Annotated in this window: 85 protein-coding genes and 1 pseudogene (2 of these 86 cut by a window edge); 37 read left to right on the plus strand and 49 right to left on the minus strand. The window is 32.9% G+C overall.

Annotated elements, in window-relative coordinates; all coding sequences use genetic code 11:
- From EYD46_RS06645 to EYD46_RS06655, 3 genes are all read left to right on the plus strand, one after another.
- On the plus strand, nucleotides 1–1,402 hold the 3' portion of the coding sequence (locus EYD46_RS06645; protein ID WP_130936303.1) for a M48 family metalloprotease. It extends 149 nt beyond the left edge of the window; only the last 1,402 of its 1,551 coding nucleotides appear in the window; its start codon lies beyond the left edge, outside the window; its stop codon occupies nucleotides 1,400–1,402.
- A gap of 2 nt (nucleotides 1,403–1,404) precedes the next feature.
- Nucleotides 1,405–2,898 carry a vWA domain-containing protein gene (locus EYD46_RS06650; protein WP_130936304.1) on the plus strand — a complete coding sequence of 498 codons (1,494 nt, stop codon included), beginning with the start codon at nucleotides 1,405–1,407 and terminating at the stop codon, nucleotides 2,896–2,898.
- Between the two features lie 72 nt (nucleotides 2,899–2,970).
- Nucleotides 2,971–4,296 (plus strand): hypothetical protein, encoded by a 1,326-nt coding sequence (locus EYD46_RS06655; RefSeq protein ID WP_130936305.1) that lies wholly within the window; start codon nucleotides 2,971–2,973, stop codon nucleotides 4,294–4,296.
- A gap of 90 nt (nucleotides 4,297–4,386) precedes the next feature.
- Here the strand turns inward: EYD46_RS06655 and EYD46_RS06660 are convergent, their stop codons facing one another.
- Together EYD46_RS06660 and gltB are read right to left on the minus strand one after the other, a co-directional pair.
- A complete protein-coding gene (locus EYD46_RS06660) occupies nucleotides 4,387–5,853 on the minus strand; it encodes a glutamate synthase subunit beta (RefSeq protein WP_130936306.1) in 1,467 nt (488 codons plus the stop codon).
- A gap of 4 nt (nucleotides 5,854–5,857) precedes the next feature.
- On the minus strand, nucleotides 5,858–10,369 hold the full coding sequence (gene gltB / locus EYD46_RS06665) for a glutamate synthase large subunit (RefSeq protein ID WP_229731328.1): 4,512 nt from the start codon (nucleotides 10,367–10,369) through the stop codon (nucleotides 5,858–5,860).
- A gap of 463 nt (nucleotides 10,370–10,832) precedes the next feature.
- On the opposite strand from gltB, the gene EYD46_RS06670 reads away from it, so the two are divergent.
- From EYD46_RS06670 to EYD46_RS06685, 4 genes are all read left to right on the plus strand, one after another.
- Nucleotides 10,833–11,894 carry an outer membrane beta-barrel protein gene (locus tag EYD46_RS06670; RefSeq protein WP_130936307.1) on the plus strand — a complete coding sequence of 354 codons (1,062 nt, stop codon included), beginning with the start codon at nucleotides 10,833–10,835 and terminating at the stop codon, nucleotides 11,892–11,894.
- A gap of 105 nt (nucleotides 11,895–11,999) precedes the next feature.
- On the plus strand, nucleotides 12,000–13,286 hold the full coding sequence (locus EYD46_RS06675) for an ammonium transporter (protein WP_130936308.1): 1,287 nt from the start codon (nucleotides 12,000–12,002) through the stop codon (nucleotides 13,284–13,286).
- Between the two features lie 224 nt (nucleotides 13,287–13,510).
- On the plus strand, nucleotides 13,511–13,849 hold the full coding sequence (locus EYD46_RS06680; protein WP_130936309.1) for a P-II family nitrogen regulator: 339 nt from the start codon (nucleotides 13,511–13,513) through the stop codon (nucleotides 13,847–13,849).
- Nucleotides 13,850–13,880: 31 nt separating this feature from the next.
- On the plus strand, nucleotides 13,881–15,119 hold the full coding sequence (locus EYD46_RS06685) for an ammonium transporter (protein ID WP_130936310.1): 1,239 nt from the start codon (nucleotides 13,881–13,883) through the stop codon (nucleotides 15,117–15,119).
- Nucleotides 15,120–15,181: 62 nt separating this feature from the next.
- On the opposite strand, the gene EYD46_RS06690 is transcribed toward EYD46_RS06685, so the two are convergent.
- Nucleotides 15,182–16,678, minus strand: coding sequence for a M12 family metallopeptidase (locus EYD46_RS06690; protein WP_130936311.1), 1,497 nt, complete (start codon nucleotides 16,676–16,678; stop codon nucleotides 15,182–15,184).
- A gap of 168 nt (nucleotides 16,679–16,846) precedes the next feature.
- Complete coding sequence (locus EYD46_RS06695) at nucleotides 16,847–19,438, minus strand: phosphoenolpyruvate carboxylase (protein ID WP_130936312.1); 2,592 nt, start codon at nucleotides 19,436–19,438, stop codon at nucleotides 16,847–16,849.
- A gap of 437 nt (nucleotides 19,439–19,875) precedes the next feature.
- Here EYD46_RS06695 and nadA point away from each other — a divergent pair, with 437 nt between their 5' ends.
- Together nadA and nadB are read left to right on the plus strand one after the other, a co-directional pair.
- Nucleotides 19,876–20,802 carry a quinolinate synthase NadA gene (gene nadA / locus EYD46_RS06700; RefSeq protein WP_130936313.1) on the plus strand — a complete coding sequence of 309 codons (927 nt, stop codon included), beginning with the start codon at nucleotides 19,876–19,878 and terminating at the stop codon, nucleotides 20,800–20,802.
- A 3-nt stretch (nucleotides 20,803–20,805) separates the two neighbouring features.
- The gene (gene nadB / locus EYD46_RS06705) at nucleotides 20,806–22,374 is read left to right on the plus strand and encodes an L-aspartate oxidase (protein ID WP_165454354.1); all 1,569 of its coding nucleotides are present in this window, start codon (nucleotides 20,806–20,808) and stop codon (nucleotides 22,372–22,374) included.
- 69 nt (nucleotides 22,375–22,443) lie between these two features.
- Here nadB and EYD46_RS06710 read toward each other — a convergent pair whose 3' ends face one another.
- From EYD46_RS06710 to EYD46_RS06720, 3 genes are all read right to left on the minus strand, one after another.
- Nucleotides 22,444–22,776, minus strand: coding sequence for a single-stranded DNA-binding protein (locus EYD46_RS06710; RefSeq protein ID WP_130936314.1), 333 nt, complete (start codon nucleotides 22,774–22,776; stop codon nucleotides 22,444–22,446).
- Between the two features lie 542 nt (nucleotides 22,777–23,318).
- Nucleotides 23,319–23,654, minus strand: coding sequence for a hypothetical protein (locus EYD46_RS06715; RefSeq protein ID WP_130936315.1), 336 nt, complete (start codon nucleotides 23,652–23,654; stop codon nucleotides 23,319–23,321).
- A 20-nt stretch (nucleotides 23,655–23,674) separates the two neighbouring features.
- Nucleotides 23,675–24,166, minus strand: a complete 492-nt coding sequence (locus EYD46_RS06720; RefSeq protein ID WP_130936316.1) for a Panacea domain-containing protein — start codon at nucleotides 24,164–24,166, stop codon at nucleotides 23,675–23,677.
- 380 nt (nucleotides 24,167–24,546) lie between these two features.
- On the opposite strand from EYD46_RS06720, the gene EYD46_RS06725 reads away from it, so the two are divergent.
- The 4 genes and pseudogenes from EYD46_RS06725 to EYD46_RS06740 all read left to right on the plus strand — a co-directional run bounded on the left by EYD46_RS06725 (nucleotide 24,547) and on the right by EYD46_RS06740 (nucleotide 26,722).
- The gene (locus EYD46_RS06725; RefSeq protein ID WP_130936317.1) at nucleotides 24,547–25,056 is read left to right on the plus strand and encodes a DinB family protein; all 510 of its coding nucleotides are present in this window, start codon (nucleotides 24,547–24,549) and stop codon (nucleotides 25,054–25,056) included.
- Between the two features lie 12 nt (nucleotides 25,057–25,068).
- Nucleotides 25,069–25,605: pseudogene (locus EYD46_RS06730) on the plus strand (GNAT family N-acetyltransferase).
- A gap of 14 nt (nucleotides 25,606–25,619) precedes the next feature.
- On the plus strand, nucleotides 25,620–25,970 hold the full coding sequence (locus EYD46_RS06735) for a hypothetical protein (protein ID WP_130936318.1): 351 nt from the start codon (nucleotides 25,620–25,622) through the stop codon (nucleotides 25,968–25,970).
- Nucleotides 25,971–26,026: 56 nt separating this feature from the next.
- Nucleotides 26,027–26,722, plus strand: a complete 696-nt coding sequence (locus EYD46_RS06740; protein WP_130936319.1) for a hypothetical protein — start codon at nucleotides 26,027–26,029, stop codon at nucleotides 26,720–26,722.
- Here EYD46_RS06740 and EYD46_RS06745 read toward each other — a convergent pair whose 3' ends face one another.
- A complete protein-coding gene (locus EYD46_RS06745; protein WP_130936320.1) occupies nucleotides 26,723–27,190 on the minus strand; it encodes a CBS domain-containing protein in 468 nt (155 codons plus the stop codon).
- Between the two features lie 257 nt (nucleotides 27,191–27,447).
- Between EYD46_RS06745 and EYD46_RS06750 the strand changes: the two genes are divergently transcribed.
- Nucleotides 27,448–28,164 (plus strand): hypothetical protein, encoded by a 717-nt coding sequence (locus EYD46_RS06750; RefSeq protein WP_229731327.1) that lies wholly within the window; start codon nucleotides 27,448–27,450, stop codon nucleotides 28,162–28,164.
- An 80-nt stretch (nucleotides 28,165–28,244) separates the two neighbouring features.
- Here the strand turns inward: EYD46_RS06750 and EYD46_RS06755 are convergent, their stop codons facing one another.
- A complete protein-coding gene (locus EYD46_RS06755; protein ID WP_130936321.1) occupies nucleotides 28,245–28,760 on the minus strand; it encodes a hypothetical protein in 516 nt (171 codons plus the stop codon).
- A gap of 89 nt (nucleotides 28,761–28,849) precedes the next feature.
- Between EYD46_RS06755 and EYD46_RS06760 the strand changes: the two genes are divergently transcribed.
- The 4 genes from EYD46_RS06760 to EYD46_RS06775 all read left to right on the plus strand — a co-directional run bounded on the left by EYD46_RS06760 (nucleotide 28,850) and on the right by EYD46_RS06775 (nucleotide 32,141).
- Nucleotides 28,850–29,446, plus strand: a complete 597-nt coding sequence (locus EYD46_RS06760; RefSeq protein ID WP_130936322.1) for a HupE/UreJ family protein — start codon at nucleotides 28,850–28,852, stop codon at nucleotides 29,444–29,446.
- 222 nt (nucleotides 29,447–29,668) lie between these two features.
- Complete coding sequence (locus tag EYD46_RS06765) at nucleotides 29,669–30,100, plus strand: deoxycytidylate deaminase (protein ID WP_130936323.1); 432 nt, start codon at nucleotides 29,669–29,671, stop codon at nucleotides 30,098–30,100.
- A complete protein-coding gene (locus tag EYD46_RS06770) occupies nucleotides 30,100–31,689 on the plus strand; it encodes a S41 family peptidase (RefSeq protein WP_130936324.1) in 1,590 nt (529 codons plus the stop codon). The genes EYD46_RS06765 and EYD46_RS06770 overlap by 1 nt, the downstream gene beginning before the upstream one ends.
- A 5-nt stretch (nucleotides 31,690–31,694) precedes the next feature.
- Nucleotides 31,695–32,141: a hypothetical protein gene (locus EYD46_RS06775; RefSeq protein ID WP_130936325.1), complete on the plus strand. Its 447-nt coding sequence runs from the start codon at nucleotides 31,695–31,697 to the stop codon at nucleotides 32,139–32,141.
- A 5-nt stretch (nucleotides 32,142–32,146) separates the two neighbouring features.
- Here EYD46_RS06775 and EYD46_RS06780 read toward each other — a convergent pair whose 3' ends face one another.
- From EYD46_RS06780 to EYD46_RS06790, 3 genes are read right to left on the minus strand one after another with little or no spacing between them, the layout of a single operon-like run.
- Nucleotides 32,147–32,752 (minus strand): FAD-dependent oxidoreductase, encoded by a 606-nt coding sequence (locus tag EYD46_RS06780; protein ID WP_130936326.1) that lies wholly within the window; start codon nucleotides 32,750–32,752, stop codon nucleotides 32,147–32,149.
- A gap of 3 nt (nucleotides 32,753–32,755) precedes the next feature.
- The gene (locus EYD46_RS06785; protein ID WP_130936327.1) at nucleotides 32,756–32,959 is read right to left on the minus strand and encodes a hypothetical protein; all 204 of its coding nucleotides are present in this window, start codon (nucleotides 32,957–32,959) and stop codon (nucleotides 32,756–32,758) included.
- A 14-nt stretch (nucleotides 32,960–32,973) separates the two neighbouring features.
- Entirely contained in the window at nucleotides 32,974–33,555 is a 582-nt protein-coding gene (locus tag EYD46_RS06790; RefSeq protein ID WP_130936328.1) for a MarC family protein, read from the minus strand.
- A 107-nt stretch (nucleotides 33,556–33,662) separates the two neighbouring features.
- Between EYD46_RS06790 and EYD46_RS06795 the strand changes: the two genes are divergently transcribed.
- The 3 genes from EYD46_RS06795 (at nucleotide 33,663) to EYD46_RS06805 (ending at nucleotide 37,776) form a co-directional block, all read left to right on the plus strand.
- Nucleotides 33,663–34,235, plus strand: coding sequence for a DUF3109 family protein (locus EYD46_RS06795; protein ID WP_130936329.1), 573 nt, complete (start codon nucleotides 33,663–33,665; stop codon nucleotides 34,233–34,235).
- A 469-nt stretch (nucleotides 34,236–34,704) separates the two neighbouring features.
- Nucleotides 34,705–35,979, plus strand: a complete 1,275-nt coding sequence (locus EYD46_RS06800) for a ribonucleotide-diphosphate reductase subunit beta (protein ID WP_130936330.1) — start codon at nucleotides 34,705–34,707, stop codon at nucleotides 35,977–35,979.
- A gap of 3 nt (nucleotides 35,980–35,982) precedes the next feature.
- The gene (locus EYD46_RS06805; RefSeq protein WP_130936331.1) at nucleotides 35,983–37,776 is read left to right on the plus strand and encodes a ribonucleoside-diphosphate reductase subunit alpha; all 1,794 of its coding nucleotides are present in this window, start codon (nucleotides 35,983–35,985) and stop codon (nucleotides 37,774–37,776) included.
- Nucleotides 37,777–37,912: 136 nt separating this feature from the next.
- Here the strand turns inward: EYD46_RS06805 and ppnP are convergent, their stop codons facing one another.
- Together ppnP and EYD46_RS06815 are read right to left on the minus strand one after the other, a co-directional pair.
- A complete protein-coding gene (ppnP, locus tag EYD46_RS06810) occupies nucleotides 37,913–38,194 on the minus strand; it encodes a pyrimidine/purine nucleoside phosphorylase (RefSeq protein ID WP_130936332.1) in 282 nt (93 codons plus the stop codon).
- Nucleotides 38,195–38,310: 116 nt separating this feature from the next.
- Complete coding sequence (locus tag EYD46_RS06815) at nucleotides 38,311–39,174, minus strand: OmpA/MotB family protein (protein ID WP_130936333.1); 864 nt, start codon at nucleotides 39,172–39,174, stop codon at nucleotides 38,311–38,313.
- 207 nt (nucleotides 39,175–39,381) lie between these two features.
- Here EYD46_RS06815 and EYD46_RS06820 point away from each other — a divergent pair, with 207 nt between their 5' ends.
- A complete protein-coding gene (locus EYD46_RS06820) occupies nucleotides 39,382–41,859 on the plus strand; it encodes a TonB-dependent receptor domain-containing protein (RefSeq protein WP_130936334.1) in 2,478 nt (825 codons plus the stop codon).
- A gap of 30 nt (nucleotides 41,860–41,889) precedes the next feature.
- Here EYD46_RS06820 and EYD46_RS06825 read toward each other — a convergent pair whose 3' ends face one another.
- Complete coding sequence (locus EYD46_RS06825) at nucleotides 41,890–44,172, minus strand: inorganic phosphate transporter (protein ID WP_130936335.1); 2,283 nt, start codon at nucleotides 44,170–44,172, stop codon at nucleotides 41,890–41,892.
- Nucleotides 44,173–44,461: 289 nt separating this feature from the next.
- On the opposite strand from EYD46_RS06825, the gene EYD46_RS06830 reads away from it, so the two are divergent.
- Complete coding sequence (locus EYD46_RS06830) at nucleotides 44,462–44,779, plus strand: toxin-antitoxin system YwqK family antitoxin (RefSeq protein ID WP_130936336.1); 318 nt, start codon at nucleotides 44,462–44,464, stop codon at nucleotides 44,777–44,779.
- Nucleotides 44,780–44,852: 73 nt separating this feature from the next.
- On the opposite strand, the gene EYD46_RS06835 is transcribed toward EYD46_RS06830, so the two are convergent.
- The 3 genes from EYD46_RS06835 to EYD46_RS06845 all read right to left on the minus strand — a co-directional run bounded on the left by EYD46_RS06835 (nucleotide 44,853) and on the right by EYD46_RS06845 (nucleotide 49,620).
- The gene (locus EYD46_RS06835; protein ID WP_130936337.1) at nucleotides 44,853–46,091 is read right to left on the minus strand and encodes a multidrug transporter; all 1,239 of its coding nucleotides are present in this window, start codon (nucleotides 46,089–46,091) and stop codon (nucleotides 44,853–44,855) included.
- A 55-nt stretch (nucleotides 46,092–46,146) separates the two neighbouring features.
- Nucleotides 46,147–48,963: a TonB-dependent receptor gene (locus EYD46_RS06840; protein ID WP_130936338.1), complete on the minus strand. Its 2,817-nt coding sequence runs from the start codon at nucleotides 48,961–48,963 to the stop codon at nucleotides 46,147–46,149.
- Nucleotides 48,964–49,239: 276 nt separating this feature from the next.
- Entirely contained in the window at nucleotides 49,240–49,620 is a 381-nt protein-coding gene (locus tag EYD46_RS06845; protein ID WP_130936339.1) for a carboxypeptidase-like regulatory domain-containing protein, read from the minus strand.
- Between the two features lie 206 nt (nucleotides 49,621–49,826).
- Between EYD46_RS06845 and EYD46_RS06850 the strand changes: the two genes are divergently transcribed.
- Together EYD46_RS06850 and EYD46_RS06855 are read left to right on the plus strand one after the other, a co-directional pair.
- Nucleotides 49,827–50,531 (plus strand): queuosine precursor transporter, encoded by a 705-nt coding sequence (locus tag EYD46_RS06850; protein ID WP_130936340.1) that lies wholly within the window; start codon nucleotides 49,827–49,829, stop codon nucleotides 50,529–50,531.
- A gap of 107 nt (nucleotides 50,532–50,638) precedes the next feature.
- Nucleotides 50,639–53,320, plus strand: a complete 2,682-nt coding sequence (locus EYD46_RS06855) for an AsmA family protein (RefSeq protein ID WP_130936341.1) — start codon at nucleotides 50,639–50,641, stop codon at nucleotides 53,318–53,320.
- A gap of 24 nt (nucleotides 53,321–53,344) precedes the next feature.
- Here the strand turns inward: EYD46_RS06855 and hflX are convergent, their stop codons facing one another.
- The gene (gene hflX / locus EYD46_RS06860; RefSeq protein WP_130936342.1) at nucleotides 53,345–54,544 is read right to left on the minus strand and encodes a GTPase HflX; all 1,200 of its coding nucleotides are present in this window, start codon (nucleotides 54,542–54,544) and stop codon (nucleotides 53,345–53,347) included.
- A gap of 192 nt (nucleotides 54,545–54,736) precedes the next feature.
- On the opposite strand from hflX, the gene EYD46_RS06865 reads away from it, so the two are divergent.
- Entirely contained in the window at nucleotides 54,737–55,705 is a 969-nt protein-coding gene (locus tag EYD46_RS06865; RefSeq protein WP_130936343.1) for an endonuclease/exonuclease/phosphatase family protein, read from the plus strand.
- 13 nt (nucleotides 55,706–55,718) lie between these two features.
- Complete coding sequence (gene rlmF / locus EYD46_RS06870; RefSeq protein WP_130936344.1) at nucleotides 55,719–56,681, plus strand: 23S rRNA (adenine(1618)-N(6))-methyltransferase RlmF; 963 nt, start codon at nucleotides 55,719–55,721, stop codon at nucleotides 56,679–56,681.
- 22 nt (nucleotides 56,682–56,703) lie between these two features.
- Here the strand turns inward: rlmF and EYD46_RS06875 are convergent, their stop codons facing one another.
- From EYD46_RS06875 to EYD46_RS06895, 5 genes are all read right to left on the minus strand, one after another.
- Complete coding sequence (locus EYD46_RS06875; RefSeq protein WP_130936345.1) at nucleotides 56,704–57,081, minus strand: hypothetical protein; 378 nt, start codon at nucleotides 57,079–57,081, stop codon at nucleotides 56,704–56,706.
- A 160-nt stretch (nucleotides 57,082–57,241) separates the two neighbouring features.
- Nucleotides 57,242–59,050 carry a glycoside hydrolase family 2 TIM barrel-domain containing protein gene (locus tag EYD46_RS06880; RefSeq protein ID WP_229731326.1) on the minus strand — a complete coding sequence of 603 codons (1,809 nt, stop codon included), beginning with the start codon at nucleotides 59,048–59,050 and terminating at the stop codon, nucleotides 57,242–57,244.
- Between the two features lie 229 nt (nucleotides 59,051–59,279).
- The gene (locus tag EYD46_RS06885) at nucleotides 59,280–60,707 is read right to left on the minus strand and encodes a DUF5689 domain-containing protein (protein WP_130936346.1); all 1,428 of its coding nucleotides are present in this window, start codon (nucleotides 60,705–60,707) and stop codon (nucleotides 59,280–59,282) included.
- 116 nt (nucleotides 60,708–60,823) lie between these two features.
- Nucleotides 60,824–63,625: a carboxypeptidase-like regulatory domain-containing protein gene (locus EYD46_RS06890; RefSeq protein WP_130936347.1), complete on the minus strand. Its 2,802-nt coding sequence runs from the start codon at nucleotides 63,623–63,625 to the stop codon at nucleotides 60,824–60,826.
- A gap of 116 nt (nucleotides 63,626–63,741) precedes the next feature.
- Entirely contained in the window at nucleotides 63,742–64,335 is a 594-nt protein-coding gene (locus EYD46_RS06895; protein WP_130936348.1) for a GrpB family protein, read from the minus strand.
- 142 nt (nucleotides 64,336–64,477) lie between these two features.
- On the opposite strand from EYD46_RS06895, the gene EYD46_RS06900 reads away from it, so the two are divergent.
- Nucleotides 64,478–65,554, plus strand: coding sequence for an endonuclease/exonuclease/phosphatase family protein (locus EYD46_RS06900; protein WP_130936349.1), 1,077 nt, complete (start codon nucleotides 64,478–64,480; stop codon nucleotides 65,552–65,554).
- A 19-nt stretch (nucleotides 65,555–65,573) separates the two neighbouring features.
- Here EYD46_RS06900 and EYD46_RS06905 read toward each other — a convergent pair whose 3' ends face one another.
- The 8 genes from EYD46_RS06905 to EYD46_RS06940 form a co-directional block, all read right to left on the minus strand.
- The gene (locus EYD46_RS06905; protein WP_130936350.1) at nucleotides 65,574–66,014 is read right to left on the minus strand and encodes a hypothetical protein; all 441 of its coding nucleotides are present in this window, start codon (nucleotides 66,012–66,014) and stop codon (nucleotides 65,574–65,576) included.
- A 103-nt stretch (nucleotides 66,015–66,117) separates the two neighbouring features.
- On the minus strand, nucleotides 66,118–67,722 hold the full coding sequence (locus EYD46_RS06910) for an Ig-like domain-containing protein (RefSeq protein WP_165454355.1): 1,605 nt from the start codon (nucleotides 67,720–67,722) through the stop codon (nucleotides 66,118–66,120).
- 79 nt (nucleotides 67,723–67,801) lie between these two features.
- A complete protein-coding gene (locus tag EYD46_RS06915) occupies nucleotides 67,802–69,478 on the minus strand; it encodes a choice-of-anchor J domain-containing protein (protein WP_130936352.1) in 1,677 nt (558 codons plus the stop codon).
- A gap of 28 nt (nucleotides 69,479–69,506) precedes the next feature.
- Nucleotides 69,507–72,107, minus strand: a complete 2,601-nt coding sequence (locus tag EYD46_RS06920) for a TonB-dependent receptor (protein WP_130936353.1) — start codon at nucleotides 72,105–72,107, stop codon at nucleotides 69,507–69,509.
- A 163-nt stretch (nucleotides 72,108–72,270) separates the two neighbouring features.
- Nucleotides 72,271–73,890: a glucose-6-phosphate isomerase gene (gene pgi, locus EYD46_RS06925; protein ID WP_130936354.1), complete on the minus strand. Its 1,620-nt coding sequence runs from the start codon at nucleotides 73,888–73,890 to the stop codon at nucleotides 72,271–72,273.
- Between the two features lies 1 nt (nucleotide 73,891).
- Entirely contained in the window at nucleotides 73,892–75,211 is a 1,320-nt protein-coding gene (locus EYD46_RS06930; protein WP_130936355.1) for a M23 family metallopeptidase, read from the minus strand.
- Entirely contained in the window at nucleotides 75,169–76,089 is a 921-nt protein-coding gene (locus tag EYD46_RS06935; protein WP_130936356.1) for a tryptophan 2,3-dioxygenase family protein, read from the minus strand. The genes EYD46_RS06930 and EYD46_RS06935 overlap by 43 nt, the downstream gene beginning before the upstream one ends.
- A complete protein-coding gene (locus EYD46_RS06940) occupies nucleotides 76,089–76,871 on the minus strand; it encodes a DUF3108 domain-containing protein (RefSeq protein WP_130936357.1) in 783 nt (260 codons plus the stop codon). The genes EYD46_RS06935 and EYD46_RS06940 overlap by 1 nt, the downstream gene beginning before the upstream one ends.
- 324 nt (nucleotides 76,872–77,195) lie before the next feature.
- On the opposite strand from EYD46_RS06940, the gene EYD46_RS06945 reads away from it, so the two are divergent.
- A complete protein-coding gene (locus EYD46_RS06945) occupies nucleotides 77,196–77,717 on the plus strand; it encodes a hypothetical protein (protein WP_130936358.1) in 522 nt (173 codons plus the stop codon).
- Between the two features lie 70 nt (nucleotides 77,718–77,787).
- Here the strand turns inward: EYD46_RS06945 and EYD46_RS06950 are convergent, their stop codons facing one another.
- The 6 genes from EYD46_RS06950 to uvrC all read right to left on the minus strand — a co-directional run bounded on the left by EYD46_RS06950 (nucleotide 77,788) and on the right by uvrC (nucleotide 85,838).
- Nucleotides 77,788–78,363, minus strand: a complete 576-nt coding sequence (locus EYD46_RS06950) for a hypothetical protein (RefSeq protein WP_130936359.1) — start codon at nucleotides 78,361–78,363, stop codon at nucleotides 77,788–77,790.
- A gap of 16 nt (nucleotides 78,364–78,379) precedes the next feature.
- Nucleotides 78,380–79,540 carry a 4-hydroxyphenylpyruvate dioxygenase gene (gene hppD, locus EYD46_RS06955; protein WP_130936360.1) on the minus strand — a complete coding sequence of 387 codons (1,161 nt, stop codon included), beginning with the start codon at nucleotides 79,538–79,540 and terminating at the stop codon, nucleotides 78,380–78,382.
- A 150-nt stretch (nucleotides 79,541–79,690) separates the two neighbouring features.
- Complete coding sequence (locus EYD46_RS06960) at nucleotides 79,691–80,845, minus strand: homogentisate 1,2-dioxygenase (RefSeq protein WP_130936361.1); 1,155 nt, start codon at nucleotides 80,843–80,845, stop codon at nucleotides 79,691–79,693.
- A 384-nt stretch (nucleotides 80,846–81,229) separates the two neighbouring features.
- A complete protein-coding gene (locus EYD46_RS06965) occupies nucleotides 81,230–83,473 on the minus strand; it encodes a patatin-like phospholipase family protein (protein WP_130936362.1) in 2,244 nt (747 codons plus the stop codon).
- 3 nt (nucleotides 83,474–83,476) lie between these two features.
- Nucleotides 83,477–84,013 (minus strand): hypothetical protein, encoded by a 537-nt coding sequence (locus EYD46_RS06970; RefSeq protein ID WP_130936363.1) that lies wholly within the window; start codon nucleotides 84,011–84,013, stop codon nucleotides 83,477–83,479.
- A gap of 31 nt (nucleotides 84,014–84,044) precedes the next feature.
- On the minus strand, nucleotides 84,045–85,838 hold the full coding sequence (gene uvrC, locus EYD46_RS06975; RefSeq protein ID WP_130936364.1) for an excinuclease ABC subunit UvrC: 1,794 nt from the start codon (nucleotides 85,836–85,838) through the stop codon (nucleotides 84,045–84,047).
- 87 nt (nucleotides 85,839–85,925) lie between these two features.
- On the opposite strand from uvrC, the gene rimK reads away from it, so the two are divergent.
- The 5 genes from rimK (at nucleotide 85,926) to EYD46_RS07000 (ending at nucleotide 90,357) form a co-directional block, all read left to right on the plus strand.
- Nucleotides 85,926–86,801: a 30S ribosomal protein S6--L-glutamate ligase gene (rimK, locus tag EYD46_RS06980; RefSeq protein WP_130936365.1), complete on the plus strand. Its 876-nt coding sequence runs from the start codon at nucleotides 85,926–85,928 to the stop codon at nucleotides 86,799–86,801.
- 50 nt (nucleotides 86,802–86,851) lie between these two features.
- Nucleotides 86,852–87,826 carry a succinylglutamate desuccinylase/aspartoacylase family protein gene (locus EYD46_RS06985; protein WP_130936366.1) on the plus strand — a complete coding sequence of 325 codons (975 nt, stop codon included), beginning with the start codon at nucleotides 86,852–86,854 and terminating at the stop codon, nucleotides 87,824–87,826.
- Nucleotide 87,827: 1 nt separating this feature from the next.
- Entirely contained in the window at nucleotides 87,828–88,394 is a 567-nt protein-coding gene (locus tag EYD46_RS06990; RefSeq protein ID WP_130936777.1) for a 5-formyltetrahydrofolate cyclo-ligase, read from the plus strand.
- Nucleotides 88,395–88,491: 97 nt separating this feature from the next.
- Entirely contained in the window at nucleotides 88,492–89,940 is a 1,449-nt protein-coding gene (locus tag EYD46_RS06995) for a PAS domain-containing sensor histidine kinase (protein ID WP_130936367.1), read from the plus strand.
- 3 nt (nucleotides 89,941–89,943) lie between these two features.
- Entirely contained in the window at nucleotides 89,944–90,357 is a 414-nt protein-coding gene (locus tag EYD46_RS07000) for a response regulator (protein WP_130936368.1), read from the plus strand.
- A gap of 55 nt (nucleotides 90,358–90,412) precedes the next feature.
- On the opposite strand, the gene EYD46_RS07005 is transcribed toward EYD46_RS07000, so the two are convergent.
- The 11 genes from EYD46_RS07005 to panC all read right to left on the minus strand — a co-directional run bounded on the left by EYD46_RS07005 (nucleotide 90,413) and on the right by panC (nucleotide 111,971).
- Nucleotides 90,413–91,036 (minus strand): lipoprotein signal peptidase, encoded by a 624-nt coding sequence (locus EYD46_RS07005; protein WP_130936369.1) that lies wholly within the window; start codon nucleotides 91,034–91,036, stop codon nucleotides 90,413–90,415.
- Between the two features lie 119 nt (nucleotides 91,037–91,155).
- On the minus strand, nucleotides 91,156–91,536 hold the full coding sequence (locus tag EYD46_RS07010) for a TraR/DksA family transcriptional regulator (protein WP_130936370.1): 381 nt from the start codon (nucleotides 91,534–91,536) through the stop codon (nucleotides 91,156–91,158).
- Nucleotides 91,537–91,540: 4 nt separating this feature from the next.
- The gene (gene ileS / locus EYD46_RS07015; RefSeq protein ID WP_130936371.1) at nucleotides 91,541–94,945 is read right to left on the minus strand and encodes an isoleucine--tRNA ligase; all 3,405 of its coding nucleotides are present in this window, start codon (nucleotides 94,943–94,945) and stop codon (nucleotides 91,541–91,543) included.
- Between the two features lie 123 nt (nucleotides 94,946–95,068).
- Nucleotides 95,069–100,423: a PA14 domain-containing protein gene (locus EYD46_RS07020; protein WP_130936372.1), complete on the minus strand. Its 5,355-nt coding sequence runs from the start codon at nucleotides 100,421–100,423 to the stop codon at nucleotides 95,069–95,071.
- 207 nt (nucleotides 100,424–100,630) lie between these two features.
- Complete coding sequence (locus tag EYD46_RS07025; protein WP_130936373.1) at nucleotides 100,631–104,866, minus strand: LamG-like jellyroll fold domain-containing protein; 4,236 nt, start codon at nucleotides 104,864–104,866, stop codon at nucleotides 100,631–100,633.
- A gap of 230 nt (nucleotides 104,867–105,096) precedes the next feature.
- Nucleotides 105,097–106,992 (minus strand): LamG-like jellyroll fold domain-containing protein, encoded by a 1,896-nt coding sequence (locus EYD46_RS07030; RefSeq protein WP_130936374.1) that lies wholly within the window; start codon nucleotides 106,990–106,992, stop codon nucleotides 105,097–105,099.
- Nucleotides 106,993–107,199: 207 nt separating this feature from the next.
- The gene (gene radA / locus EYD46_RS07035; protein WP_130936375.1) at nucleotides 107,200–108,558 is read right to left on the minus strand and encodes a DNA repair protein RadA; all 1,359 of its coding nucleotides are present in this window, start codon (nucleotides 108,556–108,558) and stop codon (nucleotides 107,200–107,202) included.
- Nucleotides 108,559–108,560: 2 nt separating this feature from the next.
- The gene (locus EYD46_RS07040; RefSeq protein ID WP_130936376.1) at nucleotides 108,561–109,712 is read right to left on the minus strand and encodes an alpha/beta hydrolase; all 1,152 of its coding nucleotides are present in this window, start codon (nucleotides 109,710–109,712) and stop codon (nucleotides 108,561–108,563) included.
- Nucleotides 109,713–109,782: 70 nt separating this feature from the next.
- Complete coding sequence (locus EYD46_RS07045) at nucleotides 109,783–110,751, minus strand: lysylphosphatidylglycerol synthase transmembrane domain-containing protein (protein ID WP_130936377.1); 969 nt, start codon at nucleotides 110,749–110,751, stop codon at nucleotides 109,783–109,785.
- A 4-nt stretch (nucleotides 110,752–110,755) separates the two neighbouring features.
- Nucleotides 110,756–111,106 carry an aspartate 1-decarboxylase gene (gene panD, locus EYD46_RS07050; RefSeq protein ID WP_130936378.1) on the minus strand — a complete coding sequence of 117 codons (351 nt, stop codon included), beginning with the start codon at nucleotides 111,104–111,106 and terminating at the stop codon, nucleotides 110,756–110,758.
- Nucleotides 111,107–111,119: 13 nt separating this feature from the next.
- A complete protein-coding gene (gene panC / locus EYD46_RS07055) occupies nucleotides 111,120–111,971 on the minus strand; it encodes a pantoate--beta-alanine ligase (RefSeq protein ID WP_130936379.1) in 852 nt (283 codons plus the stop codon).
- Nucleotides 111,972–112,079: 108 nt separating this feature from the next.
- Between panC and EYD46_RS07060 the strand changes: the two genes are divergently transcribed.
- From EYD46_RS07060 to glmS, 3 genes are all read left to right on the plus strand, one after another.
- Nucleotides 112,080–112,889, plus strand: a complete 810-nt coding sequence (locus tag EYD46_RS07060; RefSeq protein WP_130936380.1) for a glycogen/starch synthase — start codon at nucleotides 112,080–112,082, stop codon at nucleotides 112,887–112,889.
- 26 nt (nucleotides 112,890–112,915) lie between these two features.
- Complete coding sequence (locus EYD46_RS07065; protein WP_130936381.1) at nucleotides 112,916–114,664, plus strand: DUF4270 domain-containing protein; 1,749 nt, start codon at nucleotides 112,916–112,918, stop codon at nucleotides 114,662–114,664.
- Nucleotides 114,665–114,791: 127 nt separating this feature from the next.
- Nucleotides 114,792–115,343 carry the beginning of a glutamine--fructose-6-phosphate transaminase (isomerizing) gene (gene glmS / locus EYD46_RS07070; RefSeq protein ID WP_130936382.1) on the plus strand. Its footprint extends 1,296 nt past the window's final position, so 552 of the gene's 1,848 nt are visible here — the first part of the coding sequence; its start codon is at nucleotides 114,792–114,794; its stop codon lies beyond the right edge, outside the window.

Raw genomic sequence — 115,343 nt, forward strand, 5'->3', positions numbered from 1 at the left:
AAATTTTGTATTCAATGTTACTGACAAAACAAAATTTTTACTTGGCAAAAAGAAATCTATTCCAAAGGAAAAAATCTCAATAGGTAGTACCGTAAATGTGGGTATAGTAATTGAAAACAGAAAACGCGTATTAACAAAAATTATATTAGATAAAGATGACTATGGAGAGGTTAAAAAATTTGAAGGTGTGTTTGAATCTTTTGAAGGAGATACTGCAGTTATAGATGGCAGAAAAGTAGCATTAACAAATAATACCACAATAGAATGTAAAGGAGATCCAAATTGTGCCTGTAGTAAAGGGAGAAGTTTTTTAGGTTTTGATGAATTACAGTTAGGCAGTTTTCTAACTGTCTATGGCGAACAAAATAATGATGGTGTTTGCATGGCTTCTAAAATAGAAGTATGCAAAAACACTTATGGCAAGGTAGACCAAGAGTTTATGATGAGCTTAAGAAATGATTTTGATGCCTCAAACCTTAATCAATATAAAAGTATACCAAGTAATGTATTTAAAGCTGCTCATGGGCTACACAATGGCACTATAAAAATGGGGAATTTAGAATTTAAATTACTGGATGATATTCGTATTCAAGGGTACATTAATATGATAGGAAATCGTGTGCTTCCCGCATACGCTAAAGAAGACAGTTTTTCAGAGAAGCATGATGTAGTTTTTAGATTTTATGTTATAGAAAACGAAATACCAAATGCCTCTGCTTTACCAAATGGTATGATATTTATTCACACTGGCTTGTTAAAACTAATGGAAAATGAGGCACAAATAGCAGCTGTATTAGGTCATGAAATAGCACATGTAACTTACGAACATGGTATAAAAAGATACAAAACTACAAGGTTTACCAATAGCAACTTAGGTAAAAAAACCTCTAAATGGTTAAAGAAAGCATTCAAAAAGAAAATTAATATCAACGAAAATTCTGTTTTAGGAAGCACATTAGATACTGCCTTAGAGTACACTACTCCAGATACAGTAATGAGTTTATTTAATAAAAAGAATGAAACACAATCGGACAGAGTTGGACTTTACTATATGGTAGAAGCAGGTTACGACCCCAGAGAAGCTGCAAATTTTTGGGGTATTATGAAAGATTACACAGGCAATCAAAAGTTTATAAATAAAATTTTTACCTCTACTCTAGGTATGGTAAACAATATTCAATCAGATTTAGATGAAACAGATTATAGTGCTTTGGGTAAAGAAGGTATGGATCTTTTGGTAAAAAATTTAATGGAGACTATTTACACATCACACCCATTGGCAATAAAGAGATTAGGTGCTATTAATATCCTACTAAGCTCTACATATTCTGATACAGATTTTTCGAAGTTAGAAACGGGAGAGAAACCTTTTATGAATTATTTAGGCATTTTTAAACAATAGTTATGAAACAGTTTATCGGTTTAAGTGTATTGTGCTGTATTATACTCTCTGTAGTATGGCAAACACCAAAAACAGCGCAATACCAAACTCCATTCAAATTAGAAAAGCTTTTAAAGGATTCTATAGTAAACAAAACATCTACCATATTTCTTATTGATAAATCCGGAAGTATGGCTAGGGCTGGAGAGAGCGGAAAACCTAAATGGGAAGAAGCAAAAGAAGCTGCCCTAAAAGCAACATCATCAATTTTAAAAAGTGATAGCAAAAATCAACAAGTCGCTTTTTTAACATTCTCTGGAGGTTGTGTTGAAGATCCTACCAAACAGCAAAACTTAAAATTTAGTAGCGATTATAAAGATATCGCACAACAACTTAAAGCTATTGGAAGACCAGGAGGAGGCACTCCCTTACACGAAGCTGTAATTTCAGCTAAAAAACGGCTTCAATATTATAGCTCTAACTATGGAGATGGCGATGTTTCTAAACTTATTGTTTTAAGTGATGGGGTGGCAACTTGTGGGCAGATAAGGCCTAAAGACGTATATGGTACAGGTACAACAATGGTAACAATCGGGACTAATACCCAAACTACTACACCTGCTAGAGGTAGCTCAACGCAACAACCCAACGCCCCAAAAAATAACACTTATGGAAACACCTCCAATAGTAGCACCTCATCTAAAATGAGTTCTCTTGTTGGAAACACTAATATTCCCGTAAAGTATTTTACCATTGGTTTTGATATTAAACCAGGGTCGCCCGCAGAACGCGACCTACAATATTTAGCTGGCCAATCTGGTGGTAAATATCTTAATACCCAAAACGAATTTGAACTCACTAGAGCGTTTACAAAGTTTTTTAAAGTTTACTATCCAAAACCCCAAAGTAGCATCCAAAATTTAGACTTTGAAAAAGCACACATGTTCCTTACTGGTGTGGAAGCTATTCAAGGAGAAAAATATAGGAAAGCAAAACAGCTATTTGAAGATTTCTATAAGGAGCATCAAAAAGATTTTAATGCTGCATTTAACTTGGCATTAATGTACGAGGCTAATGATTTTCATTTACAAGCTATTGAAAAATTTGAAACTTATCTAGCGCTTCATCCCAAAGCTGAAGATAAAGATTGGGTTATTGAGCAAATACAGCTATTGCAAAATGATATGCTAAATTTTTATGATTACACTAAAAAACTTTTAAAAACAGATCTAGAATATCTAGAACACCATTTTAAGAAAGTACAAAATGGAGAAAGTCTAGCCTTAGCATACGAATTCACTGGGTTTATAAAAGAAAAGGAATTTTACTATAAAGACTTGCCTTCCAAATTAGGACTTGAAAGTAGGTCTAAACAAGAGTTATGTAACACCATACAGTCAGGTTTAAACAAATGTGCTAAATACATTAAAAAGGATCCTGAAAATTGGGACAAAAATGCAACATCCCCTCTTTCATTAGTATTTTTTAATCTAGAGATGCTTATCAATGCATTATAAATTAAACTCCAAAATAAAACTATAACACACATAAATCATAATCAAAATTTCAAATTAAAACATCTACTAAAAATGAAAAACTACAACATACACTTACTACTTATAATTCTATCAATTGTATCTTTTAGTTATGGTCAAACTAACGAAAACAAACAGGGTAATCTCAAAATAATAACAGATTTATCCCTTAAGGATAATCCAAAAAACTGGAATTTTTCTAAAACTATAAGTACATCCCAAAAGGCGTCTTCCTACAAGAAAATAGCAAAAGATCATTTAAAGAAAAATGATAACCAACTTGCAATGTTGAGTTTAATGACTGGGCTATCCAAAACCAAAAAGCGAGGTCAGATTAAAAAATTTAAAAAGCTACTAACTAAAGATTTTGTTTCCTCTACATTTGATGAATGGTCTAAAGAACACCATAAACTTGAGACAGCAATCACAGAAAAAGAGCTTATCGATAAAATTAAAGAACAATTAAAATTAATTCATCATCTAAAGTATTTAAGAAGTGTAAATGAATTAATTACTGTTTCTGAAAACTTAGAAGACTACAAACCCTTATCTGTTGACATTAAAATTGATGAAGATCTACAGAAGTCTTATAAAGAAAATAAAGCTGCTATTGCCCCCTATTATTATGATCTAGCCCAAAATCTTGAAGGTAAAGCCCAAACAAAATTGGATTGGAAAAAGGTAAGTGCATATTACAGAATAACAACATATTACCAAAAAGATTATGAAGATGCAAATACAAGGGAAAAAAATGCCTTAGAGCATTCTATATACACTCTAAACGTGAGACCTGAAATTATTCAATCGCAAAAATATAGACGTTTAGATAAATCACTTCAACTATTAATTACCGATAGAGTTTCACAAACTTTAAATTATGGTACTTTACCTCATTTAAAACTTTTTGCACCTGAAACTTTAACTGATTATTCCATCCATTTAAGAATATCTGATATTGATGTACAACATGGAAGTGTAAAATCTACAAAGGTAAATTACGATAGAGAGATAGTAACTGGAAAAGACGATAATGGTAACGAAATTAAAAAAAGAGTAAATGCTACTGGTGTAATTTATTCAAAAGAAAGCAAAGCAAGATTGATGATATCTTTGGAAATAAGAAACAACAATTCTAGTGAGATTATGTTTTCTAAAGTATTTAGTGGCCTCAAGCAATGGCACGACAGATGGTATAAGTTAAATGGCGATGAAGATGCTTTAACTAAAAAACAAAAGAGATTATTACCATATTCTACCACTCCGCAAGAAACACCATCTGATTTAAAGATGATACAAGATGCTGTGGAATCTGAACTAAAAAATATGGATAACTTTTTACACTCAAATTTTTTATATGAAAAGGGAAAGGTGTTGTATTAACTTTTACTATGTTGAAGTCGTAAGCCTAGGATAAAATAAAAAATGCGAACTCTTGTTCGCATTTTTTATGTATTAAGTTTAAAGGGATTTTTAATGTAATCCTACTAAATCTCCACTTACATCTTTTGATGGTAAGTCTGATTTACCCATTAAGTATAAGTCTACTTGCCTTGCTGCTTCTCTTCCTTCTGAAATTGCCCAAACGATTAGAGATTGGCCACGGCGCATATCACCAGCAGTAAATATATTTGAAATATTAGTTTGATATTTACCATACTCTGCTTTATAGTTAGAACGGGCATCGGTTTCTATACCTAATTTATCAGCCAATGTACTTTCTGGACCTGTAAAACCTAGTGCTAGTAATGCTAAATCACAAGGCCATGTTTTTTCTGTACCTTCAACTTCAATCAATTGAGGGCGCTGTCCTGGCACCATTTTCCACTCTACATTTACAGTTTTTAAACCTGTAAGCTTATTGTTTTTATCTGTAATAAATTCTTTTGTATTAATTAACCAGTTTCGTTCTACACCTTCTTGATGAGAAGATGACGTTTTTAACTGTAAAGGCCAAAAAGGCCATGGCGTTGTTGGAGAACGATGTCCAGGAGGCTTTGGCATAATTTCAAAATTAACTACTGATTTTGCTCCGTGTCTATTAGATGTCCCTATACAGTCAGAACCAGTATCTCCCCCTCCAATCACAATTACATTCTTATCAGTAGCCATCACTTGATTATCCACTTTTTTCCCAAACAATACTTTGGTTTGCTGTGTTAAAAAGTCCATAGCTTGTACTACACCATCTGCATCAATACCAGGAGTTGGTAAACTTCTTCTTTCAGTAGCACCACCACATAGCACAACTGCATCAAAAGCTTTTAATGCTTCAACATCATAATTTACACCAACATTAACATTAGTTTTAAACGTGATGCCTTCGGCTTCTAAAATAGCTAAGCGACGATCTATAATCTCCTTCTCCATTTTAAAGTTAGGAATACCATAACGTAATAATCCTCCAATTTCGTCATCACGTTCAAAAACAGTAACGGTATGTCCTGCTCTATTTAATTGTTGTGCTGCTGCTAAACCTGCAGGACCAGAACCCACAACGGCTATAGTTTTCCCTGTTCTTGTTTTGGGAGGCTGTGGTTTTATCCAACCTTCTTGAAAAGCGCGCTCTACAATTTGTTTTTCAATATTTTCAATAGAAACTGGATCTTCAATAATACCTAACACACATGATTTTTCACATGGCGCAGGACAAAGACGACCCGTAAATTCAGGAAAATTATTTGTTGAGTGTAATATCCAAGAGGCTTTTTGCCACTCCCCTTGATGTACCATATGGTTAAAATCTGGAATAAGATTTCCTAATGGACAACCACTATGACAAAACGGAATGCCACAGTCCATACAACGTGAACCTTGTTTAGTGATTTCCTCCTCAGACAGAGGCACTGTAAATTCTTTATAATGTTTTACACGGTCTTTTACAGGCGTGTATGTTTCATCTTGTCTTTCAAATTCTTTAAAACCTGTTACTTTCCCCATGATTCTAAGCTGTTAATTCTTCTACCATTTGTTCTTCAGTCTCTAAACGCTTTAATGCACGTTTATATTCAATTGGCATTACTTTTACAAAGTTGCCCAAAGCAGTATCCCAATCTGATAATAAAGTTTTTGCAATTTTACTATTTGTATACAGTTGATGCTTTTCAATAGATGCTTTTAATTCATTAGCATCTTCACTAGTAATATCTTCAAACTCTATGGTTTCTGTATTACACAATCCATTTACAAATTTGTTATCAGGATCGTAAACATAAGCAATACCTCCACTCATACCTGCTGCAAAATTTCTTCCTGTTTTTCCAAGAACTATTACTCTACCTCCTGTCATATACTCACAACAGTGATCTCCAACACCTTCAACTACTGTTGTTGCTCCTGAATTTCGTACAGCAAAACGTTCTCCTGCAATACCATTAATGTATGCTTGACCATTTACTGCTCCAAATAAACATACATTACCAACTATAATATTTTCATTAGCCTCGAAATCTGCGTTTTCAGGTTTCTTAACAATAAGTTTAGCACCTGATAGCCCTTTACCTAGATAATCGTTAGTATTTCCTTCTAGTGTAAATGTTAAGCCATACGCTCCAAAAGCCCCAAAACTTTGTCCTGCAGATCCTGTAAAGTTGATATTTAGAGTGTCTTCTGGTAAACCTAAATGCCCGTAAATTTTAGAAATTTCGTTACTAACTATAGCTCCAACTGTTCTATTAATATTACTAATAGGGTATTGTAGCGTCATTTTCTCTTTACGATACAATGCTCTATGCGAGTCTTTTAAAATAGTAAAATCCAGTACGTTTTCAAGATTATGGTCTTGTGTTTCTGTATTTCTAACAGTCAACTCATTATAAGCAGCAGGTCTATGTAAAATACTTGATAAATCTAAACCTTTGGCCTTGTAATGTTTGATGGCTTTATTAGCATTAATTTTGTGAGTTTGTCCCACCATTTCAGCTAGGGTTCTAAACCCTAATTGCGCCATAATAGTTCTTAATTCTTCTGCCACATAATAGAAGAAATTAATAACATGCTCTGGTGTCCCTTTAAAGTTTTTACGCAACTCTTTGTCTTGTGTTGCAATACCTACTGGACAAGTGTTTAAGTGACACTTACGCATCATAATACATCCTGATGCCACTAGCGGAGCCGTTGCAAAACCAAATTCTTCTGCTCCCAGAAGTGCTGCTATAGCTACGTCTCTACCTGTTTTAAGCTGTCCGTCACATTCTACAACAATTCTGCTTCGTAAGTTGTTTAGCACTAATGTTTGTTGTGCTTCTGATAAACCAAGTTCCCACGGTAATCCAGCATGTTTTAACGATGTTAAAGGCGAAGCTCCTGTACCACCATCATATCCTGAAATTAATACCACATCTGCCTTAGCTTTTGCTACACCAGCTGCAATAGTACCAACACCTACTTCAGACACTAATTTTACATTAATTCTGGCATCGCGATTTGCATTTTTAAGATCAAAAATTAATTGTGCTAAATCCTCAATTGAATAAATATCATGATGTGGTGGTGGAGAAATTAACCCTACAAAAGGTGTAGAGTTACGTGCATTAGCAATCCAAGGCAATACTTTCTCTCCTGGTAATTGTCCTCCTTCTCCTGGCTTAGCACCTTGTGCCATTTTTATCTGAATCTCTCTGGCATTAGTTAAATAGTGAGATGTTACACCAAAACGACCTGAGGCAACTTGTTTAATAGCAGAATTTCTACTATCTCCATTCACATCAGGGTGGAAGCGATTTCTATCTTCTCCTCCTTCTCCAGAGTTAGATTTTCCTCCTATTCGGTTCATGGCAATAGCTAAATTCTCATGTGCTTCACGAGAAATTGATCCATAGGACATTGCTCCAGTTTTAAAACGCTTAACAATTTCTGTCCAAGGTTCTACTTCTTCAATAGGAATAGGATCTAAGTTATCAAATTCAAATAACCCACGAATGGTCATTAAATTCTCAGATTGTTCATTTATTGTTTTTGAATACGTATCATAACTCGCTTGATCACTTAATCTAACCGCCTGCTGTAATTTAGCAACTGTGGTTGGATTAAACATGTGGCGTTCTCCATTACGTCTCCAACGATAATCTCCTCCTATATTTAAACCTAGTTTTTTATCTATAGGTTTTTCTGGATATGCTTGTTTATAGCGTTGGCTAATCTCTTTTTCTATTTCGTACAACCCTATACCTTCAACTCGAGATGCTGTGTAAGGGAAATATTTTTCAACAAATTCTGAATTGAAACCAACAATTTCAAAAATTTGAGATCCTCTGTATGAATGCAATGTGGAAATACCAATTTTATTCATAATTTTTAGAATTCCTTTTCCAATAGCTTTATTGAAATTATCTACAGCTTTTTGCTCATCCATATCAGATATAAAGCCTTCTTTTACCTGCATTCTAATAATTTCGTTTACCATATAAGGGTTTATAGCACTTGCACCATAACCAAATAAGGTTGCAAAATGATGCGGTTCACGAGGTTCTGCAGATTCAATAATAATATCAAAATACGAACGCTTTCGCAAGCGGTTCATCTGATGGTTTACATAAGAACATGCTAATAAAGAAGGAATAGGTGCAAACTCTTCATTAACTCCTCTATCCGAAAGAATTATAATATTGGTTTTACGTTCTAAAGCCTTTTCTATTTGAATGATAATATCATCTAAAGCGTCTTCTAAACCATTCATTCCTTGTGCTTTTGGATAAAGCATTTGAATGGTTTCTGTCTTGAAGCTTTCAATTTGAATAGTCCTTATTTTCTCTAAATCAGCATTAGAAATTACAGGGTTTTGAATCCTTAGCTTTCTACATTGTCTTTCTGTAATACTAAAAATATTTCGGTCTTTACCAAGATTCAAACTGATATCAGTAACAATTTCCTCGCGAATTCCATCTAGCGGCGGATTAGTTACCTGAGCAAATAATTGTTTAAAGTAGTTTGAGATTAATTGAGGTCGATCAGACAATACAGCTAAGGGTGTATCAATTCCCATAGAACCAAGTGCCTCTTTACCTTTTTGAGCCATCGGCGTAATTACCTCTTGAATATCCTCAAAGGTATAGTTAAATAAACGCTGCCTTGTTTTAATATCGATAGTTTCAATAGGACATGTATCATTTGTATAAGGTACATCTCGCAAATGCAAACGTGTTTTGTCTAACCATTCCTTATAAGGACGTTGGTTTACAACTTTTGTTTTTATTTCTTCATCATCAATAATACGCCCCTCATTCATATCAACCAAGAACATCTTTCCTGGCTCTAATCTACCATGCATTTCTATATCTTCTGGCTCAACATCTACGACACCAACTTCTGATGCCATAATTAGTTTCCCACTTTTGGTAACGGTATATCTAGATGGTCTTAATCCATTTCTATCTAATAAGGCACCTATATAGTCTCCATCTGTAAATGGAACAGATGCGGGACCATCCCAAGGTTCCATAATACAACAATTGTATTCATAAAATGCCTTTTTATCGTCGCTCATGGTAGCATGTTTTTCCCAAGCTTCAGGAATCATCATCATCATAATCTCTGGAAGAGAACGATCTGTATGAGTTAACAACTCAACCACCATATCCATAGAAGCAGAATCTGATTTACCTGGTAAAATTATAGGGAACAACTTTTCTATTTGAGGTCCGAAAACATCACTTTTCATGATTTCTTCACGAACACGCATTCTACTTACATTACCTCTAAGTGTATTAATTTCTCCATTCTGACACATGAAACGGAACGGCTGTGCCAACTCCCATGTAGGCATTGTATTAGTAGAAAAACGCTGATGCACTAAAGCTAGCCTTGTTACAAGATCTTCTTGTTGTAAGTCTGTATAATAAGGCCCAATATCTTCAGGCATTATAATACCTTTATATATTAAGGTAGTAGTTGATAAACTAGGCACATAAAAATAAGTGCTTTCAGAAATCTTAGACTCTCTAATTTCATGCTCAGTAATTTTACGAGCAGCATATAATTTTGCCTTAAAAGTAGCCTCGTCTATCGCTTCAGCTTTACCTATAAATAATTGTTCTATATTAGGCTCTGATGCCAAGGCAATTTGACCCAATTGCGTAGAATCTACAGGTACTTTTCTCCATCCTAAAACAGTGAGCCCTTGAGCTTTTACTTCTTTTTCAAAAATAGCTTTACAGTAGTTGTATTGGTTTTCTATTTTTGGCAAGAAAACCATACCAACAGCATAATCTCTCTGTGCAGGGATTTCAAAATCACAAACACGCTTAAAATAATCGTGAGGGATATCAATTAACAATCCTGCACCATCTCCAGTTCTTCCATCAGCACTAACACCACCACGGTGTTCCAACTTCACAAGAATTTCTAGAGCATCATGTATGATTTGATTTGTTCGCTCTCCTTTAAGATTACAAATAAAACCCGCACCACAATTTTCATGTTCAAATTCTGGGGAATATAGACCTTGTTTCTTCAGCATAATCAACGAAATATTTAATTTTAAAAAGCGTCGAACTACAAAGGTAGGCATTGAATTTATATTTCTATTAAGGGCTATTTCATTATTTCGATTTTTTAATCGAACTCAACTTTAAAATAAGTTTCTATCAATAATAATGAGATATTTTAATAAATATTCAATAGATAAAATTCAACCATAAATAAGAATTTGTGAATTATCATGAGTATTAGCTGGTTTTGTTAAAAAATATTACACCAAAATGAAACAAAACTTGATGATTTTTCAATAAATGTGGTTATTGATATTTCATAAAATTTCGTTAAAAAAATAATACCCTTTAAAAAAAAGGGGGTAAAATTTGATAAATCATAAAAATACGCCTAATACCCCCTTTTTTTTATGGGGGTAAATCTTTTTTAAATAGTTTAGCCCAGTCTTAAGGAAATAAATTTTAAAAATTAATAACCAAAATTTAAACATTATGAAAAGATTATTTACCCTTACAATGCTTCTTTTTGCAACAGTAGTATTCGCTCAGGAAGAAGAAGAAAAAAAGCCATCTTTCACAGTTAGTGGTAGTATAGATGCTTATTACAGAGCTAATTTGAATGCTCCTAACGATGAGAATTCTCAAGCTCCTGGATCTTCATTTGCTAACCTACCTGGTTTCGCTTTAGGTATGGCGAACGTAATATTTGGCTACGAGGGAGAAAAAGCAGGTTTCGTGGCTGATTTAGTATTTGGCCCAAGAGGTACTGATGCTATTTTTGCATCTCCTATGTATGGAACAACTCTTGTTGATGACAATGGAGACTCCTACATAAGTGGTACTGGAAATATTGTTAATCAATTATATGCCTATTGGAATGTTAGCGAAAGCGTAACATTAACTATTGGTAACTTTAACACCTTTTTAGGATACGAAGTTATTTCTCCTACTGCTAACTTTAACTACAGCACATCTTACTTATTCTCTTATGGTCCATTTAGTCATACAGGTTTGAAAGCTGATATTGCTTTAGGAGAAGATGCTAGCTTAATGTTAGGAGTTATGAATGATACAGATTTAACTGAATTCAACCCAACAGGTGATTATGCTTTTGGTGCTCAATTAGGATATGCTGGTCAGTATTTAAATGTATTAGTTGACCCTTCTTTCTTTGAAATAGATTTCACAGGTGGATTTGATTTATCCGATGATTTTTATTTAGGTATTAACGCAGCTCACTTAAGTTTAGAAGATGATGCTGGTGGGTTTACTGGTGTAGCTTTATATCCTCAATTAGCAACTTCTGATTCATTTACAGTTGGTTTAAGAGGAGAGTACTTCATGGAAGATAAAGCGTTTGGTGCAATTGGTACTGGGGTTGCTGATTCTAGTGTATTTGCTGTTACTTTAACAGGAAGCTTAGAAGTTGAAAACTTAACTATCAAGCCTGAATTGAGATTAGACAGCGCATCTGATAACGCTTTCTTAGATAACGATTTAATGATGCAGAAAAGCTTAGGTTCTTTTGTATTAGCTGCAATCTACTCTTTCTAATTATATATGAGAAAAACTCAAAAAAAATAAAGAATGGAGTGAGTTCTTTATGAAAAAGAAACTCACTCCTTTCTATTTTATTACTAACCATTAAAAATAAATATTATGTCATTATTAAACATGCCCCTTTTAATGCAAGATACAGCCGCCGTTGAAGGCGATATGGGAATGTTATGGATGCTTATTTCAGGTATTCTAGTATTCCTAATGCAAGCAGGATTCACATTGGTAGAGTCTGGTATGACACGTTCTAAAAACGTGGTAAACATTGCTATGAAAAACGTATTAGATATCGCCGTAGGATCTCTAGTATTCTGGTTTATTGGATATTCTTTAATGTATGGAACTGATGTTGCTGGTGGATGGCTTCACTGGGGAGGTATAATGTTTAATCAAGGTCCAGCAGATTTGTTTTTCCAAACAGTATTCTGTGCAACTACAGCTACTATTGTGTCAGGAGCTATTGCTGGTAGAACAAAATATTCAACATACTTAATATTTTCATTAGTATTAACTGCTTTTATCTACCCAATAGCTGGTGGATGGGAATGGAACGGTGGATGGTTAAATAATACAGATGGTATTATGCCTGCTGAGTTTATCGATTTCGCTGGGTCATCAATCGTACACGCTGTAGGTGGTTGGGCTGCATTAATTGCTGCTGCTTTAGTAGGACCAAGATTAGGAAAATATATTGATGGTAAAGCGGTGTCTATACCTGGACATAACAAATTATTAGCAACTTTGGGTGTATTCATCCTTTGGTTTGGATGGTTTGGATTTAATGGTGGTTCTCAATTAGCTTGGGGTGGCGATGATGCTACTGGAGCTTCTATGGTAGTTTTAGTAACTAATTTAGCTGCATCTGCAGGTGCTTTAGGTGCATTATTCTTATCATGGATTAAATACAAAAAGCCAAACTTAGATATGACGTTAAATGGTGCTTTGGCTGGTTTAGTTAGTATCACTGCTGGTTGTGGTAACATGAGTGAAGGCGGTGCTATAATAGCTGGTTTTATCGGTGGCATTATCGTTGTATTTGCTATGGAGTTTGTTGAGCAAAAACTTAAAATTGATGATGCTGTTGGTGCATTTTCTGTACATGGTGTTGCTGGATTCTGGGGAACAATTGTAATTGGTCTTTGGGGAATTGATGGAGATGCTGGTATCGGTTTATTTAACGGTGGTGGAGCTGATCAGTTCTTAGCGCAATTAATAGGTGCATTAGCTTATGCTATTTGGGCTGTTGTTACGTCTTGGATATTCTTAACTATATTAAAGAAAACTGTTGGACTTAGAGTATCTGAAAAAGTTGAGATTGAAGGTCTTGATTTATCAGAACACGGTGCATTAGCTTATCCAGGTAAGAGACAAAGAGAAATAGAAGAGTAAAACACACATGTTCTTTACTCAAAAAATATAAATAATAGATTTCAATATATAGAAGTTTAAATTATTTAGTTTGACAAAAAAGGGTGCTTTTGATAAAAAAAAAGCATCCTTTTTGCTTGTTTATTAATAAACTAATAATAGTTTTCTATTAATAGAGCATAATACTTAGTCAGTCTATTATTTTTCTATTTTTGAAAGCTAACTAATTAAAATAAAGCTACATTATGAAAAAAATTGAAGCAATTATTAGAAAGTCTAAATACAGTGCTGTTAGGGATGCATTGCATGCTGTAGGTGTTAATTTTTTCACTTATTGGGACGTAACAGGACTAGGTAACGAGAAAGAAGGCCATGTATATAGAGGTGTATCTTATAGCACTAGCGACATCCAGCGTAGATACCTTTCTATTGTAGTAAATGATGATTTTGAAGAAGTTACAATCAAAACACTTTTAGAATCTGCAGCAACTGGAGAAGTAGGTGATGGAAAGATTTTCGTTTCAGATGTAAATGAATGCTATAGAATACGAACAGGAGAAAAAGGAGGAGATACTTTAAAATAAAAATCAAAAATTTATATAGATAACTAATATTATGGAAGGATTATTTACAGCAAATAATGTATGGATGATGATTTGTACAGCACTCGTTTTCTTTATGCATACAGGATTTGCGTTTTTAGAGATTGGATTAACAAGACAAAAAAATACAATCAATATATTATTCAAAAACATATTTATCATCACGGTAGGTTTGTTATTGTATTATTTAATTGGTTTCAACTTAATGTACCCTGGGTTTGAAGAAGGATCTGCTGGATTTTTTGACTTTGCAGGATTTGGAATTGCACCTCCAGAAAATGGAATGACACCAGAATATGCTGATGGTGGTTATACTTGGTGGACAGATTTCTTATTCCAAGGTATGTTTGCCGCCACTGCTGCTACCATTGTATCTGGAGCAGTTGCTGAGCGCATGAAAATAGGACCTTTTATGATGTTTACATTAATATATGTAGGTATTGTATATCCACTTGCTGGCTCATGGAAATGGGGTGGTGGGTTTTTAGATATGAGAGAAACTCCTTTTTATGACTTTGCTGGTTCTACATTAGTACATTCAGTAGGTGGTTGGGCTGCTTTAGTTGCAGTTTGGTTGCTAGGATCTAGAATTGGAAAATTTAAAGATGGAAAACCACAAGCTATTCCTGGCCATAGTATCCCTATGGCAACAGCAGGTGTATTAATTCTTTGGTTAGGTTGGTTTGGGTTTAACGGAGGCTCTGTACTTTCTGCCGATCCTGAATTAACATCTTTAACTTTAGTAACAACATGTTTAGCTGCTGCTGCAGGTGGTGTTGTTGCAGCTTTTGTATCGTTTTTAAAGTATAAGAATTTAGATTTAACTATGTTCTTAAATGGTATATTAGGAGGTTTAGTTGGTATTACCGCTGGAGCGGATCAAATGAGCCCTGAAAATGCGATTGCTATTGGAGCAATTGCTGGTGCTTTAATTGTATTTGCAGTTGCATTTATAGATGCTATTAAATTAGATGATCCTGTAGGAGCTATAGCAGTACATTTAATTTGTGGAATTTGGGGAACTCTTGCAGTTGGTATTTTTGGAAAACTAGCTGGTATTGATCAATTTATTAGCCAATTGGTTGGTATTTTATCTTACGCTGCTATCTGTGTACCTTCATCCTTTATTATTTTCTTTATAATGAAGAAAACAGTGGGTATTAGAGTTTCTGAAAGAGAAGAGTTAGAAGGATTAGATGCCCATGAACATGGCATGGACGCTTATCCAGACTTTAGATTGAATGAACACTAATACATAGCACTGATTATTAATTAAATAAAAAGGTCTCCTAAAATTTCAGGAGACCTTTTTATTTAGAATTTTTCTGAAAACCATATAGTTCCATTATTAGAACCGTCTAATTTATCTATTCTAAACGAACCTATCTGAGGATCAGGTTGTTTGATGAATTCATTTATTGTAAGACTATATCTGAGAAGCATAGTTCCACTATTCCGTGCATTTCGAACAGATACATAAATTTCATTTCCAGCATTTCCAATATCATTAAACCTTTCCCATACACCTGATACATAAGGAGCAATGTCAATAGTATTTATTATAACTCCAGAAGAATTAAAGACTTTAATTTTGTCTTCTGATAGAACCCAAGCATTGCCTTGATTATCAACTGTCAATCTTTTAAAAGAATTATCTTTTATTACACTAGTCCATGAGTTGCCATTCTTCCTATACAGATAAATATCATTTCTTCTTCCTACTTGCGACAAACAAAAAATAGTTCCATTCCCTTCTGAAATATCTATTGTTTTATTATTATAACCAGTTGAAGATGAAAGTATATCCCCGTTATTTGCAATATCAATACCATATTCTCCAGAATTGAAGTTACTATTTATTTTTATTCCATTTTTATACAATTCATGCTTAAAACGATTTTTCTTTACATATATATAATCACCATTTGAATTTGCTCCTACATCAATAATATCTCCCGATGTATTTATATTTTGAACAGAATTAGGAGTATAGTACATGTCTAACAAAGCATTAGCATCTGTAACTGATAAGTTAGACCCTCCAGAAAATGGAAGACCATCACTTATTCTTGTCATTGTTGGTAATGACGAATTTATTGCAGAGCCATTGAAAGAAGAATATAACATTATAGAATTGAAATCAAGACTGGTACCGTAGGCTTGGGATATGCTTATTTCGTAATTATGCGAAAATTCAGATTGAATATTCCCCCAATTTACAGCAATGAAATTATCCCTGTCAGGTCTTGTGTGTTCATGAAAGAAGCCTAAAGCATGAAGTATTTCATGAATGATTGTTCTTTGTGTTGTGCATACTAACTCAATTTCTTGCCTTCCTCCAATCATCCCTAATTTAGATCTCCCACAAAAATTACCTGTACTATTTACGAAATCTATATAGTTACCTGAAGCTTGTTCAACAAAATTAATATTGGTGGCAGATTCTAAAGTATTAATAGCGGTAAGAATATCACTTCTAGCTGCAGTAAATGATATGTTAAAATTAACAGTGCTATTTGTCCATCGATTTAGAAATACACCAGGGGCGGCCTTACTTTTTGAAAATTCTTGCCCCTCAATAGGTCCATGTTTTAAAAATTCAATTTGATTTTCAGTTAAAATAATATCATCTTCAAAAACATTTTTACCATTAATATTTCTGTATGTAACTTGTTTCCCGTCATAAGTATCAATAGTTATTAATTCTCCAAGGCTTGATGGCTCAATTGAGCTGTTTTCTTGATTGTCTGTTCCTTTACTACAATTAGTTAAAGTCAAAAACAGACTAAGGACAAAAAACATTTTCTTCATAATAATTAAAATTTAAGATTAATATTACTCGAATATAGGTATAAGTTTTTATTATAAATATGATTTTTCTCATATTTAAGCATGATTAATCACTCTCTTTTCATTTAATAAAAAAAGTCTCGAATACGAGACTTTTTTTATTAAATGAAGTAAGTTTAAATTCTAAAATTATGCCGAATTTCTACTTGCATTAATATTACCAAATAGAGATCGTGTAACTATCTTTTCAAAGATTAATCGCTCTGCATCATCTTTTGGCACTCCTGCTTTATCAAAATCTTGAACCTTTTTAAGCGCATATTGCTGAATAGTTAATAATGGTAACACAATAGATTCTCTAACTTGAATAGAGGCTTTACCCGCAGGTTCATTTTCCATTAACTCCTCATACCCTGTAAGCTTAAGCAATAGTCTTTTTGTTATTTGGTATTCATCAAAAATAATCTGCCAGAATCCGCCAAACTCTTCATCTTTGGCCATGTATTTAGTAAGGTCAAAGAAAGATTTTGTTAAAGACATCATACTATTTTCTAAAAGCGTTTTAAAGAATTTAGAGTTTTTATAAAGACTTACAACTTTATCCCATTCCCCACTATCTTCATATTTCTTCAAAGCAGTTCCTACACCATAAAATCCTGGAACGTTTTGTTTTAACTGACTCCAAGACCCCACAAAAGGAATGGCTCTTAAATCTGAGAAAACCAATTTATCAGACTTACCACGTTTTGATGGTCTACTACCAATATTTGTCTTAGCGTAGTATTTCAAGGTACTCATACGCTCTAAATATGGAATAAAGCATTCATGACTCTTAAAGTCTTTGTACATCTGGTAACTCGTTTCGGCTAAATCGTTCATTACCGCTCTATCTTCATCAGATAAACGATTTTTATTACCATCAATTCTGTTTTTAATACCAGAACTAATTAATTGTTCTAGGTTATATTGGGAAGAATCGTTGGTTCCAAAGTTAGAACTTACCGTTTGTCCTTGAATGGTAATTTGCACCTCTTTATCTTCGATAGTTGGCCCTAATGAAGAATAGAAATTATGCGTTTTTCCTCCTCCACGTGCTGGTGGTCCACCACGTCCGTCAAAGAAAATAGCAGTAACATCGTATTTTCTAGACATCTCCGTTAAAGCTTCTTTAGCTTTGTAAATACCCCAGTTTGCCATAAGATATCCACCATCTTTAGTCCCATCAGAGAAACCAAGCATGATATGTTGTTTGTTTCCTCTAGCTTTTAAATGCGCTCTGTATTCTGGATTTTGGTATAATTGTTCCATAACACCCGGAGCGTTTTCTAAATCTGGGATAGTTTCAAACAATGGTGCTACATCAACAGTTAAATCATCTTTAAAAGCTACTATTTTTAACATGGCGAATAACTGCATTACGTTAAGTGCTGTTTGGTTATTACTAATAATATACCTGTTAGCACCACGTTCACCATTTGCTTTTTGGATGTCTTTTATAATGGCAATGGTTTTAAGCGTATTTCTAACCATTTCATCTTCAAAAGCATCTAAATCATCAACATCATCAGTGGCTTTAGAAAGTATTTCAATTTGTTCAGCCTCAGATAAATCATGATAATTTTTAGGGAAAGATGAGTCTCCTCTAGCAATTAAACTATCTATTACTGTAGTAAACACACTGTGATGTATTCTACTATCTTGTCTAATATCAAGCGAAGCAAATCTGTAATCAAAAAGATGCACTCTATTTATTAGATTGTTAATTTCATTGACATACAGAGATTGATGCTCTTCAACAATAACATCTCTAATACTCAGCAGTTCATTTCTTAATTCACTTGCTGAAATAGCTTTTTTAGTTTTGAGATTGATACTGTATTCATACATGACAGTTTCAAGACGAATAATACGCTCCTCAACATCTCTAAATGTTAATTTCTTTCTTAAATCTCTTAAATCTTGATAGTACTTTTTAAGGATAGCTTTTTTAAGCTTTTTAGCAACTTTTAGTGTAGTTTCTGGTTTTACAAACGGGTTACCATCACGGTCTCCTCCTGGCCAGAATCCAATATTTATAATGTCGTTATGTTTCTTACCATCATCATAAATATTTGTTTGTATGTAATTATAAATATCGCCAAATGTTTTATAAAACACATTTTCAAGATACCAAATTAAACTCTTAGCTTCTTGATACGGTGTTGGCTTTTTATGTTTAAAGAAAGGAGTTTTTCCTAATTGACCAAATAAGTTATTTATACCATTAAGATCGTTCTCTTTAATAGCTTGCGTTAAGTTTGTAATAATACCTAAAACAGAACCAGGGTAAAACTGTGTTGGATGCGCCGTTAAAACTATTCGCACTTTAAACTCTTCAAGAAAATCTTTAAGTTCTTCTAGTTTTCCTTCAGACCTTGCATTCCCCTTTAAATTTCTTAATGTACCTACACCGTCCATATTGTTTACCACAGGAAAAGCTGCATCTTCTATGGCATCAAACAACACTACTTGTCGCTCTATGTACTGTATAAATCTAAAAAGAAGATCTATTTGACTCTTTTCATTTCTTCTCGCCTGATATTTTTCAAAAAATGTATCAACAATAGTTGTTGGATCATCTCCATTTGCAAAACCTTTTTCACATGTTTCATGAAATAATGGCAACAAAACCCCAGTTTTGGTTACCGCATCAAAAGGCAATGTCATAAAAATACTATTGTATATATTGTATTTAGACAATACGGTTTGATTAAATCTATTTAATTTAGGTTCTACAGACATATATTCAGCTTTAATTAAACTAGCTGCAAAAATACTAAAGGTTTGTTGAAACTACCAGTCCATTTTAAGTTTTGTTAAATTTTATAATTATAAGAATTCTAGTTGTGAATTATTGAATAAAAAACCAACAAAGGCAATATCTTATTAATTTATATTGATACTTGAATTGTTAAATCAAAAAACTTTTACAATAATGAATTAGTATCAAACTTCATTTTAAGCCTTCTTTTCTAAAGATTTTAATTTTTGATTTTATTAAAAATTGTTACTTTTATTATTAATCAACTAACAATTTAATCAAAAGATTAAAGGTCTTTTATAAGACCTTATTTTTATTTAAAATAAAGTATTATCAAGCTTTTTTATTAAGATATTTGCACTTATAGAAGTATAAACTACCCTCAGCCAACACTGTTTTTTGATTAACATTTAAATTAATGGATTTAGTAAAGGAAATAAATCGTCTAAAAAAAGAAAAAAATGCTGTGATTTTAGCGCATTATTATCAGGTAGGCGAAATACAGGATATTGCAGATTACGTAGGTGATAGTTTAGGATTATCTCAACAAGCAGCTAAGACAGATGCTGATATGATTGTATTTGCTGGGGTGCATTTTATGGCAGAAACGGCAAAAATACTGAGTCCAGACAAAAAGGTAGTACTTCCTGATTTAAATGCTGGTTGTTCCTTGGCAGATTCTTGTCCTCCAGAAGCTTTTGAAAAATTCACAAAGGCACATCCAAACCACGTGGTAATAACTTATGTAAACTGCTCAGCAGAAATTAAAGCCTTGAGTGATATTGTTTGTACCTCATCTAACGCGCTTAAAATTGTAAATTCAATACCTAAAGAGACACCTATTATTTTTGCTCCTGATAAAAATTTAGGCAAATATATTATCAATGAAACAGGTAGAGATATGTTACTTTGGGATGGTAGTTGTATTGTACACGAAGCGTTTTCTATGGATAAACTAATAGAACTTCACAAAAAATATCCAGATTATAAAATCATAGCTCACCCTGAGTCTGAAACCCACATATTAAATACTGCTACTTATATTGGATCTACATCTGGGATGATTAATTATGTTAAGGAGCATCAAGATCAAAAATTTATAGTGGCTACCGAAGCTGGTATTTTACATAAAATGCAGCAAGAAATGCCAAATACAGAATTAGTACCAGCACCAGCAAAAGAAGACAATACGTGTGCTTGTAGCGAATGCCATTTCATGAAAATGAACACCATGCAAAAATTATATGATTGTATGCTACATGAATCTCCCCAAATAGAGGTAGATCCTGCTATAATTAAACGTGCATTGTTACCTATAGAGCGCATGCTAGAGCTTTCAAAATAAATTATGATTACTACTAACTATTTAGTAATTGGTTCTGGTATCGCAGGTTTAACCTTTGCCGTTAAAATTGCTGAAGAATTCCCGGATAGAAAAGTAGTTATTGTTACTAAAGATAGTGAGGACGAATCTAACACCAAATACGCCCAAGGCGGTGTTGCAATTGTTTTAGACAAAGATCAAGACTCTTTTAAAAAGCATATTAAAGACACTCTAAGAGCTGGCGACGGCCTTTGTAAAGAGGATGTGGTTAAAATGGTGGTAAAGGAAGGTCCAAAACGATTAAAGGAGCTTCTACTTTGGGGTGCTAATTTTGACACCAATGCAGATGGTAAGTTCCGTTTAGGTAAAGAAGGAGGACATTCTGAATATCGAATTATACACCATAAAGATATTACAGGTTTTGAGATTGAACGTGCATTATTGACACGTGTACATCAATTAGAAAATATAGAATTACTGCCCTATCATTTTGCGATAGACCTTATTACAAAACACCACATAGATGATAAAAAAGCTGAGGATAATACGTGCTATGGTGCTTATGTATTGAATGAAAAAACAGGACATGTTTTTACGGTTAAGGCAGATAGTACATTGTTAGCAACCGGTGGTATAGGTTGTGTTTATGGCCACACTACAAACCCTGTTATTGCAACTGGCGACGGTATTGCTATGGCTTACAGAGCCAAGGCTCGTATTAAGGATATGGAGTTTGTGCAATTTCACCCAACAGCTTTATATGACGCAGAAGGTGGATCTTCGTTTTTAATCTCTGAAGCTGTAAGAGGTTTTGGAGCCTACTTAAGAAACAAAGAAGGCTATCGATTTATGCCCGATTATGATGAGCGTGCTGAGTTAGCTTCTAGAGACATTGTATCACAAAGTATTGATAGTGAGTTAAAAAAATCTGGTGCACCACATGTATATTTAGACTGTACCCACTTAGATATGGATGCTTTTGTAGAACATTTCCCTAATATCTACAATGAATGCTTAAAACGCCATATTAATATAAAAACCGATTGGATTCCAGTAGTACCTGCTTCTCATTATTTGTGTGGAGGTATTAAGGTGAACAAAAAAGGAAAAACTACTATTAAAAATTTATTTTCCTGTGGTGAATGTTCTAGAACAGGACTACACGGTGCAAATAGGTTAGCTTCAAATTCATTATTAGAGGCTTTGGTATATGCACACAATATTTTTAAATATCATACAAAGCATACTATTGAAACAGTAAATCTAGACATTCCTCGTTGGAATGACGAGGGCACTGTAATTCCTGAAGAACATATTTTAATTCAACATAATTTAAAAGAATTACAAGCACTTATGCGTGATTACGTTGGTATCGTTAGAAACAATGCGCGCTTAAAACGTGCCATAAAACGTTTGGATGTAATTTATACAGAGGTTGAAGATTTGTATCGCGAATCTAAAGTAACAACATCCTTATGTGAACTAAGGAATATGATAAATGTGGCACACTTAATTATCAATCAATCTTTAGATCGTAAAGAAAATAAAGGTGGTTATTTTAATAGTGATAATATAAAAGTTATTGTTGGTTAATACCTACCTAAAATAAAAAAGGCACTTCCCTCAAAGTGCCTTTCTTTCATTTCTGGAACAAAAAAAGGTTTATTTACTAAGCATCAGCAATTCGTTACATACTACTTCTGTAATATAACGTTGATTACCATCTTTATCTTCATAACTTCTATTTGTTAACTTACCTTCTATAGCGACTTCTTTTCCTTTAGAAATATAGTTTTCAACTACATTTACCAAACCACCTCTTACAACAATATTATGCCAGTAAGCTCGTTCTACTTTGTTACCGCTTTTGTCTTTATAGCTATCATCTGTAGCTAGCGAAAATTTGGCAATTTTGTTGCCATTGCTAAAGTTTACAATTTCAGGATCTTGACCTAATCTACCAATCAACTGTACTTTGTTTCTAAGTGCGTTCATAATTTTAATTTTTAATGTTTAACAGTTAATACTATCGAGCCTGCCTATCGATAAGCAGGTTCTTATGTTTCGACACTGCAAAGATGTAACAGCAGCAAAAGTTTATTCGGTAATTACTCATTTAATTTCGTTTGTAAATGTTTGTAGTCGTTTGTAAACGGTTATTTTTTACTATATTTGGCATCTATATACAATAAGGGACAAGTGAAAAATATTATTTAAACAAGCGAGAATTTCGCTTTTTTTTGTGAAGTCAGACCTTTAATCCATATTCAGGAATCCACTAATTCAGAAACCCTTACATGAGCATCTTGCCGAAATAGTTCTAATCAAAGGTAATTCTATCAAATAACGTGTCGCACTAGATTAATACCTACCTCTTTTGGGCTTGGTCTTAAAATACGTCCAATAACGGTGCTATTCCTTTTGTTTTGGCTTAGAAATGGAAGCCTTTAATACATCATCTAGAGAAGTGTTTATTTTTAACTTCTCTTCGTATTTTTTTGAGCGTTCTTTGGGATTGTTTTTTTCTTTGTTCCTTATTAGTCAAATAATTTATTTCCATATTTACCTAATCCAGCACCAAATGCTCCTGTAAATAGAAGTTTATCCAAAGATTGAATTTGTTCTGCTGATAACCATTGATAAGTAGGAGAAGCTATAAAATGATAAAACCTAACTAGCAATATTAATATAGCTATAGTCCATAATAAATATAACGAACAAACGAAAACATTATGCTTATGCCTGTTTTTAGAACCTTTGTTTTTTTCCTCGTATATTTCATTTTCATTTTTAGTTATAGCGAGGTTGTCGATAGGAATATTTTCCTTTATCGACTCCAAGTCATTTTCTGTTCCGTTGGTTAATTCCTCCAAAGCTTAACAATTAGATACCGTTAACGGTTGTTGACAACAGCTTTCTCTTCGTAATGAGACCTAATTAAACTGTTTGGAATAATAGCACCATTTGTTAGACTGCCTCCTTTTTCATGCCAAATAGTATACCATGGAGTATTACGCATGTGTGTTAGAGATGATAATTGTATACCAGAGTAAGATTTGTAAGTACTCCAAATTTTTTCAAGAAACTTTACATCAGAATCATTTGATAGAAGTTCGCTAAATTCCATTTTGTCTTTTAAAGTAAAAAACCTCAATGTATCTATATCTCCCTTCCCAAAATCTTTGAAAGCCTTATATACTGACTCTATTACTGGACCATATTTCCATGCTTCTGTTTGTTCAGTTATTAGAGGTCTTTTTCTTAACGCTAAATGCCAACCATGCGATATATAAACTAATTTCAAAACTTTCATTGGAGTTATTTGTTCTCCTAAATCTATTGCTTTGTAAATAAAGTAATTAGCTATAGTTATTGGGTTATACATAGAGGTTAAATTTTTTGCAAAGGTACAAATTATGTCATAATATATAATAATAATATCATTATACAAGTCTTATTAACTTAAACTTTGCAAAAAATTTATAATACTATATTTATTCTGTAAGCCTCTTATAACTCAAAACACTCTCACTATCAACTAAAAACTTCTCAAAACGTTCTGACTATTTAACCGTACGCTAAATTCATACAAATAACACTCTAAATACTTATCACTTACTTGGTTATAGATACCTAAAGACCAAACTTTAACAAACAATAAATCATACGTAAACGTTTGCTGTCGGATAATTTCCTTACCTTTATTCGGATTAAATTAATCACAATATTAAAACAGATCAATCCTGTTTCAAAACATCAGCAATAATGAGCTTTAGAGCTATTATAAAACAATTAGAAAACAATAAAGAGGTTTTTCTAAATCTTCTAAAAGACATCCCTAAAGAAGACTATCTATGGCGGCCACAACCTGAAAAATGGAACCTTTTAGAAATTGTAGCCCATCTTCTGGATGAAGAAATTCTCGATTTTAAAGCGCGAGTACAACACGCATTATATTATCCAGAAAAGGAGTTAATTCCAATTGACCCTGAAGGATGGGTTACATCTCATAATTATAAAAACAAAGATTATAATACAACACTAAACTCTTTTTTAGAAGAGCGTACCAATTCAATTATATGGTTAAAACAATTAAAAGATGTGAATTGGAATAACAGCCTAAATCATACTGAACTTGGGTATTTGTCCGCCGAACTATTTTTAAGGAATTGGTTAGCTCATGATTATTTACATATCAGGCAAATACTTAGATATAAATTTGACCTCTTAAAATCATCCTCTAACATAACTTTAAGTTATGCAGGAGATTGGTAACACCGTTTATTTATGACTTTTCATCTTGAAACAGAACGCTTAATTTTAAGAGAATTGCGGGCAACAGATTTAAATAACATGTTTAAGTTAGACTCTAATCCTGAAGTACATAGATACTTGGGTAATAAGCCTGTTAAAACAAAAGCCGAATCGCAGAAAATTCTAGAAAGTGTTTTACGCCAATATAAAGATCGTGGTATTGGGCGTTGGGCAGCAATTGAAAAATCTTCTGGCGAGTTTATTGGTTGGTCAGGAATTCGTTTAAATACAGAATTTAACATGAATGGATTTACCAAATATCATGATGTAGGGTATCGATTGCTACCAAAATATTGAGGCAAAGGGTATGCTACAGAGTCTGGAAAAGCAGCAGTTGATTATGCTTTTAATACAATGGAGCTTTCTAGAATTTATGCAACTACAGAAATTGGTAATCAAGCGTCGCATAACGCACTTTTAAAAATTGGGCTTACGCATTTAAATGATTTTTATTTTGAACCTAAACAATTACAATTACGGTGGTATAAAATGGAAAAAACTACAAACTAAAACGGACAGAAAAAATGGAAAAACAATGCTTAGAGTGCGGAGAAAAAATTGTAGGCAGAATAGATAAAAAGTTCTGTAGCGATGGTTGCAGAAATTCCTATAACAATCGTATAAACAAAGACAGCAAAAATTTAATTAGAAACACCAATAATCGTTTACGAAAAAATCATAGAATTTTAGAAAAGCTTAATCCGGATGGTAAGGTTACTCGCTCTAAAGCCACACTTGTAGAAATGGGATTCGATTTTAACTATTTTACAAGCATTTACACCACAAAAGCTGGAAAAGTATATTATTTTGTTTACGACCAAGGGTACTTGCCTATAGAGGGCGATTATTATGCCTTAGTAAAACGACAACGTTAATAACGTAACAATAAACCCCATTTATATACTAATTAGATAAACTATAAATTAAATATATGCCAGAAGTAGCAATAATCCCCATACTAATAGTCAGCCTAATTATCACTATTGGTATATTATCGTATTACTATGGCAAAAAACAAAAAATCTTAAGAAGCTTAAACAAGCTAAAGGCAAAGAACATCCTTCAATTTAGAACCAACGAACCTACTAAAGTTACCGGTAAAGTTTTGCATGTACACGAGCCATTTGTAGCACCATTTAGTAAGCGCAAATGTGTAGCTTTCGAGTTTAAAATTCAGCAAAAAAAACAACGAGGCAAAAATTCCTATTGGAAAACATTAATTGATGAAAAAAACATTCAAGATTTTTTTATCGAGCAAAAGGGAGAGGTGGCTATGATAACACCAAAAACCAATCCTTTAAACTTCAATATTTATTTAGTGGAAGACAAACGCATCTCATCAGGGTTTTTAAGTGATCCTTCTCCTGAATTTGAAAATTTATTACAAGCCTATAACATAGAAAGCACAAACCTTTTAGGGTTTAATAAAACCTTGCGCTATACAGAGCGAATTTTAGAGGTAGGAGAAACTGTAACTGTTGGTGGTATTGCAAAATGGAAAGCTATAGACACAACAATTGACGGCTACAACTATTCTAAAATAGCAACCCTAGAAAGTATTGATACACAAAAAATTATTATTACAGATTTACCAGAAGCAATATCACGAAAGAAAGCGCGCTTGTAACTATTTCCAGGTTTGCCCCTTAAGCTTCATAGCTGCTTTTAAAACATCTTTTTGACTTATCTGCCCTACTAATTTTCCATTTTCAACAATAGGAAAACGTCGTCGTTTAGCTTCTAAAAACTTTTTGGCAGCATCAAAAATATTCATGTTGCCATCTATAGTCTCTACATTTCCTGCCATGTGCTTTTCTATGGTTTGGTCTTGCATAGGCATATTATAATAACGACTCTCACTAATTTGCTTAATACAATCACCTTCAGAAATTATACCTATAAGCTCTTGTTTTTCGTTCACTACAGGACCTCCAGATATTCTATTTTTTATAAGTGTTTCCATGACACTTTCAATAGATTGATCAGGAGTAAAGGTTATCAAATTCCTTGTCATGTAGTCGCTCACTTTTAAAGGTGTGCTGTCAGCTGCTGTTGTTTGTTGTCTTCTCGACCCTTGAAAACTTTTAATGCCCATAATATTCTATATTTAGATAAACTTAAATATAGACAAAAAAAATTAGTTTTCCTAAACTACCATCTAGCTTCGTATAGTTAGAATAGTATATATTGCTGTTTGCAATACAACCTAAAACAAATAACAAAAGCCAAAATTCCAATCCTATTAAAAAATCAACAATTAGCCTCCATGCCTTTAATTACAACAATTAATAAACTTTTAAGAGATTAAGTCCCAAATTTTTATAGTTTTGGGCATCAAATAAAAACTAAAGAATGATGAAACGAATTATGTTGTTAGCGTTGTTTGCAATTACACTTCAAATTGGAGCACAAAGTAACGCTGAATTAATAAAGCATTTTGAAACTTATGGTAAACAAATGCGAGCGCAAGGAGATGTACAAGGCATTATTAACGCGATGACGCACTTAAATATTTTAGCACCTTCGGAAGCAAGAAAAGACACCTTAGCCTACATTTATATGTCTGAAGGGAAATATATGCAAGCTTTAAATACAATTGGTATTGATACCAAGGTAGACGATTCTGATATTGCTGTTGAGGTAAAAGCAATGTCTTTAAAAGCTGTAAAACAACCTGAACGTGCTTTAGTACATTTTGATGAACTCTTTAAAAGGAATGCAAGTCCTGCCCTAGCTTATGAATTGGCAGAACTTAATTTACAGCTTCAAAAATTAGATGAAGCTCTAAAGCATATTAACTATGGTTTAACCAACTCTAAACCTGATATGATGCATGCCTACTATGATAAGCAAACTCCTTATCAAGTAGCACTTAAAAGTGGCTTTATGTATTTAAAAGCCTTACAGTTATTTCAACAGGATAGACAAAATAATATAGATGCTGCAGTTGATATTTTAGATGACACTTTAAAGGCTTCTCCTAACTTTAACTTGGTAAATATTACCAAGAATGAATTGTTAAGACAAAAGCAAATGATGCAGGCTCAAGCAAATCAACCCAAACAATAAGTTAGCAACTCATAAAAAAACGAAAAAGGGATATCTTAAAAACGATATCCCTTTTTTATTTTACTCATAAGATAAATCTCTTAATAAGGACGCTCAATACGTTGTCCGTCTTTCTCTATTTTCTTGTTTAATTGAAAATTCAAATTAGAGTAAGACACTAATAATTCTTTTATAGCCTTTGCTAATTTTGGTTTAGTTGTAGTATGTAACGCTTGGGTGTCATCAAATTTATACAACATATTCTCTACTATTGTTATTCTTGATAATACTGATTGCGTTTTAAGCGTATCAGGTATAGTTTTACGCAATTCTCTCACAAGTTCAAAAACAGCTTGTTCATCTTCAAAAAAAGAAAAATCCGCTTTTTTAATGTCTTCTATTGTAATTTTTAGCTGGTCATAAGGCAGCCAAGGTTCTGTTAAAATTTCAACTTTAGGGTCTAAAGCAAATTCTAAGTATTTCAACGTTTCAATATCGCCCTTGGTAATGATACTACTATTAGTTTTGGCTGATACTTCTTCAGTTTGCTGTGGTTTATTATTACAAGCTGTTACTATAAAACAAAAACTGAGAATACTTAATACCCTTAAAATCATACGATACTTAATTTTAAATACTAGCGATGCAAATATATATTTATGTTTTGATTAATTGTATATTTGATGAACCCTAAAATCTAGTTAAAATGTTCGACAATTTTCTTTTCAATGTAGAATACGGCATCAAGCATGTACTTGATATTAACGGCTACGACCACGTTTTATTTTTAATGATACTTGCTATTCCTTATCTTTTTAAAGATTGGAAGCGTGTATTATTATTAGTATCTATGTTTACACTTGGGCATACACTGTCTCTAGTTTTAGCCGCCTATAATGTTGTTACAGTTGATGGTGCTCTTGTTGAGTTTTTAATTCCTGTTACCATATTAATTGCTGCACTTTACAATGTTTTTACTGCTGGAAAAGGCGCTCAAAAAGAACGTGTTGGCATTTTATTTATTACTACTCTATTTTTTGGATTAATTCACGGATTGGGTTTTGCAAGGGAATTCCACATTCTTCTGGGAGAAACAGACAATAAGTTGGCATTACTCTTAGAGTTTGCTTTAGGTATTGAGATAGCACAGGTTATTATTGTATTTGTAGTGTTATTTGTTGGGTATTTGGTGCAAACTATTTTTAGATTTTCCAAACGAGATTGGATTATGGTTATTTCATCTATTGTGATTGGTTTAGTGATTCCAATGTTGATGGATAGTGCCTTTTTAAGCAAAACCTAAGCTAAATAACCAGTTTTGTAAAAACTTTAACGCCTGTATATTAGTAATTAAAATATGAACATGCTATTTTCGTTATAAGCTTTTGCGTTAAGGATTGTAGTGATAGCTTTTGGTCCCGCCATTGCGGGAAACCAAAACTACAAACGTAAAGCCCGACCCGAGCGTGAAATAATTTTTAACAATTCAATAGGTTTAATCGAGGGGAATGCCCAAATAAAATTAATGCAAAGCGAAAAACAATTAAAATACGACAAAGCTTATTTAAGAATGGCCCAAGAATGGGGGAAACTATCGTATTGTAAACGCAAGCAGGTTGGTGCTATTATAGTTAAGGATAGAATGATAATTTCTGACGGTTACAATGGAACTCCAACAGGTTTTGAGAACTTTTGTGAAGATGATGAAGGTTATACTAAATGGTATGTATTACATGCCGAAGCAAATGCAATTTTAAAAGTAGCAGCCTCTACCCAATCATGTAAAGGCGCAACATTATACGTAACTCTTTCGCCATGCAGAGAGTGCAGTAAATTAATACATCAATCTGGAATTGTTAGAGTTGTATATTCTAGAGCTTACAAGGATGACTCCGGATTAAAATTTTTAGAACGTGCTGGTGTTAAAGTACAATTAATAGAAGACTTAAACGAATAATGCAGTTTGATAAAAAATATCTGCCGTTAATTTTAGGAGTTGCCATAGCTGCTGGTATTTTTATTGGTGGAAAGTTAAATTTTAGTGACGCTCCTGATCGTTTATTTACTGCAAATAGCAAAAAAGATAAACTTAATAGACTTATAGATTATATTGAATACGATTATGTTGATGATATAAATACAGATAGTATTGTTGATGTAACTGTAAATGGTATTTTAGAGAATTTAGACCCACATTCTGTGTATATCCCTAGAGATGATATGACGCGTGTTGCTGAAGAAATGCGTGGAAATTTTGTAGGTATAGGAGTTAGTTTTTATACATATAAAGATACTATTGCAGTGATACGCGCTATTGAAAACGGCCCCAGTGCTAAAGCTGGTATAAAAGGTGGCGATCGTATTATTATGGCCGATAACGATACCTTAATAGGCAATGCTTTAAAAGATGGAGAACTAGTAAAAAAGCTAAAAGGTCCGCTAAACTCTAATGTAGTACTAAAAGTATTTAGAAAAGGAGAACCTGAATTGTTAACCTTTAAAGTAAAGCGAGGAAAAATACCTATTAAAAGTGTTGATGCATCATACATGTTAACCGAAAATCTAGGATACATCAAAATAAATAAGTTTGCCGAATCTACCTATAAGGAATTTAAGAAAGGCTTAGATAAACTTATTAAACTAGGTGCTACAAAAATTGCCTTAGATTTAAGAGATAACCCTGGTGGCCGATTGGATATTACCGAGCAAATTTTAGATGAATTTTTAGAGGATGACAAGCTTATTTTATTCACTAAAAATAAACGTGGAGATATTGAAAAAAGCTATGCTACAAGTAGAGGTAATTTTGAAGATGGTAGTGTTTATGTTTTGATTGATGAAAACTCAGCTTCAGCAAGCGAAATTGTAGCTGGCGCTTTACAGGATAATGATAAAGGCACAATTATAGGTCGTCGTTCTTACGGTAAAGGCTTGGTACAACGCGAAATGGATTTAGGCGACGGTAGTGCTGTGCGTTTAACAGTCTCTAGATATTATACGCCAACTGGTCGCTCTATTCAACGACCTTATGATAAAGGTAATCGCGAATATTATGAGGACTATTATAAGCGTATTGAAAATGGCGAACTCTCTGATGAAACTAAGATAGAGATTGCTGATTCTTTAAAATTTACCACACCTAAAGGGAAAATTGTATATGGTGGCGGTGGTATTATTCCTGATGTATTTGTACCTGTAGACAAATCTATGAATAATGAAACTTTAACATATTTAAAACGCCGTGGCGTTTTTGGTTACTTTGCATTTGAAACTTTAGAAAAAGATCGTAATGCGTTTGATGGCTACAACCGCAAAGATTTTATAGACAGCTTTAAGGTATCTGATGATTTGCTGCTGGAGTTTCAAGATTACCTTAATGTAAGAACAGGCTCTAATATTACATTTGTAGCTTATCACGAAGAAGTAAAACAATATCTTAAAGCGACGTTTGCAGATCAATTATTTGGAGGAGGTGCTTTTGAAGAAGTTATCAATCAACGTGATATTATGATTGATGAGGTAATACAATTGAGTAAAGAGGATTAAACATCATGAATGTTTCTAAAAAATCAGTTTTAGCTATATTAGTTGTTTTTTTATTTCAATCATGTTCAAGAATTAAAGAAAATCCAGTCTCTCTTACTTTTGAATTGGTTAATTCCTCTTTAAAAACAGATAACCTTTTAATTTGTAACGATAAAATGTATCTCTACTTTTTAGTTAGAGATAAAAAGATTGAAGAAAAAGTTTTTGGAGACTCAAACGTTAAGAGAATACTTTTAAAGTATAAGAATAAAAATTATATTGCTTTACCTCAATGGGTATTTTCAAGCAGATTACCTAATTCATATCTAAGCTTCATAGTTGATAATAATAAAAAAGTGAACTATTTTGAAAACTTAAAAGGAAGATGGCTGATTCTCGTACAAAATGATGGCATGTCTACTTTGGGAGAAAAGTTGAATAACTGCAAGCCTTGTTCTTGGACGAAGAGCTAAATTCTTCAAATTATCTTATCATGCACCTTAGTATGCTTTCCACCATTCCAGAGCGTTAAAATATCAGTAGCTACCTGTGCTCCACTCCCGGAAGCTATAGCAAACTGACTACGCCATCCTGCCAAAGTACCAGCAACATATAAATTTTCTTCAATTAAATGATCTGTGTTTTTTAACCAAATACGATCCTTTTCAATAGCAGCTCTAGGATGAGGTTCTACAAATTGTTTCAAACCCTTAATTCGCATTAAATTAGTATAACCAACAGCTACTACTACTATTTTGGATGTATAAATGTTTTTATTAGTTCTAACTTCAAAATCACTTTCTGTCTTTAAAACCTCAAGCACTTTTTCTTTTTCAATTTGTTCTACGTGCGGATATAAATCAGATAGTTGTTGTTTACCACTTTCTAAAATAGAAGCTCCAGTGGTTCCTGGTGTTAATCCTAAAACATTATTAAACAATGCCGTTTGTAAATGTGATGATTTTTGGTGTGCTATAATACCAATGGATTTACCTTGCGCAAAAGCTTTCTGTTTTGCAGAACCCAAAACTAAAGCACAAGACATTCCTGCTGCACCTCCTCCAACAATTAAAGCATCGTACATAAACTATTTTTTATTTTTCACTTTTTCTTCAATACGTTTCGATGTTAATAAAATCAACATCAATATAATTGCGCAACACGATGCTAAAATAGTAATAAGCCCCACAATACTTTCGCCCTCAAAAAGAGCTTCGAAATTTAGTTTTGTAGCATTATAAACACCTAAAGCAAATGCTAAAACTATTATGGTATATGCAATGTATTTCATCTATAATAATTTAATTAAGCAAACAAAGCTTTTATATTATGAGCAAATAATTTAACTGCAATGGCTAATAGTATAACACCAAACACTTTTCTAATAACATTGATGCCATTTACACCTAAAAAACGTTCAATTTTAGATGATGTTTTTAATACTATAAAAATAAAAAGCACATTTAAAATTATAGCTACAATTATATTTTCCACCTCAAACTCTGCACGTAATGAAAGTAGTGTAGTTAAACTACCAGGCCCTGCCATTAAGGGAAATGCTAATGGAAAAATTGAAGCTGTCATTGGGTTAGTTTCTTCTTGCTTGTATAGTGTAATACCTAAAATCATTTCTAGAGCTATAAAAAACAAAATAAAGGCACCTGCAACAGCAAAGGAATTAACATCAATACCAATTAAATTTAAAATACTCTTCCCTAAAAACAAGAAAAGCACCATAATACAACCTGCAATTAAGGAAGCTTTTCCACTTTGTATATGTCCTACTTTTTTACGCAAATCAATCACAATAGGAATGTTGCCAATAATATCTATTACTGCAAACAACACCATAAAAGCGGTAAAAATTTCTTTAAAATTAAGCTGCATAGCTTCAAGCAGTTAAAGTTTTTACAAAGGTCTGTATTTATTATCAAATTGCCATACCAATTACCTTGTAAAGTTTAGTTATTTTTGCATCTCAATTTTAGATTAGCATGTTTCAGTTAGGCAAAACCATCGTTTCAGAAGACATCATAAAAAAAGATTTTTTATGCAACTTAAGCGCATGTAAAGGTGCATGTTGTATTGATGGAGACGCTGGTGCTCCCCTAGAAAAAGATGAGGTTAAAATTCTGGAAGATATCTATCCTAAAGTAAAACCATTTTTAAGACCTGAAGGCATAGAAGCTATTGAACAACATGGTACAAGCATAGTTACTGAAGATGGCGAGTTAGAAACTCCTCTAATACATGGTGCCGATTGTGCTTATGTTATTTTTGACGAAAACAAAGTAGCGCTTTGCGGTATTGAAGAAGCTTATAATCAAGGAGAGGTTTCTTGGAAGAAACCAATATCCTGCCACTTATATCCAATTCGCGTTAGAGATTACACTGAATTTTCAGGAGTGAATTATCATAAATGGCAAATTTGTGATGACGCTTGCGTACTTGGAAAAGAATTGCAAGTTCCCATCTATAAATTCGTAAAAGAAGCTCTTATAAGAAAATTTGGCGAGGATTGGTATGCTGAATTAGAAAAAGTTGCTGAAGACTTTTTAACACCATAAAAAACAACCTACAAATTACTATAAAACCCCTTTATTTACAGAGACTTTTACCTTTATAAACTTTTATTTTTTTTGTAAACTTTTTGATATTTCAAAAATCATAAATTATTGAAAAACAGTATTTTAACTATTTTTTTTTGTAAACTTATTGATTAACAAGCAGTTATTTGTTTGTTAAAAACTTGTTGAAAACGTTTTTACATTCGCCTAAAAACATATCAATCATTTTACAATCTTTGTTCCACTCAATTCTGAGTAAAAACACAACTTTAGCTTGTTAATAAACTTGTTAAAAATGTATTTTAAGTTTAATCAAAATGCATTTAACAATTTATAATCTTTGTTGAAGGCATTTTTATCAAAAAGGTGTTTTTCAATAGATTTTTAAAAAAAATAAGCCTTGTTTTTGGCTTGTTTCACAGGGTTCCCCTGCAGGATTTGTACGTCAATATTTAACCTATATCAACGCATGGAAATAACACATATCATTAAAAGAGATTACGAAACTACACCGTTCGTATTAGACAAAATTACCAATGCCATTGAGAAAGCGATGCTTTCAGTAAATCATGGTACACGGCAAGATGCCAAAGACATTTCAGATAGAGTTTTTGAGTCTCTATTGGCTAGGAAAGCAGTAGATTCGAGATATGTGCCTAATGTTGAGCAAGTACAAGACATCGTGGAAGATAAACTTATGGATAGTGCTTTTCATGATGCTGCAAAAGCGTTTATTCTATATAGAGACGAACAAGCCAGAAAGCGACAGTCTAATATTTTCGAAAAACGCATTAACCTTAAACCTTATGAGTATCCAGATTTATATGAATATGTGAATGCCATTAGACATTCGTATTGGATTCACACCGAGTTTAACTTTACAAGTGATATTCAAGATTTTAAAGCGCAACTAAATCCAACCGAAAAATCGGCTATAAAAAATACCATGTTAGCTATTTCTCAAATAGAAGTAGCGGTTAAATCTTTTTGGGGAGACATATACCATAAAATGCCAAAACCGGAAATAGGCTCAGTAGGTGCAACATTTGCAGAAAGTGAAGTACGCCATCATGATGCTTACTCACACCTAATAGAAATATTGGGTTTAAATGCAGAGTTTAAGGCGCTTAAAAAGAAGCCTGTAATCATGAGACGTGTACACTACTTAGAAACTGCCCTCAAGAATTCTAAGAGTGATAACATTCAAGAATATGCGGAGTCTATCCTATTGTTTTCATTATTTATAGAGCATGTATCATTATTCTCTCAGTTCCTAATTATTATGGCATTTAACAAACATAAGAATATGCTTAAAGGTATTTCTAATGTTGTTGAGGCAACTTCTAAAGAAGAACAAATACATGGGGATTTTGGTATAGATGTTATTAAAATAATTAAGAAGGAAAACCCAAGTTGGTTTGGAGATAATTACAACGAAAAAATTCAAACTATATGCAAGGAAGCGTTTGAAGCAGAAAGCGATATTATAGACTGGATTTTTGAAGAAGGAGAATTAGACTTCCTTCCAAAAAATGTTGTAAACGAATTTATTAAAAAACGTTTTAACGACTCCTTAGAAAGCATAGGCATTGATAAAGTATTTAAAATAAACGAAGAATTAGTAGCACAAACCGAGTGGTTTGATGACGAAATTATCGGAACCAAGCACGGCGATTTCTTTGTAAAACGATCCATTAACTACAGCAAAAGAACTAAAAGTATAACTAGCGACGACCTTTTTTAAACCATGAAAATTAAAAACCACCAACAACAAGAGAACAAAACAGAACAATCTCAATACGATCAACTTCTTAATGCCAGAAAAGAGCAAATTAAGAATGTAAATCAAACCCAAGCGGAACCAAAATTTGAATGGTTAACAGAAAATAGCCGTAAATTTTTAGCATCTGGGTACTTAACTGATAATGCTACGCCAGAAGAACGTATTCGTGAAATAGCAGAGAGAGCAGAACAAATTTTAAAAATTGATGGTTTTGCAGATAAATTTTATGGGTATATGGCAGAAGGTTTCTTTTCACTGGCATCTCCCGTATGGTCTAATTTTGGAAAAAAGAGAGGTTTACCAATAAGCTGTTTTGGATCTAATATTGCTGATGATATGGGTAACATATTATATACGCAATCTGAAGTAGGTATGATGTCTAAATTAGGTGGTGGTACTTCTGGATACTTTGGAAATTTAAGACATAGAGGTGCTCCAGTAAAAAATAATGGATCGTCTTCTGGAGCAGTACATATTATGCAGCTGTTTGAAAAAATGGTTGATGTTGTAAGTCAAGGTTCTGTAAGAAGAGGGCGTTTTTCTCCATATTTACCTGTAGAGCATCCAGACATAAATGAGTTTCTAGAAATTGGTACAGAAGGTAATTCTATACAAGAATTAACACACGGTGTTTCTGTAACTGATAAATGGATGGAAGAGATGATTGAAGGCGATGTTGACAAACGTTCTATTTGGGCTAAGGTAATACAACGTAGAGGAGAAATTGGATACCCATATATTTTCTTTAAAGATCATGCTAATAACCAAGCAGCAGATGTATATAAAGAGAACAATCATAAAATTGTAGCTAGTAATTTATGTACTGAAATTATGCTACCATCAAACGATCAGTGGTCTTTTGTCTGTGTGCTATCATCAGTAAATTTATTACACTATGACAAGTGGAAAGATACCGATGCTGTTGAAACCATGGTATATTTCTTAGATGCAGTTATTACCGAATTCACAGATAAACTAGAAGAATACAGAGATTCTGATGATCTAGATGACAGACAGACATTTATGTTCATGGAACGTGCCTATAATTTCGCAAAAGAAAATAGAGCGCTAGGTTTAGGCGCATTAGGTTGGCATTCTTTATTACAGTCTAAAATGTTACCATTTGATAGCCAGGAAGCTTTCAATTTAAATAGTGAGATATTTAAAACAATAGAAGAGAAATCCTATAAAGCTTCAAAAGAATTGGCTGTTTTATTTGGTGAGCCTGAAGTATTAAAAGGGTATGGAAGACGTAATGCCACATTAAACGCTATTGCACCAACAACATCCTCTGCATTTATCTTAGGGCAAGTATCGCAAGGAATCGAGCCTATTTGGTCTAATATTTATGTGAAAGATATCGCAAAAATAAAAACAACAATTAAGAATCCTTACTTGTTAAATCTATTAGAAGAAAAAGGATTAAACACCCCTGAAATATGGCGAAGTATTCGTGATCATGACGGATCTGTACAACACTTAGAAGAAGAGTTAACAGAGCTTGAGCGCGATGTGTTTAAGACTTATTCTGAAATTGATCAGTTAACCATCGTATACCAAGCCGCTAATAGACAAAACCATATTGATCAAGGACAGTCTGTAAATATTATTGTGCATCCAGATATGCCAGTAAAAGACATCAACAAGATTTATGTTACTGCATGGAAACTAGGATTAAAGTCTCTATACTATCAACATAGTATGAATGCCGCTCAAAAATTCAAACAGAAAAAAGAGTGTGCTAGTTGTGAAGGATAAATAGCGCTATAAATTTAAGTATTCCTTAATTTGGGTACTTAAAATTAAAAAGCATTCTACCTAAGATTTAGATAGAATGCTTTTTTTATGTGATGATTATTCAATTCTAGATATATTTCATATTCTAGCAAGAACGTTACTCATATTTACACAAATAAGACGTTTGGCTTGAAACTTTTACAGTAAACTTTTCATTTGCTTCGATGTCATAGCTTTCTCCAGATTTAAAAGTCTGCCATTCATTTGAGTTTGGAAGTTTTACAAGCATTTCGCCTTCAATAACCGTCATAGTTTCATGAGTACTGGTACCAAATTCATACTCGCCTTCTTCCATTACACCTATAGTAGAGTTTCCTGTATTAAATTTATAGCCTAATGATTTTACATTACCATCAAAATATTCGTTTACTGGAATCATAATAATTAGTTTTAAATTAAGTTGGCAAATATAGTTTTTTGTAAAATGCTATACACCATAAAAAAAGCACTTCAACAACGTGAAATGCTTTTTTAATTTTAGAAAAAATGGATTAATTAATCTAAGATGTTATTTTCTGCAAAAGTGTTATTGTTTTCAGACATTAAGGCAAAAAACTTATTTATGTTAGGTAGAATAATAATTCTTGTACGTCTGTTTTTAGCTCTGTTCTCTCTGGAATCATTTTCTGCAATAGGCTGGTAACTACTTCTGCCTGCTGCAATTAATTTTTCTGGAGACACATTATATTTCTCTTGGAGCTTACGCACTACAGAAGTAGCTCTCATCACACTTAAATCCCAATTATCAGAAAGGAACTCCGTATTAATAGTTCTAGCATCAGTATGCCCTTCTACCATAACATCTAAACTAGGTTCAGAATTGATAACATCAGCTAGTTTTTTAAGTACAGTATCTGCTTTAGAACTTAATCTGTAGCTCCCTGTATTAAATAACATGTTATCCGCAATAGAAATCATTACTACTGTTTCGTTAATGTTTACGGCGAAATCCTCATCTTCATCAATATTACTTTCGCTAATAGTTTTTTCTAAATTGTAAGCTACAGCCAAATTCATAGAATCTTTAAGCGTATTGGCTTGGGCTAATTTTTCTGCATTAACATTTTTAAGTGTTTCACGCATTTTCAATTTCGTATCGTTAGAAATTACAGCTACATCTCCAACAGCATCAAGTTTTACATCATTTTCTTGTTTAAGAGATGCTATTTTAGAATTGTACGCCTCAACCCTAGCTTCAATTTTATCGAATTTTGCTTCTAAATCTTCTTTAGCAACTCTTGTTTTTTGTAATTCACTTTTAATTTCTCCGTTTTCTTGTTGTAAGGCTATGTATTTCTTCTTTGAAACACAAGACAATGTAACTACTGCAATTAAAAGAGTGATAGAAATTTTTTTCATAATAATAACTTTAGGTTTGTTATAGATACGATGAAAGTATTGTTTTGGACGTTGAAACACACTTTTTATTTTTACAATATATATCTACTTATCCTTGAGCTACATAATTAAAAAGTAACATTTCCAATACATGAATTTTAATACTTTAAACCCTACATAACCCATCGGTTTATTTACATTTGCATCAGTTTTAAATAGAAAAACTTCATGTTGTTAAAACAGAAATACATTATAATACTAATTAGTTACTTACTCCTTACTAAAACTAGCTTTTCACAAATAAAAGGTGTTATAGTTGATGAAGAAAACACTCCTCTGGAATATGCCACAGCAGCCTTATTTGAGGCAAAAAGTGGAACATTAATAGCCGGAGTAATTTCTAATGAAAAGGGCATTTTTAATATTGAAAATATAAAAAGAGGCAACTATTATATAGAAGCATCTTTTTTAGGTTATGAAAAGCAACGTATTGAAGATATAATAGTAAGTAAAAATGAGCAACTAATTGATTTAGGAATAATTAAATTATCGCTTGGAACAGAATTGAATGAAGTAGTGATACAAGCCGAAAAAAGTACTGTTATAAATAAAATTGACCGACAGGTTTTTGAAACTTCAAAATTTAAAAGCGCGCAAGGTGGTTCTGGTATAGATGTGATTAGAAATTTACCTTCTGTAAGCGTAGATAGTCAAGGCGAAATAAGTGTTCGCGGAAGTTCTGGCTTTGTAGTATTATTAAATGGAAAACCTATTCAAGGCAATGCAAGCAATTTAATAGCGCAACTACCAGCAAATGCTATAAAAAAAATTGAAGTGATAACAGCACCTTCAGCAAAGTATGATCCAGAAGGGAAAGCAGGAATTATTAATATTTTAACTAATAAAGGTGCAGCAAATGGGGCTTTTGGCCAAATTAATATCAAAGGTGGTTTACCTTCAATTGAAACTTATGATAATGCTATATCTCACAAGCGTCATGGTATTGATGGCACCTATAATTTTAGAACCGAAAAATGGAATATTTCTTTAGGTGCAAATTACCAACGTAATGATTTAGGAGGAAGACGAGAAGGCGATGTATTTACAATTATAAATGATACTAAAACACAATTTCCATCAACAGGAGAACGTAGTTTTGATGAAACTAATTATAGCGGTCGTTTTACTGTAGATTTTACACCTAATAAAACAGATAGCTATTCTCTTGGCTTTTTTGCTGGAAAACGCAGTAAAGCACGTTTAGCAGATATTGTGTATTTTGATAATCATGCGGTAACTCCGGCCGATAGTGATAATAGAGTTTACACATTTCAATATTTTAATCATAACTTAAGAGAACGCAAGGGCGATTTTATTTTAGGAAGTTTAGATTGGACACATCAGTTTAAAAACACTTCAGAGCTATCAGCTTCCTTCCTATATGAATATACACTTTTGGGTGGACCAACAATAAATCAAAACTTAGGAGAGCCTGATCGTTCTATTTTATTTCAAGATGAATTTAATACTAATGACAATCCACTTAACGGTATTCGCTTTCAGCTAGATTACAAATTCAAACCTTTTGATTTTGGTGTTTTAGAAACTGGGTATCAGTATAGAGATTTAACCCACACAGGAGATTTTGTTTATGAAAGGCGTACTGATTTTAATGATGAATTTCAGTTAGTACCAGAATTTTCTAGTGAAGTAGATTTAGAGCGTACCATTCACTCAGGATACATACAACTTACTGGTAAAAAAGGAAAATGGGAATATGCAGCTGGATCCCGTTTGGAAGTTATGGATAGAACATTCAGATTAAAAGATAAAACAAATACTGTTGATGAAACGTTGATTTACGATTTTGTGAAGTTATATCCATCAGCTTCACTTCAATACAAAGTCAACAAAAAAACTAAAATCAAAGCTGCTTATAGCAAACGCGTAGAACGCAATTCTACCTTTAAAATGAATCCGTTTGCAGAACGTGAGCATTCTGAAACCCTAGAACAAGGCGATAAAAACTTAAGACCAGAATTTATTGATTTAGTGGAGCTAGGTATAACTAAAGATTTAAAAGGTGGTAATTCTATTTTTGCAACTGGTTATTTTAGACATATTAATAATGTAGTAAATCGTGTAAATACTGTATTTAATGATACTATTTTAAATAGAATATATTCTAATGTTGGCAATGCTAAAGCTATTGGTTTAGAGATAGGTGCAGAAATAAAACCTACTAAAAAGTGGAGTAATTTTATTGGTGCAAATATATATAATTACAGTATTAATGGAAGTTTTGATAATAGAGTTATAGATACTGATGCCACAATTTATTCCATTAACTTAAACTCAACATGGCGATTTTGGGATAATGCTACATTACAATTTACTTTTAACTATTTGTCCGACAGAAATACGGCACAAGGGGAAGATTCTCGGTTTTATTCCCCAAATCTTACGTTCCAAAAATCATTTATGGATGATAGATTGACAGCTACACTGCAGTGGCAAAATATAGATTTAGGATTTCTAGACACTAATGAGCAACGTATTACTACATTTAGAGAAAACGAGTTCTTTACTACTACAAATTATATATATGAAGTAGATATGATACTGCTTAATCTGTCATACACCTTTAAACAAGGTAAAAATAAATCCAAGTTTATTGATAGCGAATTTGGAAAGAAAGAATTCTAAAAAATAATGTTTCGATTATTTTTAAAACGTTTAATCTTCTTGATCGTTAATGGTGGCAGGTTGTACACTTGCATCATGAGCATTATGATATTCATCCAGTAAAGACCAAGTTGCTTTTAGCAAATCTTTGGTTTCAAGTAATAAACTAAAATATAAGGTAGTATTTTTTGGACTTGATTCTTCAGATCTTGTGCGTTCTACTTGCTTCTGAATTTTATCTGTAACTAAATCAAAAAACTTATTTCTTTCACTTAAAATTACGCCTATTTCCTCAAAAGTCTCTGTCTCAAATGCTTTTTTAGTATGTTCAAAAAGACGCTCCAAATGCGCATCAATATCCTTCAGCTCTTTTATCTGGCTAAACTTAAGTTTCTTGTGGTTATTGTTAACATGCTTAAAGCTTGCGTTAGAAATATATGTTAAAGACTGCGCCATGTCTTGGAGATATCCTAAGACACTAATGTAAAAGTTACTGGCATTAACACTGGGGTCTTCAAGGTTTTTTATGAAGTAATAGATGTTATCCTTTAAATCATCTATTTCATAAGATAATTTCTCTATTTGTTTTTTATTCTTTTTTAAATCTTTGAGGTTATGCGTAGCCAAACCATTTACTGCACTAGTGTAAATTTTGTTACCACGTCTTACCACATTTGCAATATTACTAGCACTCTCTACAATAACGCCTTGTGTAGAACTGCTTTCTGCTTTTCGCAATGTATCTTCAACTTTTAATTCCCTAGACTGTTTACGGTGCGTCAAGTAGTTTTTTACAAGTAGTATGGCAGCGAGAATTAATAAAGCAGTTAATGCATAACCTCTTCCATAGTAAAGAATAAAAGCCATAACCGCTGCAGCTACAAAAGCACTTAATGCGGTAAAAAACCATCCTCCTATCACGTTAAGCACACCTGCAACTCGGTATACTGCACTTTCAGCACCCCAGGCACGATCTGCCAGAGAAGTACCCATGGCCACCATAAAGGTAACATAGGTAGTAGATAATGGTAACTTCATAGACGTAGCAATAGATATTAATACACTAGCTACCATTAAGTTTACAGATGCCCTTACCAAATCAAAAGCTGGTCTGTCTTTAGCCTTTACAGCTGCGTAGTAATTGCTTTGCGTAAATTGTTTATCAATGTATTTTTTTGCCGATTCGGATAATAAACTGTTAAATTGGTTAGAAGCATTAATACTAAGCCTTACAATATTTCTAGATAAAAAATTAGGTTCAAAACGCTCATTAACCTCATCTTGCCTAGATAAATCAACTGATGTTTTCACAACTGCCTTTGCTTTACTAGAAAACCATAAGGTTAATACCATGATTAAACCTGCTAAAAGCAATAGGATTGGTTGTGCAGGAACTGCTTCGGTTAAACTTGTCATTCTATACTTTGACGGGTCTAAAACCCCACTAGCAACTATATCGTTGTGAGCATCTAATGCAGCAATGGGTACCCCAATAAAATTAACCAAATCGTTACCCGCAAAAGCCACAGCTAGTGCAAAAGTTCCTATAACGATAATTATCTTATAAATATTTAGTTTAAAAAATTGTATTAAAGCCATCGACACCAAAGTAAAAACCAAAAAACTAATAGCTATTAGCGCTAAATTATTTTCAGCAATTAAGGCTTTTATATCACTACTCATAAAAGATGCATTTTTAATACCCTTTATTAAAATGAAATATAGAATTGATGTGATAGCAAAACCACTAAAAATAGCACCGTAAAACTTAGGTTTACTTGAAAAATCGAACGATAATAACAACCTTGAAACAAACTGGATAATGGCTCCTATGGTAAATGCTACTAGCACAGAAAGTAGAATGCCTAGTATAATCTCAACAGCTTTTTCGTTATTAATATAATCACCAAGGTCTAAGATAGTTTGTTGACTGTCTTTAGACATTATTTTTATAATTGCTATACAAACAGACGCTCCTAAAAGTTCGAATACAATAGACACCGTTGTTGATGTTGGAAGTCCTAAGGTGTTGAAAAAATCCAGAAGTAATATATCTGTAATCATTACAGCCATAAAAATGACCATAATTTCATCAAACATGAATTCGCCTGGATTAAAAATACCTTTCCTAGCTACTTCCATCATACCACTAGAAGTTAGTGCCCCTACAGCAACACCTAAACTGGCAACTATCATGATGGTTTTAAATGAAACGGCTTTCGACCCTATAGCTGAATTAAGAAAATTTACAGCGTCATTACTAACACCTACTATTAAATCTGCAATTGCCAAAAATGCCAAGGCAACTAGCATGTAGATATATATGTTCTCCATGTATTAAGCTAGAAAAATTTAATAAGCAAATGTCTTATTTTAAAATGAACTCTATGTTAACGGAATGTTATGTTCTAAACTTAAAACATTGAATATAAGGATACATTATCCTAATGTATAATTGATCTTGACAATGGCTAATGTTAAGAAATCGTTTTTTGAAAAAAAATAATTACCTTAAAATCAATTATTTAAGTGTTTAATGTTAATTTAATGTTACGTTAATGTTTTGAAAAAGTAAAATAAATACTATATTTGTAAAGTAATTATTAATTAAAACCCCGCAGACATGAAAAAATATATAACAATTTTAGCTGCTTTATTTATAAGTGCTTCAGTATTTGCTCAAAAAGAGAGAACATTAACCTTAAATAAAGAAACAAATTTAATTGACGTTGTTTATTATCACGATAACGGAGAGGTAAGCCAAACAGGATCTTACACCGCTGATGGTAAACTTCAAGGACAATGGATTAGTTATAATGAGGCAGGAGAAAAGACAGTTACCGCATATTACAAAGAAGGTAAAAAAGTTGGCAAGTGGACTTATATAATAGATGGCAAATTAAAAGAGGTTGATTATTCTAAGAATGTGGCCTCTCTATAAACTCCAAACTAGATAAAGACAAAAAGCATCACGATAACGTGATGCTTTTTTTATGTCTTAAATATGTAAAATTCTATCTAGTCCAACCTGATCCCCAAGTTGCAAAATCAGTACCCGTACCGTTACCTTCACCAGAAATCAAATCTCCTTCTGTTAAAGTATCAACACCAGTATCATTTTTAAACTTTGTGGTTACATCTACAAATGTTACATTGTTAACCTGTAACTCATCATCAACAATCGCTTGACCCGTTGGATCTGAAGTATCATTGCCGTCAATATCAAACGCTTCTCCAAAACCAGTGATACTTATATTTGTAAAAATAGCCGCTGTACCTCTTCTTAAACGAACAGCTTCGTATGCTGTTGGATCAATTATTTTACCATCTTGAAATGTATTATCTGATCCTACACCAACAATAGTTACATTAGTTACAGTTGGGCTAGAAAAGAAAATTGGGTTTGAATTGTTCCCAAAATCATCATTATATCCATCACACTCAAATGCTTTATCAGAATTGAAAGTTTCTGTTGGATTTTGGATATGCTGAATGTAAGCATCAGTAATTGTACCTGAATACCCTTCAGTCCAATCAATAGAGTCATCCTGTAAGTTCATTACAGCAACATGACTTACGTTTACAGTCCCACCAAAGAACTCAACACCATCATCTTTACCTTCGTAAATTTGAATGTAATCTACTTGAGTACCATTACCTACACCATAAAAAGATAAACCGTTGTTTTCTGATTGACCATCTGCAGAACCACCAGAAAATTCTATTCTTACATATCTTAAAGATCCAGAATTATCATCAGCAGCATTTCCACCGTAAGGTAAACCAGCTATTTCAGATGTAGAAGTTGCAGTACCCGTTACAGAGTTAATAGGTGCTTTTCCCAAAAGAATTAAACCTCCCCAATCTCCTGCTTCAGGGGTTGATGCATCTGATGTAAATACAATTGGATTATCAGCAGTTCCTTCAGCTATAATTTGAGCTCCTTGAGATATAGCTACATAAACATCAGAACCTGCTGCAAGCGCTTCAATTGTCATACCTGCTGGAATAGTTAGCGTTGCACCATCAGCTATTACTAAAGAACCATTGATTTTATAATTTTTATTTGCATCCAATGTTAAATCTTCAGTATAAGTTCCTGATAAAAACACATCAGTATCTACTGGAGTGTTACCACCATTTCCGCCATTATTATTGGTTATGTTTAATACAATATCAGCTGTATCATCGTTAGCGCAAGACGTAAAAAGTAACGTTAATGCAACTAAACTTAGTAAAAGGTTATTTCTCATTTTCATTTTGATTTAAATATTAAAGTTTTTTGTTCGTTATTGATTTATTTAATTATTAAAAATTGTATTTAAATTGAAGGCCAATAGTAATACCTCTTTGGAAACTAGAAAGTAAAACATCTCCATCACCTGTATTTTCACGTATCATTTCTACTTTTGGATCTAATAAGTTTTTGGCACTAAAGTTTATTTCTGTCTTTTCTCCTAACTTATTTTTAAGGACAAAATCTAAAGTTGGTACTGCTTTTTCAATTACATTTCCAACATCACCAGAACCTAAAGAAAAAATTCTGTCAGATGAATAGTTGAATACTAAATTTGCAGCTGGCTTAAAGTTTTCACTAATCGTGGGCTTAAAGCTTAAATCTGCATTTATAATAATTGGAGATGCTCCTTCCAATTCATCTGTATCTCTGTTAAATGATGTTCCATAAGACCCTTCAATAGAGTTATAAAGATCTTGCTCTGTATGCATGTAAGTAAAATTGAAACCAGAAGAAAGAATTGCATCTTCATCTTCATTTAATAGTAAATTCTTTCTTAATTCTATCTCAGCTCCAAGAATTTTTGCTTGCTCTCCTGTTCTAAAATAACGTTGAGTTCCTGTGGCATCTGCAGCAAGTACTAAGTTAATAGGGTCGTTAATTTGCTTTGCAAATGCGCCTACAGAAAACACTTCACTTTTACTAATAAACCATTCGTATTTTAAATCAAGATTATATATATCTGAATATGATTTATCTGTAAGATTAACACCTGTACGGGTACCTAACAAATCTTGGTTACCTCCAATTCTGTAACTAATACCCTCATAAACAAATGGTGCTATTTCTTTAAATTCAGGAACTGATACCGTTTTACTCACTGCAAAACGTAAATTCTGTTCATCAGTAATAGCGTATTTAATGTTTAAACTTGGTAATATGAAATTTTCAGAAGATTCTGAGAAACCAGGATCATCAGGACGCAAGTTTATAGCATCATACTCAATACGTTGGCTAAAATTTTCAACACGTATACCCGGAATTACTAACCATTTTTCACCAAGATTTACCTCCGCTGATAGATATCCGGCATAAATATCTAAAACACCTTTGTAAGTATTCTCTAGATTTCCTGGAAAATTAGTTTGAGTAACACCATTAATTGGATCAATTGGATTGAATACGTGTGTTTGATAAACTCCGTCTAAAAAATTCTGTAGGTTAAATATACTACTAAGGTTAGTAATGCTATTAATACCAAAAGTAGAGGTACTGATATTTTTATATCCATATCGAATATTATCAAAATGTCTTTCTCTTGTTTTCCCATCATAACCAACGATTAGTTTTACAGTTTCCGAAGGTTTATAAGAAAGAGATAATCTACTATTTAACTCTTCGTCCTCAATATTTTGAAAATAACGTTGGTTATTAAAATTGTTATTTTGATCAAAACTAGGTACTGTATTAGAGTCTGTATCCAATAAATTATCATATCCTAATAATGAAAAACGCTTTCTATCTGGTTCATGAGCAAATACACGGTTGTGCCCTATACCCCACTCTAAGGCTATCTTGTCATCAAATTTATGCTTACCAATTAATTGATTTACCAATACAATGTCTTGGTTAAACTGTAAATTACTTTGAAAATATCCACTTGGTTCATCTGAAAAGTCATATAGAATTCCATTCCCTCCGGTTCCAAAAAAACCTACTTGATCTGACGAACTATTAATTACTAAAGACGATAGTTTTAGTTTATGGTCACTATTTATTCTATACAACGCTGTTGCCATTGCAGTAGATGTTGTGGAATAATCGTATTGCTCTGTTTCAGGAAACAGCTTGTTATAACCAGCAGTATAATCTGCAATCAAACCTTCCTTGTAAGAGAAGCTATTATCGAATGAAGCTGTTACAAACAGACTTAAACGAGAATCATCTTTAAATGTGAACGATTTTCCTCCAGCAAGACTAATTCCCATATTAATAGCTGGCGTTTCAGCTTCAATTGGATCTACGCCGTGGGATAAAATAACAGCAAACGGATTGTGATTATATCTTGCATAGTCACCAACATATCCTGGACCTTCATTTCTTAAAAAGGTTTTCCCAACTGCTCTAGAATTTACAGAAGCTCCAAGAGCAACATCAAAAAATCCTTGACCAGTGTATTCTTTAGAAGTAATATCTATATTACCAGCTGAGAAATCGCCATAAAATCTTGCTGAATACGCTTTACTTACACCAACGTTTTCAATAACATCAGACGAAAATAAATTCAAATCGATATTTTTCTTATTGACGTCATTGGAAGGAAGTGACAAACCATTCATGGTACTGTTTAAATAACGATCTCCTAATCCACGTACATAAACGCTATTAGATCCTTCTTGCTTAGAAACACCTGTTATTTTAGATACAGCTCCTGCAGCATCACTCACACCTTTTCTGGAGAGTTCTTGAGCCCCAATACTTTGCTTAATCTCAACAGCATTCTTTTGTTCTAATAATAATGCCGTTTCACTTTCACGTTTTGTAGTAACAGGATCAAGTACAACCTCGTCTAGTTGGGCAGCACTTGCGTTCATAGTAACATTAACCACTGCCACTTTACCGTCAACAATAGTAACCTCAATTTCTTGTGTTTCGTAACCCACAAAACTAAATACTAATGTATAAGTTCCAGCATCTAAATCTGCTAATTCATATAAACCATCAAAATCTGAAGTAGTTCCTTTAGTAGTACCTTTTATTAAAACGTTTGCAAACGCTAAAGGCTCATTATTATATTCTTTATCTGTTAATTTTCCTTTAACAGATCCTGTTTGTGCATGAGAGAACACAGTTGTAAAGAGTAGTAATAATAGTATAAAATGTTTCATTATTTTGTTTAAATTTCTTGCCGCAAAGAAACTACCGTTTTGTAAATATTATGTTATCTGACGATTAAAGAACTGTAATAAAAGTGTTAGCTTAACATTACCGAAAATCATCTTTTTAACAAGAAAGTTTACCATTAGTTAACATTGCATACAAAACACCTTGTTAACTTGAAAATTAGCTTCTATTATTATTTAATAGTCTAAAAAACAAAAGTCCTTTTTGTAAATACAAAAAGGACTTTTACTTATGCTAACTAAAAAATCTTCTAGATGTTTCTAGTTGTTTTTTGTGGTAGTATTTTTTTGTTCTGAAGAAGCATATACCATTGTTAAATCATCAAGAGATAAAACACTAGCACCTAATGACAATGTTATAGTATTTGTGTTTTTAGAATTTACTTCAGCTTTAATTTCTTTTGTTTCATATCCAGTGAAACTACAAACTAAAGTATAACTCCCTTCTTTTATGTTATCAAACCTAAAAACACCTTTTTCATCCGTCATCACTCTAGCTCCTGTTTCTTTTATAGTAACTTCAGCAAAAAGTAATGGATTATTACCTTCCTCTGCATCTGTAATTTTTCCATTAATAGTCACGTTTTGTGCAGATGCAAACATCGTTACAAATAAAACCATAGTGAATAGAAAATGTTTCATAATTACTTTATCAAATTATTTGGTACAAATAAACTAGTTTATTGTAATTAAGATGTTACCAAAGCATTAATCCTAAATGATTAAAATGTTACCCTAATGTTAAGAGATTAAACAATCATCTTTAGAGTAAAACTAATTGCGAATAATAAAAATAAGCTCCTATTAAGAACACATATAATAAAATGCTAAATTAGCTAAGAAGAAAGATGACACAAAAAGACAAACTTAGCGCTCAACGTATTTACTTAATTTTAGGAGGCTTGTTTATCACATCCTTGGTGGTATCTAACCTTATTTTTCAAAAGTTTTTTTATTGGCACCCATTTGATATTGAAATTTTTGGAAGTAAGCTGTTTGAAATTTCAGTTGGTATCCTACCTTATCCCATTACATTTTTAATTACAGATTTAATAAGTGAAATCTATGGTAAAAAACGAGCTAATGATGTAGTAGTGGTTGGTATTTTTGCTTCATTATTTTCCCTTCTAATTATTTATGTAGCTATGCAGGTTCCTGCTACCTCTTGGTCTTATGTGGGTAATTTCTTGTTTGGTAGAGTTTTTGGAAATTCAGCTATAGCAGTATTTGCCAGTATGCTTACCTATTTATTTGCACAGTTTGTGGACATACAAATCTATCACTTCTGGAAACGCTTAACCAAAGGCAAGCACCTTTGGCTCCGCAATAATTTTTCTACATGGTTTTCGCAATTTGTGGATACTTTTACCATCGTATTTTTATTATGTTCTTTCGGCATTATCGATTGGGCTAATTTTAAAGGCTTACTAGTTAGTGGATTCTTATTTAAAGTTTTTGTTGCTATTCTAGATACGCCTTTACTTTACCTTGGCGTGTATTTCTTTAGAAAACGTTTTAACTTAAAAGTAAATGAAGAAATCGATTTACTCTAAGCCAATTGCATTAATATTATTCTATATCAGGTTAAATTTTTATTAAACTTTTTAGTTACTTAGTCATAAAATGCGTGTCTTACGTATATTATAACAAAGTTTTATTCATGAAGAAAGCACTAAAGATTATCGGTATTACACTTTTAATTATTATTACGCTTTTAATAGCGATACCCTTTGCGTTTCAAGGGCAAATTAAAGATATGGTTAAGCGTTTCATCAATCAAAATTTAAATGCTAAAGTAGAATTTAGCGATGTAAGCTTAAGTTTCATTACAAGTTTTCCTCAAGCTCATGTAAACGTAAACGATTTAGTTATTACCAATTTTGAACCCTTTAAAGATGAAACGTTTGCTACAGCTAAAGACATCTCTTTTACTATGTCTATTAAAGAATTATTTAAAAAAGCCGATGAGGATGCTATCGTTATAAACTCCATTACTGTAGATGAAGCGCTTTTAACCCTAAAAACAGATAAATTAGGCAATAACAATTACGATATCACTAAGGAAGAAGAAGGCAAACAAACCACGCCTGAAAGTGATGCCAGTTTTGCATTTAGCATTGAAGACTACAACATTAACAACAGTGCTTTTTCTTATATAGACGAAGGTTCAGATATGTTAATTCATATTACTGAGCTTAACCACGAAGGTCACGGTACATTTTCTGCTGAAACCTCAGAATTGAACACGAAAAGTGAAGCCAATGTTAGCATTACTTTGGATAGCACCAATTATTTGAATAATAATCCTGTAAAATTAGATGCCTTAATCGATTTAAATTTAGAAAACGAAAAGTACAGCTTTAAAGACAACAAAGGCTACATTAACGATCTCCCATTAGAATTTCATGGGTTTGTACAACAAGTTGATAACGGACAACAGATTGATATTACGTTTGAAAACCCAGAATCTGACTTTAAAAACTTTTTAGCTATAATCCCAAAAACATACTCTAAAAGCATTGAAAACGTACAAACCACTGGGGATTTTAAGGTAAAGGGTGCCATAAAAGGTTTAAGCTCTGAAGAAACCATCCCAAACATAGATATCAGTATTTCGTCCAACAACGCTTCATTTAAATATCCCGATCTACCAAAACGGGTTAGCAACATTACCATAGACACCAAAATTAAAAATGAAACAGGAAATGTAGATGACACCTATATCGATATTAAAACTTTAGATTTTAAAATTGATGAAGATATGTTTAAATCATCCATCACTTTGAAAAATCTCACTAAAAATATGCTGGTAAATGCTAACATTGATGGCGTTTTAAATTTAGCTAATATTACAAAAGTGTATCCTGTAGATCTAGAAAACACACTCACGGGGATTTTAAAAGGAAAAGTAAATACTGCTTTTGATATGAACGCCATTGAAACCAATGCTTACAATCGCATTAAAAACAATGGTTCTGCCAGTATAACAGATTTTGTGTTTTCTTCAGAAGACATTGTTAATCCTATACATATTTCACAAGCAAACATGACCTTTAATCCCGGCACGGTTACTCTTAATAATTTTAAAGCCAAAACTGGAGATAGTGATTTAATGGCTACTGGTAGTATTAAAAACCTACTAGGGTTTTTATTAAGCGACAACACCTTAAAAGGAAACTTTAATGTAAACTCTAATACATTTAAGGTAAGTGATTTTATGTCTGAAGATGAAACTGTATCTGAAAATAATAAGACTACAACCGATGAAGAATCTCTTAAAATTCCAGCCTTTTTAGATTGTACTATAAACGCTGATGCCAAAACAGTGTTATACGATAATTTAAATCTTAAAAACGTTACAGGTACATTGTTTATAAAAGATCAAAAAGCAGCGTTACAAAACATGTCATCCTCAATTTTTGACGGAAAATTATCTATAAATGGTGCGGTATCAACAAAAGAAAAAACGCCTGTATTCGATTTAAAATTAGGTGCTAATAATTTTGATATCGCCCAGTCTTTTAAAGGCATGGAGCTATTACAGAACCTTGCACCTATTGCTAAATTATTACAGGGAAAATTAAACACTTCACTAAATCTTTCAGGAACTTTAGACAAAGATTTTTCTCCTGTCTTAAGTTCAGTATCAGGAGACGCTTTAGCAGAGTTACTTACCACAAATATTAACACAAAAGATGGACTCTTAAGCAAATTGGAAAGTTCCCTAAACTTCATTGACTTTGATAAATTAGACTTAAAGGATATAAAAACGAAGCTAGAATTTGCCGATGGAAAAGTAGCTGTAAAGCCTTTTGATTTTAAGTATAAGGATATAGAGATTGAAGTTTCTGGAGCACATGGCTTTGATAAAACCATCAACTACAACACCGTATTTAATGTACCTGCCAAATATCTTGGCAGTGAAATAAATCAACTCATTGGTAAAATAAACGATACCGAAGTTAACAATATTACCATTCCAGTAACTGCTAATATTACTGGGGCTTTTACCAACCCTACGGTTAAAACTGATTTAACCAATGGTGTAAAAAACCTTACCAATCAACTCATTGAAATACAAAAACAAAAATTATTAAATCAAGGTAAAGACAAAGTAAAAGACCTTATTGGCGGAGTAATTGGAGGTAATAAAACCAAAACAGATTCTATTAAAAAAGAGCAAGATAATGTGGTTAAAGATGTATTAAACGATATAATAAAGAAGAAAACACCTAAAGATTCTACTACAACAGATAAAACAAAATCTACCAAAGACGCAATTAAAAACGTACTAGGTGGTTTGCTTGGTAATAAGAAAAAAGAAAAAGATACCGTTAACTAATTTTAGAGAAAGCACCTAAATGTTTTATTTCATATCGTCGTAATTGTAATCGGGATATAAGAAATGATTGTATGGAAAACGAGTAACATGAATCTCGCGAACCTCGTCATAAACACGTTTTTTAAAATCCTCCAGATTACTCTTATTAATGGCCGAAATAAATAATGCATTATTACCTATTTTACTCATCCAAGTACTTTTCCACTCCTCTAAGGTATAATGCTTTTTGGTTTTTTCAATATCTAAATCGTCTTCAGCAATAGGCTCCGGTTCGTAGGCATCAATCTTATTAAAAACCATTATAGTTGGTTTATCACTACTCTTTATCTCGCCTAGAATTTTATTTACAGATGCTATATGTTCTTCAAAGTTAGGATGAGAAATATCTACCACATGTAACAATAAATCTGCTTCTCTAACCTCATCTAACGTACTCTTAAAACTATCTACCAACTGTGTTGGTAATTTTCTAATAAACCCAACTGTATCACTTAACAAAAATGGTAAATTTTGAATTACTACCTTTCTAACAGTAGTGTCAAGTGTAGCAAATAACTTGTTTTCAGCAAATACTTCACTCTTGCTAACAACATTCATAAGCGTGGATTTACCTACATTGGTATAACCTACAAGTGCTACACGTACCATTTTTCCACGATTACCACGTTGCACTTCCATTTGTTTGTCAATGGTTTTTATGCGCTTTTTTAATAAGGCTATTTTATCACGTACAATACGTCTATCGGTTTCTATTTCGGTTTCTCCTGGTCCACGCATTCCAATCCCCCCTTTTTGGCGTTCAAGGTGAGTCCACATACCTCTTAATCGCGGTAACAAATACTCACACTGCGCCAATTCTACTTGGGTTCTAGCATAACTCGTTTGTGCTCGTTGGGCAAAAATATCTAGAATTAGGTTGGTTCTGTCTAAAACTTTTACGTTTAGTATTTTACTAATGTTTCGCTCTTGTGCTGCAGAAAGTTCGTCATCAAAAATAGCAGTGTCAATATCATTTTCTTTAATAAATGCATTTACATCTTCCATTTTCCCAGAACCTATAAAGGTTTTAGGATTAGGCATATCCATTTTTTGAGTAAACCGTTTTACGGCATAACCCCCAGCAGTAAAGGTTAAAAACTCCAACTCATCCAAATACTCTTTGAGTTTGGCTTCGTCTTGATCTTTAGTTATAATACCAATTAAAACAGCTTTTTCTAATCCCATATATCCACTACTATTATAAAAAAATTGTGTTGACAAAGTTACGTAATTGCATGGATTTTATGTCTGAAAAAAATTCCTCGATATTTTAGTATCGAGGTTTCCTTTGAAACTGTCATTCTCGTGAATACGAGAATCTTAAATAAAGAATTTGTAAATTCTTTATTTTATTAATTTTAAGCCTATTTTTGACTCATGACAGACGATTTTGATGATATCCCAGTACGCCACGATATGCAAACCGTGGTATTTTATAATATTGAAAATTTATTTGATTTAAGAAATAGTAAATTCACTAATGATAATGACTTTTTACCAGATTCTGTAAAGCGATGGACACCTAAACGATACGAAAACAAATTACGCAAATTAGGATTTGCTATTTCAAATATTGGAAGAGAGGAAACTGGTAAACATCCTGCAATTATTGGATTAGCCGAAGTTGAAAATGCCAGAGTTCTTGAAGACTTACTAGATTCTAAACATTTAGATGATTTAGATTATGACTATGTGCATTTTGATTCTTTAGACGAGCGTGGTATTGATGTAGCGATGATTTATGACACGACTACTTTTGAACCCATGCATACAGAAACATTTTCTATAAGCTTAACTGATGATGATGGCTCTCCTGATTATACGAGAGATATATTGTTGGTAAGCGGTAATCTAGATAATGAGCCTATTCATTTAATAGTAAATCATTGGTCTTCTAGAAGAGAAGGTCAAAAAGAAACAGAATTTAAACGTTTGGCTGCGTCTGAAAAAGTGAGTGAAGTTATTGCATCTATAACATCTAATAACGAAGATGCTAAAATTATGGTTATGGGCGATTTTAATGACGACCCATACAACGAAAGTGTAAAACGCCTAACAGAAGATCATAGTTTATTTAATCCTATGGAAACGCTCCGTTCGTTTACCAGAGGTACGGTAAAACATAGAAGACAATGGTTTTTATTTGACCAAATTTTGATTTCTACTAACTTTTTTAAAAGTTCTAAAGATAAATTTGAATTCTTTAAAGCTAATATTTTTGATGTTGATTTCTTAAAACAGTTTAAAGGTCATTTTAAAGGTGCTCCTTTTAGAACTTATGTTGGCAAGAAATATAAAGGTGGCTACAGTGATCATTTTCCTGTGTATACTATTTTGAAAAAATAAAGTCTATGCGATAATGACAGCCAAGCGCAAACAACATCAAAAAAAGAAAACAACATTACACCCAAGAAGTAAACATCACGGACGCTATAATTTTGATGAATTATTAAAAGTGGTTCCTAAACTTTCTGACGTTATCACTCCCAACAAATTTGGAGATTTATCAATCAATTTTTTTGATCCTTATGCTGTAAAATTACTCAATACTGCATTACTTAAATTTCATTACGGTATCAATTTTTGGGATATTCCATCTAGTTACCTTTGCCCACCAATACCAAGTAGAGCGGACTATATTCATAATCTAGCAGATCTATTAACTGTAAAAAACAAGAATAACATTCCAAAAGGAAAACATATTAAATGTATAGATATTGGAGTAGGTGCAAATTGTATATATCCAATTATTGGCATTAAAGAATACGGTTGGTTTTTCGTAGGGACAGATATAGATGATATTTCTATTACATCAGCAAAAAAAATAGTGAACAACAATAAAGATTTAAAGAATAATATAACTCTAAGGCTTCAACCTCTACCTAAACAGATATTTGAGGGCGTTATTCATCCTGATGAGAAGTTTCATATTACTATGTGCAACCCACCTTTTCATGCCTCTTTAGAAGAAGCATCTGCAAGTACCTCTCGAAAAATAAAAAACTTAACAAAAAGTAAAACTACAAAGCCAATATTAAATTTTGGAGGAAAACATAACGAGCTTTGGTGTGATGGAGGCGAAGCAAAATTTATACAAGATATGATTTATGAAAGCCGTAGATTTAAAACTAATTGTCTTTGGTTTACCACATTAGTTTCTAAAGCATCTAATCTTAAAGGCATTTATAGCACGCTTAAAAAAGTTAATGCCAAAGAAATTAAAACACTCCCAATGGGACAAGGCCATAAAATAAGCCGAATTGTAGCTTGGACATTTTTAGATAAAACGGAACAAAACAACTGGAAATTCAATAAAAGTTAAATCAATTTTTAGAAAACCCAAACTAAATAGCATGAGAAAGGACATACGCTAAACCAAGTACTATAAAGGGCAAGATAAAAAGAAGGCCAATACTATAGGCTTGCTTTTTTTGTTGTAACCGTTTTGCATTTAGCATATTGCGTTTCTTTCCACTATACTGCATCCAGTTTTTAAAAAATAAAGCTACTGAAATCAAGATAAATAAAGTCCATGCTTTAGAGGCAGACATGGTATCTACATGCATTTGTTTAAAAAACCCTGCAAAAAACACCCCTAAAAGCAATAAAAAACTGCATTGCAATATAGAAACATAAAGCGTAGCAAACCTAATAGCTTTTTTACCATTTTTCTTCTTGTAGTACTGAAACAGTATAAAGAAAAACCTATCGAATATAGACATACATCAAAAAATTGAAAGTAAAGATATTACTATTCCATAAAATCAATACTCACATCATCCAATTCATAAATCCCCGTTTTAGCGATACGAGTCACTATTCACTATTACTAAGATTTAAAGCAAAGCTTATCGGTAGGGATACTATTTTCGAATGTGGTTATCATTCAAAAACCACCTCATCAATATAAATATCATGGCCTGAACCATAACTTTGAGAAAATAATGTAAACCCTGATCGAATACAACTCAAGTCCTGTTTCTTAAGTTTAATGGTATACTTTTTCCATTTAGTGCCCAGTTTTATTTTAATAGCTTCTTTTGCTGTATCAGGATAAGTTTTATCTTTTCCAATTAACCCAAAACCAATGGTAGCAGTTAATTTGTCTTTACTGGCCTTAGCCCAAAAACTAAATGTTCTTGCTCCCGAAATATCATAGCCTCCAAGAATATCTCCCCAATCGTTAGCGGGATTTACCATGCCTAATCCATACCAATTATAATGATGATTATAACTTATTTTTAAAGATGAACTACCATAGTATACGTTTGTAGTATCCTTTGTATTCACAGCCATTTTTTTAAAATTCCCCATATAAGCTGATGGCGCATAAGGCATATCCTCTCCGTCTTGATACACATAAAAAGGCAATTTTACTTTAGGTACCAGATACTTCCTGTTTTTTGCCTCCTCATCTGTAACTCGAATTGCTGTAGAAGCTATCCCTACATTGTTATAACTATCTTTAACATTAACATACACTTTAATACCTCCATCTTCTTTTGGTAATTGAATTTCAAAACCATTTTCTAAACTTCCTCTATGTACTAGTGGGTTAATTTGATTGCGACGTATTCTACTACCTTTTCTATGGTTGTAATGAAAACTCACAGCCAAGGTATCATTTTCAATATCTGAAACTTTTAAAATAACAGGTACCCAAGATTCACTTTTAAATGCTCCATCAGGCAACTCCAAATCCTCTACAACAGGAACATTATTAATTGGTTTTTCTCCTGTAAAAGCATCTCTAATAGCCCAATATTGTGGGCGATACGCTCCTGTATGATGTGTATGCAACCAAGGAGAACCAAAATGATTCCCATCCCCATAGTGAAACACAAATACTCCTAAATTAGTAGATTCATTAGCTATCCACTTATGATAGCCTTTTGCAATAGCATCATATTTTTGTTGGTCGGTTGGCTCTTGTTTTACACCATGTTTTTCGGCTTTAATATCCCATTCTCCCGTTACCCCAAATTCAGTAATGATATAAGGTTTATCAATGTTTCGTTTTTTCAATTCCGAAGCTAAAAACCCAGCACCTGCACCGTAACTATTCAATCCATATATATCAATAGAGGGCACGTGTTTTTGCCACCACTCCATACCAAAAGTCCAAGCTTCCACAGAAGTTATTGGATGATTTTGATCTATTTGTTTAATTTCACTACAAATACGTTCTAATACCTTAGAATACGCTACTTTCTCTTTATCCGTAGCCATGTTTAAATACACCTCATTACCAATACCCCAAGTTAAAACTGCGGGATGATCCTTATATTGCCGTACAACGTTTATAGCATTATTGTACATTACTTCTATGCCTTCTTTATCATCTAGGTAATTAAAACTATCGTCATCCTCCATCCCTGGACGACCATGTCGCATCCAAATACCAACCATAACTTTGATATTATGTTTTTGCGCAGCTTCTAATAATTGAGGCATATTATCTCCTGTAGCCCAGGTTCTAATGGCATTAACACCAAGAAAATTTAAATCTTTAAAATAGGTGTCGTAATTTTCAATGTCTTTATCGTAACCGAATGTTACACCTTTAATATCAAAAGGAGATCCATCTACCAGGAGTTGCCAATTACTTCCCGTTTTTTGGATGGTAGTTTGGGCGCATAACAATTGAAAAAACAGCCCCAACATTAGAAATACAAACACACTTCTTTTCATATCGTTTTTTCTTTAAGATACAATATTTTGAGTTAATTTCAACAATTGAAAATTATCAAGAGTACTGTTTAGGTTATGCACTGAGGTTATGCCTTGGTATGATTGAAGCTCCTCGACGTAAAAGTGAGTGACTGGCGAACGCCTCCTTCTAGAAAGGTCAGACCCGAGCATGCTTGCACAATAAAATAACCAAATGAAACATAGAGGGCAACACCCAAAATATTAAAGTTTAAGGTGTAAAATCTACACTAACATCATCCAATTCATAAACTCCATCAAAACTATCTTGCCCGCCACCTGTGTATTTAAAGGCGATATGAATTGTTCCTGAAAGGCAAGACAAATCTACAGTTCTTGACGGCAACCATTCCACAAAAGAGTCACTATCTTTTACCACATAGGCATCACTTAAAATTTGCCAGGTAGCATTAGCAACACCCGCTTCGGTACCATCCCAATCTTCAGCGAAAAACACCTCCATAAAACTACTATCAGCTCGACTGTTTGAGGTTTTAAAACGCAAAGTTTCGCCATCTTGAGCATCTAAATTAATAGCAGGTGTAATTAACCAACCAATATTACTCACATCTCCAGAACCACCAGATTGAAACCTACAAGAACGTCCTAAAGAGCTATTTGTAGAAGTAGAAGACCATCCTTCCCAAGCCTCAGTACCCGTTTCAGTATAATTCGTCCAACCATTGCCTTCAATTGGACGGTTATTACCTTGCGATTCAAAATCTTCAAAAAATAAGTTCTCCATTCCAAAACTATCAGCGATACCACATGAAAACTCCAAGGGATCACAACGCGCATTATTATCAAAATTTACATCCGATGAACTTTTTGGAAGTATCACACTAAAATCATCCCTAAAATCACGACTATAAATCCCTACAACATTGCCATTTCCCTGAGGCACCAACACTGTCTTAAAATCAGAAAATGTACTGGTTTGCATAATAATTTGTGCACCAGAATCACAACTTTCTAAAAGTCGCAGCCCATCAAATTCATCAAAAGATTCACTAGCAAAAGTAGCTCCTAATTCAAACCTATTCAATTGCATAGTATTCAGTTGAATTAACGTATTTTCATCTGCCTCAGATAATTCAGGTAGGCTTATTACTTTAGGTTGTATTTCAGCAATTTCGTTGGTTCGCAGCACAATATCTCTGTATTCAGAAGCTTGAATTTGCCCCACGCTCACACCATCTTCCACACCAATAGTCACTACACCATTAGATGCTCCTACGGCTAAACCTTGCAATTTCACAACAACTTTTTGTCCAAACTGGTATGTATCACTCAAACTACTTTGGTTAATAGAAATTTTAAAACCCAAACGCGGATCGTTATCAGGATTACTCGCATCTGTTTTATTTTGAATTATTAGCTCCTCAAAAAAATTACCTCCTTTATCCGACGATACCACATAACCAACAATATAAACATCATCATTAATACGCCCAATTGCATTCCCGCCATTAACAGCCTGTTCAAAAAGCGATTTTATTGCCTTAAACGTAGTAAGTTTTTCGGTAGGAATCACAGGGTCTTCAATAGTAATATTTGGCACACCAAAATCGTCGTCTTGCACACAAGACCATGCCAGTAACACCAGCATTCCCATTAAAAGATTATTAGTTTTCTTCATAATATTATGTTTAGCCTCCCCTAACCCCTCCAAAGGAGGGGAATACTTACTCGAACGATGATATAGCGCGCAAGTATGAGTTCCTCCCCTTTGGGGAGGCTAGGAAGGGCTTGTTTTTAAAATCTATAATTCACATTCAAAAAATATGTCGCTCCTCTACCATACCAATACTTAGATCCAAATACAGGAGTATTCAAAGCTTGGTCATCTCTCAATTGTCTAAAATTAGCATTTCGTCCCTGTTCAAAACCTCCTGTTCTAAATACTTCATCTAATAAATTATTCACACTTGCAAATACACTAATATACTTGCTTCCAATTTTCCAAGATTTACCACCTACTAAATTCACTATCATATAATCATCAAAACGTTCTTGCTTTAATAATTCTCTCGCTAAAGCCTCATCATAATCATTAAAAACATTGCCATCAAAATCTGTGGTAAAGTTTGAAGAACGTGTTAACGGACTCACATCAATATACGTATTTGTAAAAAAGTTAGCCGTAGCACCAAACCACCAAAAATCAGGATCGCGATACTCAAAACCAACAGCATACGCCCGATGCGGACCTGCTGCAATTCTATAATTCTTTAAATTAGACTGTCCAAAATCCTTAAATCCATCTACAAACCCAGCAGCAACAGATTCATCGTCAGCTTCTGTTGTTAAAAACAAATTGGGATTATTGGCATAAGTAAACTGACCCACAGAAGCCACTCCTTTTAACTTTATAGTTGGCGTTACCTGAGCTTCAATACCAAATTCCACACCTATATGTTGTTTATCTATGTCTTGTAAAATCTCTTGTATAAACGCCACATTATCGCCACCAATACCATCAGCAAAGAAAAACGATATTTCATTTGCATCCCTAATTTTAGTGTAATACCCTGTTAATTTAGCTTTTATAATAGGCGAACGGAAAATATAACTTGCATCCACAGATAATAGTTTCTCTTCAGTAATATTTGGCACTACATTATGATTTTCACGCGAGTTAGAGAACGTGTTTCTTAATGATGGTGCTCTGGTTATAAATCCGCCATTGGTATTTATCAAATGTTTACCTGAAATTTTATAGGTTAATCCACCTTTTAGCCCAAAACCAGTAAATGTTAACTTTTGCCCTTTACCTAAAGAGTTGTCTGGAAATGCACCATTTTGGTACAATCCTTCTCGTTGATATTGTGTATTTGCAATACTTCCAGACACAAAAAAATCCAACTTATTATATCTAAATTGTACTTGCGAGAAACCACTAATTACATTAGCAAATACATTATAATTGTATTTAAATCTATCGCCCACACCAACTAATCGGTTTGGGTTTTGCAAATCGTTTTGAGCTTCATTAACGTCATCAGCAAACTGATCTATATCCAAATACGTTTCTGCTCCTAATAAATCTAAAACTTCAGCAAAATTCTCTGATTTTAGTTGCTGAAGGCTTAACCCAGCATTTAAAATGATATTGTTATTAATTTCTGAATTTAAAATAGAATTAAACGTCAACTGAGTGTCGTCTACACGGTCTTCATAAAGAGCATATCTCGCATTACCTCCATTTTGCGAGTTAGAAATATTAGCTTCATGAAAGGTATTCCAATCTACTTGTCCGTCGTTTTGAAACGCTCGTAAAGCCAAAAATGCAAACTGTAAATCATCTGGAAAGTTACGTTCAAAATAGCTTGGTAAATTTTGGTAGTATGCAGGGCTTGGATTTGCGCCTCCACCTTCTGGCACACCGTTTACCAAATCTGTCCCGTTATTGTCTAATCTGCTATTCCCTAATGTTCCAAATTGATAAGCCACATTAGTATTTAATCTGGTTTTGGAAGAGATATCCCAATAATGATTCAACATAAAAATAGGTTCTTCTACATCTTTAATGCGCGAATTACGTTGTTTTCCGTTTTGCCATCCCCAATATTCATTATATCGAATACCTTTTAAATCAAATACTTCTTGAGTATTCGGAGAAGATTTACCTCTACGATTTGGTGCATAAATCCCTGTAAAATTTAAACTATGCTTATCATTAAGTATCTTTTCAACAGAAAGAAAAACAGAATTTGCATCATACAATGTGGCATCTTGATAGCCCTCATTACCCCAACGTCTGCCTAAAGAAATAGTGTAAGCCCAATTATTTTTTAAAAGACCAGAAGCATAGGTCGCCATTAAGCGATTTGTATAACTCCTATTTGAAGATGAATAGGTTAATCTTCCACCTTCCCGAGCTTGAGACGCTCTAACATTAATATTTGTTGTACCTAAAATACCGCCAAAATTATAATCTGATGGTGCTAAACCTGCAGTTAATTCTTGATTACGCATCACATCGTTTAAACCTCCCCAATTGCTCCATTGTGGGCGCCCATTGAATAATTTATTCATTGGAATTCCATTGATAAGCACGGTTCCATTTTCAGAATCTAAACCTCTTAACCTGAAAAAAGATTGGCTAAATTCAAAAGCAGCCGTACGTTGAAATACATCTAAAGATGAGGCTAGCAACCCCGTAATATTATCAGCGCCAACTGCATCGTTATCTAACTCATCATCAGAAAGCGTTATGGTAAATAAATCCTGACTTTGTGATACATCCCGCTCTAAAGTCATATCACTAATATCCACTGTTAGTCCTTCATTTACTATAATTGGAAAACGTTTGGTTATGTAACCGGTTTTAGAAATTTTAAGAATTTGATCGCCTATAGGCACATTAACATCAAAACGAAACTCGCCTTGTACATCAGTAAGAAGTAGCAAATCAGTTTCCTCAAGTTCAACAGTAACGTTTAAAATGGGCTGAAATGATACCGCATCTTTAACGCTTCCTTTAATAGCCGTTTCCTGAGAAAAGCCAAAAAAAGTAAAACATCCGAATAAAAATATGAGGGTAATTTTATTCATATCTAACGGCTCTGTATAAGCTTTGTTGCGTGTTTGTTTAACTAAAAGTAAGCAAATTATATTGATTAGAGAGTTCGTGAGGACTTTCTCAATTGAGCTAAAAGCTAGCAATAAAATTAATACCTTGTTGTGCGTAGGCTTTTTTCAATTAATTCCAATGTCTCTTTGACGAAATCTGTTTTCCCTAGTACATATGAGCCTCTATCGTTTTTAAACTTAGACGCTAATTCAATTTTTAAATCTTCGTATTCTTTTGCTCGTTTTTTATTCGCATTTAGATAGTCTCGAAAGTTTATTTGTTTCCACATCACATTATCTTTCGGACACATATGAATGTGAAAAATCTGTTCTTTTTTTCCATCTAGATTATATCCCTTTCCAAATGTTGAATATTCCTCAATGTTTTCTCTTGCTGGAACTTTGAAATGAGAATAGCCCAATTCAGTGAATTGGTCGATTAATTGTCCGTCAAACAATAAATCTTTTGGAATTTCAATCATTAAGTCGATATACGGTTTAGATTTTATGGATGTAATTGATGAACTGCCAAAGTGCTCAATTCTCAATATTATTTCTTGTCCTACCTTTTCTAAAATCCGCTGTTTTTCGTTTTCATAGATATTTTTCCATTCAGGATTATGGTCAACCAATTCAATCGGGAAAAGTGTATTCCAGTCCTCTTTGGTCAAATCGTATAATGTTTTTTTCATTGTTTTTCGGTTGGTTTTTTAGCTTACGCATTACAGTGAGATGTCAATAATAAGAAAAAGTAACTAATTGATTCTAATAAATTTAAATCATTAATTTAACTTTGGCTTAGGTTTTGTATTACTAAAACCGGAACTTTTAAGCATGAATTTTTTTAAACTTTCTTATTTCGTCATTTTTTTAAGTGTATCTACAATCTTATATGCTCAAGATAAAACATTTAAGATACATACCATTGCCTTTTACAATTTAGAAAATGTTTTTGATACTATAAATGACCCACTAAAGTTTGATGAGTATAGCCCAATAATGGAATTAAAAACAAACAGAAAGGAGGCTTACCTACAAAAAACAAGAAATATGGCCCGCGTAATTTCTGAAATAGGTAAAGATGATACCAAAAATGCTCCTGTAATACTTGGTGTTTGCGAAGTTGAAAACAGAACTGTTTTAGAAGATATCGTTAATGATTCACTTTTGATTGAAAAAAACTATAGTATTATACACCATGATTCGCCTGATGCTAGAGGTATTGATGTAGGGTTAATATATCAACCAAATCTATTTACGCCAACTAACACCAATACTTACGAATTAAAAATTTACGATGACCAGGATGGAACCCGAATTACAACAAGAGACCAATTGGTAGTAAGTGGACAATTGGAAGATGAGACGATTCACATTATAGTAAATCACTGGCCATCTAGACGTGGTGGCGAGGCTAGAAGTAGACCAAAACGTATTGCTGCTGCAAAACTTAATAGGCGTATTGTAGACTCTCTTCAAAACAAAGATCCTTATGGAAAAATTATTATCATGGGCGACTTAAACGACAATCCTAATAACCCAAGTATAAAAGATGCTTTACAAACAGAGCGAAAGCGTAAAAAGGTTCGCTTTAAAGGGCTTTATAATCCATACGAGAATTATTATCGGGATGGTTTAGGTACAACAGCCTATAGAGATAACTGGAGTTTGTTTGACCAGATTATTATATCTAAACCTCTTTTAGAAAAAGACTATACCTCTTTTAGGTATTACAAAGCGGGTATCTTCAACAAAAACTATCTTATTACTTCAAACGGAAAATATAAAGGGTATCCTTTTAGAAGCTGGAGCAATGGAAGTTTTAGCAACGGCTACAGCGACCATTTTCCTGTATATATGTATTTAATTAAAGAAATCCCAACTGTGCTATCGGACATCGTTCCTAAGTAGAACAACTTAAAAAATATCTTTACCCCAACCAAGTACTCCATGGAATTCTTGATAAAAGCAACACCAAAGCTATTGTATAAAAAACTGCAATTGTTTTTAATTTTGGTGCTGATGTCAACTTCTTTTTATGCTTTGAATAGCCTATTGTTATTAAAGCTACAGCAATGATATTAATTGTTGGATGCTCTACAAGATACAGTCTATTTACAGCATCTTTCATAACACCTCCCATACCTAACTCACTAAATAATTGTAGTCTAGGCGATACAAAATATAATACAAGTCCTATTAATAATTGAATGTGCGAAACAATTAATGTGAACAAAGAAATTCTAAAGTCTTTAGCACTATACTCTTTACCGCCAACAGATTTTAAAACAGCATTGATAACTGCAATAATTAAAATTATTAGCACTAAATATGCCCAATAAGAATGTAATGCTTGAATAGTTTCGTACATAGTTTTTTAGTTTTTATTTCAATATCAAAAATAGTAATTTTAGTTAATAAAAAAACCGCTTCTTGTTTAGAAGCGGTTTAAATTTAATCTTTAAAAAGATTAACTATAGCCATTTATTTTCAGCAGCATCGCCTCCCCAAATAAGTGTTGCTAAAAAGGGGTTATCAATAAAAGGATTCCTATTCCCTTGGGCTGAAAAAATTATAGTGTTACGTTGTTCTTCAAATTCTGAAACAGGATCTTCTCTATTCCATTTTAAAAATAATTCTAATGTTCCTACCTTATTAAAGGTTTCACCATATCTTACATTTAAATAAAGAATCATTCGTGCTACATCGCCTTTCCAGTCATCTCCAGGATACCAAGTATTTTCATTAATTAAGGCATAACTACCACTACCGTCTACAAAAGGAAAGTTAGACCGGTCGCTATTTACTGTTGCATCGCAAGATCTAAGATGGTGCAAATCTGAAAATGAAGGTCCCATATCACCTTCTGCCAATAAAGATCTTGGATATACATGTTCTGTATTAAATGTTTGTGGTGTATGTGAATTAGAGTCTGAGGTCCATTCTCGTTCGTCTCTACTCTCACCTGAATACATTAAAATAACATTAGCGGTATTACTTAAATCTTCATCGGCATCATATAAAAAATTATGACGTTGCCCATAAGTTAAAATAGTGGTGTGCTTCATTTGTGTAACATCTTGAATTTCTTCTAGCATAATAGTGGCATCCTCTACAAATAAGACATCGCTATAATAATTCTCTAATGCTTCTGGGATATTAAAATTAACTCCAGCAGCTACTGTAATATTTACGTTAGCAGTAGAGCATGAAGAGTTTTGCGTATCATCATCACATATAGTATACGTAAATGTATCTACTCCTGTAAAACCCATTTGTGGTACGTATATTACACTGCCATCTCCTTGCAACTCTGCATTTCCTTGAGTACCATTTGTGTCTAACTCTAAAATAGTTGTTCCCGCAATAATAACATCATTACTTAAAAGATCTGTTATGGTAATTGCGACTGTATTGGAAGCATTATAATTATCATCTACTGCATTTATACCTTCCTCAACAGTTATAATTACAGGTGCAGAGGAACAATTATCATTATCATCACAAATTGTGTATGTAAACGTATCTTCTCCAACAAAATCAGTTTTCGGTATATATGTTACAATATTACCTTCTAGACTAATGTTACCCTCTGTGCTGGCTATTTTATCAACAGATGTAATCGTTACATTACTTTCTAACACATCATTAGCCGTTAAATCATCAATGGTTAGTGTTTTATTAGCAATAGTTGTATAATTATCTTCTACTGCTATGGATGTAACACCTCTTTCTACTTCAATAAAAACAGTAGCTGTTGAACAATTGTTTTGTACAGTTTCACAAATTGTATAAATAAAAGAGTCTGTCCCAATAAAATTATTTTCTGGAGTAAACGTTATTACACCATTGTTATTTACAACTTCTCCTTTTGTATTGGTGGTATTTATTTCTAAACTTGTTCCTTCTGTGTTATCGTCGTTACTTAATATATCTGTTATAACAATTTCTCTATTTTGAAGTGTTGTGTATAAATCATTAAAAGCTACAGGTTTTGGCACTGGTGGGGCAACCGAATCTGAACTAGAGCAGTTTGAAATAAGACATACAAATAGTGCAAACTTTAGTATTTGTTTCATCTTCATAGTTTTATATTTATGACATAAAATCAGCATATTACTATGCTGATTTTATGTTTTTTGCTAAGGCAATTAATGTTTATTGCACAACATAAATGTAGTCGCCATTCTCTCCTAATTCTAAAAGATAGGTTTCTGTTCCTGTAGGAAAGGCAGAAATGGTAACTTCAAATCTTTTACCTATTTCTGTATCTGGGAAATTTGCTTTTAACACAACATTAAATGCAAGTAATAGTTCGTCTTCATCCCAAAAGGTAGAACCACCTTCTCTTCTGTTGAAATTACCAAAACGTCCTAGATTTTCTAACTCATCTGCTAAGTTTTCTACTGAAGCTAATTCCGTTACTACTCTATCATAATCGTCAGCAACAAATTCATAAGGAATTGCATTATTTGGTTCCCATCTTCCATTGTTATAAGTAAACTTTAGTGTGGCCGCTGGTGCCTCCCAAGATGTTCCAAATTCATAAAACATCCCTCTTGTTAATGTTCCTGTAGATCCTCCAAAGAAGAATTGATACACTAAAAATATGTTATCGCCTTCCTGTGCAAAAGGGTATTGTCTTGTTACAAAAGTTGGTAAATAATTTTCTGGTAGTGAAGAGCTACTAAAATTATTAAATCGTCCCGGAGGGCCCATTTCGTCATAATCTGCATCAGTCAATACATAAACATTATCTTCATCTAATATTTCCCAATTTGTACCATTGTATCTGTAGAAGGCGAATAATTGATCTTTCGTACCTTCTAATCCACCAGCTTTAACATTTATCTGTCTTACTCTCCATCTTGTAGACGCCGAGTCTGTAGATTCATATTTCAGAGCTATGTTAACTGTTTCTCCATCAAAGTTAGAAATATCTACGTCCTCAGATAACACATAATCGTTATCATTATTAGTTGGAACCATAGTAAATGTTATTTCCTCCCATGTAGCTGTTGTAACATCTCCGGTATAATCTGTAGCAACTAATACTTGAATACCTAAATCATTAGGGTTACCAAATCTAAAATTTTGATTGATTTGCATCCTAAGATTTGCATCACTAGAGAAATCTAATTCTGGAGAAACTAACCAATCTTCATTTGCAAAATTAGAACCACTACTAAAGCCACTCATCTGTACATTATTAAATTGCACACCTTCAGACCAAGATTGAGCACCCGAAATATCTATAGGTGTCCAACCTTCAAAAGCACCAAAATTAGTTTCACTAATTACTCTAGTACCATCTACTGGTTCTTCATTAAATTTAAGATATTCTACTCTAACAACATCGCCTTCTAATGGTGTAGGGTTTTCTCTAGCTACAATACTTTCTAAAAAGCTTTCTTCATTTTCACTTGGTAAAAATGCGCCAGATCCTTGGGTTGGGTAATCGGAAGCTGATAATTCATACTTACCGGCGGTAATATATCTTGAAAGATCTTCATCATTTGTATTTCCACCCGGTATGTAATCTACATCAACAAATACATTTAGCCCATCAACGGCTATACTTATTCTATCTGATAAAATTGGTGCAATTTTAATTTCTGCATCTTCAATTGAGGGGAATGCATTAAAGATTTCATAAATATCATCTTCTTCGTCATCAAAACCTTCGAAATCAGCTGACGTTAATTCGTATGTGATGTCGTTTAAAATTGGTGTAGCCTCTCCTGCTTCACGAAAAGCTTCATCTAGTTCGTCATTACATGATACTAGTAAAGCACCACATAAAAATGTTATGATTATATAATTTAAATTTTTCATTTTTGAAGTTTTATTTTAAAGACTAATTCTAAAATCTAATTGTAGTACTTACACTAAATGTTCTTCCTGGGCCGAAGAATACTTCGGCTCCTGATGCTGTTCCTCCATTATCATCAGCTCTGGTAATATATAATTGATTAAATACATTATACATTCTTGCACTAATTGTTGCATCTAAGTCTGAAATTTTAAAGTTATGACGAAAAGACGCGTCGAATAAATGATAATTAGGCACTTCGTAAGGGTCTCGTCTTAAGAAATCTATTCTTTCTTGATTATTTAAATTTTCCTCACTTAGAGCACGATCGCTAGGGTCAAAATCTGCAAAATATCTGTCGTAAAAATTATAATCTATAAAGAATGATGTGTCTGGTGTAAGATCTACTCTTAAATTTAAACCCGCAGTGGTTTGTGCCGATCTACCTACTGGTAAGTCTGTAATTAATACTCTAAATTCTTCTTGTACAACTTGATTTTCGTCTAGTCGAGTTACATCTACATCATCTAGCCACTTCCAGTTACCTAACGAAATAAAACCTTTTAAATTTAGAAAGCTGAATGGTCTATAGTCAAAATCCATCTCAACACCTTGATGCAATGCGTCTATTCCAAGAATATTATCAAAAACTTGTTGATCTACTGTATCTCCATTTGGTAATTGAACTTGTTCTGTTCTATTCCTTGTTTCACTTCTATCACTCCATCGTGTGTTGTACAAGTTTACGTTTACAGCCAGTTTATCTGATCTTAAACCATATCCTAACTCTACACTAAAAATTTTCTGATTTACAGCATCTGTATTTGTAGCATCATTATCGTTAGTAGGCCAAATTGCATTAGGAAACGGTGCTCTTTCAAAATAGCCAACATTAAAAAATACATTGTGATAATTATCAACTCTATAATTAGCACCAGTTTTAGCTCCAAAACCAGTAAAGTTAATCCAGTCGGTTTTTCTATTAGGGTCGTTAGGGGTTTTTAAAAACAAATCTTCTCTTTGGTATTGGGTTTGAGATATATTTCCTGCTACAAAAGCTGAAATATTGTCTTTATCGTACTCTATCTGCCCAAAAGCACCTCCAATTCTTAAGAACGTTTTATTATGAAATAGAAACTTATCCCCAGCTCTTAATTGGCTTTGAGGGTTATTTATGTTACCGTTATCCACTTCTACAAACTCTCCTCCTAATAAATCTTCTATTTCTCGGAATCTTTCATATTGTCCATACTTAACATCTAAACCTAATGTTAAATCAAATTCATTATTAAGTGTTTTGTTATAGTTAGATAAAAGTCCATACCAGTAATGTTTATTAACGCTGTTGATTAGATATGATGTAGAAATTCTGTTAGCTCCATTATTTCTAACCACTTGATCTACATCAACCGGACCATAATCTCCTAATCTAAGGCTATTATTTACTAAACCACTAGAACTTGAGTCTAACCCATCTCCCTGATCAAATGTTATACCACCAGTACCAGAACTAAAATATAATGATGTTGCTAACTTAGAATTATCGTCAATATCCCAATAATGTGATAATCCCATTATAGGCTTATGAAAGAAGTTTCTACTTAAACTAAACACTTCTCCGTTTCGTATACCAAAATCTGCGTTTGTTCTAATGCCGTTTGGACTTTGATCTGTTTGCTGTAAAGTGAGTCTCTCAAATCTAGTACCATGGCGTTGAGGAGCTCCTGTAGCAGTAAAAACTAATTTATGCTGATCATTAAACTCTTTAGAAATACCAGCAAAGTATGTGAGTGCATCAAAAGGTGTTCCATCAACATAACCATCTCCATAGGTTCTATCTGCGTATACAGTTGCCGAAAATCCATTTGATAAACCTGTAGACAGTTTCAAAGCATATTTGTTATAGCCATTATTACCTAATCCATAAGAAAACATACCACCTTTATTAGTATTGGTAGTTTCTGTGATGATATTAACAGTACCCCCAATAGAAGGCACTGCTAGTTTTGATGCTCCTAAACCTCTTTGGGTTTGAGTAAACTTAGTAACATTACCAATACCTGCCCAGTTAGACCAAAATACTCTTCCATCAAGAAAATCATTTACTGGAATACCGTTTATTACAACAGCTACATTTTCAGAGTTAAAACCTCGTAATGTAACTTCTCCATCACCAAATCCACCACTACCTCTTGTGGTAAAAACACCAGGTGTAGATTTTAGAATCTCTACAAACTCTTGGTTACCTAATTTTTGAGCTATTTCTTCTTGTTTAATTGTAGAGACAGCAACTGGAGTTTTTCGATCTACTGCAAGAGAGGCCACTATTTGAATCTCTTCGAGACCTACTTGGCTCGATTCCATTTCAATTTTACCAAGAGTAATGTCTCCAGAAAATGAAATAGTTTTAGCATTGTAGCCTATATAGGTTATCACAATTTCTCCAGAATCTTGTTCGGTAGTAATAGAAAAGTTTCCATCAAAATCAGTGGTAACACCATTAGAAGTTCCTTTTTCGATAACATTTGCACCGGGTAAAGGTAAATTTGAACCCACCTCAATAATAGTACCTGTTATAGTACTTTGAGCTAAAGCAACAGTAGAGAATAACAAAACTGTTAGCGTAATCAGTAAATTAGCTGTTTTTTTCATAATTTTTGAAAAATTATTTAATAATTTGAAATTAGTCGTAGCAAAAATACTGATAATTAAAACATTAACATTAACCAAATGTTAAGAATCTTAACAGTTCTTATTAACAAAAAAGCACCGATATTCACAATATCGGTGCTTTTGATATAAAATTCTCAACAATTTAAGAGTTTTCCTTAAAATACTTTAATAGATTAGAGGTTGAAGAATCGTGTTCATTTTGTTCTTCTCCACTAAATTCTTTTAAAATCTTACTTGCTAATTGCTTTCCTAATTCTACTCCAAATTGATCGTAGCTAAAGATATTCCAAATAACACCTTGCACAAAGATTTTGTGTTCGTACATAGCTATAAGTTTACCCAAACTTTCTGGTGTTAACTTATTAATAAATATAGTATTTGTTGGCTTATTGCCTTCAAATATTTTAAATGGAATTATTGCTTCTTTTGTATCTTCTGCAACAACTTGCGCTTTAGTTTTTCCATTAAGAAGTGCTTCTGTTTGTGCTAAAAAGTTTGAAGTAAGCTTATCTTGATGGTCTTGGTTTCCATGAAGTGATTTTACAAACCCAATAAAATCTGCTGGAATCAGTTTAGTCCCTTGATGTATGAGTTGAAAAAATGCATGTTGCGAATTGGTTCCTGGTTCTCCCCATATCAAAGTCCCAGTTTGATAGTTTATAGGGTTTCCATTTCTATCTACACTTTTTCCATTACTCTCCATAATACCTTGTTGCAAATATGTTGCAAATTGATTCAAATATTGAGAGTAAGCAATGATAGCTTCACTTTCTGCATTAAAAAAGTTATTGTACCAGATACTAATTAATCCAAGGACAACTGGAATATTCTTATCAAAATCTTCATTTTTAAAATGTTCATCCATCTTGTTGGCACCTTCTAAAAGACTTGCATAATTATCGTAGCCAACTGCTAAACTAATGGACAATCCAACGGCACTCCATAAAGAGAAACGACCACCAACCCAATCCCACATTGGGAAAATATTATTAGTGTCTATTCCAAAATTAGATACAGCTTCTAAATTAGTGGATACAGCTACAAAGTGTTTTGCGATATCTTGCTCATTAGCCGATTCTAAAAACCAAGATTTTATAGTATTAGCATTAGAAATTGTTTCTTGAGTTGTAAACGTTTTAGATACAATTACAAAAAGTGTTGTTTCAGGGTTTAGATGCTTAATAACTTCATTTACATGATCACCATCTACGTTACTTACAAAATGAGTAGTTAGATGGTTCTTATAAAATTGTAATGCATCAACAACCATTGCAGGTCCTAAATCTGATCCACCTATCCCTATATTCACAACATGAGTAAACGGTTTTCCTGTATAACCTTTTCTCTCTCCCTGCACAACTTCATTTGTAAACGCTTTTATTTTTCGTTTTACTTTATATACTTCTGGTATTACATTTTCTCCATTTACAGTTACAACTGCAGATTCTGGCGCTCTTAAAGCAGTATGTAATACTGCTCTCCCTTCTGTTTTATTTATTATCTCTCCTGAAAATTGACTTTCTATAGCTTGTTTAAGCTTAACATCGTCAGCTAATTCTAAAAGTACTTTAAATGTTTCCTCAGTGATTCTGTTTTTTGAAACATCTACATAAAAATCATCCCACTTTATGGTAAATTTATTTGCTCTCTCTAGATCCTCAACAAATAAGTCTTTCATCTGAAGATTTTTGGTGTCTTCAAAATGTGCTTTAAGCTTTTTCCAAGCATCTGTTGTTGTAGGATTAATATTTGGTAATGCCATATTATGAATTTGATTGGTAAATTACAGTTTCATCTTTTAGCTCTTCTGTAATTTGAGGTTTAAAATTTATATTATCTAACTTATACTTTACAGGTTGAATAAACTCTAAGTATTTCGCTTTTAAAGAATCTGAAATTGGTTTTGCTTCTGGCAGTTTCTGTTTAAAGGGGTCTACTTGTCTACCATTTTTCCAAAAACGATAGCATACATGAGGCCCTCCAGTATTTCCTGTCATTCCAACCCATCCAATTACATCGCCTTGTTTTACAAACTGACCCACTTTAGCTTTTCGCTTACTCATGTGCAAATATTGGGTTTCATACGTAGCATTATGACGAATTTTAACATAATTACCATTACCTCCTCTACGCTCAGATTTTGTAACTGTACCGTTTGCTGTTGCCATTATTGGGGTACCAATAGGTGCTGCAAAATCTGTACCTTTATGTGGTCGTACTTTATAACCGTAAACTGCTATACGGCGTCTTAAGTTATACCTTGACGATATTCTACTGAATTTTACGGGTGCTTTTAAAAAAGCGCGTCTTAAATTTTTAGCTTCTTCATTAAAGTAATCTACAATGCCTTTAGTGGTATCTGTCATAAACTCAAACGCATAAAAAGGCTCATGGTTATGTTCAAAATATGCAGCTTTTACTCTATCTACTCCTGTGTAAATAGTATCATCAATATACTTATCTGTATAAATTACTTTAAATCTATCACCTTTCTGTAGCCTTCTAAAATCAATAGTCCATGCATAAATTTCATCAGCCATTTTATAAGCCAAACGCGGACTTAAACCTTGTTGCTCCAAAGTAAGTGAAATATTGTCTTCAATAATACCTGTGGCAATCTTTTCTACATACTTAATAGGTTTTCTACTTGTATATGCTTGTATTGAATCCTGGAAATTAATTACAACATAGTCTTCTAAGTTTGGCTGATAGATGAAACACGTTGCGGTCTCCAAAGAATCTTTTGCACATAACAGTGTATAGGGTTTACCAACTTGAAGTCCTCTTCTAATGTTAAATGTATCCTTTGCTTTTTCTGCTATATTGAAAATTTTAGGATATCCAACATTATTTCGTTCTAAAATAACACCAAAGGTATCACCACTTCTAATAGTGTCACGTTTTACGATATAATCATCCAGAGTAAAGCCAAATTCTACCTTTGGTTTTGGTTCTTCTATTACCGCTAATTCTTGTTCTTTAATTTCTGGTTTTGGATCGCTTTTGCAGCCGAAAACAACAACTGCTAAAATTAGAAATACTAAATATTTATCCCCCAATCTTCTATTTCTTTTACTGTCCATAAATCTGGAAAAAATATTCTTTTTTGATATTTTGGATGCATATATTTTACCCATTCGCTTCCTCCAGTAGCTTCAGCGGTTTTACCTCCAATATTTAAATAATGATTTGCTGTATTATAGTGTGCCATTACCCATTTTACATTAACAGTATAATCGTAATGTCTCATAGCTTTTATCAAGGCTTTATCTTCCCTATCTTTTTTGGGAAGTGCTTTATATTTAGACCACAAATTTTTGTCTTCATACATTTTAGAAAACTTTATAAACTTGCCTTTGTATCGTTCTTCAAAAGCGGATAATGTATATGTTTTTTTACCTGTTTTATAATCTTTACCTGCAGCTTGCCAATACAATTGCTCAAATGCACTGTTACAACAAATATCTTTACTTACTTTATCCCTAAAGCGTTTATCTATTAGGTTTATTAATTCTGTTGAGCCAAATTCTACAAGTCTGTATTGCGCACTTTGAAATCCACTGGCTGGAGTTAATGTGGTTCTAAATTGATTGTACTGCTCAATATTCATCCCATCCTTCATAATACTAAAGGAAGAGGTAAGCACATCAAAATAACGACTAATACGCATTATTTTATCAGTAAAAATTTCAACTCCAAAATCGTTTTCTGCTACCTGCTCAATCTCAGTAAGTATCATTTTAAATAATAGCTCACTAATTTGATGATACATGATAAAAACCATTTCATCAGGAAAATCTGTTCTGGGTTTTTGTAGATTTAATAAAACATCGGTTTGTATGTAGTCCCAGTAACTAATGGGTTTACTATGAAGCAATCCTTCTAAATGAACTTCTAAATCTTGATCTATGGAATCGTACTTGGCTTTTAGTTGGTTGGTTATATGAGAGTCTGATTTCATTAATTTTTAACAACTATTTGAAACGGATGCTTCAATCCTTTAAAGGCCTCTAAGTCTGCTCTAAGCGACCCCACAGCCAAATCTGCTTTGATGCGCAAAGGTAATTTATTTTTATCTTTAGATACCCATAGCGTTAAACTTTCTTCTTCTTTAAAAACACGTCCAGCCATTACATAAGGCCTAAATTTTAAAGCTTTTACATCTCCAAAATCTGTGTCGATAATTTCTTCTCCCAAGTACTGTAATTTAAAACCATAATTCTCCTCATCAAAAAACATATCTACCTTAAACTCGTCTCCTACTTTTAGCGTACTTATATCAATACTATTACGTAAGTAATAATAAGTAGACACCATGTCTTGAATGTTAGGCTTGGTATCAATTACTTTTTGTGTTTTATGCTTTTTATTGTTCACATGAGCTTTTTGGTTCTCATGGTCAAAATCTATTACAATATCTTTTGTATGTCCGCCCTCATCAATATTACGCACAAATTTATAAGGCATAATTGTATGCTTATCAAAGTAACTTTCATACCTGTCTTTTACCTTAAAAAACCATTTAATCATGCCTGTTGTCCAACCTTTTCCAACAACATGATATACGTCTTTGTCGTCTAATTTAGAGTCTTTAACTGTAAGCGTTGCATTACCAGCTTTTAAAAAACCACTGTAACTCATCTTAAACTTAAACCATTCTCCATCTCCAAAAGCTGATTCTTGCTGTGCAAAAGATGATTGTATAGCAACAAAAACAATTAATATAAGTAGTAATCTTTTCATTTTATTTGGGTAATTATAATGTAACTTCTTCTCACAAAATTTATTGTTTCACTAGAGAAATTACAATTACTATTCCAAAAATATAAATTTTATTGAAACACACTGCCTTATAAATGTTATTGTTCTGTTAGAAAACTAAGTATTTCATCGGTTTTGGGCACTTACAGAAGTTGGTCTCTAATAATAGATTTTATATCATAGTAATGAATTTATAATCATAAATACCTCACTAAACTATCATAAGTAATGTAATTTATAAAATAAGATGCTCACATTTTTACATGGACTCGATGTACTAGTATAATTAATTAAAAACCAAAACTTATGAGACAACACACATTAACTATTTGTCTATTATTACTTGTAATCGCAAATAGTTTTGCACAAGATTTTAATTTATCGGCTACCGCGGGTTATTTAAACATTAATTCCATTTTTAAAGTAGATGGTGAGAAACGTGATTTAGATTTTAAAAGTAGTGGGTTTTATATTGGAGCTCAAAGCGAAATAGAACTTGCTGAAAAAGTTAACTTACTCCCTGAATTGCTGTTGGCCATTAATAGTGAAGGTAATGTACTCTATCTTGGGCCCATTGCTGGTTATGAAGTTACTGAGGCTTTTAGCGCTCTTTTTGGACCAACTTTTACTTACCTCTTAGAAGACGTAGCTAGAAATTATCAAAAACTAGGTATTTCTATAGCTTTTGGTGGCTCATATAATATCTCAGATAAAATATATGCCCAGGCCAAATATAACATTCAAGTGAATAATTATTACACAGGCGACTCTGATATAAGCTCTAAAGCGAATTATTTACTTATAGGTATAGGGTTTAGAATTTTATAGTAGTTTGAGTTAGTTTAGTTGAAAACGGCACGATAAAATGATTGTATATCGTGCCGTTATTTTTATATAATTATTCTATAATTTTTGAAATCCTGATTTCATTAAATCCTTCTTTTAATGGTTTCAAAATACTATCACTCCTATTAACCAAATACTCATCTGTAAAAATTTTATCTGTCAATTCAGTTAAATCATTTCTTTCTAAGATAAGTCTATTGTCATTTATTTTGTAATTACCTTGATAAGTACAGCTATAATCGGCGTGATGAAATGCTGCGCCAAATGAACCATTTTCAAAAAGTATCAAAGTCCCACTTTTTGGTGTGCTTTCAATTTCGACAACTCCGACAACTACTTCTTTAGTCCAAAATTTTTTAGCTGAATGGCAAACCAAAAAATACCACATAAAACCGAAAAATATTGCAAGAGTCAAAGGAATGAAATCAAATTTTGTTTTATTCTTTCTAATTCTAATAAGGTTTCGAATTGACAAAACACTTACTATTATTATCAACAATCCTAAAAAAACTAAAGAATTCATAAAGTTCAAAAGTCCTGTGCAATAATCTCCAATTCGCAGAAATTGAAAAACTAAGAGTACACCTATAACACTAACAATCCCATATTTAAATAATCTTTTATTCAAACTGCTTATTATAATCTTAAAGAGTACCTCGTTTCGCTTGCTCTCTTTCAATAGATTCAAAAAGTGCTTTAAAGTTACCTGCTCCAAAGCCTTTTGCTCCCATACGTTGAATGATTTCGAAAAACAAAGTTGGTCTATCCTCCACGGGTTTCGTAAAAATTTGTAATAAATACCCTTCTTCATCAGCATCTATCATAATTCCCAAACTTTTTAAGGTTTCTATATCTTCTCTTAGTTCATGACTAAACTCTTCTAAGCGCCTAGGAACGGCTCTGTAGTATTCATCAGGTGGAATAGACAAAAACTCTACACCTCTACTTCTTAATTTAGAAACTGCAGTGATGATATCATCTGTAGCAACAGCGATATGCTGTACTCCTGCACCTTCATAAAAATCTAAATATTCCTCAATCTGTGATTTCTTTTTGCCTTCGGCTGGTTCATTTATTGGGAATTTTATGCGTCCGTTACCGTTACTCATCACTTTGCTCATCAATGCTGAATATTCTGTATGGATTTGCTTATCATCAAATGATAAAAAGTTTTCAAACCCCATAACGTCTTCATACCATTTTACCCATGTATCCATTTGTCCCCAACCTACATTACCTACCATGTGATCTATATATTTTAATCCTACAGGCTCAGGGTTATAATCACTTTCCCAAGCTCTAAATCCTGGTAAAAATGTACCGTTGTAGTTTTTACGTCCTACAAACATGTGTACTGTTTCTCCATAGGTATATATTCCTGAACGCACTACTTCTCCAAACTCATCTGTTTCAATAGTAGGCTCCATGTAGGGTTTGGCGCCTCTACTTGTGGTTTCCTCGTAAGCTTTTTTTGCATCTTCAACCCAAAGTGCTATTACTTTTACACCATCGCCATGTTTTACTATATGCTTGTTAATGGGCGATTTACTATTTAAGGGCGTGGTAAGCACAAGCCTAATTTTATCTTGCTTTAGCACATAACTTACCTCATCTTTTGAACCTGTTTCCAAACCTTTATATGCATAACTTTGAAAGCCAAAGGCTGTTTTATAAAAATGTGCGGCTTGCTTGGCATTACCTACATAGAGTTCTACATAGTCGGTTCCTAGAAGGGGCAGAAAATCCTGTGCTCCTTCAAATATTTTTTCTAAACCGTAGTTTACTGATTTTATGTTTTTACTCATAATTATAAGCCCTCCCTAACCCTCCCAAAGGGAGGGAACTCCAAAACGGACTTAACGGAGTTTGTTGATTTATATTTTTTGAACTGCATATCATTTAGCACTAAACTTTCAATGCTACTCCCTCTTCTTATGAGGGGTTAAGGGAGGCTTCTACAACCATGATTTATGGTAACTGTCGTCTGCAATTTTCATAGCTTCCTCTGTTATCTTGAGTGGTTTAAAAGTATCTACCATTACAGCGAGTTCTTCTGTTTTGACTTTACCAATACTACGCTCTGTCGCTCCTGGGTGTGGACCATGTGGGATACCTGCCGGATGTAAAGAAATATGTCCTACTTCAATATCATTTCTACTCATAAAATCGCCGTCTACATAGTACAGCACCTCATCACTATCTATATTACTATGATTGTACGGTGCTGGAATGGATTGTGGATGATAATCGTAAAGCCTTGGCACAAAACTACATACCACGAAAGCATCGGTTTCAAAAGTCTGATGTACTGGTGGCGGTTGATGAATACGACCTGTTATGGGCTCAAAATCGTGAATTGAAAAGGCATAAGGATAATTATAACCATCGTACCCTACCACATCAAATGGATGGGATGCGTATACCATTTCTATGATATCGTCTTGTTTTTTAACTTTAATTAAAAAATCTCCAGATTCATTATTGGTTTCCAACTCTTCTGGTCTTCTAATATCGCGTTCACAAAATGGCGAATGTTCTAGAAGTTGTCCAAACCAATTTCTATAACGTTTTGGTGTGTAAATAGGGCGCCTGGATTCTACAATAAATAACCTATTATCTTCTGTATCAAAATCTATTTTATAAATAATACCGCGAGGAATTAACAAATAATCGCCATATTTAAAATTGAGATTGCCTAGCATGGTTCTTAGTTTTCCCGTGCCTTTATGAATAAAAATTAATTCGTCTGCATCTGTATTCTTATAAAAATAGTCTTGTGTAGATTGTTTTGGTGCTGCCAAAATTATAGCACAATCATTATTAATTAAAATTGTTTTTCTACTTTCTAAAAAATCGTTTTCTGGTTTTACCTGAAACCCTTTTAAACGATACGACTTAATGTTATTTGCTTTTGCTATTTTAGGTGCAACACTATATTGGTTTTTTATTTCTTTTACTTGTGTTGGGCGTTGTTCGTGATAACTATTGGTAGACATACCATCAAAACCTATAGTACCAAATAACTGTTCATAATACAGTGTTCCATCTGGTTTTCTAAATTGCGTATGTCGCTTAGGTGGTATCTTCCCTAACTTATGATAAAATGGCATTTTTTTAAGTTTATAGATTAGCTCTAAAAAAGTGCTAGATGAATAATATTAAAGATAGTGATTTTATGAGTTCCTACTTTTGCAGGACAACTAAAAGCACTTACTTATTCAGGATTTCTCTTAATAAGATAGTGAAGGAATTGTAATAAATCTTTAAATAAAAGTTTCATAACTACACAAATATCGTAAAAAAATAGGACTATTTAGTTACTATAATTTAGCAAATTTTTACTGCACTAATTTTTATTACTATACGTTGGCAGATATACCCACGTTAGGGATTGAGGTATTTGTTGAAGCTTCCCGACACAGGAGGGAGCGACTCCCGAAAGCCCGACCCCTTGTGGGTAACCTGCCTGCCGGCAGGCAGGCACCCAAATTACATTAAAACCAAAACCCAACATTAAAGTACCATGCACTATCGTTTTGTTCTGGAGAATAGCTGTATTTTATTTGAATGGGGCCAAAAAAACTATCTATAGCGTATCCTAAAGCGTAACCTCTATAGTCTGGTAGTGTAAACCATTCGCCTGTTTCAAAAATATCATCTTCAATATTTGCCCAGTTCCCCTCTACCGTAAGATGATGTTTATTAAAGATTTCGTAGTCCATACTTAAACCTGCTTTGACATAGCTATTTCCTGTAAGGGCAATAAAATCGTACCCATAAAACGGAATAAAATTATTGATAAGATTATTACCATAACCACCCAGAGCAAAATCTAAAGTTGTAGTAGATTTATCTCCAAATTTAAAACCTCCCCCTGCAGTCCAATTGAGTGAAAGTTTTGGTGCTACTGTTACTGCATAACCAATATTAGCTTTTACTATTGAAAAACTATCAAAATTCTCATTAAAACGTGATGCAAATAAGTATGAGTGTAAATTACCATTAAAATACACGCCTTTCTTTGGAAAATATTTATTGTCGTAAGTATCTAATCTTAAATTACCAAATACGCTAATATAATCTGTTCCTTCAAAGCGAAACTCATCTTCGTTTGTATTAGCAATTGTTTCTGATTTTATTTCTAAGCGTTTATGTTCTGCTCCTAGACTTAGCGCAAAATCTTTCCTAAATAGAGTTTCTAAGTAAAATTGATTGGTTTGATCTTGCAACAACACATCTATTTGATTTAGACCAGTATCCATAGTCTCCGTTTCATCTAGCAATAGTTGCGCACTTATGCCTTTTCTAAATTGGTTATAACGTGAACGCAAACCTACACTCCAATAGAATCCTTTATCAATTAAATACTCAAAATTATAGCGCACATTGTCTCCAAGGATAATATCTAAAGAGGCTACATCATTATTAAAAAGCAATCGCTTTTTTGTAAGATTAATTAATGCTGCACTTTTGTATAAATCGTCGTAATGTCCTCCTAGCTTAATAAATGTTGTTGTTTTACTTTCTCTAACCTCTGCGACCAAATCAAACTCGCTATCGGATGCTAAAGGCTCCAATTTATAATGAAAGGCATCAAAATTGTTTGTTGCTACAACATTATTTACACCATCGACAAAATCAGTATACGCTATTTTTTCTTTTCCTTTTAGTTTTAACTTTCCTAAAATATATGAACGCGTATACTTTTCATTACCACTTATGTAAATATTTTTAATACACAGGCTATCCTTTGGTATTTTATTTATATTTATTTTATCTGTTCTATGTTGATTATATATTACGTTTTGTAAAGCTGTTAATTTATCTAAGGCTGCTTTTTTTCCATTAGCTATAATTTTATTGCCTTCATCAAATGATACTACATTAAAATCTTTAATATCTGGCCGAATATAAATATCGGTTTTACCCGATTTTGTCTTCATATCTTTAATTGTTCTGAAATTATTGATTTGAATAAGTACATCTGGTGCTGATGTTAACTCTTCGCGAGACAGCAATCCATCCTGGACATCCACTCCAATAATTATATCCATCCCTTTAGCTTTCAGCTCATGGATAGGATAGTTGTTTACTACACCTCCATCAATTAAAATTTGATTACCGATTCTTACAGGTTGAAATAACGATGGCAAAGCTCCACTTGCCATGACTGCTTGAGTTAAGTTACCTTGTTCTAGTTGTACTTGTTGCCCGTTTTCAATATTTGTTGCAATACAAAAAAACGGAATAGGTAACTTTTTAAAATCATCTATAGCACTTACATGCAACATTAATTTAGATAACAGATTATAGGTGTTTTGCCCTCTGGAAAGTGCTGAAGGTAGTTTTACTTTAAAATCATCAAAAGGTAATGTAATAGCGTATCGCTCTGAGTTATTACGTTCATAAAATGCCTTGGAGGCTCTTGGTAAATCGTCGCTAATTATTTTATCAAAATCTATACTGTTAAAAATAGAATCTAGTTCTTTTCCGGTGTAACCACTCGCATATAATGACCCCACAATAGCTCCCATACTTGTGCCAGCCACATAATCTACTTTTACCCCCAAACTATCCAACACTTTTAAAGCACCAATATGCGCTAAACCTTTAGCACCACCACCGCTTAACACTAAACCCACTTTGGGTTTTTGGTTTTGTTGTAGAGTGTTTTGGGCTTTCGTGGAAAGGAAAACTAAAAGAATCATGATTAATATGGAAAACTTTAAATTCTCCATATTTTAGTTGCTAAATATATACCGAGTCAAAACATTATTAATAAAAATCAGATCAAATTTGACCGTTCCATAATATTTGTTGTAATTATAAATTATTATCTCGGAATCAAAATTTTTATCAACCGTAGTTCTATTTGGATTTCCAAAAACACTTTTAACATACTCCTTATTTCTTTTGGATTTAATCATCTGATTTAAATCAAACTTAAAAGAACTATCATAATATGCTTCAAGGACATTATATGATTCAATACACTTTTTTAATTTCTTTTTGTTCTTTGGAAATTCTCCCAACAAGAATAAAGGAGTTTCGGTGTACTTTTGAAAAATAATGTCGTAATCCTTACAATTTTTATTATCCTTTCCTGAAAAAACTTGAATCATTCTTACATCATTAAAGAACTTTTCAACAATACTATTTATTGAGACGTTATCACACTTAGAAATTACTGTACCATCTAATTTATAGAAATTACAATCTTGAGAATACGAATTTAGAGATACTAAAACTATTAAACTTACTATTAAACTCTTAATCATATCTACAATTTTATTTGTTATTTGTTATTTTTCATTTCTCATGATAATAACTATAAACCTTTTCCGCCCGAGACACACCAACCACACCTTCCAACTCATCTAACTTAGCATGTGCCACACGTTTGGCTGATTTAAAATGCTTTAATAATTCCACCACTGTTTTTTCGCCAATACCTGGAATAGTTTCCAATTCTGTATTTAATGCATTTTTACTGCGCCTATTGCGATGATGTTCTATACCAAAACGATGGGCTTCATTTCGCAATTGCTGTATTATTTTTAATGTTTCACTTTTTTTGTCCAGATATAATGGAATAGGATCGTTTGGATAAAATAATTCTTCCAATCGTTTTGCAATACCTATAATGGCAATTTTTCCTCTTAAACCCAATAGATCTAAACTTTTTAATGCTGATGACAACTGCCCTTTTCCGCCATCTATTATAATTAACTGCGGTAGTGGTTGATCTTCTTCAAGCAAACGCTTGTAACGCCTATGTACCACTTCTTCCATAGATGCAAAATCATCGGTACCTTCTACTGTTTTTATATTAAAATGGCGGTAATCTTTTTTACTTGGCTTCCCATTTTTAAATACCACACATGCTGCCACTGGATTTGTTCCTTGTATATTAGAATTATCAAAACATTCAATATGTCTCGGCTCTTCATTCAGTCTTAAATCAGCTTTCATCTGTGCCATAATACGGTTGGCATGTCTATCAGGATCTACAATTTTCATTTGCTTAAAACGCTCCATCCTATAATACTTTGCATTTCGTAAAGACAAATCCACAATATGTTTTTTATCGCCTAGTTTAGGCACCGTTACCTTAACATCTTCTCCTAAATCTATCTTAAAAGGCACATAGATTTCTTTTGAATTAGAATTGAATCGTTGCCTGATTTCAGTAACAGCTAATCCTAAAAGTTCTTCATCAGTTTCATCTAACTTCTTTTTTATCTCTAAGGTATGAGAACGAATTATAGAACCATAAGATAACTGTAAAAAATTAACGTAACCATAACTTTCATCACTCGTAATAGAGAATACATCTACATTACTAATCTTTGGATTTACTATGGTAGACTTTGCTTGATAGTTTTCTAAGACTTCAATCTTTTCTTTTATTTTTTGAGCTTCTTCAAACTGCATATTTTCAGCAAAAGCCTTCATTTGGTCTTTAAACTGAGACAAAGAATCTTTAAAATTTCCTTTTATAATCTGCTTTATCGCTTTTATATTACCGTGATATTCTTCTTCTGTTTCTAGTCCTTCACAAGGGCCTTTACAATTTCCCAAATGGTATTCTAAACACACTTTATACTTGCCCGCCTCTACTTTTTCTTTACTTAAATTATAATTGCAAGTTCTTAACGCATACAACCCCTTTATTAAATCCAGCAACGTTCTTACGGTTTTCATACTGGTATATGGCCCAAAATATTCACTCCCATCTTTAAATACACGTCGGGTAGAAAATACTCTGGGAAAGCGTTCATTCTTCACACAAATCCACGGGTAAGATTTGTCGTCTTTTAACATGACATTGTAACGCGGTTGGTATTTTTTTATGAGATTATTTTCTAGAAGTAATGCATCGGTTTCAGTCTCAACCACAATATGTTTAATTCTAGCTATTTTTTTTACTAAAACTCTCGTTTTCCCATATTCATGATTTTTAGTAAAATAAGAACTAACCCGTTTCTTTAAATTTTTAGCTTTCCCTACATAGATTAGCGTATTATCTTTATCATAATACTGATAAACTCCAGGTTGATTTGGCAAGGTTTTTAGCTGTATTTCTAAGTTAGGGGTATCCATATCTGTAAAGGTATATTAAATCATGAAAACCTAAAAAATTCCTTATCGTTTTTGTTATCTTGCAACTGCAATATCTTTTGAAACAAATTGAACATAGTTATACTCTCTAGAAACGCAAACTTATACTCTACCAACAGACTTGTTGAAGAAGGAGAACATCGTGGGCATGTCATGGAGGTAATTGACCCTCTAAAATGTGATATCATTATTGAAAAAGAAAAGCCTACTATTTTTTACAAAGACCGCTATTTGGATTATGTAGATGCTATTATCCCCAGAATTGGTGCTTCTGTTACCTTCTTTGGATGCGCTGTAGTACGCCAGTTTGAAATGATGAATGTATTTACTTCGGTAACTTCTGATGCTATTATTCGCTCTCGTGATAAGTTGCGTAGTTTTCAAAGACTCTCAAAGGCTGGTATTGGTATGCCCAAAACCGTGTTTACTAATTATTCTCGTGATGTTGAAAAAGTACTATCTCATGTTGGTGGTACACCTGTAATTATAAAACTTTTAGAAGGCACACAAGGCTTAGGTGTTGTTTTAGCCGAAACTAAAAATGCTGCAGAATCTGTTCTAGAAGCCTTTAATGGATTACAAGCCAGAGCCTTAATACAAGAATATATTGGCGAGGCTAAAGGTGCAGATTTACGTGCTTTAGTTGTTGACGGACATGTAGTTGGCGCAATGAAACGCCAAGGAAAGGAAGGAGAATTTCGCTCTAATTTACATCGTGGAGGATCTGCAGAGATAGTAAAACTTACCGAAGCAGAATTAAAAGTAGCCATGAAAGCATCTCGCGCCTTAAAGCTTCCTGTTTGTGGTGTAGATATGTTACAATCTAATCGTGGGCCTTTACTATTAGAGGTAAATTCTACTCCCGGGCTTGAAGGCATAGAAGGTGCCACAGGTAAAAATATAGCTAGGAGTATTATAACATATATTGAAAGAAATAGACATTAGCATCCAAATTCCAAACAATAAAATATCAAAATCCAAAAAAGTAACTCTTAATGACTGTAGAAAAAACACCTTTAATTATTCTAGGTACTGAAGTACACCCTGGAGAAACTAAAGAAGTTAATTTTGATGTTGCTAATCTGCATACAGCATCTCCTGTAAATGTTCCCGTAATTATTAGTCGATCTAAAAAAGAAGGACCAACACTTTTATTTACAGCAGGAATTCATGGCGATGAAGTAAACGGTGTTGAAATTATAAGGCAGCTTATTGCTAAAGGCATTAACCAACCTAAAATTGGAACCATTATTTGTATGCCAGTCATTAATATTTTTGGGTTTATTAATTTAAAGCGAGAGTTTCCTGATGGCAGAGACTTAAACCGTGTTTTCCCCGGTAGCACCAACGGTTCGTTAGCAAGTCGTGTAGCGTATAAATTAATACATGAAGTAGTACCTCATGCAGATTTGATTATAGATTTTCATACTGGAGGCTCCGGTAGATTTAATGCACCTCAGCTTAGATATACCAAAGACCAAAAACATCTTAATGAATTAGCTGAAGTTTTTGGAGCTCCTTTTGTATTGTATTCAAAAAACCTAACCAAATCCTTTAGAACCACATGTTCTAAACTAGGTAAAGATTTATTGCTTTTTGAAGGCGGAAAATCATTTCATATCGATGATGTTGTAACCAACTCTGGCGTAAATGGCTCCAAAAGGGTATTGAAACATTTAGGAATGCTTAAAACGGTTTTTAAATCTTCTAAACCTAAAAAGAAATGCGTTTTTATAGAAGACAGCAAGTGGCAACGGGCTAAATATTCTGGAATGTTTAAAGCCTCAATACCTGTAGGATCTGAGGTTAAAAAAGATGATATTATCGGCAATATTACTGATCCTTATGGAAAGTTTAACTACTTTGTAAGAGCGCAAAATTCTGGTTTTGTTATTAATGTGAATGAATTGCCGATTGTATACCAAGGCGATGCATTATTTCATATTAGCACCAAACTCAATGGCAAGTAATATGACCAAAAAAGAACTTCGAAAAACATATAAAACACGTCGTCAAGAACTTACAGAACATCAAATTGAAGACTACAGCATTGCTATTGCAAATCAATTATTAACATTACCTATTTGGGACTACTCCTTTTATCATATCTTTTTATCTATTGAAGAACAAAAGGAGGTTAATACAGATTATATATTGAATATCCTTTCAGGAAAGGATAAAAACATTGTAATTTCCAAAAGTGATTTTAAAACAAATACGCTTACTCATTTCTTATTGACTGACAATACAATCATCAAAAAAAACAACTATAACATTCCTGAACCTATTGACGGTATAGAAATTTCAACTAACAAAATTGATGTGGTTTTTATACCTCTCTTAGCTTTTGACAAACAAGGGAATCGTGTTGGGTATGGGAAAGGCTTTTATGATGGTTTTTTAGGTAACTGTAATCCTGAAACTATAAAAATCGGATTATCTTTTTTTGAAGCCGTAGATGAGATTAATGATGTTTTTGATAGAGATATTGGATTAGATTATTGTGTGATACCTTTTGAAATATTTTCGTTTAAATGATGTATTTCATCGATTAAATGCATAAATATTTTTAACATATGTTAATTTTATGTTATGTTTACGGGAATTATTGTCAAACTCTCACATAATACAGACAATGTTACTGAACCAATTAACTAGCAAAACAGTAGACGAAATTGATATCGGCTACTGGGAATATAAAGACACTGAAGAATTATTATGGTCAAAGGCTTTTTTATCGAGTCTTAAGTATTCTGAACAAGACGTAAAAATTAGCTTAAAGTTCTTCTTAAACCATATAATTCATAAGGAAGATCACGATCTATTCAGAAATAATTTTTTTAGTCTCATAAAAAATGGCACTGATTTTAGACAAAGTATGCTTCTAAAATCTGTAAAAGGTAAATACAAAGAGTTTGTATGTACAACAAATAATAATGTTTCTTTGAAGTATCATGGAAATTCCAAATTCATTTTTTTTAACAAAAGAAAATTTAAAACAAATAAGAAAGTAACTAAGAACAAATTCTATTACAAAGAAACTGCTGAAATGACAAAAACAGGAAGTTGGTATATAGACTTTGTAAAACAAAAAAGTTACTGGGACCAGCAAACAAGGAGAATTTTAGAATATCCTGAAGATTACATCCCTTCATTAAAAAATTCTGCTAAGTACTATCCAAGAGAATATAAAAAACTAGCACAAAGTACATTTGTTGAATGTGCTGTAGAAGGCAAGAAATTTGATGTTCAAATTAAAATGCTGACCAAAAATAATCGCGCTTTTTGGGTAAGGGCTATGGGAAAACCAGTTTTTAATGAACTTAAAAACATAATAGGCATAAGAGGTGTTTTCCAAGATATAGATGCCTCAAAAGCTAAAGAGCTAAGTTTACAAAGAACATCAAACATCATAGCTTCTCAAAACAAAAGACTTTTTAATTTTGCTCATATCGTATCTCATAACCTTAGATCTCACACAAGTAATCTTACACTTATTTCTGAATTAATAGATACTTATGAAAGCTGTGAAGAGAAGCTAACTTTAATTGAAAATGTTAAAGATATTGCTCTTAGCTTAAATGAAACTATAGAGCATCTTAATGAAGTTGTAACCATACAAACCAGTACTAATAAGAGCAAATCTTTAGTTTATTTTGATGATGTACTCAATCAGGTGGTTAACTCTATAGGACAGATTATTGCTAAAGAGAATACAACTATAAACACTAATTTTTCTGAGTTAGAGGCTATACAATACATTCCTGCTTATTTAGAAAGCATTCTCTTAAATCTTATTACTAACGCTATTAAATACAAGCACCCTGAGCGTAACCCTGTAATTACCATAAAATCTAAAATTAATGACACTAAAAAAATTCTTGAAATCACAGATAATGGTTTAGGAATAGACATGAATAAATTTGGAGACAAAGTTTTTGGTATGTACAAAACATTCCACTACAATAAAGATGCTACTGGCATAGGTCTATTTATAACCAAAAATCAGGTTGAAGCTTTAAATGGCCAAATTTCTGTTTCTAGTGAAGTTAATGAAGGTAGTACTTTTAAAATTGAATTTTAGTTTATGACACCCTCAAAAGTAAAGCTTGCTTGTATTATAGATGACGATAGTATATACATCAATCTACTCAAGAAAATCATTCAAACAAAAAAACTATGCTCTGACCTAATTATCTTTAATAATGGGCAACAAAGCATAAACTATTTTGAAGACAAATTAAGGGATTCTGAATATAACAACATTCCTGAAATTATATTTTTAGATTTAAACATGCCTATTATGGATGGTTGGGAATTTTTAAAAAAGTTTAAATTAATTAAAAACAAGCTTAAAAAGGAGGTTTCGTTATATGTGGTTAGCTCTTCTATAAATCCTGCGGATATAAGTAAAGCAAAATCATTCCCAGAAGTATATGATTATTTATCAAAGCCTGTACATATTAAGGATTTGGAAGCTATTTTTTCAAAAACTATTTAAAATAGTCTAATAATATACAGGGGTGCTTTTTTCATACCAAAACAAATTATAGATATCAATCTCTTTTAGCAAAAGCCCGCTTATTAAACACAATTAGCATTATAAATCCTGTACTAATTGCCATATCTGCTATGTTAAAAACAGGCTCAAAAAAGGTAAAGAATTTACCACCATACTTTGGTATCCATTCTGGAAGATAGCCTTTATACATGGGAAAATATAGCATATCTACTACTTTACCATGTAATAAAGTATCATAACCACCTTCTTCTGGTAAAAAACTTGCTATTTGGTTGAGACTATCATCAAATAAAACACCATAGAACACCGAATCTATTATATTACCTAAAGCTCCTGCAAAAATTAAAGCTATGGCACAAATTAAAATTTTTGAACTTCTTTTTTTAGTGGCCGAAAACAGCCAATATCCAATACCAAAAATAGCGACAACTCTAAATAAAGTTAAACAGGTTTTGGCAGTTCTATCAGATATATTTGGAATAATATCACTAATGCGTGTACCCCAAGCCATTCCCTCGTTTTCAATAAAATAAATTTTAAACCATGAAAACACCTCCACACTTTCATGAAGTGTAAAATGTGTTTTAATATATATTTTACTTATTTGATCTATCAGTAAAATTATAATTACTAATAGAATGGATTTTTTTAAAGACATATCATAAAATAGATTCCTGCTTACAAAAGAATAGCAAACAACATTAAACAAGAAACGTCAATTTCCATTTACGAAACTGACGTTTTAGTTTATGAGATTCCTTTTTACAAAGGAATTTATTATTTCTGCATATTTTTTGCTTCAATACTCAATGTAGCATGCGGCACTAATTCTAATCGCTTTTTGTTAATAAGCTTACCTGTTACACGACATACGCCATAAGTTTTATTTTCAATCCTGATTAATGCATTTTTTAAATCGCGAATAAACTTTTCCTGACGTATTGCTAATTGAGAATTAGATTCTTTACTCATAACAGCACTACCTTCATCAAACGCCTTAAATGTTGGAGACGTATCATCTGTACCATTGTTATGATCGTTCATATAAGCACTTTTAATTAACTCTAAGTCATGTTGTGCTTTTTCTATTTTTTCTTGTATTAGTGTTTTGAACTCTGCCAATTCACTATCTGAATATCTTACTGTATTTGAAGCCATAGGTTTAATGTTTTGTAATAAATAATTTGGTATTTACATCATCAAAAGCAATATCAATACCATTATTTATTTGTTCAATTATTTCAAGTTCTTCGGTTAATGTTTCAGTTTTTATGTATTCTATGTTGGAATCTACAGCTTGTTTTAACTGTGCATCCTGTTGTAATTTTACATCAATTCTATCTGTTACTTCAAATCCAGAATCCTTTCTTAAATTCTGAATACGATTTACCAATTCTCTAGCTATTCCTTCTTGTTTTAAATCATCAGTAATGGTAACATCAAGTGCTACTGTTAGCACGCCTTCGTTTGCTACTAACCAACCCTCAATATCCTGAGAAGTTATTTCCACATCTTCGAGTCCTAATGTAATATTTTTTCCGTTTATTTCAACATCAAAACTTCCATTTTGCTCTATTTTGTTGATATCTTCAGCATTAAAGTTCATAATTACTCCAGCAATAGCCTTCATATCTTTACCAAAACGAGGTCCTAGAACTTTAAAATTTGGTTTTATTTGTTTTACTAATATATCTGAAGCGTCTTCTAACAACTCTATTTCCTTAACATTTACCTCATGCTTAATTAAGTTAGACACCGCTAATATCTCTTCTTTTTGCTGTGCATTATCAATTGGAATCATGATTTTTTGAAGTGGCTGCCTCACTTTTATCTTCTCCTTAGCTCTCAACGATAATACTAACGAAGATATTGTTTGCGCTGCTTCCATTTTACGTTCCAAACTTTTATCTACAAACACTTCATCATACACAGGAAAATCTGATAGATGTACACTTTCAAAAGCTTCTTTTTGGGTTACTGCATTCAAATCTAAATACAACTTATCCATAAAGAATGGTGCAATTGGTGCACCTAACTTTGCAATAGTAATCATGCAAGTATATAAGGTTTGATATGCCGAAATTTTATCGGTTTGGTAATCGCCTTTCCAGAAACGTCTTCTACTTAAACGTACATACCAATTGCTTAAATAATCTTGTGTAAAATCTGAAATTGCACGAGCCGCTTTCGTAGGCTCATAATCTGCATAATAGGCATCTACTTTCTGAATCAATGTATGCAATTCTGATAGGATCCAACGGTCTAATTCTGGACGCTCTTCTAAACTAATATCTGCTTCAGCATAACTAAATTTATCCAAATTGGTATATAAACTGAAGAACGAATAGGTATTATAAAGTGTTCCGAAAAACTTACGTTTTACTTCTTCTACACCTTCTAAATCAAACTTTAAATTATCCCAAGGATTTGCATTGGAAATCATATACCAACGTGTAGCATCTGCTCCATAAGTTCCCAAAGTTTCAAAAGGATCTACTGCATTTCCTAGACGTTTGGACATTTTTTGCCCGTTTTTATCTAAAACCAGTCCATTTGATACTACATTTTTATAGGCAATAGAATCAAACACCATAGTTCCTATTGCATGCAATGTATAGAACCATCCTCTTGTTTGATCTACACCTTCGGCAATAAAATTTGCTGGGAATGTAGTGCCTTTATCGATAAAATCAGCATTTTCGAATGGATAATGCCATTGTGCATAAGGCATAGAACCAGAATCAAACCATACATCAATTAAATCACTTTCACGTTTCATTGGTTGTCCTGATGGCGATAACAAAGTAATTTCATCAACAATATTCTTGTGTAAATCTAACTTTGCATAGTTCTCGTCAGCATTATTCCCTACTTCAAAATCTGCAAAAATGTCTTTTTCTAAGACACCAGCTTCAACAGCTTTAGCCATTTCTGCTTTTAATTCTTCAACTGAACCAATACATAGTTCTTCTTTACCATCTTCTGTTCGCCAAATTGGTAATGGAATACCCCAGTAACGCGAACGAGATAAATTCCAATCGTTAGCATTTGCTAACCAATTACCAAAACGTCCTTCTCCTGTACTTTTAGGTTTCCAATTAATGGTATTATTTAACTCATGCATTCTATCCTTTACATCAGTAACTTTTATAAACCAAGAATCTAACGGATAATATAAAATAGGCTTATCAGTACGCCAGCAATTTGGATAACTATGCTTGTATTTTTCTACCTTAAAGGCTTTGTTTTCTTCTTTTAATTTAATGGCAATCTCAACATCAACAGAGCGTTCTGGAGCTTCTCCTTCAGCATAATATTCATTCTTTACATATTTACCTGCTAATTCTTTTAATTCTGGACGAAACTTACCTTGTAAATCTACTAACGGCACTAAATTTCCGTTTTCATCTTTTACTAACATTGGTGGCACCTCTGGTGTAGCTTGTTTTGCTACCAAGGCGTCATCTGCACCAAAGGTAGGCGCTGTGTGTACTATTCCTGTACCATCTTCTGTTGTAACGAAATCTCCAGATATTACTCTAAAGGCATGTTCTGGATTATCATTTGGAAGTGCGTATGGTAATAATTGCTCGTACGTAATGCCCACTAAATCTTTACCTACAAATTCCTTAACTACATAAAACGGAATTTTTTTATCTCCAGATGTATAGTTTAATAATTCTGATTTTTCTTCAACCTGAATAAACTTACCTGAGAACTGGTAATTAACTAACTTTTTTGCTAAAACTACATTGATAGGCTCAAACGTGTATTGATTATAAGTTTCAACCAAAACATAATCAATCTTAGGTCCTACAGTAAGTGCTGTGTTACTTGGCAACGTCCAAGGCGTAGTGGTCCAAGCTAAAAAGTAAATATCTCCTTCATTCTGTAAAAACTCAGGAAGCGATTCTGGTTTTGCTTTAAACTGTGCTACAATTGTTGTATCGGTTACATCTTGATACGTTCCTGGTTGATTTAACTCATGCGAACTTAATCCTGTACCTGCTTTTGGTGAGTAAGGCTGGATAGTATATCCTTTGTACAACAATTTTTTGTCATATATCTGTTTTAACAACCACCAAACGGATTCCATGTATTTTGGTTCGTAGGTAATGTACGGATCATCCATATCTACCCAATAGCCCATTTTCTCTGTAAGATCGTTCCAAACATCGGTATACTTCATTACCGCTTTTCTACATGCTGCATTATAATCTTCAACAGAAATTGTTTTACCTATATCTTCCTTTGTAATTCCAAGTTCTTTTTCAACACCAAGTTCAATTGGCAAACCATGGGTATCCCAACCCGCTTTACGCTTTACTTGGTAACCTTTCATAGTTTTATAACGTGGAAAAATATCTTTGATAGCACGTGCTAAAACATGATGTACTCCAGGAAGTCCGTTTGCAGATGGAGGTCCTTCGTAAAACACATAAGGTTCGTTGCCTTCTCTTGTGGTTACGCTTTTTTCAAAAACATTATTTTCTTTCCAATAGTTTAGAATTTCTTCTGCTACTTTTGGCAAGTCAAGTCCTTTATATTCAGCAAATTTCGTGCTCATTTATGTGCAATTCTTATAAGTTCGCGAATTTAATGAATTATCACGAAATTGATTTATTTAAAATTAAAAAAAGCTAAACAAATTGTTTAGCTTTTTACCAAAAGTATCTTCTATATAATTATTTTAATTTTTGATGAATTTTTTAGTAATGACTTGATTTGTATCTGTTCTAAAACAAGCAATATAAGTTCCTGTAGCCATATTAGGAAGTCTCAAACCACTACTTAAAGTTTCCATATCAATAGTATTGAGTTCCATCATAGACTGCCCTGAAATATTATACAGTGTAAATTTAGTTACTTCACTATTTAATTTTTTAACATAAAGTACATTACTTTTAATATCATAGTAAATGTAATTTTCAGTAACCTTTATTTCTTGTGAACTCAGTGTTGCAGATTCTGATTGAAAAACAATCTCAAATCTCTTGTTAAATACACCTTGTTGAGATGTGAAACTATATGACTGTTCTGTTCTTAAATCAAAATATACTCCAGTAAGATTATCCTTTAAATAAATTTCTTGAGCGTCATCAACATCTTCTACATCTGAAATTCTAATTTCAAAGGTATTATCGCCTGATGATCTAAAATTCAATGGCACTACTTTTTCTGCAGTAATTTCACTGTAAGCCTGCATGTTCATGTTTTTCCCTTCAAGACTTAAATTTAAATCATTATTACTGATATCATCTGTTTCAGCTTCGTAACCATAATCAAAATCATCTGAAGTTATTTTACTAAAGCCTAATAATAGTTCTCTCTTCGATTTTGGTCCTACTATAGTATTAAACTCTAAACGTATTTTTTTGATGAGTTCGTTTTCATCTTCAACTTCTTTAATAGCAGATTTAGATGTTGTTTGTTTTGAAAATACAGATCCGTTTTTAAATTTTCCATCAGCATCAGCTTCTTTAATGAATACACGTTGACCATTATTAAACTCTACATTGCCATTAGCTATTATTTCTGTTATAAAACCTTGCCCAACTGGCAAATAGCGAGTTGGTACTAAAGTACCCACAGCCTCTCCTGTTGTTCCTCCATTTAGTCCTGAAAATTGGCGAGCTCTAACTCCACCCAATTTATTTACCTGTGCGTAACCGCCATTATAATCTGCCAGATTATGAGAAGTGCCACTCCATTGCTGCCATAATTGTAATGTTCCATCAATAACACTTTCATTGTCATCAATAAACTTTACTACATCAATAGCACTTGCATAAGGGTTTCCTAAAAGGAATTGTGTTTTAGATTTCCCAGGAACAGAACCTGCTCCTCCTTTGTCTTGTACTGGAACAAGTATTGTTCCATTATTTGGTTTACCTTCAAAAATATATTGTTGTTTATCAGTGGGTACTCCTGTTCCTTTTTGAGTATATCCTATACCTGGATTTAATTGAGTTGATGGTGTAATTTGTACCCAATCCCAATAGCTAAGACCGTTAATAAATGTATATAACCAATATGTACTTATTTCGCCGTTTCCTGTATAGTTATTGGTAAATTGCGTATTAAAACCAGCATCATCTTTAAGCATATCTAACCTAAAATCAGAATTATTTGGATTATTAGTTTGCGCATTATTATCTATTAAAATTGAAGCTCCTTTTTCTCCTGTTGGGGAAGACCAGTAGTTATACCAATAAGCACTTGGTGTTCCTTCTTGGCGTCTTAACACCTTACCTTCATTAGAGGTTACTAAATCACTTGTTTGGGTTTGAATTAACTGAGAATCATCCATTAAATCTATAGTACCACTTAACTCTAAATACCCTGTGTTTTCTACTGCATTAGAACCATTAACAGTAATTGTTTTACCATTTTCTATAATTAGCCCATACGTAGATATTGAATTAGAAACAGTAACATCATTGTTAATTTTAACGATACTCCAAGCTCTAATATTTTCAATACTTTCTACATCCCAAACATTACCATGTTGCCATGCTTCTTGAGAATTCCAACTTCCATCTTCACTAGTTTTATAGGGCATTGGAGCTGTTTGATCTTGTACACTTGTGATATTGTGCATAAGTAATTCATTATCATTTTGAGAATAATCTGTAATTTTATTTGATGTAATATCAGTCATAGGATAGTAAGCTATTAAACTACTCCATGGTACGGTTGCTTTAGTTTCAAAATCTATGATATCTTTAGGTACAATAACTCCTTTTACATTCCCAGAATTATTTTGAATTTCCTGATAGATCATAGTTTGAATTTGAGAGTCTGTTAATACTGTATTAAAAGCTCTTACTTCATCAATCTCTCCATTAAAATATTGCTTATTACTGATATTGCTTGAAATACGACCGACTTCGAAATCCCCTGTCCAATCTGAAGATGATGCTATAGTTGCCCCAATTTGAGCATTATTAGTCTCAGTTGCCTTCATTTCTCCATCAACATATATGGTTTGTTTACCTGTTGCCCCAGAGAAAACTCCTGTTACGTGATGCCATTCATTATAATTTATAATCCCTCCACTGATATCCATAGAAATGTTGGCAGATGTTTTTACACCAAACATTAATTCATTACCATTTTTCACATATAATCTACATCCTATATCTTCTCCAGCAATAGTTATGTTTGCAACTTTAGTATTTTCTGCGTCTATTTTTATCCAAGCCATAATGGTAAGGTTATCCAAACCATTTAAAAGTGCATTTCCACTTAAGTAATCATCAACTCCATCAAAATCTATAGAGGCCGATGACGGATAATCTATTATAAGAACATCCCTATAATCTAGATCTCCTCCTGAATTTAGATTACCATCTGAATCTGGAAGAATTGATAAATCTGTAGGTGCCTCAATATCTTCATTTACATCTAGGGTAGCATCATTGGTTCCATTCGTTTCAAACGCATTATCTAAACCATCCTTATCATCATCTTCTGATAAAATACTATTAGCTAGACCATTTTCCTGAATATCATTATAAGCATCATTATCACTATTTATATCTAAAAAGTCTGGTGTATCATCATCATCTGTATCTATTACTTTTAAACCAGTACCATAGTTACTCCACAGTCCAGGGTAATTACCTGATGTATTTACAGTTCCATTGGGCAGCATGTAACCTAGGGTAGTTTGTGCTTCAACGTTATCAGGAATACCATCATTATCACTATCAATATCTACCTTATCTTCATATCCATCACCATCGGTATCATAACAAGCAATAGCAAAACCTTCGTCAAAATTCATATGGTTGTCCATACTTACCACAAAAGAATAAGTACCTGCTGTTACATTTACTTCATCTTCAATATATTTCCAAGGTGTATTTGAAGAATCTCCATCTGACGGACTAACATTGAAAATACCACTATCTATTATAAGTGTTCCTGAACTACCTGTATCTCCAGTAAAAATTCTTAAACGTCCTGAACCTGTTAACCCATCTCTGGAAGAGAAATATCCGCCATAGGTTAATTGTGTGTTTTCTGTTACTGTAAAGGATTGGTAAAAATCATTAGAGCCACTAGCAATATCAAGATAGTATTGGTCTTCTCCATCTCCAGTTTCAGGGTTTGCATCTTCAAATGGACCTCCATTAGCATAATCGAACCCGCCATTACCATCTACTTTTACGATATTAGATTGATCTCCTTGCCCTAAAACCCACGGAGAAATATCTACATTGATATTATTGCCATAATTGAGTCCTGTTTTATTATTAAATCCACTGTTTACTAACAGGTTTAAGCACTCATCTACATCTAAAATACCATCATTATCATCATCAACATCACAAATATTTCCGATTGAATCTCCATCTGTATCAATATCTCCACATCCGCAGCCTTCTGCTTGCTGAGATGCATCAACACTTGTACCTACTCCTTGCCCTCCATTAACAATATTAGGGATGCCATTTGCATCTACACCTCCTTTAATTCTATAACTTGCATCAAGATGTGAATATCCTATAACAGTGCTGGTAGTATTTCCTTCCATAGCATCTGGACATCCATCATTGTCACTATCTAAATCTAATCTATTGTTTATTCCATCTTCGTCGGTATCCAAATCCATACAGTTTTTAGCATACAGAATACTCATAGGCACAGACTGTTTTGATATTGAACTACTCGCATATTTGAAATCTAAATTCTCTCCACCGGTTTTTTCAAAAAACAGAATCTCAAAAGCATGAAAGCCTTGAGTTAAATATACTGAAGAAGCTGTCTCCTTTGTAGCATGCAACCCATCATTATTAATAATTTCTGCTCCATCAATGTATAATTTACTTCCATCATCTGAACTTAGATAAAATGTGTAGGTGTCTGATGTAACCAAGTTGATATCTCCTGTATACCTTACTGAAAAATTCTCACCATCTCCAGGGGTTATCTCTTGGTATAGTTTATCTACATTTATTTCTTCTGCTGTTCCTACAGCTGTCCATCCTGAATTTGGAATATTATCTACAGTAAATCCGTTTGGAGCTATATTATAAAACTCATAGGATATAGTTCCTGAACAAGACGCAATTTCGTCTACATCTAAAATACCATCATTATCATCATCTAAATCACATATATCTCCAATTAAATCTCCATCAGTATCTACATAATTTGGATTATTAACATCAACACAGGGACTACAATCTTCAGATTGTTGAAATTTGTCGATACCAGAGCCTGCATCTTGTCCTCCATTCGCCATAAGAGGCAAACCTTCTGTATCTACATCGCCTACAATTCTAAAGTTAGTATCTAAATTTGAATATCCTATCTCATTGCTTGTGGCCGTACCTTCTAAAGCATCAGGACACCCATCATTATCACTATCTAAATCTAACCTGTTAGCTATTCCATCTCCATCAGTGTCACCTTCTGAATCTATACAGTTTTCAGCATATAGAATACTCATAGGCACAGATTGCTTTGAAATTGTACTACTAGCATATTTAAAACCTAAATATTCGCCACCGCCTTTTTCAAAAAACAGAATCTCAAAAGCATGAAAACCTTGTGTTAGCTTAATTGATGCCGAAACTTCTTTTACTCCATGCAAACCATCATTATTGATAATTTCTGCACCATCAATGTATAGTTTACTACCATCATCTGAGCTTAAATAAAATGTATAGGTGTCTTCCGTGGCTATATCAATATCTCCAGTATATCTCACTGAAAAATTTTCACCATCTCCTGGAGTTATCTTTTGATACAATTTATCTACATCTATTTCTTCTACTGTTCCTGCAGCTGTCCATCCTGAATTTGGAATATTATCTACTGTAAATCCACTTGGAGCTATATCATAAAACTCATAGGATATAGTTCCTGAACATGCCGAAATAATTTCTACTTCATCCAGAATACCATCATTATCATCATCTACATCAATTGAATCTTTAATACCGTCTCCATCAGAATCTTGGGAGAATATGGGATTGACAAAGAATAAACTAAAAACAATTAGTATTACTCTAAAAAGCGTACTCGTTTTCATAGGTTGGGTTTTAGTAGCTTTGGGATAGCTATTTCAATAAAAAGGAGTTGTTTTATAGTACTAGGAATTTTCATGAAATATTCCTAAAAAGCACTTTATTAGCAGTTCTCTATTTTATCGTGTAGCTAAAGTAATACAATAAAAGTTAAAAAACTAATTTTTTCGTACATTTTTATCGATTAAACGCATTTTTAATCGATAAAATAACTATTTTTTGATTAGTTTTTTAGAAATCACTTGGTTATTATCCATCCTTAACACTGCGATATATGTACCACTTGCTGTGTTAGGTAATTCTAATCCATCATTTAAAATTGAAGGTTCCACTCCTTCTAATTCCATTATAGATTGACCTCTTATATTGTAGAGAACAAATCGTGTTACTTCGCTATTTAGCTTCTTTACATACAGCTTGTTCTGTAACGTATCGTAATACACATAATTCTCCTTAATAATCGCTTCCTCAATACTCAAGGTAGCAGATTTTGACTGGAAAACAATCTCAAATCTCTCATTAAATATACCTTGATCTGAAGTAAAACTGTAAGGTTGATTTTGTTGTAAATCAAAGTAATCGCCTGTTATATTATCTCTTAGGTAAATACTTTGGTCTTCTGAAATATTCTCTAATTCTGAAATCTTAATCTCAAATGCATTGCTACCTGATGACCTGAAATTTAAAGACACCACCTTATCTGATGTAATTTCTCCATAGGCTTGAATATTCATATTCTTGCCTTCCATGTTTAAGTTAAGGTCATTATTACTGGCATCATGTGTTTCTGCTTCGTAACCATAATCATAACCATCTGTAGTCTGGTTACTAAAACCTAATAGCAATTCTCGCTTTGTTTCAGGTCCTGACACAGAACTAAACTCTAAACGTATTTTTTGAAGACTATCTGTTTTTACTTCTGCTGACTTCGATTCCTCAGTCTTAGATTTCTTATTACTTCCTTTTAAAAATACTGAGCCATTATTGTAATTACCATCTGCATCAGATTCTTTTATAAAAACACGTTGGCTATTATTGAATTCTACATTACCATCTGCTATAATCTCAGTTATAAATCCTTGTCCTACTGGAAGATATCTTGTTGGCACTTTTGTACCTTCAAGCCCTCCTGTTGTTGCGCCTTCTAGTCCAACAAATTGAGAAGCTCTTACTGCTCCTGTTTTATTTACCTGTGCATAGCCGCCATTGTACGCATTTAAATTATGAGAAGTACCACTCCATTGTTGCCATAATTGCAACGTCCCGTCTATAACTCCTGCATTATCATCTATAAATTCATGAACATCTAATGCCGATGGGTAAGGATTCCCTAATAAAAACTCGGTCTTACTTGTCCCTGCTATAGAACCTGCACCACCTCTATCTTCTACGGCTACTAAGATAGTACCATTGTTAGGCTTACCTTCAAAAATATATTGTTGCTCGGGTAAGGCTATTCCTGTTCCTTTTTGCGTATAACCTACACCAGGACTTACATCTGTGCTTGTACTTATTTGCGCCCAGTCATAATAAGTTAATCCATTTATATAGGTATACAGCCAAAACGTGCTTATGTTCCCATTAGCTGTATAACTTGAAGTAAAATTGCAATCAAACCCTGATTCATCTCTAAGCATATGAATGTTAAAAGGCGAATTGTTTGTATTGTTTGTTGATGCATTGTTATCTATATAGCTTGTAGCTCCTAAAGTTCCTATAGGCGATGTCCAATAGTTATACCAATAAGGATTAGACACTCCTTCTTGACGTCTTAATATTTTACCGTATGAAGAGGTAACGAGATCACTCGTCTCAGTTTGTATCAACTGAGAATCTCCTAATAGATCTATGGTACCACTTAAATCTAAATACCAAGTATTTGAGATGGAGTAATCACTTTCAACTGTTAAAGTTGCTCCAGAATCTACGAGTAAACTTGAAAATGTAATGTCTTCATTTATTGTAATATCTCCTGCTATTTGTACGATAGCATGTTCGTTAATCGCTGTTGGGTCTTCAATATCCCAAACATTGCCATGTGCCCATGTAGATTCTGATGACCACGAACCTGAACTTGAAGCTACATAAGGCATAGGTGCTGTTTGTTCTTGAATAGTTGTTATGTAATGTATGTACAACCATTTATCATATCCTGAATAATCTGTTGTTCTTCCCATAACAATATTAGTCATAGGATAATATGCAATTAAATTATTCCAAGGCACGGTATTGTTTGTACTAGTATCATGTATAGGTTTTACTACCATTTTCCCTTGTAATACGCCGCTATTTTCTTCTACTTCTTGATATACTATTTGAGCAATTTGATTTGGTGTTAGCGCAGTATCAAAAACTCTTACCTCATCAATATCTCCCTTAAAATATAAATGATCTGAGACATTTTCTGTTGACAGTTTCCCGATTTCAAAATTGTCGTTTGAATTCTCTGTATTACTAATATTAGCACCTGTATTCCCGACATTTCCTGAATCACTCAGAATCCCATCAACATATAAAAACACATCACCAGTAGCACTAGAATAAGAGCCGGTAACATGATGCCATTCATCATAAGCAATTGCTGTACAACTACAACCTATCGTCACTGGAGCATTACCATCAGTTGTTATTGTAAACATAGGCCTATTACCATTACCTAACCATAATTTACACCCTGTATCTTCTCCAGCAATTACCATATCTGTAGTATTACCAGAATCGGTTTTTACCCAAGCCATTATGGTTACATCACTCAATCCATCTATAAAGCTATTTGCTGACAAATAATCATCGATACCATCAAAATCAATTGATGCATAGGTTGGAGGGTTGATATCAAACAAGTCGCGATAATCTAAATCTCCTCCTAAGGTTAAGTCAAAATCTGCATCTGGTAGAATAGATAAATCTGTAGGGTCTTCAATATCTTCATTTACATCCCAGCTGTTATCACTAACACCAGTAGTTTCAAATGTATTTTTTAACCCGTCTGAATCATCATCTGCAGCCGTATAAGAATCTGCCATCCCATTTTCTTGAATATCATTATAATTATCATTATCTGAGTTTAAATCAATAAAATCTGGAATATTATCATTATCGGTATCTTGAGGATAAATTCCACTTCCATAGGCTAGATCTATTCCTGTTACAGGATCTATTGTTCCTGTTGGCAAAATATAACCCAATGTAGACTGCCCTTCAATATTATCAGGAATTCCGTCATCATCCGCATCTATGTCTAAATGATTAAAGAAACCATCTCCATCCGTATCTTCACCCCTTACAATATTTAATGAATTTGCATTAAAATCTAAAAACTGACATTGCGTAAATGACATCCCAAACAATCGTGTACTTGTGAATGAAAAGGTTTTTATTGCTTGCATTCTCATGGAAAAAGAATTTCCAACAAACTGATAATAAGCTCTAAGCACTTTTAAGTCAGAGAAACCTGGTCCTTCTTGCAGTCCAGATGCACTTATTTGAATATCTCCTCCCAAATCTGATACTTCTAATGAGGATGGATTTTCTATACCGTATGCAGCAGGGTTATAATATACTACTGACTCTCTTAAACTGCCAGATCCATCACAGTCCCAAGTTATTCCGTTAACTCTAAAAATTTCAGTTGATGGTGTAGTAGTTCCTGCATTTACTATAGTAAAATTAAATGTGGCCCCAGGTGTTCCTGTTCCAGAAAAAGTTAGTGCTGTTTGTAAATTACTAGGTGTATCTACAGTATCATCATCAATATTGTCAATTGTAGCATTTGTTAACTCTGTGATTTCCATCAAGATGTCGTATCCTTGAATAGAATTACTAAATCTATAAATAGCACCAACTGTATCTATTGGTCCAGTGCTTGCTGCTGCATCATAAACCCCATTTTCAAATGCTAATTCAGGTAATGAACATTCAAATCTGTTTTCTCCTAAATTCTCAATGGCATCTGTTATTCCATCATTATCATCATCATAATCTAAATTATCTATTATACTATCTCCATCTGTATCTGGCTGTGAACTACAATTGGCATCTCCACCTGAAACATTAAAATAAATATCGTGTCCTGTGGAGTTTGCTGCACTACCATTATTATTTATTACCTCTGTTCCTGCTACTGTAACTGATACATAACTTGAAGAATCCCATCCGTCATTGGCGATATCGTATAGTTTTATGTAATAGTTAGTACCATTTGCAACACAGCCTAGGTTATACTTTGAACCGTAATCATTTGTAGAACCTTGCTGAGATGAAACATAACACTGATTATCATCACAAATAGTAGCAATCAAGTCGTTTGATGTATTGTAAACTTCAAGCTTATTTTCATAAGCATCATTATCCCAAACAACGATTATTTGCACGTCAGAGTGTTGCGAAAAAGAAAAATTAAACGCAAAAAAGGTTAAAAACAGACTAAAAAGTAGTTTTAGTTTCATAATTAATAGATTTGGGTAAATCAAAATTATATATGTTCTCAAGTGGGTTATATATTTCTCTAGCTATATTCAAAAAAGATTTCAGACCCACTTAATTAACAAGTAATTATATTTTAGTTATTATTAAAATTTTAATTGTTTTATCTCTAGATTTATCATTCTTTCCAATTATATTATTTCTACTTTTAAAACTATTCCATTAAATAGTTAAAAAAACATATTGAAATACTTTATTGAGAAATACTTTCTCTAGCAAGTACATCATTAAATTTTGTATCTATCTCAATTAATAGAGAGTTGTTTATTAAATCTAAAGTTCCACTTACATCAAGATAATCTGTTATTTCTAATTGTATATCTTGTTTTGCATCTCCTATTGTAAAAACAACATCATCATAACTTTCAAAATTCTTTTTATCAACTATTAACGCCATAGCCTTAAAATCATTTAAGGTTTTTATTCCTTCGGATAATGTAGAGAGCCCATTAAATACAACATTGTTTCTTATGTGATAAATCCCCCATGTATAATTCTCATCTGAATTAGACATGTTATCTGCCCTACCATCTCCAGGAATAGCCCACTTATCGCCATGCAACCACGTACTTTTTTCATACCAAAAACCATCTTGTTTAGTTGTAAATGGCATTGGTGCTGTTTGCGGATTTAAGGCTGCCATGTTGTGGATAGTTGCTGTATTATTTTTTTCAGATTTATCTTCAATTTTAGCATTTACAATTGCTGTCATTGGATAATACATTTCTAAATCTTTCCAGTTTCTTAGTCCAATTTGATGTGGTGTAATAGTGCCTTTGAGAACTCCATTATCATTTTTAATTTCCTGAAAGACTATAGCTTTAATTTCTTTATCACTCAAAATCGTATTAAACAAACGAATTTCATCCATACTACCCGTGTAGTATACGCCAGATGCATTATTTTCTTTAGCCATCATAAACTTTTCGTCTGTTTTTGTAACTTCACTGTAAAATCCAACAATATCTTGTTTTCCTGGATAGGCTAAATTTTGATGATGTACCCACATACCATCAATTAATATATCAGCAGTATCATTTTCAAAATCAATTACAACAGCTATATGTCTCCATATCCCCTTTTTTAAACCGTATTTTCTTGAGAATTTCACAGTATGCAAACGACCAAATGGTGTTTTAAAATGTCCTTCTACTTCTAATGTAGATCCTACTGATTTTAGTTCTAAAGCATTATCCTCTCCAAAAAGAAAAGATGAAGAAGCATTTTCATCTTGAATATCGTTCTTAACCCAACCCATTAAAGTAATTCCTTTGGTGTTGGTTTCATTAAATTTAGATAACATTGCTTTTCCTGAAACATAATCATTAACCCCATCAAAGTGAATAGCAGCTTCTTCTGGTGGATTTACATCATATAGATCACGATAATCTAAATCTCCATTAAAACTTAAATCGTTATCACTATCAGGTAATAGGTTATTTTCTATTTCTTCGTTAATACTATACCCATCTCGCTTTTTTCTACCTTCAAAAATATCATCTAAACCATCTAGATCTTTATCAGAATTAGAAATAGAGTTTGCCATCCCATTTTCTTGAATATCTGGTGTACCATCTCCATCACTATCACTATCCAAATAATCAAACAAGCCATCTCCATCAGTATCAATTGGCTTAAGTCCATTGTTATAATTACTACATATTCCTGTTTTGACATTTACTATATGGGAAGGCAATACATAACCTGTACTGGTTTGTGCTTCGATATTATCTAAAATACCGTCGTTATCACTATCTAAATCTAAGTGATTGGGGATACCGTCATTATCTCGATCTAAACTTTTACAAATGTTGTGAATGTTTAAGGCATCGAAATCTGGGTCCTTGAAATTAATTATACCATCTTTATCTGCATCTGCATCTGGGTTTTTACCAAAAGATTCATCTACATCATTTATACCATCATTATCATCGTCTAAATCAATAATATTAGCAATACCATCTTTATCAGAATCTTCTAATTGGTAACTTAATGCTTTAACAGCATTTTCCTTTGTCTTCTTTTGCGCATTTCCAAGAACAACACAAAATGCAAGCAGCAAAACACTTAAAAGTAGTTTTAGCTTCATAAATGGTCGATTTAGGTTGTATCAGATAGATTAAACTAACTGAACTTATATTTGAAATAAAATTGAGGGAAGACTATTTCAAATTACTATTTTACTTACATGCGGATTAAGTAATTAGAGCAAATCTAGATTAAAAAATCGATAAAAGCAACAAAAAATCGGTTAAAAAGCATATTTTTTCCGATAAACAAAAAATAAGGCATAATTTTAGACAATAATATCTACTAAATCTTCAATTTTTGAAATCAATTGAATCTTGATAGAGGTATTCTTTACTGCTATTTTATTGTATCTTGATATAAATATAGTTGAAAAGCCCAATTTTTCAGCCTCCAAAATGCGCTGCTCTACCCTTTGGACAGGTCGGATTTCTCCTGAAAGTCCAACCTCAGCAGCAAAACAAAAATCACTTTGTAAAGGTTCATCTTCATTAGATGATAAAATAGCTGCCGCAACAGCTAAATCTATAGCTGGATCATCAACAGTTATTCCTCCTGTGATATTTAGAAATACATCTTTGGCTCCCAAACGAAAACCAGCTCGCTTTTCTAAAACTGCCAATAGCATATTTAAACGTTTTGCGTTAAATCCTGTGGCGCTACGTTGCGGTGTACCATAAACTGCTGTACTTACCAAAGCTTGTACTTCAATCATTAAAGGACGCATACCTTCCAAGGTTGCTGCAATGGCATTGCCCGACAATTCTTCGTCTTTCTTAGAAATTAAAATTTCTGAAGGGTTTGACACTTCTCTTAGGCCTGAACCTTGCATTTCATAAATACCTAATTCATTAGTAGATCCAAACCTGTTTTTATGAGCTCTCAAAATTCTAAATACATGATTACGATCGCCTTCAAACTGCAATACAGTATCTACCATGTGTTCTAAAATTTTTGGACCAGCAATATTCCCATCCTTTGTAATGTGCCCAATTAAAATTACTGGAGTTGCTGTTTCCTTGGCAAACTTTATAAGCTCTGTTGTACATTCTTTGATTTGCGAAATGCTTCCTGAAGAAGACTCTATATAATCACTATGTAACGTTTGTATAGAATCTATTATAACAATATCTGGCTCTAAAGCCTCTATTTGTTTAAATATATTTTGAGTTTTGGTTTCAGTGAGTATGTAGCAATTATTATTTTCAGGATTAATACGTTCTGCACGCATTTTTATTTGTTTCTGACTTTCCTCTCCTGAAACATAAAGCGTTTTGTAAGGTAGTTTCAATGAAATTTGAAGCAACAGGGTACTCTTTCCTATTCCTGGTTCTCCTCCTAATAGCGTTAACGAACCAGGAACTATTCCTCCTCCTAAAACTCTATTAAACTCTTTATCTAAACTACTTAATCGTGCTTCTTCAGAAAGGTCAATATCTTTTATCCTTAAAGGTTTGGAAACTCTGTTTTTAGGATTAGATTCTGTTTTCCAGTCATTCTTTTCTGGTTTTTGCAATACTTCTTCTGCAATAGTATTCCATTCTTTACAAGCATTGCATTGCCCTTGCCATTTAGCATATTGCGCCCCACAATTTTGACAAAAAAATGTAGTCTTTACCTTTGCCATTACTAATATCCAAAATCTTCTTTTATGGCATCTGCCAACTCTAAAACCTTGTCTTTTGTTATCCCTGCAATTTCATCTAAAGTATAGGCAGACTGGTAGGTTTTCATTGCTTTTTTAGGCTCCCCAGTTTCTTCGTAAAATCTTGCTATATAATAATTTCCTAATAATGTTTTAGGATATTGTTTTCTCGCTAATTTCCCTAAAGGTTCGTAATATTCAAACAGTTCATTCTTCTCAATTGCGGCAGCAATAGCTCTAAAATCGTTTATAAGGATTTGTTTCTCTATGCCAAATAAATCTTGAATAGCTTGATATTTTTCCTCTAAATATATTACAGGAGAAATTTCTAATTCTAAAATTTCTTCTTTGTACTCTTTTTTACTTATAGGTTGAAATACTTTAAATATAGTTTGAAGTGCATTAGGGATAGCATGCGCTGGTGCAGAATAATGGGTAGCATTTTTTAAACTATCAAAACTATATGATATGTTTTCGTTTTCTATAGCAGATAGGTCCGTATGTAAAGCTTCAGACATCTGTTTTAAAGATTTACTATCACCTTCAGCATTTGCTAAATGGTAAAATATTTTAGTGTCTAACTTAGATACACTTTCAGGGATATACTCTAACATGTTTGGTGCTAATTCTGGACTCACAACAATATAACCTTGAAATAACGGATTAGATTTTAAAAGGTAGTAGTTAATAAAATTAGCTGTGTTACCATGGCCTACTGCCACTCTAAAATTTGCAGTTCTGTAATTGGTCTCAATATAAGGTACTAGTTCCATACCTAAAAATTCAAAAAAAGCAGCTCCCGTTTCAACAGGTAGCGAATTTTGCTCTGAATATAAACAATCATCATAACGGGTATCCACTTGATTTATCCCAACCACAATGGCTTCTGGCATATCTTCCCAATAAGAATAATAATCTACATTACCTGCTACCGCTTCAAATAGATAATCGCCATCCAACACCACAAAAATAGGATAGCTTTTTTCTTCATTTGTATTGTAACCTCTAGGCAACTGAATTTTAATTTGACGTTCTTCTCCTAATTTTGAAGATTGAAAGTTTTCATATTTTACTTGGGCAGCTAAATAATTAAACACAAGTATTAGCACCAAAAAGAGATTAATAGCTTTTTTCATTTTTTAAATGATTTGAGATTTTTTTGATACTGCCAAGGTAATAAATAAAGCTAGAGATTAAAAGCCCGCTTTAATTACGTTCTATGTTTTTCTTTCTATTAAAAATTGGTAGATAAATTAAAGATAGTCCTCCAAAAATGATAATAAGCAAAGTTTGCGAGCCCCACATTATCCAACCAAAAGCACGACTCGGATCTTCAGGAAGATTAAACAACGAAAAGGCTAAAACTATAGCTTCTGGATACGACCCTATACCTCCATTAGTTGCTGCAATGCTAAAACTAGCGGCTATAAAACCAATTAAAATAGCTGCAAAAGGCACGTTACTGGTTTGCTCTAAAGCAAATGAAGTTACATAAAACATTAATACATACATACTCCAAATAAAAAGTGTATGGAAAATGAATGCCCATTTCTTCTTCATTTTAAATATACTAAGAGCACCTTCTACCAAACCATTTACAAAGTTTCTAATTTTTAAGGCAATTTTTGATGTGCTTTTTTTAACGTATCTAAAAAAGAAAACGACAAGCACCAATAATCCAGCCATAGCTAGTATAATTTTTGAAGGGTCGAATTTTTCAACTAAAAAACCATAAATAAAATCGAATTGCAGAAACAATGTTATAGCGATAATCCCTAACATTACTATCATATCTGCAATACGTTCTGCAACTATAGTTCCAAAACCTTTTTCAAACGGTACGCCTTCATAATTTGTTAAAATTGTAGCTCGTGCCACCTCTCCAGCTCTTGGAATTGTATAGTTAATTAAATAGGTAGCAAAAACAGCCATAATACTATTTCCTAGTTTAATATTATAACCCATTGGTTCTAGTTGAAACCGCCAACGATAAGCTCTTGATAAATGACTTAGCAAACCAAAAAAAACTCCAAGAATGATGTACGTATAATCTGCTTGTTGAAAATATTCAATAAGTTTTTCTATTGAAATTTGTGATAAAGAATACCAAACCAAAAACACTCCCAATAATAAAGGGAGTGTAATAGTTAATATTCTTTTTATGTTAGGTTTCAACCTTTTATTTTAACAAGTTTGTGGCTTCATCAGGAAATACTAAAGACGGCTTAAATCCCTTTGCATCTTCAATATCCATAAATGCATAAGTTATCAATATAAGAGTATCTCCTACTGAAACTCTTCTAGCTGCTGCTCCATTTAAAGTAATCTCGCCGCTTTTTCGTGGTCCAGGAATACAATAGGTTTCTAAGCGTTCTCCATTATCATTATTTACAATTTGAACTTTTTCGCCTTGTATAATATTAGCAGCATCCATTAAGTCTTCATCAATAGTTATACTACCAATATAATTGAGTTCTGCACCTGTGCATTTAACTCTATGAATTTTAGATTTTACTACTTGAATTTGCATTTGGCAAAGGTAATTAATTTAATGCGATATTATCAATAAGTCTAATCTCGCCAGCATACACAGCTATAAATGCTCTGTACTTTTTTTTATTAGATTTTCGTTTTACTGGTTTTAAGGTTTCGGTATCAGCAATTATAAAATATTCTAACTCTAGCAAATTATGTTCTGCAAACTGACTACCAACCCATTCCAGTACTTTATTAGCACTTTTTATGCCAAATTTCGTTTTAGCTGTTTTTAAAGTTTTATATATAAACGGTGCTGCTTCTAAGTACTCTGGTTTTAACCTTGTATTTCTAGAACTCATAGCTAAGCCATTGGTTTCGCGATGAATTTTACAACCAACAATTTTCACAGGCAACTCATGCTTTTTAACAAGTTTCTTAATAATTTGAAGTTGCTGAAAATCCTTTTCGCCAAAATAGGCTTTGTTCGGGGATACTATTTCAAAAAAACGTTTTACAATAGTACCAACACCATCAAAATGTCCATGGCGAAATTTACCTTCCATCTCAAATTCTAAACCATCAAAATCAAAAGCTTGAGATACTGTTTTACCTTCATAAATATCATCTACTGTAGGTGCATAAACAACAATAGCATCCTTACTTACTGTTTTTAACAGTGCAACATCTTTATCTAATGTTCTAGGATATTTATCTAAGTCCTTTTTATTATCAAACTGTGTGGGGTTTACAAAAATACTTACCACCACCACATTATTTTCTTTTAGTGCCCTAATTACCAATTGTAAATGGCCTTCGTGCAGTGCTCCCATAGTTGGCACCATTCCAACAGATAATCCTTCGTATTTTAATGCTTCAATAGCATTACTAATTTTATTTTTTTCAGTGTAAACCTTCAACTTTTCATAAAAATTAACGCGTGCAAACTTAAGATTTTACGGGGACTTTGCATAAATTTTTGTACTTTTGCGTGTTTTTATTTTTGAATCTTCAAAAGCAAACCATATATGAAAGATAAGAGGATATTGTATGTATCATCTGAAGTAGTGCCTTATTTACCTGAAACCGAAATTTCTTCAATGTCGTTCGAGGCGCCTAGAATGGTTAATCAACAAGGTGGTCAAATTAGAATTTTTATGCCAAGATATGGCAATATTAATGAAAGAAGACACCAATTACACGAAGTTATAAGATTATCTGGTATAAATCTAGTAATTAATGACTTAGACATGCCTTTAATCATAAAAGTAGCTTCTATACCTAAAGAACGCATCCAAGTTTACTTTATAGATAACGATGAGTATTTTAAAAGAAAAGCAACCTTAACCGATGAAAACGGTGTATTGTTTTCTGATAATGACGAACGTGCGATTTTCTTTGCTAAAGGTGTCATAGAAACAGTGAAAAAATTAAACTGGTCTCCTGATGTTATACATGTTCACGGTTGGTTAGCTTCATTACTTCCTCTCTACCTAAGAGAATATTACAAAGATGAGCCTCTATTTAATGAAAGTAAAATAGTAACTTCTGTATACAATCAAAGTTTTAACAATACGTTAAATAAAGATATGGTCAATAAGATTAAATTTGACAACATAAACGAAGAAGCTATAAAGTCATTAGAGGAGCCTTCATATAATAACTTAATGCAAGTTGCAGTTGACTACTCTGATGCTTTAATTATGGGATCTGAAGTTTTACCAGAACATTTAGAAGAGTATATTAAAAATTCTAATAAACCTGTATTAGAATATAAAAGCAAAGATGAATTTGGAGAAGCCTACACAGAGTTTTTTAACACTGAAGTTTTAGGTTAATACGCCAAATTATCCTTTAGAGATTTATGAAGAAGATATTGAAAGCCCCTAATTATGCTATTGCCCTATTTAGCATTTTTTTAGTAACACTAAGTTGTGATACAGAATATAGTTCTATAGAAAGCAGTGTGCTAGGAGAAGGCAATTTTAATTTCAACGGTAATGCGTTTGAAATCCCTGTAAAAGCTTATAATAAAAACTTATCAGCACAACAAATAAATGGATTAACCAGTAATCTCCTTGGTTTTTTTGACGACCCAATATATGGAGAAACAACTGCTAGTATTGTCACTCAAGTTGTGCCATCAAGTTTTGCAACTAATGATGCAAATATGTTTGGAGTTAATCCTATAATTGAATCCGTTACTTTAACGATTCCCTATTTCAGTACCCAAACTAGTATTGATACTGAAGGAAAACCTGAATATAAAATAGACTCTCTGTTTGTTAAAAACAATAACCCAGAAAACATTAAACCTATTAGGTTAAAGATTTATGAAAACTCCTATTTTTTGAGAAGTTTTAATCCAGTTGATATTGAAAATAATTCCCAAAATTATTTTTCTAAGGCTGATGCATCCATTAATAATACTGATAATTTTTCTGAAATTGAAAGTGGTAGCATTAATTTTGATGAGCATATCGGTCAGTTATTTTATGATGACTCTTATACCATAGAAGCAGATGCAAGAGAAATAAAAAGCACTACAGGAGGAATTGAAACAACATCATATTTACCACCAGCTTTAGAATTAGAATTGGCGGACTCTGATACCAGTAAAGCACGTTGGCAATCTTTAATATTAGATCAAGCTGGGTTACCTACACTTAGTAACGCAAACAACTTTTTAAATCATTTTAGAGGTTTATACATAAAAGCCCAAGCTGAAAATGGAGATGGAAGTATGGTATTGCTAAATTTAGCTGATAGCGGAGCCTCTATTACGATAAATTACTCTAGTGATGATGGCGCTGATGCAGATACTGATAGAGACAGTGGAAGTTATACACTTAACTTAAATGGTAACAGATTAAATACCTTTATAAATAATTATAATCCCGCTATTTTACCTACAACACCAAATACTGATGAAGGCGATGAAACTTTATATATAAAAGGCAGTGAGGGCTCAATGTCTGTTATTGAACTTTTTAACGGCATGGGAGATTGTGGAGAAGACGCTTTAGAATGCTTTAAAAGGCTTTTCAGAAAAACTAATGAAAATGGTGAGTTCATTCAGGTTAATGAACAATTTGAATTAAAACGATTAATTAATGAAGCCCATTTAGTTATATATGAAGACGATACCTTCATAACACCAGAAGACCCTAAAGATCTTAATGGAGAAGATTATCATAGATATGATAGGCTTTATATCTATGACTTAGAAAATAACATTCCTATTTTAGATTACAATACTGATATTACAACAGATGCAAGCAATCCTCTGGTATCGAGAACATTTAGCTTAGGCAGAAGAATAACTGATGAAAATGGTGTATCTAAATACAAGCTTAAAGTTACAGATTTATTAAATAACATTTTAATTAGAGATGTTAACGTTACAAAATTAGGATTAGTACTTACAAATAATGTAAACATAAATTCGAACACTGCATTATTAAACAGTACAGATAATGTAACTGGCATTCCTTCAACTGCCATTATTACACCAAGGGGCACAGTATTACACGGTAGTAATACAACTGCCACTACAAACGAGGGAATTAGCAAAAAATTACGTTTAGAAGTATTTTTTACTGAATTAAATTAGACTAAAAACGCATACATTTGTTTTTTGTCGTGTAAAACAATACGTTTACATAAATATTATTAGTTATAGCTATTTATTTTTCATATTTACCATCAATTATATAACCCCAAAATCAAATTAAGAAACTATGTGTGGAATTGTCGGATATATAGGACACAGAGATGCATATCCTATTGTAATAGAAGGGCTTAAACGTCTAGAATATCGTGGCTATGATAGTGCAGGCATAGCTCTATATGACGGTACTGATTTAAAGGTATCAAAAACTAAAGGAAAAGTTTCTGATTTAGAAGAACGTGTTAAAAATCAAATATCTAAATCTGGTAATTTAGGAATTGGACACACACGTTGGGCTACTCATGGTGTGCCAAATGATGTGAATTCCCATCCACATGTTTCAAACTCTGGGGATCTTGTGATTATCCATAACGGAATTATAGAGAATTACGAATCTCTAAAACAAGAACTTATAAAAAGAGGATATACTTTTAAGTCAGATACTGATACTGAAGTACTTATCAATCTTATAGAAGAAGTTAAAACTAAAGAAAAAGTTAAATTAGGTAAAGCCGTACAAATCGCTTTAAATCAAGTTGTTGGAGCTTACGCAATAGCTGTGTTTGATAAAAATAAACCGGAAGAAGTAGTTGTAGCTCGCTTAGGTAGTCCACTCGCTGTA

Origin of the sequence: Hyunsoonleella pacifica (assembly GCF_004310335.1) — a bacterium.
Lineage (GTDB): Bacteria > Bacteroidota > Bacteroidia > Flavobacteriales > Flavobacteriaceae > Jejuia > Jejuia pacifica.

Coding starts and splice junctions, on each gene's coding strand:
- EYD46_RS06830 (WP_130936336.1), top strand. CDS start 44,462: ATGAAAAAATATATAACAATTTTAGCTGCTTTATTTATAAGTGCTTCA.
- EYD46_RS06920 (WP_130936353.1), bottom strand. CDS start 72,107: ATGAAAAAAACAGCTAATTTACTGATTACGCTAACAGTTTTGTTATTC.
- EYD46_RS06775 (WP_130936325.1), top strand. CDS start 31,695: ATGAATGTTTCTAAAAAATCAGTTTTAGCTATATTAGTTGTTTTTTTA.
- EYD46_RS06795 (WP_130936329.1), top strand. CDS start 33,663: ATGTTTCAGTTAGGCAAAACCATCGTTTCAGAAGACATCATAAAAAAA.
- EYD46_RS06780 (WP_130936326.1), bottom strand. CDS start 32,752: ATGTACGATGCTTTAATTGTTGGAGGAGGTGCAGCAGGAATGTCTTGT.
- EYD46_RS06900 (WP_130936349.1), top strand. CDS start 64,478: ATGAATTTTTTTAAACTTTCTTATTTCGTCATTTTTTTAAGTGTATCT.
- uvrC (WP_130936364.1), bottom strand. CDS start 85,838: ATGGATACCCCTAACTTAGAAATACAGCTAAAAACCTTGCCAAATCAA.
- EYD46_RS06820 (WP_130936334.1), top strand. CDS start 39,382: ATGTTGTTAAAACAGAAATACATTATAATACTAATTAGTTACTTACTC.
- EYD46_RS06675 (WP_130936308.1), top strand. CDS start 12,000: ATGTCATTATTAAACATGCCCCTTTTAATGCAAGATACAGCCGCCGTT.
- EYD46_RS07005 (WP_130936369.1), bottom strand. CDS start 91,036: ATGTCTTTAAAAAAATCCATTCTATTAGTAATTATAATTTTACTGATA.
- EYD46_RS07030 (WP_130936374.1), bottom strand. CDS start 106,992: ATGAAGCTAAAACTACTTTTAAGTGTTTTGCTGCTTGCATTTTGTGTT.
- panD (WP_130936378.1), bottom strand. CDS start 111,106: ATGCAAATTCAAGTAGTAAAATCTAAAATTCATAGAGTTAAATGCACA.
- EYD46_RS06710 (WP_130936314.1), bottom strand. CDS start 22,776: ATGAACGCACTTAGAAACAAAGTACAGTTGATTGGTAGATTAGGTCAA.
- hflX (WP_130936342.1), bottom strand. CDS start 54,544: ATGGGATTAGAAAAAGCTGTTTTAATTGGTATTATAACTAAAGATCAA.
- EYD46_RS06745 (WP_130936320.1), bottom strand. CDS start 27,190: ATGGGCATTAAAAGTTTTCAAGGGTCGAGAAGACAACAAACAACAGCA.
- EYD46_RS06765 (WP_130936323.1), top strand. CDS start 29,669: ATGCAAAGCGAAAAACAATTAAAATACGACAAAGCTTATTTAAGAATG.
- EYD46_RS07040 (WP_130936376.1), bottom strand. CDS start 109,712: ATGAAAAAAGCTATTAATCTCTTTTTGGTGCTAATACTTGTGTTTAAT.
- EYD46_RS06755 (WP_130936321.1), bottom strand. CDS start 28,760: ATGATTTTAAGGGTATTAAGTATTCTCAGTTTTTGTTTTATAGTAACA.
- EYD46_RS06785 (WP_130936327.1), bottom strand. CDS start 32,959: ATGAAATACATTGCATATACCATAATAGTTTTAGCATTTGCTTTAGGT.
- EYD46_RS06880 (WP_229731326.1), bottom strand. CDS start 59,050: ATGAAAAGAAGTGTGTTTGTATTTCTAATGTTGGGGCTGTTTTTTCAA.
- rlmF (WP_130936344.1), top strand. CDS start 55,719: ATGACAGCCAAGCGCAAACAACATCAAAAAAAGAAAACAACATTACAC.
- EYD46_RS06965 (WP_130936362.1), bottom strand. CDS start 83,473: ATGGAGAATTTAAAGTTTTCCATATTAATCATGATTCTTTTAGTTTTC.
- EYD46_RS06760 (WP_130936322.1), top strand. CDS start 28,850: ATGTTCGACAATTTTCTTTTCAATGTAGAATACGGCATCAAGCATGTA.
- EYD46_RS06835 (WP_130936337.1), bottom strand. CDS start 46,091: ATGAGAAATAACCTTTTACTAAGTTTAGTTGCATTAACGTTACTTTTT.
- EYD46_RS06960 (WP_130936361.1), bottom strand. CDS start 80,845: ATGCCATTTTATCATAAGTTAGGGAAGATACCACCTAAGCGACATACG.
- EYD46_RS06685 (WP_130936310.1), top strand. CDS start 13,881: ATGGAAGGATTATTTACAGCAAATAATGTATGGATGATGATTTGTACA.
- EYD46_RS06680 (WP_130936309.1), top strand. CDS start 13,511: ATGAAAAAAATTGAAGCAATTATTAGAAAGTCTAAATACAGTGCTGTT.
- EYD46_RS06995 (WP_130936367.1), top strand. CDS start 88,492: ATGTTACTGAACCAATTAACTAGCAAAACAGTAGACGAAATTGATATC.
- EYD46_RS06890 (WP_130936347.1), bottom strand. CDS start 63,625: ATGAATAAAATTACCCTCATATTTTTATTCGGATGTTTTACTTTTTTT.
- EYD46_RS06690 (WP_130936311.1), bottom strand. CDS start 16,678: ATGAAGAAAATGTTTTTTGTCCTTAGTCTGTTTTTGACTTTAACTAAT.
- ileS (WP_130936371.1), bottom strand. CDS start 94,945: ATGAGCACGAAATTTGCTGAATATAAAGGACTTGACTTGCCAAAAGTA.
- EYD46_RS06655 (WP_130936305.1), top strand. CDS start 2,971: ATGAAAAACTACAACATACACTTACTACTTATAATTCTATCAATTGTA.
- radA (WP_130936375.1), bottom strand. CDS start 108,558: ATGGCAAAGGTAAAGACTACATTTTTTTGTCAAAATTGTGGGGCGCAA.
- EYD46_RS06720 (WP_130936316.1), bottom strand. CDS start 24,166: ATGTATAACCCAATAACTATAGCTAATTACTTTATTTACAAAGCAATA.
- pgi (WP_130936354.1), bottom strand. CDS start 73,890: ATGGCATTACCAAATATTAATCCTACAACAACAGATGCTTGGAAAAAG.
- EYD46_RS07065 (WP_130936381.1), top strand. CDS start 112,916: ATGAAGAAGATATTGAAAGCCCCTAATTATGCTATTGCCCTATTTAGC.
- EYD46_RS06905 (WP_130936350.1), bottom strand. CDS start 66,014: ATGTACGAAACTATTCAAGCATTACATTCTTATTGGGCATATTTAGTG.
- EYD46_RS06990 (WP_130936777.1), top strand. CDS start 87,828: ATGACCAAAAAAGAACTTCGAAAAACATATAAAACACGTCGTCAAGAA.
- EYD46_RS06725 (WP_130936317.1), top strand. CDS start 24,547: ATGAGCTTTAGAGCTATTATAAAACAATTAGAAAACAATAAAGAGGTT.
- EYD46_RS06750 (WP_229731327.1), top strand. CDS start 27,448: ATGATGAAACGAATTATGTTGTTAGCGTTGTTTGCAATTACACTTCAA.
- EYD46_RS07020 (WP_130936372.1), bottom strand. CDS start 100,423: ATGAAAACGAGTACGCTTTTTAGAGTAATACTAATTGTTTTTAGTTTA.
- EYD46_RS06885 (WP_130936346.1), bottom strand. CDS start 60,707: ATGAAGAAAACTAATAATCTTTTAATGGGAATGCTGGTGTTACTGGCA.
- gltB (WP_229731328.1), bottom strand. CDS start 10,369: ATGCTGAAGAAACAAGGTCTATATTCCCCAGAATTTGAACATGAAAAT.
- EYD46_RS06650 (WP_130936304.1), top strand. CDS start 1,405: ATGAAACAGTTTATCGGTTTAAGTGTATTGTGCTGTATTATACTCTCT.
- nadA (WP_130936313.1), top strand. CDS start 19,876: ATGGATTTAGTAAAGGAAATAAATCGTCTAAAAAAAGAAAAAAATGCT.
- EYD46_RS06910 (WP_165454355.1), bottom strand. CDS start 67,722: ATGAAACAAATACTAAAGTTTGCACTATTTGTATGTCTTATTTCAAAC.
- EYD46_RS06695 (WP_130936312.1), bottom strand. CDS start 19,438: ATGTCTGTAGAACCTAAATTAAATAGATTTAATCAAACCGTATTGTCT.
- EYD46_RS06875 (WP_130936345.1), bottom strand. CDS start 57,081: ATGTCTATATTCGATAGGTTTTTCTTTATACTGTTTCAGTACTACAAG.
- EYD46_RS06855 (WP_130936341.1), top strand. CDS start 50,639: ATGAAGAAAGCACTAAAGATTATCGGTATTACACTTTTAATTATTATT.
- EYD46_RS06740 (WP_130936319.1), top strand. CDS start 26,027: ATGCCAGAAGTAGCAATAATCCCCATACTAATAGTCAGCCTAATTATC.
- hppD (WP_130936360.1), bottom strand. CDS start 79,540: ATGAGTAAAAACATAAAATCAGTAAACTACGGTTTAGAAAAAATATTT.
- EYD46_RS06790 (WP_130936328.1), bottom strand. CDS start 33,555: ATGCAGCTTAATTTTAAAGAAATTTTTACCGCTTTTATGGTGTTGTTT.
- EYD46_RS06970 (WP_130936363.1), bottom strand. CDS start 84,013: ATGATTAAGAGTTTAATAGTAAGTTTAATAGTTTTAGTATCTCTAAAT.
- EYD46_RS06660 (WP_130936306.1), bottom strand. CDS start 5,853: ATGGGGAAAGTAACAGGTTTTAAAGAATTTGAAAGACAAGATGAAACA.
- EYD46_RS07010 (WP_130936370.1), bottom strand. CDS start 91,536: ATGGCTTCAAATACAGTAAGATATTCAGATAGTGAATTGGCAGAGTTC.
- EYD46_RS06915 (WP_130936352.1), bottom strand. CDS start 69,478: ATGAAAAATTTAAATTATATAATCATAACATTTTTATGTGGTGCTTTA.
- EYD46_RS07025 (WP_130936373.1), bottom strand. CDS start 104,866: ATGAAACTAAAACTACTTTTTAGTCTGTTTTTAACCTTTTTTGCGTTT.
- EYD46_RS06895 (WP_130936348.1), bottom strand. CDS start 64,335: ATGAAAAAAACATTATACGATTTGACCAAAGAGGACTGGAATACACTT.
- EYD46_RS06805 (WP_130936331.1), top strand. CDS start 35,983: ATGAAAATTAAAAACCACCAACAACAAGAGAACAAAACAGAACAATCT.
- EYD46_RS06800 (WP_130936330.1), top strand. CDS start 34,705: ATGGAAATAACACATATCATTAAAAGAGATTACGAAACTACACCGTTC.
- EYD46_RS06865 (WP_130936343.1), top strand. CDS start 54,737: ATGACAGACGATTTTGATGATATCCCAGTACGCCACGATATGCAAACC.
- EYD46_RS06825 (WP_130936335.1), bottom strand. CDS start 44,172: ATGGAGAACATATATATCTACATGCTAGTTGCCTTGGCATTTTTGGCA.
- EYD46_RS06735 (WP_130936318.1), top strand. CDS start 25,620: ATGGAAAAACAATGCTTAGAGTGCGGAGAAAAAATTGTAGGCAGAATA.
- EYD46_RS06845 (WP_130936339.1), bottom strand. CDS start 49,620: ATGAAACATTTTCTATTCACTATGGTTTTATTTGTAACGATGTTTGCA.
- EYD46_RS06930 (WP_130936355.1), bottom strand. CDS start 75,211: ATGGACAGTAAAAGAAATAGAAGATTGGGGGATAAATATTTAGTATTT.
- EYD46_RS06770 (WP_130936324.1), top strand. CDS start 30,100: ATGCAGTTTGATAAAAAATATCTGCCGTTAATTTTAGGAGTTGCCATA.
- EYD46_RS07000 (WP_130936368.1), top strand. CDS start 89,944: ATGACACCCTCAAAAGTAAAGCTTGCTTGTATTATAGATGACGATAGT.
- EYD46_RS06815 (WP_130936333.1), bottom strand. CDS start 39,174: ATGAAAAAAATTTCTATCACTCTTTTAATTGCAGTAGTTACATTGTCT.
- EYD46_RS06850 (WP_130936340.1), top strand. CDS start 49,827: ATGACACAAAAAGACAAACTTAGCGCTCAACGTATTTACTTAATTTTA.
- EYD46_RS06840 (WP_130936338.1), bottom strand. CDS start 48,963: ATGAAACATTTTATACTATTATTACTACTCTTTACAACTGTGTTCTCT.
- EYD46_RS06945 (WP_130936358.1), top strand. CDS start 77,196: ATGAGACAACACACATTAACTATTTGTCTATTATTACTTGTAATCGCA.
- EYD46_RS07060 (WP_130936380.1), top strand. CDS start 112,080: ATGAAAGATAAGAGGATATTGTATGTATCATCTGAAGTAGTGCCTTAT.
- EYD46_RS06985 (WP_130936366.1), top strand. CDS start 86,852: ATGACTGTAGAAAAAACACCTTTAATTATTCTAGGTACTGAAGTACAC.
- EYD46_RS06935 (WP_130936356.1), bottom strand. CDS start 76,089: ATGAAATCAGACTCTCATATAACCAACCAACTAAAAGCCAAGTACGAT.
- ppnP (WP_130936332.1), bottom strand. CDS start 38,194: ATGATTCCAGTAAACGAATATTTTGATGGTAATGTAAAATCATTAGGC.
- EYD46_RS06670 (WP_130936307.1), top strand. CDS start 10,833: ATGAAAAGATTATTTACCCTTACAATGCTTCTTTTTGCAACAGTAGTA.
- EYD46_RS06940 (WP_130936357.1), bottom strand. CDS start 76,871: ATGAAAAGATTACTACTTATATTAATTGTTTTTGTTGCTATACAATCA.
- nadB (WP_165454354.1), top strand. CDS start 20,806: ATGATTACTACTAACTATTTAGTAATTGGTTCTGGTATCGCAGGTTTA.